Below are 112,735 nucleotides of genomic sequence, written 5' to 3'. Positions count from 1 at the left end.
GGTGCACTTTACCCCGGCCAACCTCACCAACAAGTTCCACCGCAGCCTGGAACCGGCGGTGACCGGCCGTATCTTAAAGGCGATCTTCAACGACGACCGCCACTTCAAGCACCACAAGCACCTGCCGGACAACGACCACTTCGGCGACGAAGGGGCAGCCAACCACACCCGCCTGTGCAGCCAGTACGGCCATGCTGGTGTGGAACTGTTCGTCTACGGCCGTGAAGCCTTCAACGCCGCCGCCGTGGCGCCGCAAAAATACCCGGCCCGCCAGACCCTGGAAGCGTCCCGCGCCATCGCCCGCCTCCATGGCCTGGACGAGGATACCGTGGTGTTTATGCAGCAAAATCCCGAGGTGATTGACGCCGGGGTCTTCCACAACGACGTGATCAGTGTCGGCAACCAGAACGTGCTGTTCTACCACCAGGACGCCTTTGCCAATACCGAGCGGGATTTTGCTGAAATTCGCCGCAAATTCGGCGAGGGTGACCTGCATTTCATCGAAGTGCCCCGGGACCAGGTCAGCGTCAGCGAAGCGGTCAAGACCTACCTCTTCAACACCCAGGTGGTCACCCTGCCGGCTGGCCATATGGCCATCATCGCCCCCACCGAGTGTGAAGAGTCCGAGGCGGTCAACCGTTACCTGGCCCAGTTGGTGGAAAAGGACACCCCCATCAAGGAAGTGCGCTACATCGACGTCAAACAGTCCATGCGCAACGGTGGCGGCCCCGCCTGCCTGCGCCTGCGAGTGGGCCTGAACGACGAAGAGCTGGCGGCGGTCAACCCCGCTTGCCTGCTGGACGACGCCCTCTTTAACCGCCTCAACGGCTGGGTGGACAAGCACTACCGGGACGAGCTGCTGGTGGCCGACTTGGCCGACCCGCAGCTGCTGGTGGAAAGCCGCCAGGCCCTGGACGAGCTGACCCAGCTCCTGGCACTGGGATCGGTGTATCCCTTCCAGCGCGACTGACCCAAGCCCGGCATTGCCGGGCTTTTTCGTGATCCCGGTCCCCAAGTGGTCGGTTGTTACCGCCCCGGCTAAGCTGCTAGATTAGCGGGCATTTGCTAGCAACCACGTGGATAGGCCATGACAAAACAACAAGGAAAACTGGGCCTTACGGCACGCATCGTCATAGGTATGGTGCTGGGTTTCATCACCGGACTCATCTGCTTCTATTTCACCCCTACCCCCGTACCCGGTGTTAAGACCGAACCCGGCTTCATCCAAACCTGGCTGACCCAGGGCCTGTTCCAGATCGGGGGGCAGCTCTTTATCGCCTCCTTGAAGATGCTGGTGGTGCCCCTGGTGTTCGTGTCCCTGGTGTGCGGTACCTGCTCCTTGTCCGATCCCAGCAAGCTGGGCCGGCTGTCTGGCAAGGCCATAGGCCTGTACCTGCTGACCACCGCCATCGCCATTAGCCTGGCCATCTCCATGGCGCTGATCGTCAAGCCCGGTGTCGGCGTGGACCGCCATGTCGAAGAGGGTTACACCCCGGCGGCGCCGCCGTCTTTGACCGATGTGTTCACCAACCTGGTGCCCACCAACCCCATCGAAGCCATGGCTTCGGGCAACATGCTGCAGATCATCGTCTTCGCAGTGCTGTTTGGGGTGGCCGTGGCCCTGTCCGGCAAGGCCGGTGCGCGTATCGCCAAGCTCTTTGAAGACTTCAACGAAGTGATCATGAAGCTGGTCACCATCTTGATGAACCTGGCCCCCTACGGCGTGTTCTTCCTGATGGCCAAGCTTTTTGCCGGCAGCGGCCTTGAGACCCTGGGCAACCTTATCAAGTACTTCCTGCTGGTGCTGGCGGTGCTGCTGATGCACGCCTTTATCAGCTACCCGCTGCTGCTCAAGCTGCTGACCCGCCTCAACCCCTTTATGTTCCTGCGCAAGATGCGTGACGCCGCCCTCTTTGCCTTCTCCACCGCCTCCAGCAACGCCACCCTGCCGGTGACCCTGGAGACCGTGACCAAGAAGCTGGGTGCCAAGAACAGCATTGCCTCCTTTACCGTGCCCCTGGGTGCCACCATCAACATGGACGGCACCGCCATCATGCAAGGGGTGGCCACCGTCTTTATCGCCCAGGTTTATGGCATGGATCTGAGCCTGACCGACTTCCTGATGGTGGTGCTGACCGCCACCCTGGCCTCGGTGGGCACCGCCGGTGTGCCCGGGGTAGGCCTGGTGATGCTGGCCATGGTGCTGACCCAGGTGAACCTGCCGGTGGAAGGTATCGGCCTTATCATCGGTGTCGACCGCCTGCTGGACATGACCCGCACCGCCGTGAACATCACCGGCGACGCCATGGTGACGGTGGCCGTGGCCAAATCCGAGGGGGAGCTGGACGAGGAGGTCTTTAACGACCCGGCCGCTGCCCGCAAGGAAGAAGAGGTGCACCTGCCGCACCGCAGCTGACAAAAAGCCCGGCAAATGCCGGGCTTTTTCATAAGGGCGGCCGGGGCCGGCTCAAAGACCTGAAATACTGGGTATTGTCGTAAAAGTCCGCCGCTGCGTTGGCCGGCCACCAGCCCGGCACCCCCAGCAGCGGCAAGGGGGAGAGCAGCGCCTTGTCCTTCAGGGCATCGCCGGCCAAGGCCAGGGCCAGCACCTGGTCCAGGTAGCCGTAGCGGTCCTTGATGTTCCAGGCAAAGTAGTCGGCCTCCACCAGCACCGGGAACATCTTGGCGGTCAGCCCCAAATAAGGGGTCAGGCCCTGCTCGTAGACCGCGTGGCCAAAGACCCGCCCTTCAATCTGCCGGCCCCAGGCGCCGCGCCTGGCCACAAAGGCGGACTGCCAGCGGTGCTGGCGCAGATCCTCAAGCAGCGACAGGTCACTTGCCACCACCAGCACCCCGCACTCATCAAAGAGGGTCAGGCTGTCCCGGCGCAAGGTCCTTGGGTGCAGGCCATGGGCGTCGATATCGGCCACGTGCTGGCCGTTGAGCATGGCCTTGGCCCGGGGAAAAAGGGCCCAGGCCAGGGCGTTGAACAGGTCGTGCCAGTTACGCTCGCGGGTGGGCACCCGGCCACTGGCCAATACCTGGGCTTCGTAATAATCGCTTGGAGCGTCGGCACAAAACTGCACCGGCTGGCCGGACAGGGTCTGGGTGCCGGGGGCCAGCCATTGGCCCAGCTGGGCCAGATCTGGGAAGTCTGCGGCTTGCCCCAGGGCCGTAAACAGGGTCGCCAGGTCCTGGTAGAGCCCCTGGTCAAGGAAGGTGGTTTGCCAGTCCACGTCGGTCTCTGTCATCCATAAAAGGGCGCCAGTGTAGCAAAACGGCCGCTTTTTCTGGTATCACTGGTGCATCCCCTGTATAGGCTCTTGAATAGTGATCAGTAAGATACTAAAGCGAGAATAAATGAAATTTGGCGAAAATTCGCGGGAAGAAATTCAGGCGTGACGCGGGTTTGTGGGGAATTGAGCGAGGGGGTGGCCATTGATGGCTGCCCCTTTTTGAACGGGCGGGGAGTTTGATCAATGGTGCGCTGGGGCTGAGTTTTGCGCTTGTGTATTGAGCACAGTTCCGGGCGGGTTTGCTGGGCTTTAAACCGGCTTTAAAAAAGGCGCCAGACGGCGCCTTTTAAACTTTGAGGCTAGTCGCCCACATCTTTGGCGATGTGCACCACTTGACCTATCACCTGGAAGTTGTGCTGTTCGTCTTTGGGTACCACTATCTCAGGGTAAACCTTGTTATCTGACAGCAGCACCCACTTGTCGAGACGCTGCTGAAAGCGTTTGACCATCAGCGATTCATCCTGCCTAAAGACGTATATGTGGCCATCTTTAGGCGTTTTCCTTGCCGTGTTTATAACCAGGCTGTCGTTGTTGCCTATCGTTGGGTACATGCTGTCGCCTTTGGCCCAAACGATAACCAGATCCTTTTCAGCAAAGCCTCTAAAAGACAGCCACTTGCGACGGAATGCTAAATGCCGGACTGGAGGCTGATCGTCGCCGTTGAAGCTGCCATGTCCAGCTGACACCTGGACTCGGTAACCAGGGATAAGCGAGAACTCTGCCATGAAGTCGGTGCTGGGTTCGTAGCTCGCAACCGTGTCTTTTACCTCATATGCCTTTTTTAAGGCTTCTCTGGCCTGTGATGGCAACAACGCTACGTGATACTCCGTTGCTCTGGAGCCTGCACGCCTGCGCGTCATAGCAGTGTTATCTGCTGCGAGATGCTCAAGTTCTTCCTGGACGCGCTTATCCGTTGTTGGCATGCCAGGTAGCCCAGCTACCTCAGCAGCCGTTACCCATTCCAAGTCGTGCTTAGGTTGGCCCTTTGGGTGTCTATTTTCGTCACCAAGGGCGAGCCAGTCCAAAGAAACCCCTCCCCCCTCAGCCAAAGCAATAAGGCTGTCCAGCGTCGGCTTACTAACGCCAGACATGTAGTTATGCAGCTTGCTGTATGACATGCCAATGTTGCGCGCAAACTGTCGACCGCCACCGGCCTCATTAACCAGCGTTCTCAGTCTAGTGATGAACAGTTCAGTTCCTTTCTCGCTATCAACAATAGGAACGCCGTTCCCTTTCCCGTTCGCTTGTTCCTTTTTTTCGTCATTCATTGCTGTGTGGCCTCTGGCGCGTGGTCCCATCCATGGATACCTGCTCTACAAAAAGGAACAAATAACTGTTGACCTGTTCCTTTTGGTGATCAAGACTTGTTCCTAAGTTTGATAATCCAAACGAGTTATCAGGATGCATAACAAACAAGAATCGCAGAAATTTCCCAAAATGGGAACTCCAGCCAAGGACATGCACCGCGCTGACATCATTGCAGCGCTTAAAAAACGCGGTACATCACTCAGCGCACTGTCACGAGACCACGGGTTGTCGTCTGGAACTTTGGCTAATGCCATGGCTCGCCCATGGCCAAAAGGCGAACGGATTATCGCTGATGCTATAGGGCTGGAAGTAAATGAGATCTGGCCAAGTAGATACCCAGAACTTCAAGGAGAGAGCGCATGACACAAGGACGTGAATGGCTCTCTGCCGCCGAGCTTACCGGCTTGGCCGACCTGCCAGGTACCGAGCGCGGGATGCGCAAATTCCTGGACCGCTTGGCCGAGGCTTACCCGGAGAAAAAACGCAAACGTGCTGGTACCAAGGCCTTTGAGTATCACTACTCACTGCTGCCGGAACATGCCCGTGCTGCGCTGCTAAAACGGCTTGGCCTGGTGCAACTGGGCAACCAAACCTTTGCCGCTCCTAAAACCAAAGCTCAGCGCTATAGCCCCGAGGCACTGTGGGCGAATTGGGAACGGGCCGGAGACAAGGCCCAGGCCAAAGCCGCCGAGCGCCTGGAGCTGGTTAACGCGGTAGCGATGATGGTGCAGTCAGGCACCAAGCTGATGGATGCTTACCAGTTTGTGGCTGACAACTTCAACGCCGCTTTACCGACGCTGCGCCGCTATTGGGCGATGGTCAAAGACATCGACCCGGCCGACTGGGCACCGGCACTGCTGCCCAAAAACAAACTGGTGGCGCAGAACATTAAGGACCAGCGCCGGGCCGAAGTAAGCCCCGAGGCGTGGGACTACCTCAAAGCCGAGTACCTGCGTCTGGAACAACCCACCTTTAGTGCCTGTTATCTGCGTACCTGCGCCGCTGCCAAAAAGCTCGGCTGGCAAGTGCCAAGCGAAGACAGCCTGCGGCGCCGCCTTGACGCCGAAGTGCCGCACGAGCACCAGGTACTGCTGCGCCAGGGCGAGCACGCCTTAATGCAGCTTTACCCGCCCCAGCAGCGCAGTGTGCTGGATGTTGCAGCCATGGAGTGGATCAACGGCGACGGCTACCAACACAACGTGTTTGTGAAGTGGCACAACGGCGAAGTGATCCGCCCTAAAACGTGGTTTTGGCAGGACATTCGCACCCGCAAAATCATCGGCTGGCGCACGGATATCAGCGAGAACACCGACATGATCCGCCTGGCGCTGCTGGACGTGATCGACAACTACGGCATTCCCAGCCATATCACCATCGATAACACCCGCGCTGCCGCCAATAAGTGGCTGACGGGCGGCGTGCCCAACCGGTACCGGTTCAAGGTCAAAGCTGACGATCCACTTGGGCTTATTCCAATGCTGGGCATCAAGCTGCACTGGACCTCCGTTTTCTTCGGCAAGGGCCACGGCCAGGCCAAGCCCATCGAACGCGCCTTCGGCGTCGGCGGTCTGGAAGAGCTGGTCGACAAGCACCCGGCCCTGGCCGGCAGTTACACCGGCCCCAACCCCATGGCCAAGCCTGACAATTATGGTGAACGGGCGGCTACGGTAGCCGAGTTTGAGCGCGCCCTGGCCGAAGGCGTGGCGATGTTCAACGCCCGCGCCAACCGCAAAACCGAAGCCTGCCGGGGCGTGCTGAGCTTTGATGATGCCTTTGCCGAAAGCTACGCCGCCGCCACAGTGCGCAAAGCCAGTACCGAACAACGCCGCCTGTTGCTGCTGAGCGCCGAAGCGGTGCGCGTGACCAGGCACGGCACCATTACCTTGGATGCGGGCGGCAAAATAGCCCAGCGCCAGAACCGCTACCACCACGAAAGCCTGCTGGCCATGGTTGGCCAAAAGGTGGTGGTGCGGTTTGACCCCGACGCGCTGCACAGCAGCGTGCACCTCTACACCCTCAATGGCCTTTACCTGTGTGAAGCCGCGTGCCTTGAAAAAGTCGCGTTTGGCAGCCGCAGCGAGGGCCGCGAACACGACCGCAAACGCAAGCAATTTGTCCGGGCGAACAAGGACGCCGCCACCGCCCACCAGGCCATGTCAGCAATGGAAGCTGCCCAACTGTTACCCGAGCCAGAAATGCCTACCACGCCAGCCCCTGCGGCCAGCGAGCTGGTGCACCTGCGCGACGGCAACACCTTACGCAAAGCCACCACCCGCATTGAAGCTGCCGCCGAGGTTGTCACTGACGTTGACACCGAAACGGCCTTTAACCGGGGCGTTGCCCAACTGATGGCGCAGCGCAACAAAGACCGCCTTTAAGGGAGAGCACCATGAGCGTTGTTGAACTGAAAACCAAAACCACCAGCACCATTGAACAGGTGCAGGCCCTGATTAACGCTGGTGATACCAATGGCTCTGCTGTTGCCCGCGCTATCGGCGTAAGCCCGGCAGCCATCAGCCAGGTACTCAAAGGCAGCTACAAAGGCGATACGGACCGCATCGTTAAGGCGCTGGCCAGTTGGCTTGAGCTGCGCAATACCCGCACCAACACGCTGCCCACTGCGCCCCGGTTCGTGGAAACCCAAACCGCCTCCAACATCTTTGGGGCATTGGGCTATGCCCATGCCGCCGAGACCATCAGCGTGGTGTATGGCGCATCAGGGGTGGGCAAAACCACTGCCGCCCGCGAGTACGCCAGGCAGCACAGCAATGTGTGGCTGATCACCGCCTCGCCCAGTTGCGCTACCACAACTGAAATCCTCTTTGAATTGGCGCTGGAGCTGCGCATGGACGATGCGCCACGGCGTAAGGGCCAGCTTAGCCGCGCCGTTAAGCACCGCCTGCAAGGCACCGGCGGCATGGTGGTGGTGGACGAAGCTGACCACCTCGAATACGCCGCCCTGGAAGAGCTGCGCATCCTCCAGGAGCAGACCGGCATCGGCATGGTGCTGATGGGCAACAACCGGGTTTACACCCAGCTGACCGGTGGCCGCCGCAGCGAGGATTTTGCCCGGCTGTTCTCCCGCATTGCCAAAAAGATGGGCGTGCACAAAGCCAAGCAAACCGACGTTAAAGCCATCGCCGCCGCCTGGGGCATCAGCGGCAACGGGGAGCTGGCACTACTGCAACAGATCGCCGAGCGCCCCGGCGCCCTGCGCATCTTGAACCAAACCCTGCGCCTGGCCGCGATGCTGGCCGGTGGCAGCGACCAATCCCTGGGCGAGCAGCACATCCGCGCCGCGTTCAAAGACCTCGAAGGCAACGAGTAAGGAGCCTGACATGCAACCCAAAACCATGACCCCGCAAAACCAGGCGATTTGTGCACAAAGCCTGGCCCTGACCAAAGCCCTGCAACGCCTGGCAAGCCAAGGCGTGCAGATACTGGCGGCTGAAACGGGCAACACCCGCCCGGTGATCACCGTATTGCGCCCAGGCAAGAAGCTGGCCTGTGAGGCCGTCAGCGTGAGCTGCCGTGCGAACGGCCGGCTGACCAACAAAAAGGTGGCCCGTTACGGCGGGTGCCTGGTCCAGTGGCAGGAGGAACGGGCATGAGCGTCAAGCTGGAAATCATCATCACAAGCACCGCGATCGCCAGTGGGTCACACATCAACGTGGTGAAAAACAAGCTCACCCAGGGTGATGCCATGGAAGAGGCCTTTCATATGGCGCTGAGCATGGAACTACACGAGGCCATTAAGCGCGCCTCTGCCGTTGTCCAGCAAGCCGCTAACCAGACAGAACAGAAATTACAGGAGAAGCACCATGTCCACTAACACCCAAACCGGCTATCGCAAAAACGCCCTTGGCCACCTGGTGCCCGAAGACAAGATAAAGCCCATTGACGTTATCCGTGACGACTTGGTGATGCGCCTTGTGCAGCAGGCCCAGGCTGAGCAGCAGCGCCTGGCCGCCTTTAAGGCTGGCGCAATGAGTGAGATTGCCTCGTTCGTGGAGCTGTCTGCCGAGCAGTACAACGTCAACTGGGGCGGCCGCAAAGGGAACGTCAGTTTGACCAGCTACGACGGTGAATACCAAGTGCAGCTGGCACAGGGCGAGCACCGCAAGTTTGACGAACGCATTCAAGCCGCCAAGAGCCTGATTGACCAGTGCATCGGCGAATGGTCAGAAGGCGCCAGCAGTGAGCTGCGGGCGCTGATTGACCACGCCTTTAGGGTCAACAAGGAAGGGCACATCGACGTTAACCAGGTGCTGAGCCTGCGCAAGCTTTCCATTGAGCACCCCACATGGCTGGCCGCCATGGACGCCATTGCCGACTCCATCAATGTGGTGGGCACCAGCAGCTACCTGCGCCTGTACCAGCGGGATGAGCAGGGCCGGTACAAACAGCTGTCCCTTGATATCGCCAAGCTGTGAGGTGGCCAGCATGAAGCAATCAACCCGCTTTTGTCTTATCGAAGCCTGCTTGCTCCGGCATGGGCTGGTGCGCCGTCGGCACATCTGCGAAGGCTTCGATATCAATCTGGCCAGTGCCACCAGGCTCTTTAACCAGTACCGGGAGCAGCACCCTGGAAACATCAGCTACGACCCAACGGTTAAGGCCTACATCAAGGCAGACGCATTTGTCCCATCGCAGTTGGCAGAGCTGATGTGTGGGGAGGGATCGCCTGCTTCCGATGGTGCGGCGTTACTCATGGCCAAGGACTACTTGGACTCGTTCAGAACCGTAACGGGGATTGACCTCAACTAAGCGCGAAACGCCCCTCCGGGGGCGTCTGCCGGGCGTGGTGGTCCGGTACTGATGAGCAGCCGAGGAGAACCCATGAACGAACAAATGCACGGTTTGGTGACGGGCAATGTTCAGCACATCACCAAGACCCTCAACACCCTGACCAAAGTCAGCCCGATGGATGCAGCGGTGAAAGCCACTGCTGCACTGCATTGCCTGCAAGGGCAACCAGGCCAAGAGCAGCGCCGCCTGGCGTTGCTGAGTGCTGGCAAAGCTGCACTAGAGGCGTTGGCCAAATGAAGTACGTTGCAGCAGCCATGACCATGACCGCCAACGTGGTAGCCAAAAAAGGCAAGCCGGTGGTGGTCGAGTTGGGCGAGTGCGAAAGCCTGAGCGAAGCCGTGGCCAAGGGCGCCAAGCAATTGGGCGCCGTGGTGTTCGCTGATGTGCTGCTGCAACACGACCGCCCAGGGCCGAAGAACAAAGTTATCAATAAGCGCTGGCTGGTGATGCCGGCACAGGAGGGAAAGTGAACGCAAGCATGACCGAAAACATCGCCCGTCTGCTGATGACGGCCGGCAACTACTACGGCTCTGCCGAGCTACGGACGGCTTTTGGCCTGTCCAGCAAGCAGGCCAGCACGGTGCTGCGGCTGTTGCACACCACAAGCCGCTACCAGTTGGTCGTCAAGAAGGAGCCACTGCGGGTCAAGGTGCTGGCCATAGGCCCAGTGGTACGGGAAGGGCGGCAGCCGACCCAGAAGGAGCTGAGCGAACGCCAGCAGGCCCAGATCCAATATCTCAACACCCAAGTCTTTAAGCGCCAGGGCCAGGCCGCCGTGGGAGGTACTCATGCCGGCTAACAGCATTACAAAGGAGCAATGGGCGTCCGTTCAGGAGGAATTGGCAGGAAGCTTCGCCATGGTGGCGTTCCAGCATGGCGAGGTTCGGGTCAGCATCAACCGTGCGCGGGTCAGTGAGAGCCGTTCGGCCTTGGCAGTCTACTTGGATGGTCAGATCTGCGTCAGCTGGGGCCACCCCTGTGTCAAGGACGGCTACAGGGAGGACATTTGCCGATACTGGCGCAGGCGCTCCAGTGCTGTGTACAGCCCAAAGGAGAAGGCCAGACTCATCAAAGCCTACGGCAAGCGCCGAGTAAAGCAGCACTTCCCTAACCTGGATGACGCTTATGTCTGGTGGGATTGCACCTTCAATACGGCGCAGTCACTGGTGACCCAGTTCAAGAAGCTGGACGGGCTCAAGGTCCTGGCCATCGGCTTTGCCGCATGCCAGACCTTGGCAGGGGGCGAGCATGGCTTCTAAGCAGCAAATCACCCTGATCCATGTGGCCCGCAGCCAGTTGGGCCTTGATGACGAGCTGTACCGGCAGGTGCTGGCCAACCTTTGCTCCGGTAAAACCTCCAGCAAGCAACTGACCATTGAACAGGCTGATGCGGTGCTGGAGCACTTCAAAACCCGAGGCTTTAAACCCACTGTTAAACAGGCTGTAAATGACCGTCGAATGAGCCCTAAAGCGGGGAGTGGCAAGGTGGCTGAGGTCGATAAAATTCGGGCTATTTGGATCACGATGAGCCAGCAAGGTTTTGTGCGTGACAGCTCAGAAACAGCGCTCGACAAGTGGGTGGCCAAGGTGACGGGTGTTGCGCATGTGGGGTGGCTAAAAACCAACAGCGCCGCCCAGGCCCTGGAAGCGCTCAAGAAATGGCACACCCGTGAAATGGAGCAGGCGCTGGCTCCGCATTGGGGGGCATTTGCCCAAAGCCGCCTTTACATCACCCTGGGTGATTACCGGCGCCTTGGCCGTGCCGTCCACGGCGGGCGGTGGTATGAGGCCCTGTGCGCCCTGTACAGCAAGCACCAGGAGGCGAAATGAAGCTGAGCCGCTGCCCTGTGTGCAAATCTAATCTGCACCTTGATGCCATGGTGAGTGATGAGGCAGCCCGCGAGCTGCTGGCCTTTGTGGTCAAACTGCCACAACGGCTTGGCCAGGCGCTGGTGCAATACATCGGCCTTTTTCGCCCGGAAAAGAGTGACCTTTCAAACAGCCGTGCCCTGCGGTTGATGCAAGAGGCTATGGCGTTAACCAGCAATGAAACCCAGCTGCGCGAAGCGCTGGAGAGCACGGTGGCCAGCCTCTTTAAAAAACGGGGCGAGCACGGCTGGCAGCCGCTGACTAACCACCAGTATCTGAAAAAGGTGCTGGATACCATGCCAACCGCTTCTACCGCTGTAGCGCCGGAGAGCAAGCATAAAAGCTTGGAGATACGCGGCAGCCACTCACTGAGCAAAGAACAGAACGAAGCGCTTTTCCAAGAGCAAATGGCACGATTCGGAGGCAAGCATGGCTGAGCAACAACTGGACATGATGGGCACCGACCTGGACCAAATTCTGGCGCACCTGGACCAACTGAGCGACAGCGACGTCAAGAAGCTGTGGCCACAAACATTGGTTAACCTGGTTGAGGTGTTTGAGGCCGCCTTCAAACGAGAGGGCTTAAGCGAGGATGACGCCAAAGGTCTGGCTAAGGTGGCGGTGGTCAGCCAGGCCCATTACATGGGCGGCAGAACCTTCTACCTGCCGCGAGACGAACGGCTGAAAAAGGCGCTTCGTAATATCCGTATCTGGCAGGAGTTTACAGGCCGGAATAAGCATGAGCTGCTGGAGAAGTATCAGCTCACCATGTCGCAACTGGTTAATATCATCAACGAACAAAAAGCACTACAGACGGCCAAGGTGCAGATGCAACTGCTGTAGTCATACGGTAAATTAGCGATGCTCAAGGACGACACGAAGGGAGAAGCCATGAAAAAGAACCTGGTGATAATTGCCGCCGCATTGTTGGCTGGCTGTGCTGCTGCCCCACATAACTACCAGCCGGTAAAACAGCCTTTTAGCTTCCCTGCCGTGGGTAGCGTGGAGACAGTACAGGTTGGCCAGGCGATGCTAAAGCAAGGCGTTGCTGCCAAAAGTGAGGCCATCCACCTGGACAACGAACAGGTAGCAGGCCGTTATACCTTGCTGGCTGGCAGCTACCCTAAAATTGGCGAAGACAGCCAATACAACTACTACTCAGCAATGACCGTTGATGGCCGTTACATCACCTTTGGCATGTTTGATCTGGCAGCCCCAACGGCATCATTCCGCATCGATAAGCAGACCGGTAAAGTCTGTATTTATCGGCCAGAAGACACGGTGCCCTGCGCCGATGTGACGTACACCAAAGACGTGGTGAATGCGCCCAATGCAGGCGGCTCTGAGCAAGCGCTGATTTATGAAGGCAAAGCCAACAACCAACTAAAAGTTGCCTACCGAGAGACAGGCAGCAAGGCTGGTAACGTTAATGGCAATGCCATCTATGACTTGTCAGACAGCAAGATCATTGGTTACAAAGGCGCAGAAATCGAAGTGATCGAAGCTACAAATACCAGCATCAAATACAAGCTTATAAAGCATTTCTAGCCGGTCTCTTTTTAAACAAATACTTGAATCCCACTCCTACCCCCCTCTTTAACAAACTGGGCTCTCACACACAGAGCCCAGTTTGTTTATGTCCTCCAAAACTTTCACGCTTCGCCGCCGCTATTTTGAGCATGGCACCTTTGGTGAACTGGTCGACAACAGCGGTAACCGCCTTGCGGTCACTGTTGAATGCCCCTGGCTGAACAACCAGCCAGGTAAGAGCTGTATCCCCGAGGGAACCTACACCCTGGCCCCTCACAACAGCCCCAGCAAAGGCATCTGCCTGGCTATCTCGGGCCCCTCGCTTGGGGTCACGGTAAACGGCCCCAGTTTACGTACCCACTGCCTTATCCACGTTGCCAACAAGGCCAGCGAACTTGAGGGCTGCATTGCTCCGGGTGAGCGCTTCGGCGTGGTTAGCAATGAATGGGCGGTGCTCAACAGCCGCAACACCTTGGACAAGGTGTTGGCCGCCGTAGGCTTGGAAGCCACCCTGGTTGTCCGGGGGCAATGATGGGCGCCAACTGGCAGTGGTCATTTGCTAAAGGCCGGGCAGACCGCCTGGCCGCCGAGCTGCGCCACTACCACACCGGGCAGCCCGCCGGGGAACCTGGCTTGCATAGCCACGATGGCACTATGCAGAGCCAGTATCACAGAGGATGGTCCAGCCCCTCTCCCGTTGAAATTTACCAGCACATTCACCACCCCAACCCTCCAAGGAAATAGCCATGAACCCCAAAGTGCTTTTGGATTTGCTTGTTGCTGCCGGCAAGAACGTGGTCGCGGCCCTTATCACCAAAAAAATGGTGCTGTGGGCGCTAGAGCGTTACGCCGCCAGTACCAAAACCAAGGTCGACGACTTTGCCGTGCAGCTTGTTGAAGGCGGCCTGGAGGCCGACACCAACAAGATCCAGGCTGCTGTGCAGGGTTTGACAGACGCGTGGCTCAAAGAAAAGGACACCAAGCCCAATGCCTGATCTGTTTGACCGCGCCAGCGAGCTTGAAGAGCAGCAGCGCCAACGGGCGCTGTCTGCGCATGCCGCCATACGCCAGCCCGCACAGGACAAAGACGCTCAAGGCCGGGTGTGGTGCATTGATTGTGGCGTGCAGGTGTCACCCAAGCGGCTGGTGCTGCTGCCATCGGCGCCGCGCTGTGTGGATTGCCAGGAAATAGCCGAGCTAAGGAGCCGCCATGGGATGGCTTAACCCGGAGTGGTCGCCGCTGTATATCGCCCTGGCCAGCCTGGCGCTAAGCGTTGTGGTGGCCCTGCTGCAACTGACCTTTGCCAAGCGGCAGGAGCTGAACGACCTGGCCCGAATGGTAGACGGCCTGGAACGGCGCATCGAAGACCTGCCAAGCCAGCGCGATCTGCACGAGCTGAGCATCAAAATTGCCGACCTTAATGGCCAGATACAGGGCATTGCCCCGGCACTTAAACGCATGGAGCGCATCGGCGATCTGTTATTGGAAAACGAACTGAAAGGGGGTGACCGCAAATGATGGCCCAACTGCTGCAAGAGCATCAGCGACTGGTGATCTTACGCCTGCTGCATGAAGCCAGCGGCATGGATTTGAACGAGTCCATTTTGCAAGACGGGCTCGACGCCTACGGCCTGGACATCAGCCGCGACAACCTGCGGGTGCAGCTGGCCTGGCTGGCAGAGCAAGGCATGCTGAGTTTGGAGCCGGTAGGCCGCTCACAAGTGGCCAGGCTCACTGTGCGCGGCGAAGACACCGCGAGGGGCCGTGCCCGCGTGCCAGGCATTAAGCGCCCCAGCGCCGGAGACTAACCCATGAGCGACAGAACCACCCGAGGGCGGCGCTCTAAGGTAGACCTGCTGCCGGAGGATATCCGCCGCGAACTGGACGGTATGCTGCGCGATGGCCGCTTGAGCCAGGTGGAGATCCTGGAGGCGGTGAACGAGCTTATTGAGCAGTCAAAGCTGCCAGAAGACATGCAGCTCAGTCGCCCTGGCCTTAACCGCTACGCCAGCAAAATGGAGGCGGTGGGCAAAAGCTTGCGGGAAATGCGCGAGATCACCCAGGTCTGGACAGCTGAGCTGGGCAACAAGCCCACCGGCGAAGTGACCAAGCTGATTCTTGAAATGGCCCGTAGCCAGCTGTTTAAGGCGCTTTTAAACGAGTCGGAAGGGGGCGAGGTTGCCGACGTGGGCATGATTAAAGACGCCATGCTGGCCGTCCAGCGCCTCGAATCGGCCGCCATGCAAAGCCACAAGCGCGAGAAAGAGATCCGCCAGGCCTACGCCGCCGAGGCGGCGGCGGCCGTCAGCGAAGAGCTGCGCGGTGAGGACGGCATGAGCGAGCAACTGGAAGACCGCATCCGCCAGATCCTGTTGGGGAAAGCCTGATGAGCAAAGTCTTCCACCAGGTAATGGCCGCCGTCTGGGGCACGCTCTTTGCCTTGTTGTTGCTCACCGCCCTGGCCACCAAGGCCTGGGGCATGGCCCTGTTCTTTGGCGGGGCGCTGTACCTGCTGGCCAAGTCTTTTGCCTGGATAGGAGGCCGCCATGGCCACCAATAAGCTTCACCTCACCGCCATCAGCGAACCGCGCAAGATAAATCTCGCCGAGGAGTTGGAGCTGGCCGGGGTGGACGTGCCCCAGGAGATGGTCGACGCCCAGCCCGGTGGTGAGCCTGTGTTTCTGCCTTATCAGCAGCGCTGGTTCGAGGACGAAGCCCAGGTGATGATCGCCGAGAAGAGCCGACGCACCGGCCTGACCTGGGCCGAGGCCGGCCGCAACGTGATCAACGCCGCCAAGCCCCGCCGCCGGGGCGGCTGCAACACCTTCTACGTCGGCAGCAAAAAAGAAATGGCGTTGGAATACATCGCCGCTGCCGCGCTCTTTGCCAAGGCATTCAACAGCCTGGCCGAAGCCGATGTGTACGAGCAAACCTTTTGGGACAGCGCCAAGAAAGAAGAGATCCTGACGTACATGATCCGCTTCCCCAAAACGGGGCGGAAAATCCAGGCGCTCAGCTCTCGCCCGTCAAACCTTCGCGGCCTGCAAGGGGATGTGGTTATCGATGAGGCCGCATTCCATGAAAGCCTCGAAGAGCTGCTTAAAGCCGCCCTGGCTCTCACCATGTGGGGCAACAAGGTGCGGCTTATCAGCACCCACAATGGCGTTGATAACCCCTTTAACACCTACATCAACGACGCCCGCGAAGGCCGCAAAGACTACAGCGTGCACCGCATCACCCTGGACGACGCCATCGAGCAGGGCCTCTATAAGCGCATCTGTTACGTCACCGGCCAAGAGTGGAGCCTGGCGGGCGAGGTGAAGTGGCGCGAAAACCTTTACAAGAACGCCCCCAACACCGAGTGCGCCGACGAAGAGTACGGCTGTGTGCCCCGCAAGTCGGGCGGCAGTTACATCAGCCGGGTGCTGATAGAAGCGGCCATGGTCGCCGACCATTCCGTGCCGGTGCTGCGCTTTGAGGCCCCCGACGACTTCATGGGCTGGACGCCAACCATGCGTGAAGCCGAGGTGCGGGACTGGTGCGAGCAGCACCTGGCGCCGCTATTGGCCGCGCTTAACCCAGAGCATCGCCACAGCTTTGGCGAGGACTTTGCCCGGCGTGGCGACTTAACCGTATTTGTGCCGCTCGCCATTAAGCCAGACCTTCGCAAGCGGGTGCCCTTTGCCGTTGAGCTGCGCAACGTAACCTACGAGCAGCAGCGCCAGGTGATGTTCTACATCTGCGACCGCCTGCCGCGCCTGGTGGGCGCGGCCTTCGATGCCACCGGCAACGGCGGTTATCTCGCCGAGCAGGCGGTGCTCAAATACGGCATTGAAATGGTCGACCAGGTAAACCTTAGCCAAGCCTGGTACCACGAATGGATGCCCAAGCTTAAAGGCGAGTTTGAAGCCTTCAACCTGGAGCTGCCGCGCCACCAGTCGGTGCTTGATGACGTGCAGCACATCAAGCTGGTAAACGGCATTCCCAGCATCGACAAAGGCCGTAAAGACGATGTGCAAGCCAAGGGTAAAGGTAAGCGCCATGGCGACTTTGCCGTCGGCCTCTGTATGGCCGTGCGCGCCTCATACATGGACGGGGGCGCCATCGAATTTACCGCACTACCTGCATCAGCCAGCCGGTGGGATGAAACCAGCCCACAGGCCAGTGATGACTACGTATCAATCAAAGGGGGCTGGTAATGGCCATCGACAAAATCAAGGCCCGCCTGGGCCGCAATAGCCAGGCACTGACAACCCAGCAGACCGACACCGCCCAGGTTGGCTTTGTGCGCCGTGAGTGGGTAGAGCACCCCACCAGCGGCCTGACCCCTGCACGGTTGGCCGAGATCATGCGTGATGCCGAAATAGGCCGCCTGACGGACCAGCTAGACCTGGCCGACGACATCGAAGAGAAAGACGCCCATGTGATGGCTGAGTTGGCCAAGCGCAAGAACGCGCTGCTGGGTAAAAGCTGGTTGATTAAGACCCCACCCAATGCCAGCGATGCAGAGCAGCGCGATGCCGACATGGTGAACGAGGTACTGAACTCGCTACCCGAGTTTGAAGACCTCGTGCTCGATATGGGCGATGCGATCCTGCGCGGCATGAACAACAGCCAGATCACCTGGGACCGCGATGGCCAGCTGTATTACCCGGCCAAACTGGAGACCATACCGGCGCGGCGCTTTACGGTTGACGAAGACAACCCCAACACGGTGCTGCTGCGCCTTGATGGTGGCCTGTCTGCCCCGCTGTGGAAGTGGGGCTGGGTGCAACATAGCCATAAAGCCAAGAGCGGCTACATCGCCCGCGCCGGGCTTATCCGGGTGCTGGCCTGGCCGTTCCTGTTTAAGAACTACAGCGTGCGGGACTTGGCCGAGTTCCTGGAGATTTACGGCCTGCCGCTGCGCCTGGGCAAATACCCCACTGGCGCCAGCGACACTGAAAAATCAACCCTGCTACGGGCCATTATGAGCATTGGCCACAATGCCGGTGGCATCATCCCCAAGGGTATGGATATCGAGTTCCAGGAAGCGGCCAAGGGCGCCAGCGACCCCTACATGGCGATGATGGACTGGGCCGAACGCAGCCAGTCCAAGGCGATTTTGGGCGGCACCTTAACCAGTCAAGCCGATGGCAAGTCCAGCACCAACGCCCTGGGTAACGTGCACAACGAAGTGCGCGAAGAGCTGGTGGCCGCCGACCTTCGCCAAATTGCCAGCACCTTAACCCGCGACTTGGTGTTGCCACTACTTGAGCTGAACGGCAAGGGCGACTACCACAACCCGCGCCGCCGCCTGCGCCTGGAGTTTGACACCCAGCAACCGGAGGACATGGCCGCCTTTGCCACAGCCTTACCGCCTCTGGTGCAGATGGGCACGAAGATCCCGGCCAACTGGGTTAACGACAAGCTAAAAATCCCGGTACCCAAAGACGGCGAGGCAGTGCTGGGGATGGTGCAAACCGGCCTGCCTGGGCAAGAGGCCGCACCGGCAGGCCAGGCCGACTCAGTGCAGCAGACGGCCCTGAATGGGGCGCAAATCACCAGTTTGAGCGAAATCATCCAGCAGGTGCAAAGCGGCACACTCGACACCCAGCGGGCCAAGGCGCTTATCAAGGCCGGGTTCCCCGCCATTGATGACGCCGCCATCAACAACCTGTTGGGTCTGAATCCGGCAGCGCTGAACTTTGCCGCCCTCAAAGCCCAGCCAAAGCCGCAAGACCAACTGGCCGGGTTGACCGCGACGCTGGCCAACAGCGCGGGGCAGCAACTGGACGATGACGTGGCCGCTATAGCCGCATTGGTCGACAAGGCCGAAAGCTGGGATGACGTAGAGCGGGCGCTCATAGAGGCATACAAAGACCAAGGTGCGGCGGCCCTTGCTGGCATCATGCAGCAGGCGATGGCTGCGGCGCAGCTTGCCGGGCGCTACGACGTGGAGCTGGGCAACTGATGGCAGAGTACGGCGGTGTCCAGTTCCAGCAGGCCATTGACTGGTTTAAGGGCAAGCTCAATATGCCCACGGCGGCGTGGGATGACATATGGGGCGCCATGCACACCCGCGCCTTTGTGGTAGCCGGTGCGCAAAAAGCCGATCTGTTAACCGACCTGCGCCGCGCCATGACCAGCGCAATTGAAGATGGCACCCCGTTAAACACCTTTAAAAGCCAGTTTAAAGACATCGTGGCCAAACACGGTTGGGAGCATACCGGCAACGCCGACTGGCGAGCGCGGATCATCTACGACACCAACCTGCGCCAAAGCTACAACGCTGGCCGCTGGCAGCAGCTGCAAAGCTTCGACTATTGGGAGTACCGCCACGGCAACAGCGAGAGCCCGCGCCCTGACCACCTCGCCTGGAATGGCAAACTGTTGCCTAAAACCAGCGCGTGGTGGCGGACCCACTTCCCACAGAATGGCTGGGGCTGCACCTGCTTTGTGCGCGGCTATACCAGCGCCCAGGTAAAACGCCGGGGCTTAACGGTGGCCGATGAGCCGGCACTAGAAACCTGGGACTACACCAACAAGAAAACCGGTGAGGTGATCAAGGTGCCCAAGGGTATCGATGCCGGTTTTGACTACTCGCCCGGCGAAGCCACCTTTGGGCGCCAGCTTTCGGATGATGCAATGGCCCAGTGGCAGGCTGCCAAGGGGGATGCCTGGCAGAGCCTTACCCCAGGGAACTGGCAAACTGCCGGGCGCCCCGAGAGGCTACCTGTGACCAAGACAGACACCGCCTTGGCTGACCGGGTACAGAGCAAAGCTGAGCTGCTGTCGCTGACGAAAAAGGTATTGGGCGGCGCGGAGCGGGTATTCGACAAAGCACCAGTGCCGGTGTACGTGAACGCTGAAACCTTGGCTGAGCATATCGATATTGCCCGCGCCCCGATGCTGCCCCTACTGCCGGAGCTTATCCAGACCCCTGCCGAGGTCTGGGCCGCCTTTGAGCAACACAAAGGCACCGGCCAGGTACAACTGCGCTGGCGTTTTATCAGCATGGTCAAGGCCGGAAAATACCAGGGGCAACTACTGGTGGCGCAGGTGGCCAGGGGGATGCTCGAAGCGTGGACCTTTATTCCGGTTAAGCAGCTTAACTACATCAACAAGCAGCGCCAGGGGATCTTGGTACACGGTGGGGAATAGGATCTCGCAGCAGCGCCAGCACTGCGGACAACAGTTAACGGGTATAGAGCTGGGCCTCACCCGTAACCACTTGAGGAAACCTTAGCACATGGCCGGTACCCATATCACCATCAGCCCGCAAGGGTTCGAGCAAGCGACCAACCTCTTCCAGGAGCTGGCCAAGCGCGGCAACAACCTGGAACCGGCCATGGCTGCTATTGGCGAGTACCTGGTGGGCAGCAACCAAGACCGCATCGTGGCCGGAGTCGATGACGAAGGCAAAGCCTTTACGCCGCTGAGCAAGGTCACCAACGAGCGCAAGACCAAAAACAAAGACAAGGTGCTCATTGAGAATGGCTACCTCTTTAACCTGGTATACCAGGCAACGGCAGATGCCATGCAAATGGGTACCGATAGAGTGCAAGGAGCGATGCTCTATTACGGCGGCACGCGGGACAAGTACCCCAGCCTGTGGGGTGACATTCCGGCAAGGCACTTTATCGGCATCAGCCCCGACGACAGAGACGAGGTGATGGCGATTATCAATGACTACCTCAGCGACGCTGAGAGAGCCTAAGAGGCGCCAGTGGCTACCGAGCTATGAGCGAAGGGGCTTTAAACGCGCACAGGGCGATTTGAAGCGGGTTTAAATCGGGTATGATGCCAGCGTTACCACAGTCAAGCATGGAGCGTTGCAGCGTGAGCGAAGAAGTCGAACAAGGAAAAGGCATTAACGAGTGGCTTAAAGACTATTGGCTGGCGTTAACGGTCGTAGTGGTTGCAGTGCTCGCGGTGACGGCCATTATCTACTTTTACCGTCAAGCCTTTCCCGGTCCTATTGATGCTCAGCACGATGCCTTTGGCACCTTTGGCGATTATGTGGGTGGTCTTCTCAACCCAATCCTATCTTTTCTCACTATTGTGTTGTTGATTTGGTCCTTGCATATGCAGCGCCAAGAGCTGGTGGAAACGCGGAAGGAGCTTAAGCAAGCGGCACAGGCGCAGAGTGAAATGGCAGCGCTGGCGAGAAAGTCTCAAAGGCTGGAAGAAATAGAGCGCATCATTAAACAATGCGCCGCAGAAATAGAGAAATGTGCATCACCTTGTGACACCTACAAGAAGTGTATGGAGGTAGTCGTTGATGCCAATGTAAGGCTAGTGACTTTATGTGATTGGGCTTTTGAATATTATCGACACGGTGGAGCAGAGCGCTATTGCGCTGAAGTTATCTTTAGCGGACTGGAGCTTTGCCAAAAAGTATGGCGCATTCAAACCATCACTGATGGCTCTGATTATCGTCGTCAAATGGTGCTGGGAGTGCATGTTAGAGGTCTTGATGTTGAGGTCTTTCAAATCCTCAAAGGGATACGTGATAGATGGGTGGAATCATCATCAAATCTTGGACTTGATGCCGATCATTCCCCGGGGTTGCTAAATAACAGTGCCAGGCAGAGTATTGTCGCGGTTCTCAGCTCCATGAATACATACGCCCTTGATAAAATCCAAACTATAAAACCCACTCAAAAATAATATTTCCGCCATCTAAATTTTAAACAAACACTTGAATCCCACCCCCTAAACCCTCGGGGCCATCATGGCCCCATGAAAAAACGCCCCCTTACAGCCGCTGTTGCGGCACTCAGTAATCAGTCCAGCACTGTGGTGCTGGGCCTGGCGGCTTGCACTCTCTCCCAGCAAGGCAATGCCAGCGTCCAGCTGCTACCGGATGGGCCGTTCAAGGCTAAGGATGGCCGCCCACATGATGTGCCTGGCGGTCAGTGGCTGATGGATGCTGCCGCCTGGCAAATGCTGAAGGCCGATGCCGCCGAGCGCACCAACGATTACCACTTCGACTACGAGCACCAAACCCTGCGTACTGCCGACAACGGCCAGCCAGCCCCTGCTGCGGGCTGGATAAACCCGGCTGCGCTTCGCTATGAGCCGGGCCAGGGCCTGTTTGCCGACAACGTGCAGTGGACCCCAAAAGCCGAGCAGATGATTGGCGAAGGCGAGTACCGCTACATCAGCGCCGTGTTTGCCTACGACAAAGCCACCGGTAGGCCGCAGCAGCTGTTGCATGTGGCACTCACCAACAATCCCGCTGTAGACGGCATGAAGGCCATTGCCGCGCTCACCGCCCAAACTCCCACCCCGCAACCACCACCAGGAGACAGTGCCATGAATGAGGCCCTGAAAAAGCTGCTGGCCGCGCTTGGTATCAGCATTGATGGCGTTGACCTCAATGATGCCGAAGCCGCCCAGGGGCTTGTTGATAAGGCCCTGAGTGCCATTAAAGGCATGACGGACCAAAGCACCAGCGACAAGCAAGCCGTTGCTGACCTCACCGCCAAGCTGGAAAGCGGCATCGACCATTCCCAGTACGTGCCTGTTGGCGTGTACCAGGAGCTGCTGGCCAAGTTCAAAGACACCGCCACCCATGCCGGTACCGCCGCCCTGACCGCTGCCATCGAGCAAGCTGAAAAGGACGGCCGCATCTATGGCGCCAAAGACCGCGCCTGGCTTGAGGGTGTCGGTAAGAACCAGGGCCTGGCGGCACTGACCGCCCAGCTTGATGGCCGCCCGGCCATCGCCGCGCTCACCGCGACCCAAACCACTGCCAAGCCCCAGCATGACGATAAAGGCCTGGCTGTACTCACTGCCGAAGACAAAGCGGTGGCCAAGTTGCTTGGCATCACCGAGGAAGACTTCGCCAAGCAAAAAGGGGCTAAGTAATGATCATCACTCCTGCCGCTCTTACCGCGCTGATGACCGGCTTTCGAGCCGACTTCGAGGCGGGTAAAGCCCTGGCTGAAAGCCAGTACCTGCAAATTGCCACCGAGGTGCCCAGCACCAGCAAGTCAACCACCTATGGCTGGCTGGGTAAATTCCCGGCATTTCGTGAGTGGGTTGGTGACCGGGTTATCAATGACATGGCCGCGTCCAGCTACGTCATCGAAAACAAGCCGTTTGAATCGACCGTTGGCGTTGACCGCGACGACATCGAAGACGACAACATCGGCGTTTATAAGCCGCTGATGCAGGAAATGGGCCGGGCTTCCACGGTCTTCCCTGACGAACTGGTATTCCCACTGCTCGATGCCGGTGTCAGCACTACCTGCTACGACGGCCAGAACTTCTTTGACACCGACCATCCGGTATACCCCAACGCCGATGGCACCGGGGCCGCTGTTAGCGTCAGTAACTACAACGACAACGGCGGTGCGCCGGGTGCCTTGTGGTTCCTGCTCGACACCACCCGTGCGATCAAACCCTTCATCTACCAGAACCGCCGCTCCATGCAGTTCATGCAGATGAACAAGGCCGATGACGAGCAGGTGTTCACCTCCAAAACCTTCCGCTTTGGCGTCGATTGCCGTGCCAACGCCGGTTACGGCTTCTGGCAGATGGCCTATGCCAGTGGCCAGGAACTGACAGCTGACAACATCTGGGCAGCAATCGGCGCAATGCGGGCCTTTAAGGCCGATGGCGGCAAGCCACTCGGCATTAAACCCAATCTGCTGGTGGTGCGCGGTACCCAGCAACAAGCGGCCGAGGAAGCCCTTAAGGCCAACCTCACCGGCGGCGGCTCCAACACCTTGAGCGGCAAGCTCAAGATCGTTGTTGCTGACTGGCTCTAAGCCGCACTGCAACACACAGGGCGCCGCCTGGCGCCCTGTGAACCAAACAACGGAGTAACCATGCTATGTCCAAAACGACTATCTACACCGCGCTGGTGGTTGCGAGCATCGCTCACGATGGCTATCGCCGTGCTGGCCTCGGCTTTAAAAAGGGCGATAACGCCTTTGCCAACCAACCGCTTACCGATGCGCAACTGGCCGCCATCGAAGCCGACCCGCGCCTGTCTATCAAAAAGGCTGAGGCCCAGTCTGCCAATGCAGCGCCGGGCGGGGCCTTGGACGCTTCGGATGTGGTCGACCCTGTAACGTTCAGCAACGAAGACGGCTTTATCGCCGGCGTCGTTGACCATGACGGTAAGCAGATCGCGCTGGCCGACATGACTGTAAAAGACCTCAAAACCATCGCCAAAGATCTGGACGTTGAAGGCTATTCCAAGCTGAGCAAAGACGCCCTGGTTGATGCCATCCAGGCGGTGAAGGTCCAGGCCGCTACTGACGGCGCCGAGGCCTAACCATGTACGCGGCCCTGGCAGACATGCAGGCCCGGTTTGGTGAGGTCGAGTTAGTCGACCTCACCGACCGCACCGGTACCGGCGCCATTGACCAGGCAGTGCTCGATAACGCCCTGGATGACGCTGCCGCCACTATCGACGGTTACCTGGGTGCCCGCTATCCGCTACCGCTGGCAACCGTTCCTGCGGTTCTGACCCGTGTGGCCTGCGATCTGGCCCGTTACTACTTGTACGACGAACGCGCCACCGAGGCGGTGACCAAGCGCCATGACGATGCCCTGAAGATGCTGCGCTCCATTGGTGACGGCACCGTCACGCTGGGCTTGCCCGACGCGCAAACACCCGAGGGCAGCAACACCAGCACCATCGAGAGCGCGGGCAGCGTATGGGGCCGGGCCAACAGCAAGGGGTTTCTCTGATGGCACTGGCGCAACGGGTGATTGACCGGCTCAAAAGCAGTTTTGACGACGTAGAGGGCTTGCTGGCCCTGGCGGATTATCAAGACCGCAATTTGGCCAAGCCCAAAATCTTTGTCATCGAGCTGAGCGAGCAGCCTGGCCAGGTGGTTGATGGCACCGGCCTTTGGCGCCAGAACGTGACCGTGACCATCGGCGTATTGCTGGTGGTACCGGCTCGCAATAAAGCCAAACCCGACATCAGCGAAGAGCGCCAGCTGATACGCCAGGCGCTCTTTGGCTGGTCAGCCAGTAGCGATTTTGAGCCCATGGCAATGGCCGGTGGCCAGTTGCAACCCTCCCGGCCCGGCATCGCTGCATGGCTGGACAAATTCACAGCTGAGTACACAGAGGACGCCCACCATGCGTAAGACACGAAAAAAGGTGCTGCTGTTTGCCGCCGAAACCGCCTATGGCGTCGACGCTATCGACGCAGGTGAAACCGCCACCGCACTGTTGGGGCGCAATGTCACCATCACCCCCATGGCCGGTGACAACACTTCACTGGACTACGACGACGGCACCTTGGGTAACAGCCCGGAAGTGGCCACCGAGATTTATGGCACCGTAGAAGTTGAGGTGGACTGGGCCGGTTCTGGTGCTGCCGGTACCGCCACCAAGTACGCCCCGTTGTTGCAGGCCTGCCTGCGCGGCCAAAACATCACAGCTGATACCAGCGTGGCCCATGCCATTGATGACACCAGTGAAGCCAGCCTAACCCTGTATTTCCATTACGACGGCGTGCTGCATGCACTGCTGGGTGCCCGTGGCACTTTTAAACTCAATGCCACCGCCAAGCAGTTCCCGACCTTGACCTTTACCTTCACCGGCTTGTTTGTAAAACCCACGGTGGCGGCGATGCCTGCCGCCGATTTTGCGGGCTGGCAGAAGCCGCTCAAAGTCGGGGTGGAGTATTCGGCGTGCACCTTGGGTGGCCAGGCCGTCAAGCTCATCAGCCTGGACTACGACCAAGCCAACACCGTCAACCATGCCGAGTACGTCGGCTTTGAAGAGGTGCAAATCACCGACTTTGCACCCACCGGCAAAATCGTCTTGGAAGCGGCAAGCCTGGGTGAGTTTGACCCCTTCACCGCCGCCAAAGACGGCACCGAAATGGCCTTTGAGTTTACCCACGGCGTGGCCGGTAACCAGGTGAGCTGGGCGTCTAGCCGCGTGCAACTGGGCCGCCCCACTTATGGCGACCAAGACGGCACGCTGACCTATGAACTCCCGCTGATCCCCATCAGCAACGTCGACACACTGACCAACGCTTAAGGAGCATTGATGTTCACCTTTGTTAAAACTCGCATCGTAAAAAACTGGCCTGCGGTAGCCCGCATTGCTGCCGACAACGGCGAGGTTGCTGAGGCGGCCTTCGCCCTCGACTTGGAGCTGGTCAAGGAAGAGCAGTACAGGAGCCTGGTGCAAGGCGGTGATGCGGCTGTTGTGACTGGCCTGGTGAAAGGCTTCTCCGGCATCAAAGACGAGAGCGGCAAAGAGTTGGCGTTTAACGCCGAGAACATGGCCGCTCTGGCTGATGACCCCGCCTTTGTGCGTGCGGTGCTGCGTGCTTACAACGGTGCCATTAACGGCGAGGCGGCCCGAAAAAACTCGTAGACGCGATAGAAGCGGCCCTGAACCAGGCGCCGCAGCTGTCGCGCAAAGAGCAGTTGGAATTGGAGCGAGAGGCCGCCGCCTTTGGTGTGCCCCTCGAAGCGGAGGAAAGCCCTGACATTGAGGTCTGGGACGAGCACAGGGACGCGCTCAACTGGTGGTTTGAGATAAAGGACCTGCTGCGCTGGACACCCAGCCCCATAGGCCCGTACTGCGAGGGCCTGGACGTGCCTGCCGTCGAGTGCGACGCCCGCATGCGCAGCAAGGCCTTTACCCCCACTGATTACGCCAAGGTGCGGCTCATTGCCGCCACCGTCGCCACCCACTTTAACGAGCGGTTGACCCAAAAATGAAAGACCTGACCCTATCGCTGAAACTCACCGCTGATGGCCGCCAACTGGTAGCCACGGTGAACAATGCCGATCAGGTCGTCGAAGCCCTTGGCGCCACCGCACAGAAGACTAACGCCCGTGCTACCGCGCTGGGCACAGGGCTGGATAAAACCGCCAGTGGCGCCCGCAATGCGGCCACCGGCATAGGGAATTTAGATGACCGGGCAGAGACCGCAGGCAGTGAACTTGGCAAGCTCACCCGTGTTGCTGCCGGGCTTTGGGCCGCCTTCGAGGGGGCGCGGGGCATCAGCGATATCGTTGGCGAGGTGGCGGCCTTTCAAGACATTCGCACCCGCCTGGAGAGCCTGAGCGGCAGCGCGGCGGCCTATGCCGACAACCAGCAATACCTTATCGAGCTGAGCCGGGAGCAACACAAAGAGCTGACCCCGCTGGCCGACAGTTATGCCCGCCTGCTGACCTTGCAGCAAGCAGGGCTGGTTACCCAATCCCAAGCCCGCTCCCTGACCGAAGGCATCAGCAATGCCCAGTCGGCGCTGGGCGCCAGCACCGAGCAGGTGGGCCAAGCCATGTACGGTTTGAGCCAGGCTCTCGCCAGCCCGATTGTCCGTGCAGAAGATCTGAACCAGGTCGTTGAACCCTTGCCGGGGCTGCTCAACCAGCTCGACAAAGCGGCGGGCTTGCCTGCGGGGGGCTTTCGTAAGCTGATGCTGGCCGGGCAAGTGACCAGCGAGTTTTTCCGCGACACCTTAATCAAGGCTCTGGGGACGTTCGACGGCGCCGCCGCTGCCACCGGCAACAACATCAACGCCTTGTACCGCGATATCAGCAACGCCTACACCCAGGCCGCCGTAGCATTTGAAACCCCTATCAACGACACGCTAAAGCCGGTGCTGCATACCATTGCCGATGCGCTGCTGTATGTCAGTGATAACGCCGAAGAGGCGTCCAACATCATCGAGACGGTGTTGGCTGTTGCATTGGCGCGGGGTGCCGTTGCGGCAGGTGCTGCAACAGTCAGGCTTGTAGAAAAGGCCGTGGCAAGCCGCGCCGCTGCGGTTGCTGACCTGGCCGAAGCCAAAGCCGAAATGACCTTGGCAGAAGGTTATGCCGCCGCTTCGGCAGCGGGGCTTGCCCGCGCCGGGGCAGAAGAGCGCTTGGCTGCTGCCCGCGCCAACTTAGCCGCTGCCACTGCACGAGCCAATGTGGCCACGGCGGCCATGACTACAGCACGCACCCTGGGCACCCGCGCTCTGGCGTTGGTGGGCGGTTGGCCGGGGCTCATTTTAGGCGCCGTTGCGGCCTGGGCCACGTTCGACAGTAGCGCCCAAACCGCCGCTGTCAGTGTTGACCTGGTAGACGATCGGGTTCGCCAGTTGAAAAGCTCTATAAGCGGCCTTGGTTCCGTTGATATCGGCACCGCCACGCGTCCGGCTCAATCAGAGATGGAAGGCTATCTGGCCAAGGTGGCAGCAGCAAATGCCGCCATTGTTGAGCTGCGTAAGAAACAGGCTTCAGTCGCATCTCAACCGAGCTTTGGCCCTCGTGGCGAGAGTGCCCAGATGGGCCAGCTCAATGCTATTGACAGGCAAATAGCAACACTAGAGGAAAAACGAGACGAGGCCTTGACTAAGGTCCGAGAGATCCAGGCCGCGCTGAACAACGTCTTTAATGAGGGCATCAATGCCCTGGAATGGAATGGTGTAGACAATGGGCCGCAATACTCAACAGAAGCCGCAACCAAAGCCCAGGCGCTTATCACCAAACTACAGCAGCAAGTGGCGCTTTATGGTGATGTCAGTAATGTGGCCAAGCTGCGTTACGAGATGGAGAAGGGCGAGCTTAAGAACTTAGACCCAGCCCTGCAAAAACAGTTGCTCACCCAGGCCAAATTGCTGGACCAAAAGGACGCCGACAAAGCAGCCACGAAAGCCGCCTCCGACGCGCAGAAGGAATACCAGCGCAACATCGACCAACTGCTGAATAAGCTGGACCCGTACAACCAGTCGCAAAAGCAGATGGCCGAGAACGAGAAGCTGCTTAAGACCTACTTCGAACAAGCCAACGTGCCGCTGAAAGAGCGCCAGCGCTTGCTGGCTGCTTTGCAACAGCAGGGCGGTGCTTATGAGTCGCTGCGCCGCCAGCTCGACCCCGCTTACGCTGAAAAACAGAACAACAGTGAGAACCTGTCGCTGCTCAATAACGAGCTGGACAACACACCTGCCAGCGACGTTTCCAAGCGCCAGCAAATCAATGCACTAATCGAAGCAGAGCAGCGCCGCCACAGTCAGGCAATGACGGATATCAACCGTCAGACCGCCAGCGATTACGACCTGATGTGGTCGCAAAGTTTTGACCGCTTCGCGTCCGGTATCGGCCAGGCTGTTGGCGAAGGTGTGATCTACAGCAATAGCATGGGGGATGCTGCAAAGAACGTGATCAACTCGGTTGGCTCGCAGTTGATCTCCACACTGGTAGAGATAGGCATCAAAAAAGTTGCCTCCATCTACCTGACACAAACGGCATCTGAGGCAGCAACAGCCGCACAGGTAGCAACCGGTACCGCTGCGGCGGCAACGCTGGCCACCAGTTGGGCAACGGCAGCAGCAATGACCTCCCTGGCAAGCTTTGGTGGCAACGCCGTGCCAGCCACTGCCGGCATCGCCAGCACCACCGCTTTTGCTGAGGGGCTTAGTGTTGCCGGTATCTTCCATTCGGGCGGTACCGTACCCCGCGAAGGCACCTATCTGCTGGACGGCGGCGAGACCGTCTACACCCGCGCCCAGCATGCCCGGCTGATGCAATCCATCAACAATTCCAGCACCAGTAACTCCAGCAGTACCACCATCCGCCAAGAGAACAACTTTCATCTGGGCGGCGGGGATAACAGCACCTCGGTGCAGGACCAGGTCCGCCGGATGCTGCCGGAGATCGCCAACGTAACCACCGCTGCGGTTGTCGACAGCTACAACCAACGCGGCGATATGTATAGGGCCATTAACGGATGAGCGTTTTTACCTTCCCCGATGGGATTTACCCAACCAGCTGCGACTGGCGTTTAAAGACCCGTTCAGCGGTGTTTGAAAGCCCCTTTAACGGCGGCATACAAACCCTGGAATACCCCGGCGCCTATTGGGAGGCCAGCCTCGCTTTTGACAACCTCAACAAAGCCCGAGCCACCGAACTGGATGTGTTGCTGCTGAAGCTCGCGGGCATGGCCAACAGGTTGTGGCTATGGGACCACGCCTTTGCCATGCCCAATGGGCTGGCCGGTGGTACGCCTGTGGTTGATGGCGGCCCACAAACCGGTAAGAGCCTGGCCATTCGTGGCTGCGCAGCTAGCCAGCTGTTCTTGGTGGCCGGTGATTATTTCCAGCTGGGCAGCCAACTGTTTCGGATGACCGAGGACGCCACAGCTGATGCCTCCGGGCGCACCACCCTGGTGTTTGAATCCTCAATCCGCAACGCCGCCACCGATGGCGCCACCATTGTTACTACCAAACCCAAAGCGCTGATGATGCTGGCCGACGACAACCAGGCGCCGCGCCGCTCTGGTCGCCGCCTGGTGCTTAGCTCATTCACGCTGAAATTTAGGGAGGACATCTACGGATGATCACCGATTGGCTGTCAGCCGAAATGCAGGAAATGCTGCGCCGCAAGTACATCAGCGCCATCTTGATGGCCCGGCTCGATTTTGTTTCCGGCATCGTGGCGGTGCACTCCGGCGTGGGTGACGTGACTTTTGAAGGAGCCGTTTACAAAGGCATTGGTGTGCTTGGGCAAGTGAGCCAAGTGAAGCAATCCAATGCCGTTAAGCCCTACACCCTGCGCTTGACGCTCTCCGGTGTGCCCCAGGAACTGGCGCAAACCGCGCTCACCGAAAAATACCAGGGCCGCGACGGGCGCTTATACATCGGCGCCATGGACTCGTTCGCCCAGGTTGTGGCGACGCAGCTGCTGTTTCGTGGCCGCATGGATGTAATGCCCATTAACCTGGGTAATCCCAGCACCATCGGCCTGGATATCAACAGCCGTAGCACCGACTGGAAACGTGCCAAAAATGGCCGCTATACCGATGCCGACCAGCAGGCCCGCTACCCTGGCGACCGCTTCTTTGAATACGTGAGCCAGATGGCTGAAAAGCCTATCTATTGGGGCGTACCAGGCAAACCCATTGCAGCCAGTGGCGGGGGCGGTGGCCGCAGTGGTAACCCGAGGAAGCAGAACTGATGCGGTCCCTAGCTGAGTTTATCGAGCCGCGCCGCCACATCCCGTTTACCTGGGGCAAGTTGGATTGCTGCATGCTGGCTGCCGACTGGGTAGAGGCACAAACCGGCACTGACTTTGCCGCCGAGTTTCGGGGCCGCTACAGCACCCGTATCGGCGCGACGCGGGCGCTGAAAAAAGCCGGGTTTGATGATGTGGAAGCTGCCGTAACGGCTGCCCTTGGCGAGCCGGTAGGGCGGCTCCAGTTGCGCCGGGGCGACCTGGCTTTGGTGTCGCAGTTTGCCGGCCCGGCCCTGGGCATCGTTGGCGGCGATCTGGTGTGGGCACCAGGCAATTATGGCCTGGTAACCGTGAAGCTCGGAGCAGCGCTGAAAGGATGGAGATTGCCATGCCGCCAGTAGTTGTTGGCGTTGCCGCCTATTATGCGGCAGCAGGTGTTGTAACCACCGCTGCTGCCATCGCCATTGGCATTGGCGCCGCAGCGCTCACCTATGCCGCCACCCCTGACGTATCGGGGATGAGCTATTCCAATGCTGCAAACAGCCAGCAGCAAATGATCCGCAGCCCAAACGAGCCGCGCCGCTATGTGTACGGGCGGGCCATGGTGTCGGGGCCAATGGTCTTTGCCAGCGAGTCGGGCGCTGATAACAAGTACCTGCACCTGGTGGTGCCGCTGGCCACCCATCGCTGCGACGCTGTTGAGTCGGTGTACTTCGATGACAAGGTGGCGTGGAGTAGTAGCACTGGCATGGCCAGCGAATATGCAGGCAAGGCCAGGATTAAGGTGCACCTGGGTGATCAAACCACTGCCGACCCAGACCTGGTTGCCGAGTGCAGCGACTGGACGGCAGAGCATGTCGGGCGAGAAATTACCTACTTTTACGTGCGCCTGGAACATGACACCGAGGTCTTCCCCAACGGGGTGCCAAACATCAAGGCATTGTTGCGCGGTAAACCGGTTTACGATCCGCGCCTGGACAGCACTGTTGGTGGCACTGGTAGCCACCGCTGGAATGACCCCAGCACCTGGGAGTGGAGCGACAACTGGGGCCTGTGTGTGCTGGACTTTACCCGGTTCAGTTCAGGCATCGGAGCAGAACAAGATGAGATAGACCTCGACACCTTTGCCGCTGCGGCCAACGATTCTGACCAACCTGTATATACCGATGCCGAGAACGTCGAGCGGCGCTTTACTTGCAACGGCACCTGGCAGGCTGACCAAACCCCAAGCACTATTCTGGAGCAGATGCTAACAGCAGGCCTTGGCACTCACGTATACGTGTATGGCCAATACCGGCTTTATGCCGGGGTCTATCAGGGGCCACCGGTGGTTACCCTCACTGAAGACGATGCAGCCGGGCAAATCACCGTGCGCCCGTACACCCCGCGCAGTGAGCTGTGCAACGCCGTGCGCGGCACCTTCGTTGATCCGGATCAGGCGTACCAGCCCACCGACTTTCCGCCAGTTGAGTCTGCCGAGTTGCAAGCCGACGACAACGGCGAGTACATCGATGACGATCTGGATTTGCCATTTACCCAGTCGGTATGGACAGCCCAGCGCCTGGCCAAGCTCTACCTGTTGCAAAAGCGCAGCGGCCTGCAAATCACCTTTCCCATTAAGATGATCGGCTTAAGCGTCAGCGTGGGGCGCATCGTCAACATCAACTTGCCAAGGCTTAACCTGGCCGGTGTGTTCCGTGTAGACGACTGGACCTTTGAAATGGGCAAGCCGGTGCAACTGGTGCTGACGTACCACAGCGCTGAGCTGTTCGAAAATGCCGATACTGGCGGCACGCCGCTGGTACCGGCCAGCCCCGTTAACTACCCCGACGGCAGCGTGGTGCCAACCCCCAGCAACGTGACCTTTACCGCCTTTGAGCCTGACGCCAGCTTGCTTGGCCAGCTGAGCTGGGACGCGCCCGGTGGCTCCAATGCTTACCGGTACCGGGTGGAAGTCAGCAGCGGTGAGCTGCTGGCCTACCAAGCGAACCCAAGCGGCTCGGTATTGCCCCTGCCGCGCCTTGATGCCGGTAATTACACGGTACGCATTTGGGCCATTAACCTGTTCGGTAACCGCTCCAACACTCCGGCAGAGATCGCCTTGGCGGTGGACACCGCGCCGCCGGTGATTGGTATTGATGCAGTGGCCAGTTTGTTTGAGCTGGCCATCTACCCCCGCACGGCCGTGGCCACCGCCACAAGCACCGTATTTACCGTGCTGGGTGGCACCAACAACGACCGGGGGGCCGCCACCGAACTGGGCACGGGCAAGAGTGTTGTGTGGACCGGGCGCCGTGCTGACACCCCATATTACGTGTGGGCACGTAGTGTGAACGACTACGGCATCAGCGCTTGGTACGGCCCGGTAGAGCTGCGCACCAGCGCCAACACGGATGCGCTGACAGAGGCCCTGGAAGGCAAGCTTTCCCAAGCGGCCCTGGATGCCAACCTGCAACAAACGCTGGACCACCTTGCTAGCACCGCAGACCAAATTGACCAAACACTGGAGCAGTACGACCAGCAAATCAGCGACGCAGTGAGTACGGCTCAGGGCGCAGCTGACGCAGTTGAGTTGCAACAGCAAACCCTCACCGCCCTTGGCGAAACACAGGAACAGCAGCAGGGTCTGCTGGTTGAGCTGCAACGGGCTGACTTGTCGTCTGCGGAGCGTATTTCGCTGCTGCAAGTGCTGCTGGATAACGCCCAGGCGCAAATGGTGGAGCAGGAGCGTGTAAGCGCTGAGGGTGTGCAGCGAATGGTGAAGCTGTCGGCGCAGTCCGACAAAGCCGCATCAACGCTCACTGAAGTGCAAGAGGTTACCGATACCCAGGCCCAAACCTTGCTGCAACTCAAAACCACGCAAGAAGGGCAAACCGCACAGCTCACACAAATCAGCGAAACCACCACCGACCTGGTGCAGCAGCAGGCGCAGTTAACGCTGGACGTTGAGGGCCAGCAAGGCAGCATCAATGCGCTGCAAGGGCTGTTTGTCGATGTGGACGGCAACCTGGTCGCCCGTGGCGGCTGGGTGAGCGACAGCAACGGCTTGCTGAATGGCGTACTGGGCTTTAACGATGGCCAGGTTAGCCAGTTGGACATATTGGCCAACGTATTTCGTCTGATCGTAAAGCGGGCCAATGGCACCACTTTCGAGGGGTTAAAGGTCAATCTGGCTAACGCAGCGGATCCCGTTTTGGAGTTTGCTGGCCGTATCCTTGCAGGAACCAAGATTGAATCGCCCGTTGTAAATGGTGGCACTGTCACAGGTGGGCTGTTGCGCGGTGGCCGGTTGGAGATGGTCGGCTCCAGCCATATGACTGTCATGGCAGCTACACCGTTCGGCCCTGACAACTTGCTGGAGTGGTATGGGCCACGCACAGGCAGTGTTGATGGTGCTGGTAATCCGGTCTTGACGGCGCTAACCAAGGCCAGGGCAGTGAGTTATCGGGATAATGCAGGTGATGAGGGAGTCGGCGGTACCATCACCGTGGATCAAATCATCGGTAACGTGACCAATATTCAGCGGGTGGCCGCACCACCCACCGGCTACTGGTATCGCGAAACCATTTCCCATGCCTCTGCCGTGTCGTGGCGAAAAGCCCTGACATTGAAGATGCCAGCAGTAGCCCATGACCGTTACGTGTCGCTCATGAACCTGCAAATGGGCATCAATAACTCAAATACGACCCTAGGCACCAGCTTTGGCGGCCAAGTACAGGCGCGCTTGAAGAGTGGGACTGTACTAAAGACCTGGTACATAGCCCTTGATGGTACAGCTGCTGGTGGTGATGGCATGCAGGCAGGCCACCTGGTGGAGATTGTTTCTGGAGCGTTGACACGACAGATCAGAGACTTATTCCTGCCTGCTGGTCAGGGTGAAGTTCAATTCTGGATAACCATTGACGTTCCTGCGGGTTCAGGGGTCACCAGCTATGACCTGGTAGCGTCTGTGGGCTGGCCTGGCGTCACCAACTCTTTGCGAGCTTACGGCCCCTTCGTTGATATCACTTCCATTTTGGCCGGGTCTCAGTCCGGCGTTACGTTGACTTAAGAGGACTCATCATGGCTTGGTTCTACGCCACGCAAGCTACCGTCGCCGCCAGTGGCACCGTAATAACCATCAACTCCGGCGAGTCCATGGCACCAGTGATGCCGGGGGATGCGGCAATTCTGGGAGCAAATCCTGGGGTGGAGATCAAGACAGCTCAGCAAGCCGGAGGCACTTGGCAGCTGGTGCTGGAACGCCCCTGGCCATATGCCGCAGTAGCCAATGGCAGTTTGACAGTACAGCCCAATGGTGGCCGCTTTGAAGCTGCTATCCAGGCCTTACGGGACACTAATGCTGATGCGGCCACCATCCATGCCGCCATGGCCGACTGGCTAACCAGTCAGGACAGCAGCATCGCCATTGAGTTGGCCGATGGCAGCAGCATCAACCTGCCCACGCTGTATAGCTACACCAGCAATTGGGGTACAGCGGCAACTAGAGACGTGGGCATAGCCGCTGGCAACGTCATGCAGGTAGGTGCAGGTGGGCTGCTGGGCAACTTGACTGTTCCGTCAGGCTGGGGGGCGACGTTGCCCACACAATTTGTTGAAGGGTCGTCTGACAGCCCGACTGGCGCCACGATTTATGGCATGCATCTTCAGGCCAACAATACACAGTTTGGCGCCCAGCATGGCAGTCGGAACAAGCGAGACTGGTTCCGCACTAAAGAGGCGAATTCATGGAGTGAATGGCTGGAACGATGGCACTCTGGCAACTGGTCAAACGGCACTTACTTTGGCGTCTCGACCGACCTGAACAATGCCACGATCCCAGGCACCTACCTGTGCTCGACGTCTACCGCGTCCACGCCGGTCGCTCATGTCGCCCACGCGTTTGTGATGAAGGCGGCGGCCAGTGCCACGGTTATTCAGTTGTGGGTTTCGACCTCTACCCGGGAGATCCGCACCAGGTCATTCAACGGCAGCGCCTGGTCGTCCTGGTCGAAGACGTGGTCAGAGGCAAACACCGTTGTCGATACCAACGGATTTGTGAAGGCCGCCTCGCCGGTACTTCGCCTTTTCAATGAGCGGGTAGAGGCAAACTGGGAGGCAGAGCTTCAGGACGCGCAGTTTGCCCGGGTCGGTGTGGGGCACTACCTCATCAGCGGCACCCAGGGGCTGGCGGATGAGGGCTGGTACATCGAGACGCCACGCGACGCCAACGGACTGCAAAAAAGGTATGTCGAGTACAGCCAGGAACAGGCCGAGGACGGAACCTGGACCATCACTGTTATGACCTTCGCCCCTGACTACTCAACCGGCGCACTTGCGGCTGGCGCTCCTATGGATCTGGACGAGCGGTGGATTGATGTGCGGCTGAATTCGCTGCCAGCCGAGGAAACTGAAGAGCCCTATTTGGTCCAGTAGATACCTGATAGCCAGTTCTTTTGGCGTGTCATGAGCAAGCTTGCTGGGATAGGTATCTTTTGTCCGACAGACCAATCCCTTGCAACCAGCAGGTCGCGAGGAGTGTGGTAGGGGACTTTGAGATAAATCGTCTCCCCGTCTCCATTGTGTGTTTCGGCATCGATGGGAAAGTCTATGAGCATGAGGTCTGTCAGTGAAAGCCTCAGGTACGTGGCAATGCATTGGCAGGTTGTAGAGGAGAAGTTAGAAACTGTGGCCATAGTCATACCGTCCGCTGGCTACCATACCCCGAAAGGTAGCTCCATCTCTTTGGCATTTTCAACTTGCCTTGCGCTAGTGTTGTGATCAGAAATGGCACTGATCAACTATGTCGCTCTTAGTGATCAAAATTCGCGCCCGGCTACATCCCCGTTCAGAACCTTGGCCCATGAAGAACATCATCTGCGATATCGACGGCGTGCTGATGCACGACAACACCGCCATTCCCGGCGCCGACCAGTTCATCAAGCGTATCCTAGACCAGGGCAATCCCTTGGTTCTGCTCACCAACTACCCGTCCCAGACCGCCCGGGATCTCCATAACCGCCTGGCCGCCGGCGGCATCGAGCTGCCAGAGGAAAAATTTTATACCTCGGCCATGGCCACCGCCGATTTCCTGCGCCGCCAGGACGGTACCAAGGCCTATGTCATCGGTGACGGGGCCCTGACCCATGAGCTTTACAAAATCGGCTTTACCATCACCGACATCAACCCCGATTTCGTGATCATCGGCGAGACCCGCTCCTACAACTGGGACATGATCCACAAGGCCGCCCGCTTTGTGGCCGGCGGCGCCCGTTTTATCGCCACCAATCCCGATTTTCACGGCCCCAACCACAGCCCGGCCTGCGGCGCCCTGTGCGCCCCCATAGAGCGGATCACCGGCCAGCAGCCCTTCTACGTGGGCAAACCCTCCAGTTGGATAGTGCGCTCGGCCCTGAACCATATCGGCGCCCATTCCGACAACACCGTCATCATCGGCGACAACCTGCGCACCGACATCCTGGCCGGCTTCCAGGCGGGCCTGGAAACCATACTGGTGCTGTCCGGGGTGTCCCGCCAGGAAGACATCCCCAAGATGCCGTTCAGGCCCAACCATGTCTTTGCCAATGTCGGGGAAATCGACATCCTCTGACGGCGCCGCGCTTTGCCGCACCTTTGGGGCCGGTGGCCGAGGCCGTCTTGGCCGGGCCCCTGCCCTGTGCCAAGGTGCCAGTGAGAAAAACCATAAGGATAACCACATGAAGACCAGACTCAGCCTCGTGGCTGTTGGCCTGCTTTTGGCCACCAGCGCCCAGGCCGCCGTACCGGGGGATAAGCTTGCCAAGGGCCTGGATGCCCAAAGCTACGGCCAGTTCGTCAAGACCCTGTCCTCTGACGACTTCCAAGGCCGCCTGCCGGCCACCGAAGGGGAAACCAAGACCCTGGCCTACCTCGAATCCCAGTTCAAGGCGCTGGGCCTCAAGCCCGGCTTTGGGGACAGCTTCGTGCAGCCGGTGCCCCTGGTGTCCATCACCAGCCACCCGGGCAGCCTGACCCTGGGGGAGCTCAAGCTCGATTACCTCAAAGACATGGTGATCAACAGCCCCAAGGCCGTGGCCAAGACCGACGTCAAAGACGCTGAGCTGGTGTTCGTGGGTTACGGTATCCATGCTCCAGAGCTGGGCTGGGACGACTATCAGGGCCAGGACGTCAAAGGCAAGGTGGTGGTGATGCTGGTCAACGACCCGGGCTATGCCACCGGCGACAGCCGCTTTGACGGCAAGGCCATGACCTATTACGGCCGCTGGGACTACAAATTCGACGAAGCGGCCCGCCAAGGGGCGGCCGGCGCCCTGATCATCCACCAGACCGCCCCGGCCTCCTATCCCTGGTCCGTGGTGCAAAATTCCTGGTCCGGCGCCCGCTATGACCTGGCTGGCCAGCACATGGCCCAGTCCGACTTTTCCGGCTGGATAACCGAAGACGCCGCCAAGCGCCTGTTCGCCCAGGCCGGCCTGGACTTTGCCGCCACCACCGCCGACGCCGGCAAGGCCCCCATGGCCAAGTCCCTGGGCGCCAAGGCCAGCGTCCATATCGACAGCGAGTTCAAGACCACCGAGTCCCACAACCTGATGGCGCTGCTGCCTGGCAAGACCGAAGAAACCATAGTGGTGACCGCCCACTGGGACCACCTGGGCATGGACCCGAGCCACACCGACGACCCCATCTACAACGGCGCCATGGACAATGCCACCGGCACCGCCGGCCTTATCAGCCTGGCCCGGTCCTTAAAGGATCTGTACCAGGGCAAGGACAAGCCGCGCCGGTCGGTGGCGCTGCTGGCGGTGACCGCCGAGGAACAGGGCCTGCTGGGCTCCAAGTACTATGTGGCCAACCCTTCCATCCCCCTTGGCAAGACGGTGGCCAACATCAACATGGACAGCCTCAACGTCTTCGGCCCCACCAAGGACATGGTGGTGGTTGGCCAGGGCAAAACCAGCCTGGAAAAAGAGCTGACCGAAGCCCTGCGTAAGCAAGGCCGCACCCTGGTGCCCAACGACAGGCCGGAAGCCGGCGGCTATTACCGCTCCGATCATTTCAACTTCGCCAAGGCCGGTATTCCCGCCCTCTATGCCGGTGGCGGCAGCCAACCCTGGAACAGCGACGTGGCCCAGTACCGCGACGCCATGCGCGAGCGCCTCAAGGGCTGCTACCACAACGCCTGTGACCAGTATCAGGACGACTGGGACCTGCGTGGCGCCCTGTCAGATCTGCAGGCTTTTCACGACGTCATCGAAGCCCTGGCCACCAGCCGCGACTGGCCCAGCTGGCAGCCGGGCGCCGAGTTCAGCCGCCCGGAAGCCACTGACTGATGGCATCGGTCAGCCGTGAAGGGGCAGTGCGGGGCGCATAGCGCTTGACCTGCCCGTCTGGCGCCACCAGGAACTTGGTAAAGTTCCATTTCACCGCCCGGGATCCCAGGACCCCGGGCGCTTTGTTTTTCAGCCAGGCAAACAGCGGGTGGGTGTCGGGGCCGTTGACATCAATCTTGTCAAAGAGCGGGAAACTGACCTTGAAGTTGAGATCGCAGAACTGGGCTATCTCGTCGGCACCGCCCGGTTCCTGGTGCATGAACTGGTTACAGGGAAAACCCAGCACCACCAGGCCCTGGTCCCGGTATTGCTGCCAGAGGGCTTCCAGTTCCTGGTACTGGGGGGTAAAGCCGCACTTGCTGGCGGTGTTCACCACCAACCAGAGCTTGCCCTGGTAGTGGTTGATGTTGTCTTGGCTGCCATCCAGGCGGGTCAGTTCAATATCCTTAGGTTGCATAGGGCCTCTGTAACGCATTGAAAAACAGATACTGTTATCATGAGGTAAAAGTTGCCCTGGAACCATGACACTTATGAGCGCAGCCGTTATCGCACTGGCTTTTTTTTGCGGCTTGGCCCTGAGCCGCCTTGGCCTGCCGCCCTTGGTGGGCTTTTTGGTAGCCGGTTTTGCGCTCCATGGTTTTGGCATCGAAGCCCCCGACAGCCTGCAGTACCTGGCCGATCTCGGGGTCACCCTGCTGCTCTTCACCATCGGCCTTAAGCTCAAGATAAAGACCCTGGTAAAGCCGGAGATCTGGGGCGCCACTACCTTGCACCTGATGGGCTCCATGGCCTTTTTTACCCTGGGCATCGCCGCCCTGGCCCTGCTGGGGCTGGTGCAGGGCCAGTTGCAGTCCTGGACCATAGTGGGCTTTGCCTTGGCCTTCTCCAGCACCGTCTTTGCGGTCAAGGTACTGGAAGACAAAGGCGACACCAGTTCCCTGTACGGGCGCCTGTCCATCGGCATCCTGGTTATGCAGGATATCTTCGCGGTGCTCTTTTTGACCTTTGCCCAGGGCAAGGTGCCGGCCCTGTGGGCCCCGGCCCTGCTGCTGCTGCCCCTGGCAAGGCCCCTTCTCTACAAGCTGCTGGACTGGTGCAGCAATTCCGAACTGCAAAGCCTGGCCGGCCTGTTCCTGGCCCTGGTGGCCGGGGTCAGCCTGTTTGAAGCGGCAGGGCTGAAACCAGACTTGGGGGCCTTGGTGATGGGCATGATGGCTGCCGGCCATGCCCGCAGCGACGCCCTGTCCAAGACCCTCTTTAACCTCAAGGAACTGCTGCTGGTGGGCTTTTTCCTGAGCATCGGCCTTAACGGCCTGCCAGACTGGCCCATGCTGATCATTGCCCTGTTGCTGGTGGTGTTGCTGCCGCTCAAGGCCGGCCTCTATTTCTGGGTGTTGAGCCGCTTTGGCCTGAGGGTGCGTACCGGGGTGCTGGCTTCCCTGTCTTTGGCCACCTATTCGGAGTTCGGCCTTATCGTGGCCGCCCTGGGTGCCAAAGCGGGGCTCTTGGACAGCCGCTGGCTAACCATCATCGCCATTGCCCTTTCCCTGTCCTTTGTGCTGGCCTCGCCCCTCAACACCTGGGCCGAAACGGTCTACCGGCGCCTGTCCCCTTACCTCAAGCGCTATGAACGGCGCCGCCTGCACCCAGAAGACGCCCCCATCGACATCGGCGGCGCCCAGGTATTGATCTTCGGTATGGGCCGCCTTGGCACCGGTGCTTACGACCAGTTGGCCGCCGAATACGGCCACCGGGTTCTGGGCATAGACCATGCCGGCGACAAAGTGGCAGAGCACCTGGAACTGGGGCGCCAAGTCTTGGTGGGGGACGCCACCGACTCGGACTTCTGGTCAAAAATCCGCCGCGACGACGAGTTGGAACTGGTGCTGCTGGCCATGCCCAACCACCACGGTAACTTGTTCGCGGCGGAAGAACTGAAGGAAAGGGGTTATAGCGGCAAGGTGGCGGCGGTAGCCAAGTTCCCCGACGAAGTCGAGGAACTCAAGGCCATGGGTATCGAAGTGTTCAATATCTTCGAAGAGGCGGGCGCTGGCTTTGCCCGCCACGTGCTCAATATTGCTCGCCTTGGCCCACAACGTCCTTATCATCAAGGATTGTGATGCTGTTGATGCGGATGGGGGTACCCCACTGCTGTATGGTCATCACGTCGGCCTTGCTGGCCTCCACCTTGACCCGCAGGCCGGCCCGGCGCATTTCGGCCGGCAATCCCAGGGGCAGCCACTTCTGGCCCTTATCGTCGATGATGCCGTAAAAGCCCCCTTCCATGGGCTGGAACACCACTTTACCTTCGATGGTGAGGGCGGCGCTTTGCTCCATTTTCTTCTCCTTGATGGGCTGCAACTTGGCAGGTGCGCTTTGGGCGGTGCTGGCCTGGCTACAGCCCACCAGGGCCAGGGTGGCCAGGGCCAAGGTCATGGTGCCTTTCATCAGGCGTCTCCTTTTGTGTTGAGGTGCTGGCTCAAGGCCAGCAGGCCGCCCGGGCTGGCCGGCGTCATGCCGGCTGCTTTGAGGCAGCGATAAAGGCTCAGATTCAGTGCCAGCCGGGCCTGGTGGTAGCGGGCCGTGTCCAGCCAGCTGCGCACCACCAGCTGCACCCCTAAGGGCGTAAAGGCGTCTATGCCCACCTGGGCCCTGGGAGCATCGTCCTGCTGCCGCTGGGCCAGCAGGGCCTCAACGGCGGCAATGGCCAGTTCGGGGTCGGCATCGGGGGGTAACAGCAAGGTGGTTTCCACCAGCTTGTGGCCCTTGGAGTTTTGGAAGATCTCTCCCAGCACCTTGCGGTTGGGAATGTGGATGTGCTCGCCGTCTTCGGTTACCAGCACCGTTTGGCCCAGGGTAACTGAGTCCACCTGGCCGGCCTGGCCCAGCAATTCCAGGGTGTCTCCCACCGCATAGGGGCGGGTCAGGATAAGGGCGATGCCGGCCCCATAGTTGGACACCGGCCCCTGCAAGGCGAGACTCAGCCCGAAGGTGGCGGCGCCGATGGCGGCGATGAGAGGGCTGATGGTGATACCGATTTTACCGGCGGCGATCACCACGAAAATACCCAGCACCATGATCCGGCCCAGGTTGGCAAAAAAGCGCACCAGGGTCTGGTCCCACTGGCGGCTGTCGCCCAGGCGCTGCACCGAGCGCCCCACCCAGGCCGACAACATCCAACCAAGGAAGAGAACAAACAGTGCCCCCAGCAGCTGAAAACCGTAGGTCACCAGGTAGTCCATCACCAGTTGGGTGAGGTTGGACAGGTAATCGAATTCTTCTTTGAGCATGCCGAACTCCTTTGACCTTCCCAGCTTATCGCCCTTGTCTGAAAAAGTCCTGTCGAGCCATGGACTTGATAGAAAAAAGGCGCCGACGGCGCCTTTTATTCAACCTTGCCTGCGAGCCCCTCGCCAGGCCAACAGTAGTTGGCACAGGGCCAATAAGGCGCTGAGCGCCAGATAGAGGCCGCCGCTGAGGAAAGGCCAAGGCCTGTCCATGTAGTAGCCGCTATCAAGCACCAGGCGCTCGCCGTTGGCAATAACTACGGCCGGCACCGCTATGCTTTCCTGCCCTTCGGGACCGGCCATCTTTTTCAGGGCCAGGTAGCTCTGGTAGTCGCTGGCGGCGGTCTCGGTCGGCCAATAAAGGGGCGAAGGCCACACTTCCAGCAGCTGGCCCAAAGAGGCCTTCCCTTCGAGCTGGTGCCAGCTTTGGTTGGCCAGTTGCCGCATCTCGGTGTCGGCTTCGTTATCGAGGCTACGCGAGACCTGTGCCGCTCTGCTGCTGTTCAATAGCACCGGCTCCAGTTCGCCTTTACGGGCCTTTTCCAGCAGTGTCGACCAGTCTTCGTCCATCAGCTCGGTCAGGGTCTGGGTGGCGTAGTCGCAGCCGCTGGCACAGGCCCGCTCTACCAGCAGCACCAGTTTGTTGGGATCGGTCAGGGTTCGAAGGCTACTGGGGTCAAAGTGGCGGCCACTCTGAACGGCCAGCATGGTCAGATACAGCTGCTCTGAACTGCTCAGGCTGGCTTTTTCAAACCATTGGCTTTCCAGCAGTTCGCGCCAGGCCGCAGACGCCTCGGGTAACGGCCCCAGGTCCTCGGGAGCCCCGAACAGCAGGGTCTCGCAGGGACTGCCACTGTACCCATAGCGGCCCCAGCAACGGGCCTTTCCGCGCAGGTAGACCCAATCGCCAACCGCCGGCGGCTTGGCTTTCAGCTCGGCAAGGCTGTGGTAGTTGGTCGCTTCGGTGCCCATCAGCCAGTGCCAGCTGTAGAATAGATCGGCCTTGGGGGAGCTGAAATTGATAAGACCCAAACCCAGCATCACCAAGGCGGTCAAGCCCAATACCAGGTGATGGACCCAGGCTGCCGGCTTCTTGGGCTTGTGAGTCAAGCCCAGGCGCGGCACCTGCATCAGCTGATGGTCGGTACGCATCTCGAAGCGTTCGATCTGGCCGGTCAGCAGCTTGCTTTCGTGCCACTCGGGGGGCACATAGGCCTCCATGTTGCCGACCAGGTAAAAGCCGTTGACCTTGCGCAGCACCCCTTCGACATAGTTGACCTTCAGCGGTTCCGGCAATGCCCTTTTGCGGCTGTAGGCCCAAAGGGCCAGGGCCAAGAACACCAGGGCCGGGATACCCCAGAACAGGGGGTCATCGTTACTCCAGGCCAGACAGGCCAGGCTGGCGGCCAGCAGCAGGGCGGTCACTATCTTCCAACTGGGCGAATAACGCAGCTGCCTTTCCTCCAGGCTTTCCTGGCGGCTGCTCAGCACCTTGACCTGCCATTCTTCCGGCAACTCGCTGTCGTCATTCAGTACCCCGACAGCCCCTTGTTGCCAGCGCTCGTTGGAGACCTCGCGGGCGGCTTGGTCGGCCTTGCCGCCGGCCAGGGTAAAACTGTCGTTCAGGCTCACCACCAGCATCTTCTTGCCGTCGGTGTTCACCACTTCCGCCAGGTTGTCTTCGGTCACGTGGTTGAGAGCGTCGAAGGGCAACACCACTTCCACCCCCCCTATGGTGCGGTGCATCTCACCGCCTTCCAGGCCATGGCCCAGATACTCTCCCTTGAGGTAGAACACCTGTTGGTGGGTACTTTGCCAGTCGGCCTTGTCCAGCTCGGCGATAAGCTGCTGTTCTTCTTGGGTCAGCAACCGATGGTGCTTGTCCTTAGCCAGCAACTGCTCCCTTGAGGCGCGGCTGTCGGCCCGCCGGCTGGAATAGGAGATCAGGCTGAAAATCGACATGCCAATGACAAAGAGGGTAAGAATAAGATGAAGTGCTTCCATGACCTGCTACCGCGTACGTTTCGTCCATGTAGGAAAGGCGGCCCATTATCATGATCCTTTAGGCAGATCTCAAACCCAAAGCGGCAGGGCCGGACAACAACCTGGCCCTGCCCTTGCGGCAAAGCCAGCCAGGCCGCGCCCTGGCCGGTGTATTAGGCAAAAAAAAGGAGCCTGCCGGCTCCCTTTTTCAAGCGGCCCGGTTAAAGGCCGAGGGCGGCGCTGATGGTAAAGAAAAGATCGGTCTGGTCGGTCAACCCCATGACATTGGCGGCGCCAGGGCCGTAGGCGGCGACCCGCAGCTGGGTACCGGTATGGCCCATGCTGCCCTCTTCGGCGGTACCGTAGCTCACCGCCATCAAGCCCCCTTCGGTGGTGCGCAGGGTCTGAGTCAGGCCCGGTGCCTTGGTGTCCAGGGACACGATTTGGCTGGTATGGGCGTGGTCGGCGGTGACAATCACCAGGGTGTGGCCGTCGGCCTTGGCAAAGGCCAGGGCCTTTTGCACCGCCTGGTCCAGGGCCACGGTTTCACCGATTTGCCCACAGGGGTTGGCGGCGTGGTTCTGTTTGTCGATAGAGGCGCTTTCCACTTGCAGGAAAAAGCCTTTGGGATTGCCCTTTAGCAGGCTGATGGCCTTTTCAGTCATCTCGGCCAGGGCCGGCATGGAGGCCTTGTGCTCAGGATTGGCCTTGCAGGTCACCGGTTCGCCCTTGAGGTTGCCATGGTAACTGGCCTTGGGTCCGGTCCAACCAACCGGCATATGGCCGTCGCTGAACAACCCCAGCAAGGGGGCACTGTGGTCGGCATGGCTGACCGCAGCCAGGGCCGCCTTGTCACGCACCACCTGGTAGCCCCTGGCCTTGGCCTGGGCCAGCAGGCTCTGGCCGGCCCAATCACCGGCTTGGGCCAGTTCGTTGAAGGACGCAAAGCCGCCTCCCAACGTCAGGTCGGCCCTGGCGTCGAGCAGCTGTTCGGTGATGGAACCCTTGCCGCCGTTTTTCAGGGCGTTGGACGGGCACAGTTGCTGGGTGAGGGCCGGGCTGTAGCATTTTCGCTGGGTGACGTTGGCATACTGGGCCGCCGGGGTGGCGTCCTGAATTTCGGCGGTGGTGACGTTGCCGGTGGCCTTACCTGCTGCCTTGGCCAGTTTGAGCAGGGACGGATGGGCCTTTTCATGAATATCGACGCCGATGGCGCCGTTGTAGGACTTGGTGCCGGTGGACCAGGCGGTGGCCGAAGCGGCGGAGTCGGTCACGTAGTTGGGCTTGCCGCTGGCCTTGTCCAGGGAATAGTGGCTGTACTGGCCGGTGATGGGCAGAGCGTCGATGCCTTTGAAGTAACCGCCGGCGCCTTCGGCGTAGTTGCGGGCCAGGGTGATCTCCGAATCTCCCATGCCGTCGCCGATAAAGAGGATCACGTTGTGGACGGGACCTTTGACCAAGGCGGCACGCAGGGCCTCGGTCATATCGGTATTAAGGCGGCGGGCACCGCCCTTTTCGCTGAGATTGCCTTTGGCGCTGCGGTCAAAGAGGTCCGCTGCCGAAGCGGCATAGGCACTTTGCAGAACGCCGGCGAGGGCAAGGGAAAGCAGGGAAAGGGAGCGAAAGGACATCATCGACTACCGGTTGCAGGAAAAAGACCTATCCTAGAAAGCCTTTGTGACAAAGCCATGACGAATCTGAAAAAGCCAATAACATTCAAATTGTTATAGAAATCTGCACCGCCCAACCCGGGCAGCCGAAACACCGCTGCCAACCTTGGTGCCGACCGGCCCCTGGGTTATGCTCGAGGCCAAAGCCCATCATCAAGGACATGCCATGCGCCCCGGACAGCTGCTGTTGGCAGCCCTGCTGATAATGACCAGCCTGCTGGCCAGGGCCGAGCCCATCAGCCGTCCCCACATGCAGGTGGAACTGAAGGCGGAGCTGTCGCAATTTACCCCGGGCCAGCCATTCTGGGTGGCCGTGCAGCTGCAACCAGAGGCCGGCTGGTACAGCCTTTGGCAAAATCCCGGTGACAATGGCCAGGCCACCAGCCTTGACTGGCAGCTACCTAAAGGCTGGCAGATTGGCCCTGTTCATTGGCCCATTCCTGACGCCATCGACCAGGACGGCATCACCCATTTTGGCTACCGCCACGACCACAGCCTGCTGGTGGAGCTGACACCGCCCAAGGAAGCCAAGGACCTGGAGCTGATGGTCAAAGCCAGTTGGCAACTTTGCCAGCAGCAATGCCTGGCCGAAGACGCCCTGTTAACCCTCCCCCTGAAAGCCGGCCCCAAGGCACAGGCCAACCATTCGGGCTTTTTTGCCAAGGCACGGCAACAACTGCCCCGTCCCCTGCCCAGCCGTGGGCGCATGGAGATCCAGCAGGATCTGGTGTCTTTCGCCCTGAAAGTCCCCGAACTGTCCGGGCAGCCTCCCAGGGTCTTCGTCGCCAATCCCAATCTGGTCAAAAGCGGTGCCCTGCCCCGCCAGTTGTGGCAGGGCGATACCCTTTTGGTCAGCCTGCCCAAAAGCGCCCATTACCAGGCGCCGCCCAAGGCTCCCCAGGTGCTGCTGGTCACCCAGGACCAAGCGCTGCTGGTTGGTATGAACTCCCCTGACCCGGCCGAAGGGCAAAGCCCGCTCTGGCCGTTGGCTTTGCTGGCATTGGCCGCCGGCCTGCTGCTCAATGCCATGCCCTTCGTGTTTCCGGTTGTGGCCCTTAAAGCCCTTGATCTTAAAACCGGTCAGGGCTGGCCCTACCTGGGTGGCGTGCTGGCCAGCACCTGGGCCCTGGCGGTGCTATGGTGGCTGTCGCACCTGGGCGGTGGCCCTGGGGGGCTGGACCTGCAATCGCCGCTGCCGGTGGCGATATTTGCCAGCCTCTTTGCCCTGCTGGGTTGGCGACTGCTCAGCCGGCAGCCTTTGCCAGGCCGCCTAATGCAACAAGGCCTGGCCTATCAGCCCATCTTGGCCGGCGTGCTGGTGGTGGTGCTTGCCAGCCCTGGGGTGGCGATGCTGGCGCCCGCTTTGAAGGCCGACCTGGCCCTTTGGCCACTGTTGGCACTGGCTTCGGCCCTGGGCCTGGGCCTTGCCTTGCCCATGGTGTTACTGGACAAGCTGGCGCCACTAGCGCCCTGGCTGCCAAAACCAAGCCATTCCTTCAAGCGGTTGCTGGCCTTATTGCTGCTGCTCAGCGCCGTTTGGCAGCTCTGGGTATTACAGGGCCTGGAAGGCCCGGCCTTTTTACTGCTGGCAGCCTTGATAATAGCGACCGGCCTTTGGCCGCTGCCTTGGCGACTGGCAAAAGCCCTAGCCTGGCTGCCGCTGCTGGCCGTGATGCTGGGAATCGTCCTCAAACCCCAGCAGCAACCCGACACCCTGGCCTTTGACGAGGCCACCCTCAAAGAGCGCCTGGCCCAGCACCGGCCTGTGCTGGTCAACATCACCGCCGACGGCTGTATCCCCTGCAAGGTCAACGCCAGCACCACCTTGGGGCGGGAAGAAACCCGCGCCCTGTTTGCCCTTTACGACATCACTTACCTTGAAGGTAACTGGACCAACCGAGACCCCGCCGTTGGCCGTTATCTGGCCAGTTTCAACAGCAGCGCCCTGCCCCTTTACGTTCTGTACGACCAACAAGGCCAGCCCCACCTGCTGCCGCAGTTGCTGAGCCCCAAACTGTTGGCTGAGAGCCTGGAAGCGGCGTTGCAGGGCGCCGATTGACCGAAGCCTAGCTTGGCACCCAAGCATCAAGACATGTCAGATAAGCCCTTCAAGGCCTGGCGGCCCGAGGCTAGTTTCAGGAGGTTAATGACCACGGAATCGCACGGATGCGCTCGTTATTCTCCGCCATAGAAGTCAACGACACCCTGGGCAATACCTACGTTTTTGCCCACAGGGACAATGCCTCGGACATCAATCGCCTGGGTGGGCACGGCCAGGCGCAGCGGGGCGGCTACAGCCAATTGCTGGACAGGCTCAGCCCCTATAGCCAGCAGCAGTTGCTCAACTTCTGGCGCGATCCCTACTCCCCCCAAAACCTCTATGACCTCTGTGACACCCAGATCCACCACAACCTGCTGAGCGCCCTGGAACGGGGGGACATCTACGCCTTTTGCACCGACAACACCCTGGACGGTGCGGTACAAAACAGCCACCCCAGCAGCGCAGGCGCTGCCGGGGCACAGGCCGAGGCCGGCAGCGACCAACCACGCAGTGCAACCCAGGGACAAAGTGCGAACGCCCCAGCCCCCCAGGCAGCCCCTGCACCCTCCTCCCAGGAAGCGCCAGCGCCCAAACAAGCCGCCGCTGCCAAAAGCGAAAGTGGGGAACAGAGCGACGGTACCGGCACCACCGAAAGCGGTACCCCGACCCAAAACAACGCCACCACCTGCACCGGTGGCGAACCGATCAACCTCAAAACAGGTGAAGAGCTGCTGACCCTCACCGACGGTGTCGTGGACGGGCCCCTGCCCCTGACCTTTGAGCGCACCTACCGCAGCTCCAACCCCCATGACATAGGCCTGGGGTATGGTTGGACCCACAGCCTCAGCGAGCATTTGGAAATCGTACCGCACCGCCAGCAGGTGCGGCTCCACGATGGCGAAGGCCGGGTGGTAACCCTGCCCCTGCCTCAGGAAGGGCAAAGCAGCCATAACGTCGTAGAGAAGCTCAGCCTGCGGCGCCAGGGCAAAGGTCTTTGGATATTGACCCCTTACGGGGCTCCCGGCGGCATACAACGCCATTTTTGCCGCCAGGCCGGCCAGCTTGACCCACAACTGGTGAAGATCTGCGACGGCTACGGCAACAGCCACCGCTTTCATTACCAGGGCCGGCGCCTGGCGGTCATCGAGTCCAGCCTGGGGGACAAGCTGCACTTTATCCCTTCCCCCTGCCAGCGCATTGCCGAGGTCAGGCGCCAAAGCCAGGACGGCCAGCGCCAGGTATTGGCGCGCTTCAGCTACGACCAGCAAGGGAACCTGGTAAGGGCCGAAGACGCCCATGGCCATGCCGAGCTGTACCAGTATCACAAGCACGTCATTGCCAAGCGCACCCTCAAAAGCGGCTACAGCTTTCATTTTCGCTGGGATAAACCCGGCCACCAAGGGCGCTGCGTCCACCAGTGGGGCGATCCCATCGATGGCCAGGATACCTACAACTACCGCTTTGCCTGGGACCCGGACGGGCTGGGGGTTGCCGTTACCGACACCAGGGGCGGTGTCGAAGTCTACCGTTTCAACCAACGGGGCCTGCCGGTCTACCACAAGGACCAGGAAGGGAGCGAAACCCGCTACCAGTACGACGCCAAGGGGTTGTTGACCCGGGTCGAACACCCCAGCGCCGGCCTTGCCAAGCGCGCCGAACTGTTCGGTTACGACCGGCAGGGTCGCCTTACCGATAAAACCGACATGGCCGGCGGCCAGTACCGTATTGGTTACAACGACCAGGGCCTGCCCGATAGCATCTCCACCCCGGCCGGCCATTGCTGGCGGCGCCGCTACAACGACAAGGGCCAGGTGCTCTCCAGCACCGACCCCTTGGGCAACAGCACCCTCTACAGCTACAACGCCGCCGGCCTTGTCGGCAGCGTCACCGACCCTTTGGGCAACAGCACCCGCTATCTTTGGAACCCCTACGGCAAACTCAGCGCCGTGCAGGACCCCATGGGCCTGAGCAGCCAGTTCCATTACGACCATGCCCAGCGCCTGGTGCTGGTGCAGCAAGGGGAGTCCTTGCACACCCGCTACCAATATGACGAGCAGGACAGGGTCGTCGCCATCACCGACAGCGACGGCAGCCAGCGGCACTACCAGTACAGCCCCCTGGGGCTGATTGCGGCCATCAAAGACGCCAAAGGCGGCGTTACCCGCTACGAATACGACGGCCTTAGCCAGGTGACGCGCCGCACCAACCCCGACGGCAGCAGCCTGGCCTACCGCTACGACGGCGAGCGCAACCTGGTTGGCCTGGTCAATGAAATGGGCGAGCACTACCGCCTCAAATACGATCTCAAGGAAAGGCTGGTCGAAGAAGTGGGGTTTGACGGCCGCCTGACCCGCTACCAGTACGACGCCGCCGGCCATCTGTGTACCAGCAGGGCCGTTACCGACGCAGCCAGCGGCGACGGCATCGACATCCACTTCGAGCGAGACCCGTTCGGGCGCCTGCTCAAGGAAAGCACCCCAGAAGGCATTACCCGGTTCCGCTACGACGCCGCCGGCCAGATCACCGAAGCGGCCAACCGCCATCGCACCTTGCGCTGGGAATACGACGCCAACGGCAATGTCATTGCCGATCACCAGGACGGTTACGCCCAGCACCACCGCTACGACGCCGCCGGCCAGCGTATTGCCACGGAGCGGGCCAACGGCGAAACCCTGCATTTTTCCTATAACCGCAAGGGCCAGTTCACCGCCCTGCACCGCCAGCACCAGGGGCAAGGTCTGGAACTGCTTACCCGCCTTGAACGGGACCAACTGGGCAGGGAAGTGGGCCGCCAACACGGCGAACAGTTAAGCAGTGAGCGCCGCTACGACCCCCAAGGGCGCCTCAAGCAGCACAGCCTTGCCAAGACCGGCGGCTTCAAGCCCATGCTGGAGCGCCATTACCAATACGATGTGGCCGGCAACATCAGCCTGATTGACGACAGTGTCCAAGACCGACGCCACTTCAGCTATGACGCCTTGAACCGCCTGCAGAGCGTCCAGGGCCCCAATCCCGAGCATTTTGTCCACGACCCGGCCAGCAACATACTGGCCTCAGCCCCCTCGGCCGCCGAGGCCAAAAGCCAGGCACAAAGTGCCCAGGTCAAAGGTAATCGGCTGCTGATCCAAGGCGACCGCCATTTCGAATACGACGTCCACGGCAACCGCATCACCGAGCGCAGGGGTAAGGGGCAATGCCTGGTCACCCACTACCGCTACAACAGCCGTCAGCAGCTGGTGAGGGTCGATAAAAGCGCCCCCGGTCAGGAAGACCAAATCACCACCTTCCAATACGACGCCCTGGGCCGGCGTATTGGCAAGCAAAGCGAGCAGCGCAGCGTCCTGTTTCTTTGGGACGGCGATGTCCTGCTGAGTGAAACGGATGAAGATGAAACCGGCAGCCAGGTACGCCACTACTACTTCGAGCCTGGCACCTTCGAGCCCATCGCCTTGGACCAAGGCGGCCAGCTCTACCACTACCACCTTGACCATCTCGGTACCCCCGATACCCTGACCGACGCCAAAGGCAATATCGTTTGGCAGGTTGGCTACCGAAGCTACGGCAATGTCGCCCTCGCGTTGGCCAGCGACATCAGCCAGCCCTTGCGCTTTCAGGGTCAGTACTTTGACCAAGAAACCGGCCTGCACTACAACCGCTTCCGCTATTACGACCCGAACTGCGGGCAGTTTATCAACCAAGACCCCATTGGTTTGCTGGGGGGGCTTAATCATTATCGCTATGTTATTAATCCTATCACCTGGGTAGATCAACTAGGACTACTTTGCAAAGAGGGACAGGAAAAACTATTACGCGTACTGGAGAAGAATGGCGTCGAATCCAACCTTGCAAAGGATGTTCTCTCTATCATTACCAAGAATGATTCAGAGAAGTATGCATCTATCAGCACTGTGTTTATGAAGAACAATGGCGCCGTTGTCGCTTTACAGCTCACAGCAGACAAGATCGATGAAGAATTAGGCCAAATATGCTTTACTGATGTCAAAGGCCGTCCTGTGGCAACGTTAAGCATTAGCGAGCTAGCCTCAGGAATTAAGAGCGGAGAGAAGTCTCTTACAATTCAAGCATCACAGGATAGATCTATAAAGTCAGACTCCTATCCTAATCCCCTTGATGACCCCAAGATTGCAGAAGAGGTCATACCTGACGAAAAAGCAGCTTATGGTTACAAAGTGAAGGATAGTTCTCCATTAGCCGCTTTTAATATCAACTTTGAGGATGAGTCTGCAGTAGCAAATGCTCAGAAAAGAAGAAAAGAGTACCATGAAGAGTTACGAAAAAAGAGAGACGCATTGGAAAATGAAGTTAATCAGCGCCTTAAAAATGGTGAGAGCTATGAGGATATCGCCAGAGATAAAGTTAACAAGCGAAACATGTCGAGAAGAGAAAGCTACATAAAGAATAGGGATTTTGAAAAACTAAAAGACATGGAAGCTAGAAATCAAAAGCAGTATGGTAATATATACGGACCGACGCCAGAGAGTCTTTATATGAAGAACAATAAATCCTGGCGAGCGGTGATCATGAGTTCTCTGAGAACAAGTGGCGCTATGGATACTGTAACCGGCTTGTATGGTAAATACTAATGACCAAAGAAAAAATACTTAAGAACTTTGACGTTTTTGATGACGCAATACGTTTTGAACCTCAGAAGATGGAAGCCAAGCATTTCACTTTCACAGAGGACAGTAAGAATAAGACATCCGGCATTTTTCATTCCGAAGGCAGTGATTATTTCTTATTATATGTTGAAAATGGTCAATTGTTTTTTCAACACAAAGAAAGTAAGTTTAATTTAAGTGATAAAGCTGTTTCTGTCGCTATTGCGACTATGGCCGGAGAAAGCCATTTCAAAATAACATCTTCACAAAAAAGTCTGAGCGTAAAATACAAGTCATGGCGGAGTGAAGCTGGACTCGAACGCGATGATGTTCTTTCTGACTTCGCAGAAGAAGATGACATCGATTATGACTTTTTCTACTATATTTATGCCATTTGTCTTGACAGCAACCTTTTAGCAGGATGTATTACGCAATGGTCTTAGTCATTGGTATGATGAACCTTAACTACTGTTCCGACAGGCCACTCTGAAAAACATGTATAGATATTTTTCACAGCATTAAGACACTAGACCCAAGCCGGTGGTATTGCTACCTGTCTTACTGATGTGGCTTTAATTAGAGTTACCAGAAAAAGCGCCCAGGATGGGAACAGGACATGATCGAAACCCGGCTCGACAGACTCTTTAGCAACGGCGATGACGATTACGCCCGCTTTGAAAAAGCAGCGTTGGAAAGCACTTTTGCCCGCACTTACTCCATAGGGGAACTCTATGAAGCAGTGCCTTTTTTCAACGCTATCCATCGGCTTAAGATGGGCCAGCCTATAGCAGCGTTGGGCCAGAACAAGGACGGAGCCCTGGAGTATGGCTTCGATAAGGCCGGCCGATTAGTGTCCTCAACAGAGTTCACCCGCTTCCCTGGGGTCTTTATCCGCACCTTTTACCACTATCATCATGACTGCACCGAAGTAATCACTTTTCGCAAAACACCTGACGAAGTAGAGGTAATAAAGGCCTGCTGCCAATACAGGAAAGACGGAGCCCTCCATCTGGTGGAGGCCATGACGGAATATTCGGTAAGCCAGTACCGCTATCATTACCAGGGCAATCAGGTAAGTCGTATCGAGTTCAGTTGCACCGACTCCCTGAGCAGGCAGTTAAGCAACTTTGAGTACCAGTTTGTTTATCAAGGTGAACTCCTGACCTCTATCGACAAGACCGACTTGGCGACGGGGGTAAGTACCCTCATCCAGATAGCCGCTACACCCCAATTGCCCCAGGCTCTGCTGACATCATTGGAAATGCAGGTATTCAACACCATCGTTGCCGTTATTGCCCGCATTAAGACTATCAATAGCAAGCCGCTTTACCGCCTTTACCTCCTTAGCAGCCATGCTGCCAGCCAGCTGTCACTGCCCCTGCTGGCAATAGGTGTAGAACACCCAGATGGCAGCAGGCCAGAAGATCCCAACTGCCTGACCTATTTTGACAACAAGGAGGTGGATATCAGCACTCCCGAACTCAATGCGCTGTTCGGTAGCCTAAGAGAAGCGGGCGCGGCATCTGACGCCTTGGAAAGCTGTTATGACGCCGTTGTGGCAAGGCTCAAAGACACCCAGGCAGATGGACTGCTGACTGAGGATAAAACCCTTATCAGCCATCGCTACCTGGAAGACTTTTAACTAAGCAGGTTACCTTCAGACACTTTTTCGAGGAGTAAAGGTGTGGCTTTTGAACGCTTTTAGCAACTAGCGGCTTTTAAGCCCCTGGCCGCCCCTATTGCCGGTGCCCTCAGCGGGTGCTAGATTGTGCGGCAAATCACAGTTTTTGAGCCTATGCTGCGCACTTTCCTGACCGCACTGCTGTTGACCCTGGCCCTGGGTGCCTTACCCCAGGCGGCCTCGGCTGCGCCGGCGGCAAAGGGCAGCAGCCTGCATCAGGACGCTCCGGGCAAGGCCCCTGCCCTGCTCAATCTGGTGAAATTGCAACGTCAGCTTGCCCACCAGGGCCTGGATGACGAACCAAGGGCCCCCGATTACGGTCTGGTCTTTGAAGCCAAGGCGCACCCCGCGCCACAATTTTGCCCCGGTTACCGTCAGCAAAGACCCGCCGCTTGCGACTGGTCCTTGAACATTGCCGACGGGCCCGGCTTTCTTGCCGGTGCCCGCCTCACCCACAATCTCGCCCGTTTTGCCGCCTGGCGCGGCCTCTCCTTCCTGTCTTAACGCCTTTTCGTTTTGTCAGGCGGCCCATGGCCGCAAGGAGAACCCATGTCTTATTCCAGGGGCCAAGGCCCCCTGCTGGTCAACCGCCTCGCCGGTTGGAAATACGCCGTGCTCTTGGTCAGCCTAGTCTTGCTGACCTTAAGCGCCCTCCCCACCCTTTTTGGTGACAGCCCCAGCCTGACTATCAGCAAGGGCGACACCACCATTGGCCAACTGCGCCAATGGTTGCCCAAAGACAGCGTGCAACGTATCGACCAGCAGGGCGATAGCCTGCGGCTGGTACTGACCGACCAAAGTGACCCCATGGCCGCCAAAGCGGCCCTGGAGAAAGCCCTGCCCGGCCATGATGTGGTGCTGGACCGCAGCGCCAAGGCGCCGGCCTGGCTGCAGTCTCTGGGCCTGTCCCCCATCAAGCTAGGCCTGGACCTTCGCGGTGGCGTGCAGTTCATTCTGGCCGTGGACACCCAGGCCGCCGTCAATGCCCAGATCCAGAGCGCCAAGGACAACCTGGAAGATCTGCTGGACATTGCCGCCGTTACCCCCCAGGGCCAAACCCTGCAGCTTAGACCCCGCCTGGGCGCCGATCTTGCCGCCTTGCAGCGGCTGGTAAGCCGCCAATACCCCCATTGGCAGCTGCAACGCCAGGGCGACCTGCTGCGCCTGAGCCTAACCCCCCAAGAAGCATCTCAGCAGCAACTGCTGGCTATGGAGCAAACCCTTAGCATCATGCGCAGCCGCATTCAGGAGCTGGGCATCACCGAGGCGGCCGTCATGCGTGACGGCAAGGACAGGGTGCGCATCGAAATTCCTGGGGTACAGGACCCGGCTGCCGCCAAGGCCATCATAGGGGCGACCGCCTCTTTGGAATTTCGTGAGGTCTACCCAGGCCCCAAAGCCGGCGCCCTGGCCATCAAGGACCAGGTCGGGCGGCCCTTGTGGCTGGCGGCCAAGCCGATACTGACCGGTTCACGCATCGTCGATGCCCGCGCCGGCCTCGACGAAATGGGCAGGCCCCAGGTCAGCATCCAGGTGGATAACCAAGGCGCCGCCACCATAGGCGACTACAGCCGCAGCCACATAGGCCAGGCCATGGCCACCCTCTTTACCGAGTACCAAAAGGGGCCGCAGGGGCAAACCAGCAAAACCAGCCGGGTGATCAACGTCGCCAATATCCAAAGCGCCTTGCCGGCCAGCTTTCGCATCACCGGCATAGAAGACGGTAGCCAGGCCAGGCAGTTGGCGCTGCTGCTGCGGGCCGGCTCCCTGACGGCGCCGGTGACCATCATCCAGCAAAGCACCCTGGGCCCCTCCCTGGGTAAGGACAATATCCACAACGGCCTGATGGCCCTGGCCCTGGGTCTTGGCAGCTGTTTGTTGTTCGTGGCCCTTTGGTACCGGCGCTTCGGCTGGGTCGCCAACCTGGCCCTGGTAGCCAACCTCTTTATGCTGCTGGGCTTGATGGCCTTGGTGCCGGGGGCGGTGCTGACCCTGCCCGGTATTGCCGGCCTGGTACTGACGGTGGGCATGGCGGTTGACACCAATGTGCTTATCTTCGAACGGGTCAAGGAACTGGTACGGGACGGCAAGAGCCTGGGCCAGGCTATCCACCTGGGGTACGACAATGCCTTTCGCACCATATTGGACGCCAACCTCACCACCCTTATCACCGCCGTAATCCTCTATGGCCTGGGCCAGGGGCCGGTGCGGGGCTTTGCCATCAGCCTGGGGCTGGGACTGTTGACCAGTATGGTCACCGGCATAGTGGGCACCCGCGCCATCATCAATCCCCTGTGGGGCCGCGACAACCGCAAAGGTGTGAGGATCTGAGCATGAACCGCTTTAAACAACTGGCGTTCTGGCGCTATTGGGCCCTGGGCCTGTCCACCCTGCTGGTGCTGGCCTCCCTGGGGGTGCTGGCTGGCAAAGGACTGGTACTGGGCCAGGACTTTACCGGCGGTATGGTCCAGGAAATCCACATCAGCCAGCCGGTGACCAGCCAAACCCTGGCCGACACCCTGTCACCCCTGCTGGGGGAGCGCCCACAAGTGGTGCAAAACGGCGACGACTGGCGTATTCGCTACCAGGGCGATCCGGGCCCAGACTTTTCCCTGGCAGATAGCCTGTCCCAGGCCCTTGGCAGCCAGGTGACAGTCCACAGCGCCAGCTTTGTCGGTGGCCAGGTGGGGGACGGCCAGGTGGCGCAATCGGCCCTGGCGGTAGCACTGGCGGCCCTTGGGATCCTGGCCTACCTTGCCCTTCGCTTCGAATGGCGCCTGGCCAGCGGCGCCCTGCTGGCCCTGCTGCATGATGTGGCGCTGGTGCTGGGGGTCTTTTCCCTGCTGGGGCTCGAGTTTGACCTTAGCGTGCTGGCCGCCCTGTTGGCGGTGATGGGCTATTCGGTCAACGACTCCATCGTCGTGGCCGACCGGCTGCGCGAGACCCTTGGCAAGCGCAACCGCACCCCCATAGCCCAACTGGTGGACAACGCCATTCGCGCCACCTTCTCAAGGACCCTGGTGACCTCCGGCACCACCCTCTTTACGGTAGGGGCCCTGCTCTGGCTGGGGGGCGAGCCCCTGTTCGGCTTTGCCCTGACCCTGTTCGTGGGCATCGTAGTGGGGACCTGGTCGTCCATCTTCGTGGCGGCTACAGTGGGGGAACTCTTTGGCCTCAAGGCCGAGCACTACCTGAAAAAGCCTCGGGAACCCAAAGAAGGGGAAAGGTTGCCGGCCTACCGGCCCTACTGAGGATAAAAAGCCCGGCCAAGGCCGGGTTTTTTATTGCAAGAGCGGGTCCAGGTAGTTGCTGCCCAGTTGGCGCATCTGCCGCTCTACCCAGGCCACTCGTTGGCGCAGGTAAGGGGTCAGGGCGTTGGGGTTTCGGGTCCTGGGGCTTGGCAGCAGCACCGCCAGGCGCGCCGCCTCGCCGGCAGTCAGATAACGGGCCGACTTGCCAAAGTAGTGGCGGCTGGCCGCCTCTACCCCGTAGATCCCCTTACCGAATTCGGCGACGTTCAGGTACACCTCCAAGATGCGCCTCTTGCCCCAGACCCCTTCCAGGGTCACCGCCAGTACCGCCTCCAGGCCTTTTCGCACCAGGCTGCGCCCCGGCCAAAGCAGCAGGTTCTTGGCGGTCTGTTGGCTAAGGGTGCTGGCGCCGCGCAGGCCGCCGCCATCATCGAAACGTTCCAAGGCGTTACCGAGTTCGGTGACATCGATCCCCCAGTGACTGACAAAGCGCTGATCTTCCGAGGCCACCACCGCCAGGGGCACCCACTTGGGCAGCTCGTCTAATGGCAGCCAATGCTGGCTGACCGGGTAAGGGCTTTGCAGCATAAAGGCGGTGGTCGGCACAGGCACAAAGCGCAGCGCCAGCAACAGCAGTAGCAAAAACACCAGGCAGCGCCAAGCCAGGGCCCAGACCCAGCCCCCTATTCCCCGCCGACGTTTTGCCATGGTCCACCTTCCCCTTTATGCTGAACGACAAGTGTAACCCGCCTGGGAAAGCCCATGAAAATCAACAGCCCCGCCGTTCAGCCATGCTAAGCCTGAGCGCCTGCCAATACCGGGTCGAGGCCCTGCCGGAACTTGCCAGCTGGACCGCCAAGCAAGCGGCGCTGGTAGCGGCCGCCCCAGGGGAGCTACTGCTCTTTCCCGAGTACGCCAGCCTGGAGCTTTTGAGCCTGCAACCGACCCGGACCGCCCGGCACCTGGCCCGTTCCCTTGGCGCCCTGCAGGAGGTACGGGAGCTGTTCGTGGAGACGTACCGGGCCCTTAGCAAGGCCTTTAACAAGGGCATCGTCATGCCCAGCATCCCCTGGCAGCTGGCCGATGGCCGTTATGTGAACCGGGCCTGGTTTGCCGCCGAGGGCACTGTCCAAGGCTTTGTGGACAAACAAATCCTCACCCGCTTTGAAGCCGAGCGCTGGCAGCTGAGCCCTGGGCAACCCAGCGCGCCCTTGGTCTTTGCCGGCCAGGCCTTTGGGGTACAGATTTGTTATGACGTGGAATTTCCCCTGCTGACCCGCGCTTTGGTGGACGCCGGTGCCCGCTTTATCCTGGTGCCGTCTTGCACCGACAATGGGGCCGGGGTGAACAGGGTACGCATCGGCTGCCAGGCCAGGGCCTTGGAAAACCAGACCCTGGTGGTACAAAGCCCCCTGGTGGGACAGGCCCCCTGGGCGCCGGCCATCTTCAACAGCCTGGGCCAGGCGGCCTTCTACACGGCGCCAGATCTGGGGCTACCGGACGACGGCATCCTGGCCCGGTCCAAGGAGTTGGACCCCGCCCAAAGCCAGTGGCTGACCCAGGCCCTGGACTTGGATCACCTGGAGGCGGTGCGCCACAACGGCCAGGTGCTCAACCACAGGGACTGGGCCAAACAGCGTCCATAAAAAAACCGGGGCAAGCCCCGGTTTTTGTTGTTACGCCTGGTCGGCTACCGCCTCGGTGGCGGCGCCTTTGCCACCCCTTAGCAGTATCCAGGCCAGTACCAGCGCCGAAGAGGCAATGCCGATAGGGCCGGCGATGGCCAAAGGCAGGCCGAAGCCTATCTCGGCGCTCAGCAGGTAGGCGTTGACCACCCCCGTCATAAAGGTGGCGGGAATGGTGCACACCCAGTGGAACTTGCCATGACGCTTAAGCCAGACCGCAGCGGTCCACAGCATCATCACCGCAGTCATCTGGTTGGCCCAGCCGAAGTAACGCCAGATCACGTTGAAGTCCATTTTGCTGATGAAAAAGCCGACCACAAACATGGGCAGGGCGATCATCAAGCGCTTGGCGATAGGTTTTTGGTCGAAGTTCAGGAAGTCGGCCAGGATCAGGCGGGCGGCACGGAAAGAGGTGTCGCCAGAGGTGATGGGCAGTACCACCACTCCCAGTATCGCCAGCAGGCCGCCCACGGCACCCAGCAACGAGGTGGATACTTCGTTGACCACGGCAGCGGGACCGCCGTTGGCCAGGGTGGCGTTAAGGGCTTCGGGGCTGTCGTAGAAGGACATGCCCAGGGTGGCCCAAATAAGGGCAATCACACCCTCCCCTATCATGGCGCCGTAGAACACGAAGCGGCCATTGCTTTCGTTTTCCATGCAGCGAGCCATCAGCGGCGACTGGGTGGCGTGGAAGCCGGACAAGGCCCCACAGGCAATGGTGATGAACAGCAGCGGCCACAGGGGCAGATCCTTGGGATGCAGGTTCTCAAGGGTGATGCCGGAAGAATAGAAAGGCTTGTCGGACAGGCCAAGGCCAACCAGCAGGCCGACGGACATGAACACCAGCAGCGCCCCGAACAGCGGGTAGAAGCGACCGATGATCTTGTCGATGGGCACTATGGTGGCAATCATGTAGTAGCCGAAAATGATGGCGACCCACACCGGTACCGAGGTGCCGGACAGGTTACCCAGCAGCTTGGCCGGGCCCAGGGTGAAGACCACACCCACCAACAGCAACAGCAGTACGGCAAAGCCGTTCATAAAGTGCTTGGCACCCTTGCCCAGCTCGCGGCCCACCACAGTGGGCACCGACGCGCCGCCGGCCCTTACCGACAGCATGCCGGAGAAGTAGTCGTGCACGGCGCCGGCGAAGATGGAGCCGAAGACGATCCACAGCAGGGCTACCGGGCCGTACAGGGCACCGAGGATGGGACCGAAGATGGGGCCAAGGCCAGCGATATTAAGCAGTTGCACCAGGTACACCTTTTTGGTGGACATGGGCACGTAGTCGACGCCGTCGTTATTGGCGATGGCCGGAGTCTGGCGCTCCGGCTTGATGCCGAAGATGCGCTCTATGACTTTACCGTAGATGAAATAGCCGGCGATGAGGGTACAAACGCCCAGCAGGAACCACAACATAGGTTACTCCCCCTTTTATAATTTGGGGGAAGCCTAATGTACCGTTTACGCTCGCGGCACCCGGCTTTTTCGCCAGTGGTCGTAAAGGCCAGCTGAGTGGTTGGGGTTGCACCCTGAATAAAAAAGCCGGCAAGCCGGCTTTTTTATCTATAGCCCCTGCTCCTTGGGCCGGCGCTGAAACCACAGTGTCACCAGCAGCACCAGGGCGGCAGTGGCGCAGAGGGCAGCGAAGACCCAAGTGCTGTCCATCCACCACAGCAGGTTCCATACCGCCAGGGCAATGCCGCACAGCAGAGCCAGTGCCCCCGGCAGCCAGCCGCCCCAGCATTGGCGCTGCCATAGCCGTTGCAGCGGCCACCACAGCAGCAGCACCCCCAGGATCAGGTGGCCGCAATCCTTGATCTTAAGGGGCCAGTCGGGGTTCAGCTCGACATCGAAACTAAACAGCACCCGCAAGAAGATCATCAGCACCGCCAGCCCCACCAAGACCCGCTGTACCAGCCGGCTCTGCGCGAATCTGAGGGCGTCGGCAAAGGCCAGGCGAGCGGCGCGCAGGGCTACCAGCATCAGCGCCAGCTGCGGCGCCAGGGTGAGCAGGAACAGCCCTTCGCGTCCCCACTCGCCAAACAGCTGCTCTGCCAGCGCAACGTCTCTGACCTGTTGCGCCACCAAGGTGCCGGCCTCGGCGCCCAATAGCGCCAGGATAATGGCCCCCCAAAGCAACGCCACGGCGCCATTAACCAGCACCGGCATGGCCCCCACCAAGGCCCGTTGTTGTCGGTCCCGGCACAGGCCGGCCAGGCTGGGCACCAGGGCCAAATAGCCCCCCAGCAGAAAGGTAGTGAGGGTCCCAACCCTGGTCCACTCCCTGGCAATGACCTCCAGGGGTTGTGCCTTCACAAAATGCCATTGGCTATGGTCACTGACCAGCGCTACCCCGAACACCGCCAGGGTGCCGGCCAGGGACAGCACCGCCAGGGCCGGCAGCAGGTAACGGACCAGCCAGCGCCCACGGCTAAAGAGGGCGAAGCACGCCAGCAACACCAGCGCCAGTTGGGCGAGCCTGACCCCATATTCCGGCACATCGAACAGTTCTTTGAGGAAGTAAGTCATGCCGCCGACGGCAAAGGCCGCCAACAATCCCAGGGTCAGCACCGCCAGCATGCCCAGCAGGTGGCGCAGCAGCTCGGGGGTGCGGGGGCTTAACATGGCCACCACCGACAGCTTGCCGGTACCGATGGCATGCCCGGCCACCAGGTAGTTCTGAATCAGGGCAAGGCTCAGGTAGAGCACCATGATAGCCGCCAGGCCCCAGGTGCCCAGCAGCAGCACAAAAAAGGTACCGGACAGCAACTGGCCAAGGTTATGAAGGGCCACCTGCGAGAGCATCAAGGCCCAGGGGGACGGCCCTTTTTGTAACGGGGCCTCGGCCTGTTTGGCCGGCCCTTCAAACCTGGCAAGCTGTGGCACCAACTTCAGGTAAGCAGCCACCAACAGGGCCAATGCCAATCCTAAACCCAACATCACGATTCCTTTTGATAGTGTCCATTAGGGCGCCCGGCGGGCGCTTGGGTGCCTTAAGGTCAGGCGACGCCCCTTGGCCTGTGGCGCCAGGCCAGCACTGTAAGCCCGGCCAAAAGCACCAGGCCAAGGGCCCAGCTACCCATCTCGCCCAGGTACCAGCCCAGGCTCTGAAGGGACCACAGCACCATGGTCCAGGCATAGGATATGGCCAGCAGGGCGCAAAGGGCCCAGGCAGCCAGCGGCCACCAGGGCCAATGGCCAGGCCGGCGGCTTTGCCAAAGCAGCGCCAGTGTCACCCAAAGGCCCACCAGCACCCCGCTCCCCAGGGCAAAAATGCCGAGCATTTGGGGGCCGTCATCGTCCAAGGTGGTTCCCACAAGGAGCAGCAATACCGGCAACCCCAGCAGGCAGCGCCGCCCCAGGCTTTGTTGGTCAAATGCCAGGGCGTCGGCCCAGGCCAGGCGCGCTGCCCGCAAGGACACCAGCAGCAACGCCAAGACCGGCAGCTGCATCCACAGCTTCAGCCAAAGGTGGGGTGACAGGCCCAAGGCCTCAACCAGGTTGTCGATGGCCCCCCATAAGAAGAAAGGCGAGTCCGCTTGGTCCTGGGTAGCGGGCCCCAGCAATACCAGGGTCAGCACCGCCCACACCAGGGTCAAGGCGCCATTTAACAGCACCGGGGCGGCGCCGATAAGGGCCCCTTGGCGCGGCCCGCTGCCCTGCCCGGCCAGGCTCGGTACCAGAGCCAGGGTGCCCAGGAAGCTCGCCAGCAGTAAGGTGGCGTCGCCAAGCGCCGGCAGCGCCGTGAAGTGGGCTGCGTCCAGCTGCCACTGGGCCTTGCCGCCCATCAGGGCCAGCACCAAGGCCGCCAAGGTGCCCCCCAGCATCAGCAGCGCCAGCAGTGGCAACAGGTAGCGAAATACCCAGCGGTTGCGGCCGATAACGGCCCAACTTGCCAGCAGCACCAGGCCGACACCCACCAGGCCGTCATCGTGCCAGGGCCTGAGCTTGAAATCGCTCATGGCCAGATGCAGGTTAAAGACCGAGACCAGCACCACCAGCAGCGCCAGGATGTGGCGGGCAAAGGTAGGCAGCCTTGGGCCCAGCAGGGCCACCAGGGATTGGCGTTGGCCGGCAAGGGCGCGGCTGGCCACCAAAAAATGCAGCACCAGGGCCAAGGCGATATAAAAAACCGGGATCACCACCAGGCTCCAGCCATGCAGCTTGGAAGCCAGGTAACAGCCCACCAGCAGAGGGCCAAGGGCGACGGTCGCCACTTGCGACAACATCAGGGACCAGGGAGAGAGGCGCGGGCCAGGGGCTCTGGCGGCTTGGGGAGCGTCACCCAACTGGCGGGCCAGCAGGGGAAGCAGAAAACGGTAGGCACCGGCAAAAAGCGCCAGGCCGAACAACAACCACAACATCAGATGTCCTTTTTACAGCAATAAAAAACCGCGCCGGCCTTGGCGCGGTTTGCGCTACCCAGGGTTAGATCGGCAGCAGGTATTTTTCCTTTAACTGTTTGAGGTAGCGGCGGGACACCGGCACCTTGGTGCCATAAGGGGTTTCTATCTCGGCGCCACTTTCCTTGATGGCGATGGCCTTGATGGCGTCGGGGTTGACCAGGTATTGGCGGTGTACCCGCAACAAGGGCAGCCGCGCTTCGAGGGTTTTCAGAGGCAACTGGCAATGGAGCAGCTCCCCTTTGGACACCACCTGGGTGCCGGTCAAGTCCACATAGGCACAATCGATGTCCTTGGGGGCTACCAGCCGCACCGTGTTACCCTGGTAACAGGCCAGGCGCTCGAGAGGGCTGGTGTCCGCTTCCCCCAGGCCGACGCTTTCCAGGCGCTTTAGGGTCTTGGCCAGGCGCTCCGGATCTACCGGCTTTAGGAGGTAGTCCAGGGCCGCCTCGTTGAAGGCATCAAGGGCATAGTGTTGGTGGGCGGTGACAAACACCAGGGCCGGGCGAGGTTCGGGCAGCAGGCTGCTCACTTCCACCCCGGACAGGCCCGGCATGTCCACGTCCAGGAAGATGACGTCAGGGATGAGTTCACGGGCCTTTAGCAGGCCGTCCTTGCCGGTACCCGCTTCCCCCACCACTTTAACGCCGCCGGCTTCTTCCAACAGCGCCGTCAGTTCTTCGCGTGCCAGGGGTTCATCATCGACTAACAACGCCCGGATCATGACAGGGTACCTCTTGGCCAAGTTAACTCTGCACGGGTACAGTGCCCCGGCTCGTGGTGGAGACGCAGTGTACAAGATACCCCTAAAGCGGCAAAGCGTTCACGGACCAGCTTAAGGCCAAGGCCGTCGGTCTTGACCGGCAGCCGGGCGGCACTGTCTTCCACCACGATACGCACCAGTTCCCCGTCCAGCTCTGCCGACAACCGCACCTTACCGCCCGCTTCGGCACGGCTGATGCCGTGCTTGATGGCGTTTTCCACCAGGGTCTGAATAGCCAAGGCCGGCACCCGCTCCGACTCCAAGGCCTTGTCCAAAGACTCGCTGTAGGCCAGGCGCTCCCCGAAGCGGACCTTTTCGATGGCCAGGTAATGGTCGATGTGGGCAAATTCCTCGGCCAGGCTGACGGTGACGCTGTGGCGGCCCAGGTTGCCCCGCAAAAAGCCGGCCAGATGGACAATCAGCTCCCTGGCCTTCTTGGCGTCCCGGCGCAGCACCGCCGCCACCGTATTGAGGCTGTTGAACAAAAAGTGGGGGTTGACCTTGGCTTCCAGGGCCCGCAGTTCGGCTTCGGCCAGCAGCGCCCGGTTGGCCTGGAGCTGGTCGTGCAGCAACTGGTTGGACAGCACCCCGGCAATGCCTACCCCCAGGCTGCGGTTGAGGTTGCGAAACAGCTTGCGCTTGGGTTCGTAGAGCTTGATGGTGCCCACCACCTCCTTTTCCCCTTTCAACGGCACCACCAGGGACGAGCCCAATTCGCAGTCGCTGCTGATGGAGCACTGGTAAGGGGTGGTGAGGCCGTCGGCAAACACCACCCTGTTATAGCGGATGGCATCGAGGGTAATGGCCGAGGAGATGGGCCGGCCCACCTGGTGGTGGTCGGCGCCGGTGCCGGTAAAGGCCAGGATGCGGTCCCGGTCGGTGATGGCCACCGCCGCCACCCCGGTCTCGTCCTTGACGATTTCGGCAATCAGCTGGGCCGACTGGGCGTTAAAGCCCTGCTCCAACACCCCAACGCAGCGCCGGGCGATACGCAGGGCCCGGTCCGACACCTTGGTGGCCACCTCCTCGGCCCGAAACTTGGCGTCACGGATAAAACTGAGAAACAGCGCCGCCCCTGTGGCATTGGCCAGCATCATCGGCAAGGCGATGGCCAGCACCAACTCTTTGGCCTGTTCGAAGGGCTGGGCGACGATAAGGATGATGGCCATTTGGCAGGCTTCGGCAAAAAGCCCCAGAATAAAGGCCTGCCAAGGGTTGAAGATGCGCTCGGTCTGGCCGCAGCGCTGCCAGAAGGCGTGCAGCAGCCCCCCCAAAAAACCTTCCCAGGTGGTGGAAATGGCACAGGCCACATCGGTAAAGCCGCCCATGGAATAGCGGTGCATGCCGCCGGTAAAGCCCACCGCCGTGCCCACCACCGGCCCCCCCAACAAGCCACCCAAGATAGCGCCGATGGCGCGGGTATTGGCGATGGCGTCCATGGTCTGTTGGCCAAAGTAGGTACCCATGATGCAAAAGCCCGAGAAGATGGTGTACACCATCAGCTTGTGGATAGGCCAGCTCGACAGGCTGGCCAGGGGCCGGAACAGGGGCGTTTTTGAAAACACGTAGGCGATCAGCAGATACACGCTCATCTGCTGAAACAGGGGCAGCACCAGTAACAAGTCAGGGGTTCCCGTAGATGAGGGTCTTGCTGCCGGCGCTGTTGCGATAGCCCCGGTACATGCCCTCGGTGTTGAACGGCTGGGTGATGCTACCATCGGCGCCCAGCACTATCACCCCGCCGGTGCCACCCAACTGTTGCAAGCGACCATGGATCACCTCGTCGGCGGCGGTTTTCACGTCCTTACCCTGGTAACGGACCCGGGCGCAGATATCGGCGGCGATGTTGAGGCGGATAAAGTATTCCCCATGGCCGGTGGCGGACACGGCGCACACGCCGTTTTCGGCATAGGTGCCGGCGCCGATCACCGGCGAGTCGCCGATACGGCCGTAGCGCTTGGCGGTCATGCCGCCGGTGCTGGTGGCCGCCGCCAGGTTACCGTCGGCGTCCAGGGCCACGGCGCCGACGGTGCCGTACTTGTAGTCACCGGCCAGGTAGTTACGGGCCTGGTAGCCGCTCAACTTGATCTGCTCTTTGGCCTTGTCCAGGGCCTTTTTGCGAAACTCGGTGTCGAAATAGTGGTTGTCCACCAGCGCCAGGCCCTGTTCCTTGGCGAAGTCGTCGGCGCCTTGGCCCGACAGCATCACATGGGGGCTTTGGGTCATTACCCGGTAGGCCGCCTCTATGGGGTGTTTGACGGTTTTGACCCCGGCCACGGCGCCGGCGTTGAGGGTTTTGCCGTCCATGATGGAGGCGTCCAGTTCATGTTCGCCATCCCAGGTGTAGACGGCGCCAAGGCCGGCGTTAAACAGGGGGGAGTCTTCCATCACCTTGATGGCCGCCTGCACCGCCTCCAGGGCCGGGCCGCCCTTGTCCAGCACGGCGTAGCCGGCGTCCAGGGCCTGCTGCAGCTTGGCGTGGTAGGCCTTTTCCTGCTCGGGCCCCAGGTTGGCGCGGGTAATGGTGCCGGCACCGCCATGGATGGCGATGGTAATAGGGGCTTTGGAATTTGCCTGGGCGCCAAAGGCGACCCCGGCCAGCAACAGGCAGCGCAGCAAGGTGTTCATGGTGTTCTCCTTCTGGTTTTGCGGCCATCTTTCCAAGGGGCTGGCCCTGACGCAAGGCTGACACGACCAGGAGCTGTCCTGGCACCATCACGGGGGCTTTCTATACTGGGGCCAAGATAAAAGGCCAAGGAGGTCCCGTGTCCCCAAACACCGATTATCTGCTCAGCTGCCTGGAAAGGCTGCTGGCCATTCCCAGCCCCTCGGGCTTTACCGACCAGGTGGTGCATTTTGTCGGCGAGGAGCTGGCCCGCCTGAATATCCCCTTCGAGCTGACCCGCAGAGGCGCCATCCGCGCCACCGTCGCCGGGCGCCAGCGCTCCCCTGACCGGGCCTTGGTGGCCCACCTGGACACCCTGGGGGCCCAGGTCAAAAGGCTCAAGGACAACGGCCGCCTGGAAGTGGTGCCGGTGGGCCATTGGAACGCCCGCTTTGCCGAGGGCTGCAGGGCCAGCCTCTTTGCCGGCAAGCGTCGCTACCGGGGATCCTTGCTGCCCCTTAAGGCCTCCGGCCATACCTTTGGCAACGCCAACGACAGCCAGGAAGCCAGTTGGCAGAACCTGGAGCTGCGGGTGGACGTGCCGGGGGGTGACCGCCAGGCCCTGGTCAATGCCGGCATCCACATCGGCGACTTTATCGCCATCGATCCCCAAACCGAGGTGGACCGAGAGTCGGGTTTTATCAATTCGCGCCACCTGGACGACAAGGCCGGGGTGGCGGTGTTGCTGACGGTGGCCAAGGCCCTGGTGGAAGACCAGGTGGCCTTGCCTGTGGATCTGCACCTGCTTTTCACGATCACCGAGGAAGTGGGCTCTGGGGCCTCTTCGGTACTGCACCAGGACGTGGCAGAGATGGTCAGCATCGACAACGGCACCACGGCGCCGGGGCAAAACTCCAGCGAATACGGGGTTACCGTGGCCATGGCCGATCAGACCGGGCCCTTCGACTACCACCTTACCCATCATCTGCTCCAGCTGTGCCAGGCCCACGGCATTGCCCACCAGCGGGACATCTTCCGCTTCTACCGCTCCGACTCGGCCTCGGCCATCGAAGCGGGCAATGACCTGCGCACGGCCCTGGTCTGCTTCGGTATCGATGCCTCCCATTATTATGAACGCATCCACCTGGACGCCCTGTGCTGTTTAACCCAATTGCTGTGGCACTACGCCCTGTCGGAGCCGCTCTTCGCCGACGACAACAAACTGCTTACCCAGAGGCCGGATTTCCCCCATATGCCGTAACCCCGACAGCAATAACCTTACCTTGGCAAAGGTTTTGTAGCCCCGATCACAACCTTGCCAAGTTTTTACTCAATTTTCTGTTACACCTGTCGCTCTCTTCTATACTGCGCCCGCCGCGAAAAGCGGCGTTTAAGCAGCTGATAAGAAGAGGATTAGCATGCGTAGATTGTTGTGCGCCGCCGCCCTGATGGGCGTCAGCGTTTCTGCCATGGCGGACATCGCCGTCATCATCAATCCCGGTCAAAGCCAGGTACCCGCCGACGACCAGATTGAACGCCTGTTCCTGGGCAAACAAAAGGGCCTGACCCCCTTCAACCTGGCGGAAAGCCAGCCGGCCCGCGATGAGTTCAACAGCAAGGTCCTGGGTAAAAACAGCAGCCAGCTCAAAGCCTATTGGTCCAAGTTGATCTTCACCGGGGGCGGCACTCCCCCCGCCGATATGGCGGATGCTGCGGCCATGAAGGCCAAGGTCGCTGCCGACGTCAACGCCATCGGCTATATCCCTGCCGACGCCGTGGACGCCAGCGTCAAAGTGATCAAGACCCTCTAAGGTAGGACGACATGAAAAAGACTGCACTTGCCCTGGCTCTGGCGACCCTCTGTGGTCAGGCTGCCGCCGACATCCGTTTCAACGGTTTTGCCTCCATAGTGGCAGGCCAGACCCTGAGCAGCGACGAGACTGCCCTGGGTTATGACGACGACCTGTCCTTCAAGCCCGATTCCCTGTTTGCCCTGCAGGCCATGGCCGACCTGGGTGAAGGCCTGACCGCCACCGCCCAGATCATGGCCAAAGGCGCCGACGACTACGACGCCGACCTGGAGTGGGCCTACATTTCCTACGCCCTCAACGACGACTGGAAACTGCACGCCGGTAAGCTGCGCGCCCCCCTGTTTCGTTACTCCGCCTTCCTGGACGTAGGCTACGCCTACACTTGGCTGCGCCCGCCCCAAAGCGTCTACGGCGTGCCCTTTAACACCATCGAAGGGATCCGCCTGGACAACACCACCTTCTTCGGTGACTGGGAGTCCAACCTCAAGCTCTACGGCGGCTCCTACGACGGCGACATCTCCCCCAACGGCGTGGAAGGCTCTGGTGAGCTGAAGAACGCCCTGGGCGCCAGCTGGGAAATGACCCGTGACTGGCTGAGCCTGCGCGGCACCTACGCCACCGCCAAGGTGACCTTCGCCCCCAACGACGCCGAATCCCAGCAGCAACTGGGTGCCCTGGTAGCCCAGCTGCAAGGCCTGGGTCTGACCGACCTGGCCGACGGCATGGTCACCGAAGAAGACCGTGGCACCTTCTGGGGCCTGGGCCTGGGTATCGACTACCAGAACCTGCTGTTTAACGCCGAGTTCACCCACTACCAGGTGGATGACGCCCTGATCCCTGAAACCGACGGCTGGTACGCCTCCATCGGCTATCGCTTTGACAGCGTCACCCCCTACTACAGCTACGAGAAGTTCGACGCCAAGGCCGACCGCAAGTCCACCGCCAACCTGCCGGCGCTGCTGGCCGGGGCCGTCAACGCCGTCTACGACCTGGGCCGCTCCGAGAGCACCACCCACACCCTGGGCCTGCGTTGGGACTTTCACCCCAGCGCCGCCTTCAAGCTGGAGTACAACCAGATTGAGGACGACCTTGGCTCTACCGAAGACGCCAAGCTGATCTCCGCCGGTATCGACCTGGTGTTCTAAGCAATACCCCAACAAAAAAGCCTTCCGATGGGAGGCTTTTTTTATGGCCGGAAATCAGACCTTGAACGAGGACGTAACCTTGTGCAGCTCGCCGGCATGCTGGCGCAGCTGCACCGCCACGTCGGTCAGCTCCCGGGTGGCAGCGGCGCTGTCCTGGGCCTGCTCGCGGATGCGGTTGACAAAGCCCACCATGTCCGAGGAAGTGCTTTGCTGGGCCTCGGTGGCCTGGGCTATCTCCTGGTTCATGGCCAGGATCTGGGTGACGTCCTGGGTGATGCGGCTCAAGGCCTCGCCGGCGGTGTGGGCACGGTCCACCCCGGTTTGGGCGTTTTCCACCGAGCTGGACATGGCCGCCACCGCCTGGCGGGCCCCTTCCTGGAGCTGCTCTATGGTGGCCTGGATCTCGCTGGTGGAACTCTGGGTACGGGACGCCAGGGTGCGCACTTCGTCCGCCACCACCGCAAAGCCCCTGCCCTGCTCGCCGGCCCGGGCCGCTTCGATAGCGGCGTTCAGGGCCAGCAGGTTGGTCTGATCGGCAATGGCGCGGATAACGTCCACCACCTGACCCACCTGTTCGGCATCTTTTACCAGGCGCTGCACCACCTGGGCCGAGGTTTCCACCTCGTCAGACAGGGACTGCATCTGGGAAACGGTGTTGGTAACGTCCTTGTGGCCCTGGTTGACGTTTTGGCTGATGCCACGGGACGCCGAAGAGGCCTCGGCGGCATGGGCGGCCACCTGGTGCACCGAATCGTTCATCTGCTCCACCGCCTGCAGGGTACGGGAAGCGTTGTCCAGTTGGGCCTGCATCACCTTGTCGGAGGCATCGGTCAAACGGTTCAGGGACTGGGCAACCTGGGCCAGGGGGCTGGCACTGGCCACCACCTGCTGGATCACGTCCTGCAACTTGGCCACAAAGGCATTGAACCAGTTCACCAGTTCACCCAGTTCGTCGTCGGAGCGCACCTTCAGGCGCACCGTCAGGTCGCCGTCTTCGCGGGCAAAACGTTTGAGGGAATCCACCACGTCACCCAGATTGGCACGGATGCCGCGCACCACAGGGATGGCGATAAGGAACAGCAGCACTATGGTGCCCACCCCCAGCAGGCTGCCGCGCAGGGCCAGGGTGTTGGCGTCGTCCTGGGCGCTTTGCAGGCTTTGCTGGAAAGCCGCCAGGTACTGGTCGCGGTAGCGATCCAGGCTGTCGGTGACGGCGTCGTAATTTTCGTTCATGGCGCTGGAGCGCTGGCCCAGGGTGGAAAAGTCCAGGCTCGAATCAATCATGCCCTGGGCGATGGCGGAGGCCTCGTCGATATAGCTGCGGGAGCGGCGCTGTAATTCCGCGACTTCCTTGTCACCGGTCAGGCGGGCCATCTGGGTCAGGTCATCGCTAAAGCCTTGGGCCAGGGCCTGGGTGGCCTTGAGGGTGTCCTCGTCGGCAGTGGTCACCGCCGAGCTGAAACCACTCTTGAGGGCGGCCCACTTTTGCAGTGACTGGTCGGCTAGGCGCAGGGTCGGGAAACTCAGGGACTGGGCCTGGGCCAACTCATTACCGGTGTCTTTGGCGGTCAGCACCGTCAGTATCATGACGATGGCAAACCCCAAGGCGCCAACGAAAGGGATCAGGAGTATTTTTTTTACTATGGTCATATGGCTACCCAAAAGCTGCTGCACCTGTAGTATCGGCGGCTTGGCCCCGGTATTTAGGGCTGGGCATTGTAATGACGAGAAAGGCGCCGGTTAAAGTGGCACTGCGCTACCCAGGTCACAGTTTCGTAAAGACTTTTTCCCAAAGCAGGTGCGCAGCAGCACGTGCAGCTGCCGGTGCTGCTGGCGCCGCCTGTCCTTGGCCTTTTGCCCCCCCAACACCGCCAGGTCGTGGTCGTCCCCCAGCCTGTCCCCCAGGGTCTTAAATGCCGCCGCCAGGGCCTTGGCCCCCAGCCACAGGCTGTAGACGGCCAGGGCTTTGACCTCTTTTCGCAAACGATGCAGGGCCTCTGGCCTGGGGTGTTTACAGCTCTTCAAGGCAAGGTAATGGCGGCGGGCCTTGCGGTAGCGGCGGCAAAATCCCAGCAGCAGCTGGCTTTCATCGGGTAAGGGAGCCACCCTAATGGCGGCCTTGAGGGCCTCTACCTTGGGCGCCGGTCCCATGGGCGGCGCCTTGGCCTTTTGACCCAGTTTCAGGCGCCACTGGTAGCGAACCCAGGCATCCCGCTGGGCACCAAGGTCTCTTCGCAGCCCCTTGGCACCCCTTGCCAGGGCCTTATGGGCACCGAGCCTGGCCCAGGCTTCGCACACCTTGGCCACCTTGCGGCACTGGTGCACGTCCAGGCTGTCCAGTTGCTGTTGCAACTGCTGTTTGATGCGGCTTCTCACATCCCCTCCCCTGGAGCCAGGGCATCAAGCCTTTGGCCCCGGCGTCATTCAGCCATCGCGCATCTATTAGACAAAAGGATAAAGGTAGGCGGCGGGCCGCCATGCTAAATCATGGTCATCAACTGCAATGGAGTCCAACCGCGATGGCCAAGACGGCAAGCCACTCTTTTGGCGATACCCAAACCCCGCTCCTGAACATGACCATTGGCGACTGCCTTAAGGAAAAGGCCACCCTACACCCGGATCACCCGGCCCTGGTGGTGCGCCACCAACAGATCCGCTGGAGCTATAGCCAACTGCTTGAGCAGGTGGACAGGCTGGCCATCAGCCTGCTGCGCCTTGGCATAGAGAAAGGGGACAGGGTGGGGATCTGGGCCCCCAACTGCTACCAATGGCTGCTGGTGCAGTTTGCCACGGCCCGGCTCGGGGCGATCATGGTCTGCATCAACCCCAACTACCAAAAGAGCGAATTGGCCTATGCCCTGAACAAGGTGCAGTGCAAGGCCCTGATTTGTGCCGAAGGCTTTCGCCAGAGCAACTACCTGGCCATGCTCGAGGCACTGGCGCCGGAGCTGGCCCATACCCATTCAGGGGCGGAGCTGGACGCCCAGGCCCTGCCGAGCCTGCGCCATATCATCACCATGGGTAAGGCCCGCCCCGGCTACCTGGCGTTTGACTGGCTGATGGGAGATTTGACCGCCGAGGACAGCGCCCTGCTGGACGCCCTGGATCTGAGCCCCCAGGATCCCATCAATATCCAGTTCACTTCCGGCACCACCGGCAACCCCAAGGGCGCCACCCTGTCCCATCACAATATCCTCAACAACGCCAAGCTGGTGGGCGACGCTATGGGCATGAGCCCGGCGGACAAGCTGTGCATTCCCGTGCCCCTTTACCATTGCTTCGGCATGGTGCTGGGCAGCCTGCTGTGCGTGGCCCATGGCGCCACCGCCGTTTTCCCGGCAGAAGCCTTTGACGCCGACAGTACCCTCAAAGCGGTCAGTGAAGAGCGCTGTACCGCCCTGCACGGGGTGCCCACCATGTTTATTGCCGAACTTGAACACCCGCAGTTTGACCAATTCGACCTGACCAGCCTGCGCACCGGTGTCATGGCCGGGGCCACCTGCCCGGTAGAGCTGATGAAGAAGGTCATCGGCAAGCTGCATATGGAAGAGGTGCTGATCGCCTACGGCCAAACCGAATCCAGCCCCATCAACCACATCACCTTGCGCGACGATCCTTTGGAAAAACGCATCGGCACCGTCGGCAAGGCCGGCGCCCACCAGGAGGTCAAAATCGTCGACGCCTTCGGGGACGAAGTGCCCCTGGGGGAACGTGGCGAGATCTGCAACAGGGCCTATTCGGTGATGCTGGGCTACTGGGACGACCCGCAAAAGAGTGCCGAAACCGTGGACCAGGACGGTTGGCTGCATTCGGGAGACCTGGGAGTGATGGACCAGGACGGTTATGTGCAGGTGGTGGGCCGCATCAAAGACATGATCATCCGGGGCGGCGAGAACATTTATCCCAGGGAAATCGAGGAGTTCTACTACCGCCATCCCAAGGTTCAGGACATCCAGGTGTTCGGCATACCGGACGACAAATACGGCGAACAAGTCTGTGCCTGGGTGATGCTCAGGAGCGGCCAGCAGGCGGACGCCGAAGAGATGCGTGCCTTCGCCGAAGGGGAACTGAGCCATTTTAAGATCCCCCGCCATTTCCACTTCGTGGACAACTACCCCATGACGGTCACCGGCAAGATCCAAAAATTCCGTATGCGCGAACTGATGCTGCAAAGCCTGGGGCTGGGCCAGGGCTGATCACAGTAGCCGCTGCGGCCGGTGGCTGCGGCGGCAAAACCGCACAACACACAGGGTTATTGTGCTATAGTCCGCCGACTTTTTTGCCGTACCGGAGCAGGATATGAGCCTGGAACAACACCTGATGGACCGCAGTGGCGGTCAATGCGAACTGTGCGCCGCCACCACATCCCTGAGCCCTTACCCTGTGCCCGCCAGCCGCGACGATGGCCTGGACGGCCATGTGCTGCTCTGTGCCACCTGTCTGGCCCAGGCCGAAGCCCCCAGCGACGTCAACCATTGGCGCTGCCTCAATGACAGCATGTGGAGCCAGGTACCGGCGGTACAGGTGATGGCCTGGCGCCAGCTCAAGCGCCTGTCTGCCGAAGTCTGGGCCCGGGATCTGCTGGACATGCTCTACCTGGACCCGGAAGTGCAAAAGTGGGCCGAAGCGGGCCTAGGGGACGACGACAGCGAGCCCACCCTGGACAGCAACGGTACCCGTCTGGCCGAAGGGGACGCCGTCACCCTGATCAAGGATCTGGACGTTAAAGGTGCCGGCTTTACCGCCAAGCGTGGCACCCTGGTCAAGGACATCCGCCTGACCAACAACCCCAAGCACATCGAAGGCAAGGTCAACGGCGTGCAGATCGTGCTGGTGGCCGAGTACCTGAAGAAAGCCTGAGTAAAAGGCGGCCCCGGCCGCCTTTTGTTTTTTAACAATATTGATCCCGCGCAAGGTGCCCTGGCCTGCCCTGGGTTAAGCTGGTCAAGCTACCGATAATCACCGCCGGGGTTACCTTGCCTGTAACAAAAGCCCCAGGGACGACCTGCCGACATTGGCTGGCCAGGGCTTTGGCCATTTTCCTGCTGTGCGGTCCACTGCCTGCCCTGGCCAAAGACGCCTTGGCCCCGGACTTCCAGACCCTGTTCAACGGTATCGACATGCCGGCCCTGCTGGTGGACCCGGCCAACGGCCGTATCGCCGCAGCCAATCCGGCGGCCCTGGCCTTTTACGGCTTCAGTGCCAAGGAACTGGTGGGGGCCAATGTCGATAGCCTCAATACCCTCAGCCAGGCCCAGGTGGCCGAAGAGCGGCGCCTGGCGGCAAGCCAGGGCCGGAACTTCTTCCTGTTCCGCCATCGTTTGAAAAACGGTGAGCTGCGCAACGTTGAGGTGTTCAGCCGGCCCTTTAGCTTCAACGGCAGGCAGTTGCTGCTGTCCCTGGTTCATGACGCCAACCCCAACCAACTGGACGGCAGTGCCGAGGCCCATTACCGCCAGCGCCTGGAACAGATGGTGGACCTGCAGGTGCGCGAACTCAAAGACGGCCAGCGCCGCCAATTGGCCTTCCTGCTGGGGGCCTTGGTGATCCAGGCCCTCGTGATCGGCGCCCTGGTGGTGGGGATCCGCCGCTGGCGTAGCCTGCAACAGGAAAAAAGCCACCTGGCACACCTGCTGGGCAACGTCTTGGACGCCGCCTCGGAATTTTCCATCATCGCCACCGACCCCAAAGGCGTCATCACCCGTTTCAACAAGGGCGCCGAGAAGATGCTCGGCTACAGCGCCGCCGAGCTGGAAGGCAAAACCAGCCCGGTCTTTTTGCACCTGCCGGAGGAAATGGCAGCCCTGTCGGCAAGCCTCAGCGCCCGTTTCGGCCAGCCGGTAGAAGGCTTTCGGGTCTTTGTGGAAGAGGCCGAACGCCTGGGTAGCGCCACCCAGGAATGGACATACATTCGTAAGGACGGCAGTCGCCTGACGGTGTCTTTGGTGGTGACCACCATGCGCGACCCCAAGGGCCAGCTTACCGGCTACCTGGGAGTGGCCCAGGACATCAGCCAGCGCCGCCAGGCCGAGCAGGCCCTGCTGGCCAGCAAGGAGCGCTACCACTCTCTGGTGGCCGCCCTGAGCGAAGGGGTGGTGATGCAGAACCGCCAAGGGCAGATAGTCGCTTCCAACCAGGCAGCCAGGCGCATGCTGGGCCTGGCCGAACACCAGTTGCACGGCAAGACCTCCCAAGACCCTTGGCAGGCCCTGGACGAAGACGGCCAGCCCTTCCCCGGCGAGCGTCACCCGGCCATGCTGACCCTGGCCAGCGGCCAGCCCCATCATAACGTGGTGATGGGCCTGCCCAGCCCACAAGGCCTGCGTTGGCTGTCCATCAACTCCGAACCTGTGGGCCAGGGGGCCGACGGCCGCCCGGACGCCGTGGTCTGTACCTTCGTGGACATCACCGAGCGCAAAGCGGTGGACGACCAGCTGCGCCTGGCTGCCAGCGTCTTTGCCAACAGTTACGAAGGCATCATGGTCACCGATGCAGACAACCGCATCATCGAGGTCAATCCCGCCTTTTGCCGCATCACCGGCTACAGCGCCGAGGAAGTCATAGGCCGCTCCCCCAACCTGCTGGCTTCAGGGCGCCAACCCCAGGGTTTCTACCAGGCCATGTGGCAGCAACTGGCAAGCCAGGACGCCTGGCGCGGCGAGATCTGGAACAGGCGCAAATCCGGGGAAGTCTATGCCGAGATCCTGGCCATCTCCGTGGTGCGCAACAGCCAGGGTGCCATCCAACGCTACATAGGGGTCTTTTCCGATATCAGCCAGCTCAAGGCCCATGAGCGGGAGCTGGATCAGATAGCCCACTTCGACCCCCTTACCGGCCTGCCCAACCGCCGTCGCCTCAACGATCTGCTGGCCCAGCGCCTGGGCCAGTGCGACCGATACCACCAGGGCCTGGCGGTGGCCTTTATCGACCTGGACGGCTTCAAGCCCATCAACGACACCTATGGCCACCAGGCCGGCGACCAGTTCCTGGTGGCCATGGCCAAACGGCTCAAAGGTGCCCTTCGCCAACAGGACGTGGTGGCCCGTATCGGCGGTGACGAGTTTGTGGTGCTGCTGGCAGATGTGCTGCACCCGGGCCTGGTGGAAGAGTCCCTGAACCGGCTTCTCAAGGTAATCAACGAACCGGTACAGATGGAAGGCACCCGGTTGCAGGTGTCGGCCAGCATAGGGGTGACCTGCTACCCGGATGACAGCGGCGATGCCGACCTGTTGCTGCGCCACGCCGACCAGGCCATGTACCGGGCCAAACAGGCGGGTAAAAACCGCTTTCACAGGTTCGATTTGGAACGGGACCGCCAGCAAAGCGGTTACCAGAGCTGGCTCAACCGCCTGGAACAGGCTCTGGCCGAAGATCAGCTGCGGCTCTATTACCAGCCAAAGCTGGACTTGAGCACAGGCAAGGTGGAAGGGGCCGAGGCCCTGCTGCGCTGGCAGCATCCCAGCCAAGGGCTGCTGGCACCGGGTGATTTCCTCGGCCACCTTCTGGGCAGCCGCCTTGACGTGCCTTTGGGGCAATGGGTACTGGACCAGGCCCTAGCGCAACTGGGCCGCTGGCAGTCGGCCGGTCTTGAGCTGAACCTCAGCGTCAACATCAGTGCCATGCACCTGTTGCAGCCAGATTTTGCCGACACCCTGGGCACCTTGCTGGCCGCCCACCCACAGATAGATCCGCGTTTCTTGGAACTGGAGATCGTCGAAACGGCGGCCCTGACCGACCTCAATCTGGCCGCCCGCACACTCACTCAGTGCCGGCGCCTTGGGGTCAGAACGGCCCTTGACGATTTCGGTACCGGTTATGCGTCCCTGACCTACCTGCGGCGGCTGCCGGTGGACCGTATGAAAATCGACCAGAGCTTCGTGCGGGACATGCTCAGCGATCCTAACGATCTGTCCATCGTCGAAAACGTTATTCAGATGGCCAGGGCCTTTAACCGGGAAGTGATCGCCGAGGGGGTGGAAACCCAGAATCACGCCAGGGCCTTGTTACAGCTGGGCTGCCACCATGTGCAGGGCTACGGGGTGGCCAGACCCCAGCCCGTCGACCAGTTCGAAGCCTGGCTGGCCCAGTGGCAGCGTCAACCCCGCTGGCTGGCTCCAAAGCTGCCGCCTTACCACCCGGAACTGGCCCTGCTGGCAGCGGCCAATGCCCACCGCCACTGGGTAGAGATGGTGCTGGCCAGCCTGGAAGCCCCTGCTGCCAAAGCCACGCTGGAACTCAATGGCCGCCACTGCAACTTCGGCCAGTGGTACCACACCGCCGGCATGGCCCGTTACGGCCACTTAGACGCTTTTTTGGCCCTGGAAGCCCTTCATGAACACAGCCATCAGGTGGCCGCCACCTTGCTGGCCGCCCCTAGTTCCCAGGCCCGCCAGGCCTTGCTGGATGCTCGCGATCAGGTGTCGGCGCAACTGGGAGTGCTGATCCAGGCACTTGGCCAGCGTAAAGCCGGCTAAGCCCCGGCCAGCAGGCCCTCAAGCCAACGGCTAAAGGCGCCAAGGCGCTTGGATAGGTGCCGGCGGTGGGGATAGAGCAGCCACAGGGGCATGGGGGCAATGGCCAGCTGCGGCAGCACCTGCTCCAACTGCCCTGACGCCAGCCATTGGCGCACGCCATGCTCGGGCACCTGGATGATGCCAAGGCCGGCCAGGCAGGCCTGGCTGTAGGCTTCGGTCTGGTTGACCGTCAACCGGGCCGGCATGGCCAATTGGCGCGGCTCTGCGTCTTGCAGGTATTCAAAAGCCCCCTGGCTGTCTCCCAACACCTGGGTGTAGTGGACCAGTTGGTGCCCGTTGAGATCGGCCAGGCTTTGCGGGCGTCCGTAACGGTCCAAGTAGGATGGGCTGGCGCAACTGACCATGGGCATATCCGCCAGGTGGCGGGCGATGACCCCCTGATCGGGCTGGGCACCGACCCGCAGCACCGCATCCAGGCCTTCGGCCACCAGATCCACCCGCCGGTCCGAGCAGGATATTTCCATCTCGAGCCTGGGGTGGCTGTCCAGAAACTGGCCCAGCTTGGGCAGCACCAGGTTCTTGGCAAGGCCGGTGGGCATGTCGATGCGTAGCTTGCCTGCCAAGCCCTGGCCTTCATCCTGAAAGAGGTTGTCCAGCTCCTGCATCTCGTCGAGCATCCACAGGCAACGCTGGTAATAGAGCTGGCCGTCCTGGGTCAGGGTCACCCGGCGGGTGGTGCGCTGAAGCAGCCGGGTACCCAAGTGGGTTTCCAGCTGCCCTACCCTATTGGACACATGGGTTTTTGACAGACCCAGATCGGCAGCAGCCAAGGTGAAACTGGCCAGCTCTGCCACCCGGGTGAAGATCTGCATGGCCTGGAGGCGGTCCTGCATGGGGATTGTCCACTCTGAGTAAACACGCCTTGCAGTATGCCTTTATTTATCCCAATCAATGCAAGTAATAGCCTGTCCTTGTCAATCCTCAATCCAAGGACAAACCATGACCAGCAACCCCATAGCCCTTATCACCGGTGGCAGCCGAGGCCTTGGCCGCAACGCCGCCCTGGCCCTTGCCGAGCAAGGCGTCGACGTCATTATCACTTACCACAGCCAGGCCGGCGCCGCCGACGAAGTAGTAGCCCAAATCCGCCAGGGTGGCGGCCGGGCCCTGGCACTGCAACTGGACTGCGGCAATGTGGCCGGCTTTGATGATTTTGCCCAGCGCCTGCGCCAGGAATTGGACAGTCATTTTGGCCGCCAGCAGTTTGACTACCTGGTTAACAACGCCGGCATCGGTATCCATGCTTCCCTGGTCGAAGGTACCGAAGCCCAGTTCGATCAACTGATGCAGGTGCACTTTAAAGGGGTCTTCTTCCTGACTCAGAAGCTGTTGCCCTTGCTCAAGGACGGCGGCCGCATCCTCAACTTTTCCAGCGGCCTGGCCCGTTTCTCCCTGCCCGGTTACGGCCTCTACGCCGCCATGAAAGGCGCAGTGGAAGTGCTGACCCGTTACTGGGCCAAGGAACTGGGCGAGCGGCAGATCCGGGTTAATGTGCTGGCTCCCGGCGCCATAGAAACCGACTTTGGTGGCGGCGCCGTTCGGGACAATCAGGCCCTGAACACCATGGTGGCCAGTGTCACCGCCCTTGGCCGGGCCGGCCAACCGGACGATATCGGCAAGGTGGTAGCGATGCTGTTGTCGGACGCCGGCAGCTGGGTTAATGGCCAGCGCATTGAAGCCTCCGGCGGCATGTTCCTGTAAAAAAAGGGCCTTGGGGCCCTTTTTTATCGGCTTTTACCGGTCAGTACACTCAAAGGTACGGCATAAAAGGCGGAAAACTCGCGGATGGTGCGATAGCTGACCGGTCGGCCCGCCTCGGCGCGCTTGATGGTAGCCAGGGACAAGCGCAGGTGCTTGGCCTGGCAGGCATGGCTGAGATCTTCCTGGCTTATGCATTTGGCGTCACGCAGGGCTTTGAGCCTGGCAGCGTCCAGTCTCTGGGTTCCTTTCATGGCCTGTCCTCCTTGATGGCCCCCCAAGTCTAGTGCCTTACCCTGCCAAGGAGGCCAACAGCAACCCTGGCAGACCAGTACGCTTTTGTTGCCACCCTTTACTGATCAAAGTGTTAGGTCATCTTATGGCAGGGGCGTGACAACCCTGACACCGAGCTGATACCGACCTGATGCGGCTGTGTCCCCTGGAGGCTTCTCATACTTGCCAAGGCTGCCCGGCCCCATGGCAGCAATGGAGCCCACTTCAAGAGGAATGATCATGAGTAACGTGAATTGGAACAACGGCCAACTGCTGACCCTGGAACAGGGCATGACCGCCACCTGCACCGGCAACCTCAACCCTGGCCAGCTCTACTGCCTGTTCTTCTATAATGCCGCCCAAAACGACGCCGACACCGTGGTCACAGTGGTCTGGTCCAACTCCCAGCCGCCGGTCCAGGTCTTGGTGCCGGGCACCACCGGCAAGCAGGGCCTGGCCTCCTTGTGTTTCGTCAACGGCGACCAGACCAATACCGTGTCCGCCGCCGTGACCCAGGGCCAGCCGGGTGCCTCGGTGCAGACCTTTATCGGCAGCGTCAAAATGCCCATGGAGTCCCCCGGCATCAACAACATAAACCTGGCTCCCAATGGCGAACCCGTGCCCTTCAGGGCCTTCACCCGCTTCTATAATGTGCCGGCCTCCCATTGGTACCAGATGACCCTGACCAGCGACATCAACCAGTTCATCACAGTGCAGTTCGAGGAACAACGGGCCCAGGTGAACATCGTCAATACCACCTCTAACCCCACCGAGTTGGTGACCTATGCCGGCAACGCCCAGCAGTATGTGACCATCAACGCGGTGCCCAACCAGATCTACAGCTGGTCGCTGCAAGGCAACGGCCGCCAGTTCGTGTGGATCAATGCCGACAGCGTGCAAAACTCCCAAAGCGCCACCATCAGCCTCCAGTCCCTGTCCGCCCTTTACGACGCCCAGCAGGGCAAGTAACCCCAGCACAAAAAAACCGCGCCTCGGCGCGGTTTTTTTCCCACAAAGGCTCAGTCGCCCTGTCTCAACCCTTGCCCCCTTGGTGTTTTTTCAGATATTGGCCTGGGGTTATTCCCAGCACCGCCTTGAAGTCATGGGTAAAGTGGGCCTGGTCAAAGTACCCGGCTTCAAAGGCGGTATCCAAAATCACCCCGTCTCCCCCTGCCTTGAGGCGGTGGCGGGCCAGGGCCACCCGTTGGATCCGGCTAAACTGCTTGGGGCTCAGCCCCACCCAACTTTTGAACTGCCGCTCCAATTGGCGCTGGCTAAGGTTGGCTTGGGCCAGCAGCGGTGCCAGCGGTCCTCGGCCCTTTTCCTTGGTGATAGCCCCCAACACCTGATGGGCAGGGCCCGGTGTCCAATCGGCCTTGGCCAGGCAGCCAAGCAGTACCTCTTCGACCAGGGCTTTCTGGGCGGCCTGGCTTGGTGCCTGGGCCAGGCGCTCTGCCAGCTCGGCCAGGGCCAGTTGCGGCAGTTCCTGCCCCCAGGTCCCAGCCAACTCCGCCAGCGGCAAACGAAGAAAGGGATAGCCCATACCCGGGTGAAAACGTACCCCCATCAAGCGGCTTTGAGTTCCCATGGCCATGGCGGTGCTGGTGAGGGTGGGGCCAGAGACGATGGCCCCCTGCCCACGTTCTTGGCCGGCCAGGGCCAAGGCCCCGGCAAAATGGAAAATCAGACCGCTGCCGCCGTCCGGGTGCAGAAACTGGAGGTCGGGCGCCGGGCCGTTCAACGCCAGCCACCAGTAACATTGCACAAAAGGGGCCAGGACCGGGCTTGGGGCCTGTTGCTGGTAGCCGGCCAGGGCCGGCGCTGTGTTGAGGGTGCTGGGCATAGGGACAAAACCCCAGGGACTTTGCAGCCAGTCTAGCGCCAAAGCGGCATGTCGGAAATCTACAATACCGGGCCGGCGCCGGCGCCTAGAGTAGCGACACCACCTTGAAAGGAGATTAGCCATGCGTTTGCCCTACTACACCCTGGCCCCCGGCGCTGTGAAAGCCATGATGGGCCTTGAGCAGTACCTTGATACCCAGGCCAAAGACCAAGACGGCGTCGAGAAATCCCTGCTGGAACTGGTCAAGGTGCGGGTGTCACAGCTCAACCAGTGCGCCTATTGCCTGGACATGCACACCAAGGACGCCCGCGCCCTGGGAGAAACCGAGCAGCGCCTGTACGCCCTGACCGCCTGGCGCGAGACCCCCTTTTTCACCCCAAGGGAAAGGGCAGCCCTGGCCTGGGCCGAGGCCAATACCCTGCTCACCCAGCAGGGTATCGAGGACCATCAGTTTGAAGCGGTGCGCAGCCACTTTAGCGACAAGCAACTGGTGGACCTGACGGTGGCCATCGCCACCATCAACGCCTGGAACCGCATCGGGGTCAGCTTTGCGCCGCTGCCGGGCAGTTACCAGCCGGCCGGCTGAGTTGAAAAGGCGCCCTTGGGCGCCTTTTTTTATTGGCGCGGATCGTCCTTGGGGTTGACGTAGGTAATGCCCCAGGGACCCATGCCGTGCAGCTGGATCACCGTGCCTTCGTCCTTGGTGAAGGCGTAGTGGCGAGTGCCCATGTCCATGGCGGCAAAGCCACCTGGGGTCAGGGCCTTGGCCTTGTCTTCGTCATAGGTTTCCCCCAGGCCCATGTAGAGGGTGCCGGTCAGCACCGACACATGCTCCACGGTCGGGTGCCAGTGGGGTTTGATCTGGTAGTTGGCGGGGAAACGCAGGCGCAGGGTGAAGGGGCCGGCAGCGCCGGGGTTACCTTCCAGTACGGCCACTTGCGATCCGGCTGGCAAAGAGCCCGGTCCCGGGGCCCAGTTAAGGCCGTCGGCATTGGCCATGATATGGCCCTGCATCATTTCGCCGGCCCCCAATGTCAGGGGCAGCAGCAGGGCCATGGCCACGGCGAGGCGGCGATGGGATTGCATTGGAACCTCCTTTGCTTGGGTTAGTTCAAGCTAATAAAAGGTAGTCCAATACCGCGCCGCCAGGGCTGAACCGCCCCTTGGGGGGCCATAAAAAAAGCCGCCCATAGGCGGCTTTTTAAGTGCTGAGGCTCAGTCTTCGCTGGCGCCGCCGCCCCAGGTGTCACGCAGACCCACGGTGCGGTTGAAGATCAAGGTGTCGTTGTTGGCGTCGCGGCAGAAATAGCCGATACGCTCGAACTGGAAGCCCTGTTCGGCCTTGGCGTTGGTCAAAGAGGGTTCCACCCAGCCTTGCACCACCGCTAGGGACTCTGGGTTGATGGTACCCAGGAAGTCGTCGGCGCCGCCCGGGTTGGGGACGTTAAACAGGCGGTCATACAGACGCACTTCGGCCGGCAGGCCGTGGTCCTTGCTGACCCAGTGGATAACCCCTTTGACCTTGCGGCCGTCGGCCGGATCTTTGCCCAGGGTGTCGGCATCATAGGTGCAGTAGATGGTGGTGATGTTGCCGGCGTCGTCTTTTTCGACCCGCTCGGCCTTGATCACATAGGCATTACGCAGCCTCACTTCCTTGCCCAGCACCAGGCGCTTGTACTTCTTGTTGGCCTCTTCGCGGAAGTCTTCCGCTTCGATAACCAGTTCCCGGCCAAAAGGCACCTTACGGCTGCCCATCTCCGGTTTGCTGGGGTGGTTGGGGGCCTCTAGCCATTCCACGTCCCCTTCGGGGAAGTTTTCGATGACCAGGCGCACCGGGTCCAGCACCGCCATGGCGCGGGGGGCGTTTTCGTTGAGGTCGTCGCGGATGCAGGCTTCGAGCATGGCCATCTCGACGGTGTTGTCCATCTTGGTCACGCCGATGCGCTTACAGAATTCGCGGATGGACGCCGGGGTATAGCCACGGCGGCGCAGGCCGGCGATGGTGGGCATACGGGGGTCGTCCCAGCCTTCGACGTGCTTTTCCACCACCAGCTGGTTGAGCTTGCGCTTGGAAGTGACGGTGTACTCCAGGTTCAGGCGGGAAAACTCGTACTGGCGCGGGTGGCAGTCGATGGAGATGTTGTCCAGCACCCAGTCGTACAGACGGCGGTTGTCCTGGAACTCCAGGGTACAAAGGCTGTGGGTGATGCCTTCGATGGCGTCCGAGATGCAGTGGGTGAAGTCGTACATGGGGTAGATGCACCAGGCGTCACCGGTCTGGTGGTGGTGGGCAAATTTGACCCGGTACAGGACGGGGTCACGCATCACCATGAAACTGGAGCCCATGTCGATCTTGGCGCGCAGGCAGGCCTCGCCTTCCTTGAAGCCACCGTCGCGCATTTTTTTGAACAGCTCGAGGTTTTCCTCAACGCTGCGGTCGCGGTAGGGGCTGTTCTTACCCGGCTCCTTGAGGGTGCCACGGTATTCGCGAATTTGTTCTGGGCTCAGCTCGTCCACGTAGGCCAGGCCTTTTTGGATAAGCTCAACGGCGTAACCGTGCAGCTGCTCGAAGTAGTCGGAGGAGTGGCGCACCTCGCCGTCCCACTCAAAACCCAGCCAATGGACGTCTCGCTTGATGGAGTCCACGTATTCCTGGTCTTCTTTGACTGGGTTGGTGTCGTCAAAACGCAGGTTGCACTTGCCCTGGTAGTCGTCGGCCAGGCCGAAGTTCAGGCAGATGGACTTGGCATGACCCACGTGCAGATAGCCGTTGGGTTCAGGCGGGAATCGGGTGTGAACGCTATGATGTTTACCGCTTTGCAGATCCGCATCGATAATTTGGCGGATAAAGTTGCTGGGACGGTTTTCGCCCGCATTGCTCATAGCAGTCCTCTGGTACTTTTTATGTGAAAATTACCCTTATGATCCATGAAACAAGGCAGTGAAACAATAGAGCCATGGCCCATTGCAAATACAGTCTAACCGGCGCCCGCGTCCTGACCCGCCAAGGGTTAAATTATGGCCACCTGGTGGTGGCCGACGGCCACATCGAGGCACTGCTACCCCTGCATCAGTCCCCGCCCCGCCCCTGGGTGGATTGCTCGGACCTGCTGATTGCACCGGGCTTTGTGGATCTGCAGCAAAACGGCGGCTTTGGCCTGCTGTTTAACGACAGCCCCGACACCGACACCCTGGCCGCCCTAAACGAGGGCAACCTGCGCCACGGCACCACTGGCTTCTTGGCCACCTTGATAACAGACGACGACGCCAAAGTGGCCGCCGCCATCGAGGCGGCCCGCCAGTATCAAGGGGAAGGCCTGTTGGGGCTACATCTGGAAGGGCCTTGGCTCAACCCCAACAGGGGCGGCATCCACGACAGCCGCCAGATAAGGCCGGTGAGCGACAAACTGCTCAGTCTTATCCTGGGGGCAGCCGATGTGGTCAAAGTGGTTACCCTGGCACCAGAAGCGGTGAGTCCCCAGGTCATTGGCCAACTTGCCAAGGCCGGCATCAAGGTGGCCGGCGGCCATACCCTGGCCGACGAAGCCCAGAGCCAAGCGGCCATCGCCGCCGGGCTATCCATGGCCACCCATCTTTTTAACGCCATGGCCCCCATCAGCGCCCGCAGCCCCGGCTTTGCCGCCACCGCCCTGGACCAGGGCCTTTGGTGCGGCCTGGTGGCGGACGGGGTCCATGTCAGCGCCGCCAATATCCGCCTGGCCCAGCGCCTGTTGGGGGAAAAGGCCTTGTTGGTGACCGACGCCACCCCCGCCAGCGGCGCCCCGGATCTCACCCAATTTGCCTTCGCCGGCAAAACCATTCAGGTCAAGGACGGCCGCTGCCTGGGCCCGGACGGCACCATTGGCGGCTCCAACCTCACCATGGACCAGGGAGTGCGGACCCTGGTGGCGATGCAGGTACCTGTGGAAAGCGCCCTGGCCATGGCCGGGGTCCATCCCCGCCTGGCCCTTGGCCTACCCAGGCTGATGCCGGGCATGAAAGCCGAACTGGTAGGGCTGTGCCCCGACCTGAAGGTCAGGGGCACAGTACAGGGGCGGCAGCTGCTGGAAGTGGCCGGTTAAGAGGCCTCGGCGGGTAAGGCAAGGTTTGGGGCGGATGCTTCCTTCAAGGCGACTTCCTGCTTCACTGCCTCATTGCTCAATTGCTTGAAGACAACCCATTGCTGCAAGGGCTGGCCGCTGACGGGATCGCCCTCGTTGCGGGTATAGAAGCTGTTAAATGCCAGCCCATGGGCACCGAGCTTTGCGGACAATTGCTTCATGGCCTTGGGGGCTTCGTCGCTGTTGGCGACCAGTAACTTGGCCAGACAATGCCTGGGTCCGTCACAGGCCAGCTCCACAAGACTGATGCCCAACTGCGTCTGGACCTGGCCAAAGGCGGCACGAAAAAGTTGCTCCGTTGCCTCTGCCTGGGGCTGGCTGAGCCCTCGCGCCTTGGTCTTGGCCAAGCTGTCTTCAAAAGAGAAGGTATCAGCTAAAGATGCCGTTTCCTTCCCAGGCTCAGGCAGGCTCTGCCATAACAGCACACCGGCGCCGCAAACCAGCGCGCCACCCAAAAAAGCCATCAGGTATCCCTTCATATTTCCTCCTTTTTACTTCAACGTCTTGCCTCTGCTGTCAGCCTGCTGGCCAGTCCAAGGCTTGTCAATGACTGCCACCGGCTTGCCGATCTGGGGCGGGTGCCTGCTTGACCCTTTCGATGAGCAGCACCACAGGTTCGCCGCTGTTGGCAACGCTGGTGTAGGTGGTAGTGGTAAACCAGCTCGGTCCTCTCTGCTTGGCAAGGCCACCAAACAGGAGGTCAGTTACCTTGCCGACATCATCCCCATCGGCCACCTTGAGGCTAAGCAGGCAGCGGCTGTCCCCGCAGGCAAGGTCCTGAAGATCTACGGCCACTTTTTGTTGAAGCGAGGCCATCTGCTCCCATATAGCCGCTTCGTTAGCCTGGCCTGCCTCGTCCACCACCCTGTTGTCGGTAAAGGCCCGAAAATCCTTCTGAAAGTCCTCCAGGTCCCGATAGTTTTGCATCTGGGGCGGCACCGTCTGAGTGTCAATACCCATGGCCTTCAGCCTTGCCAGCAGTTTGGGGTCATTCAATGATCCGATCGGCTCCCCTTCTTCCGGGGCAGCCGCTGGCTGGGACTCGGGCTTGGGCGCCGATTGGCCAATGTTTGCCGCAGACGCCGCCAATGGTGCAGCCTCGGCCTTTGCCACTGGCGCCGCAGGGGCTGGTTGGCTGCCGGTCTCAGCTACCGGTACCGGGGCAGTGGTCCCTTGGTTGGCAAACCACAAGAAAGCCAGGGCAGCCCCCAACACCAGGGTCAAAAGGTGGGTAAATATCCTTTTCATCAGTGCTCCTTACTTATGCCTGGTGGCGGTGTCATGTCCCTCAAAGGGCGCCATGTGACTCCCATTCCCTTTCGTACTATGCTCCAGGCTACGGTTATAAATGGACGTTCACTTTATGCGCAATCACATCGACTATATCGAATTCCCCGCCAAAGACCTCAAAAACATCAAAGCCTTCTATGAAAAGGTCTTTCAATGGGAGTTTACCGATTACGGCCCCGACTACTGCGCCTTCGACGACGGCAAGATGAAGGGGGGCTTTGAACGCAAGGACAACTTCATACCCGCCGGCCGGCCCCTGGTGGTGATCTACCACCCCGAGCTGGAGCGCAAGTTGCAGCAAGTCGAGGCCGAAGGCGGCCGCATCGTAGCGCCGATTTTCAGCTTCCCCGGCGGCCGCCGTTTCCACTTTGCCGACCCCGACGGCAACCTGCTGGCAGTTTGGAGCGACAAATAACAAGGAGCCTGTCATGAAAGGTCCCGGTATCGTCTTTCCCCCGCCCCTAATCCTGGTGGCCGGCTTTGTGATTGGCCTGGGGCTGGATCAGCTCTACCCTGCCCCCCTCAAACCCCTGGCCTGGCTGCTGGTGGTACTGGGCCTGGCCATCACCGCCTGGGCCTTGGCCAGCTTCAAACTGGCCAAGACCCCCATTTTCCCCAACAAGGACGCTACCCAACTGGTGGTCAAGGGCCCCTACCGGTTTTCCCGAAACCCCATGTACCTGGGGCTGGCAGTCAGCTACCTGGGGCTGGCCCTGTGGCTTACCAGCCCTTTTGCCCTGGCCCTGTTGCCGGTCAGCCTTTATGTGCTGTGGCTGCTGGTGATCCGCCGGGAAGAGGCCCACCTCCTGGATAAGTTCGGTGAGGATTACCGCCACTACTGCGACAAGGTACGCCGCTGGTACTGACTTCAAACATATGATTTAAAAGATAATCACGTTTCTTCACGTTGTTTCAAAGCCCCTTTGTCCTGCCCTGGGTTATAGCTGAGGCACCTGGACGAACCACCCTAAAAGGGAGCTTTGTATGAACAAACGCGAATGGGCCGGTTGCCTATGCCTGGCAACCCTGCTGACCGCCTGCGGCGGCAGCGACGGTGACAACAGCCCCACCACCTCCAACCCGCCACCGACGCCTGCCCCCGTGGTCAATGTCGGGGTCTTTGTGGACAGTCCGGTGGCCGGCATCGGTTATCGCACCGCCAGCCAGGAGGGCACCACCAACAGCGCCGGCGAGTTCGACTATGTGGAAGGGGAAAGCGTGACCTTCTTCCTAGGAGACTTGGCCTTCCCGGCGGTACCGGCCAGCGGCCAGGTGACCCCGGCGGACATCGCTGATGGCGACGACACCACCGCCACCAATATTCTGCAGCTGCTGCAGACCCTGGACAGCGACGGCAACCCCTACAACGGTATCGACATCAGCCCGGATATGGCCGCCGCCTTTGCCGGCACCACCCTGGACCTGGCGTCGGCCAGCTTCGATACCGAGGTGGCCTCGGTACTGGCCAGCATCGACCCCGCCCTGACCCTGGTCTCGGAGAGCGCCGCCAAGGGCCACTTCCAGGACAGCCTGCAAAGCCAATTGCGGGGCAGCTGGCTGTTTAGCGAAGGGGAAGGCAAGCGCAATGTGATGACCTTCCTCGAAGACGGCCTTTACATCATGATCCACGAACACGCCGACGAGCCGGATGAGGCCAACGGCCAGACCGCCGGATCGGTAGAGTTCGGGGAATATGACTGGGACCCCGAAAGTGGCGAGTTGACGGTGGTGGCCATCGCCGAGTCCGACGGCTGGGGCGGCCTTTACGACCCTGAAGAAGGCAGCTCGGTCAGCACCCTGATGCTGGACGGCGACAGCTTTCAAATGCAGTTCACCGACGATGCCGGCGATCTCATCACCTTCACCCGCATCGAAGACGACCAAGACCCCCTGGTCGGCGCCTGGCTCCTCTATGAATACGAAGACAACAACTTCAATGTGCTGACCTTCCTGCCAGGGGGCGAATACGTCATCGCCCACAGCAATAACCAGGAAGACGAGCCCTTGTCCGGGGAGTTTGGCACCTATAGCCTGGCAGACGGCGTGCTGATGGTCACCGGCGCCAGCGTCAACAGTGACGGAGCCGGCGGCCTTTACAACGCCGAAGATGGTAGCGATCAGTTCAACGAGTTCCTGCAGCGCCACCCCTGGGGCGAGCTGACCTTTACCGACGACAACGAAGGCAGTTTTGGCTTTGCCCGCATCGGCATCTTCAGCGCCGAGCTGTTCAGCGACGACAAGGCCGCCACCAAAAGGGTGCAGGTGGAACGCTTTAGGGGCTTTGACGACAACAGCGCCCTTGGGGACTGGACCTTGAGCCTGCCGGCCTTGACCGACGAGTCCAGTGCCGTGGAGGCCCGCCTGGTACTGAACGGCAATGGCGTCGGCACCCTGACCTTGGGGGAAGAAAGTGCCCAGGACATCAGCTGGTATGTCACCAGCAGCGCCACCCTCAACCTGGTAGCAGAGGGCGACAGCCAAACCTGGTATTGGACCCTGACCGGCATTCGCGGTGCGGACGGGGCCGTGCTGGTTAGCCTGGCCGACCCGGACGACGCAGACAACCCCGCCAGCTTCCTGCTGGAAGGGACACTGGTTCCTCGTTTGCCATGACCTCTCCCATGGGGCATGTGTTTGGGGGCGGCCAGCCCCCTTTTTTATGCCTTGGCTTCCAGCTGTGCCTTCAACGCCGGCGGCAGTTTCAGTTCCCTTGCCAGTTCGTCCAGGTAAAAACGCTCCATGCTGCTTTGGGTGTCCACCATCACCAGGCTGGCCAGGTACAACTGGGCCGCCATCTCGGTGCTATAGGCCAAGCGGGCAACCTCGGCTGCGTCCACCGGTTTGCGCAGTTCCTCGTCCAACCACTGCTGCAAGGCCGGATCGTCTTCCAGTTTGGCCAACTCGGTTTCTATGGCCTGGCGCTCCCTGTCATCAATATGGCCGTCGCATTTGGCGGCCGCAATCAAGGCCACCAGCATGGCTTTGGCCTGGCTCTGCTGTTGCGGCGGCGTCAATTGCTCGGGGGACAGCACCTGTGGCCCCTGGCCCTTTTGCTGCTGCCAGTCGCTGTATACCTTGTAGGCCAGCACTCCCAGGGCAGCCATGGAGCCGTACTTGGCCACCTTGCCACGACTTTTCTTGCTGCCCAGCAGCAAGCCCAAGGCGCCACCGCCCAAGAGCCCCTTGCCAAAATCCCCGGTTAGCTTGTCCTTGGACAGGTAGGCCTTGCCGGTGCTTAACAGACTGTCCAGTAAACCTTTGGTATTCATTTGACCTCCTTGGATTTTTTACTGGGACTGCGATTTGGCCCCAAGATTCCCCATGCTAAGCTGTCAGTCCTTCACTTCCCTGAACCGGATGCCCATGGACAAGGCCCGCGCCCTGGTATTGGCACGTCAGCACCTTTTTGCGCACTGGCAAGGCGATCTGGCGTCCCTGGTATCCCATCTGGGCGCCCTGCAACTGGATGCCATCCAGGTGATAAGCCGAGCCCATCACCACCAACTCTATAACCGCTTCAAAGGCTACAGCGAGCCGGCCCTGGCCCAGGCCGAGGCCAAGCGGGAGATCTTCGAATACTGGTCCCATGCCGCCGCTTACCTGCCCATGGCCAGCTACCCCTATGCCCGGGTACGGATGGACAGGATCCGCGAAGGCCAGCGCCATTGGTTTGAAAAAAACGCCAAACTGTGCCGTTTCGTGCTGGACCGCATTCGCGCCGAGGGGCCCCTGAAAGCGTCGGACTTTGTGCGGGCCAAGGGGGGCTGGTGGCAATGGTCGGATGAAAAAAAAGCCCTGGAGCAGCTGTTTCACGAAGGGGAACTGATGGTGAGCCACAGGGACGGTTTTCAAAAGGTGTTCGACCTGCCGGAAAGACTGCTGCCAAGCCATATCCCCACCCAGCGGGCCAGTGACCAGGCCTACGGCCGCCACCTGGTGCGCAGCTTCCTGGGCTGCCAAGGGCTGGGCCGGGTTGAGGAAATCGCCTACCTGCGCCGGGGAGATGGCCCTTTGGTCAAGGCGGCGGTGGCGGCCATGCTCAGCAGCGGCGAGCTGGAACTGCGCCAGGGAGAGCTGCTACTGGCCGGCACCGACCTTGATCAGTTGGCCCCAGCGCCGCGCAAGGTGCGGCTGCTCTCCCCCTTCGACCCGGTGTTGCTGCAACGAAAACGTCTCAACAGGCTGTTCGATTTCGATTACCAACTGGAATGCTACCTGCCGGCGGCCAAGCGCCGTTTCGGCTACTTTGGCCTGCCTATCCTCTACGGTGACCGCTTTGTGGGGGTGGTGGATCTCAAGGCCAACAGGCCCAAGGGGCGGCTGGAGCTCAAAGCCCTGCACTGGCAGGCCCAACCCGGCCCCGCCCTTAAGGCCAGCTTTAACAAGGCGCTGGCCGATTTTGCCCGCTTTCATGGACTCAAGGAGCACACCGGTGTTTGAGGTGGTTAAAGACAGCCCCCGCTTTGTGGTGGTCAACAAGACCCAGGCCCAAAGTTTTCATGCCGAAGACGGCCCCGGCTTTTTCGTGGCCGTCGAGGCGGCCCTTGGCCAAAAGCTCTGGCCGGTACACCGGCTGGACAAGGTCACCACCGGGCTGGTGCTCTTTGCCAAGGACAGCGAAGCCGCCGCCACCCTGGGCCGGCTCTTTGAAGAGCGGCAGATCAAAAAGTGCTACCTGGCCCTGTCCGACAAGAAGCCCAGCAAGAAGCAGGGCCTTATCAAGGGCGACATGAGCAAGGCCAGGCGCGGCGCCTGGCGTTTGCAGCGCACCACCCAGAACCCGGCCATCACCCGTTTTGACAGCCAGGCCCTGGGAGACGGGCTGCGCCTTTACCGGCTTTGGCCACACACCGGCAAGACCCATCAGCTGCGGGTGGCCATGAAGAGCCTGGGCGCCCCCATACTGGGGGACGAACTGTACGGTGGCAGCCCCCATCAACGGGTTTGCCTGCACGCCTATGCCCTGGCCTTCAGTGCCTTCGGTGAAGCGGTGCAGGTCCTTGCCGCCCCGGACTTTTTGGACGCACCGCCGCCCCCCTTCGAGGAAGCCCCATGAACCAGTTGGCGGCCATGGAGGCCTTTGTCAGGGTGGCCGAGCTGGGCAGTTACACCAAGGCCGCCGAGCAGCTGGGCCTGTCCCGCACCCAGCTGTCCAAGCTGGTGATGCAGCTCGAAGAGCACCTCAAGGTACGGCTGCTGCAGCGCACCACCCGGCGCCTGCACCTGACCGAAGCCGGCGAGCGCTACCTGGCAAGGGCCCAGGGCATACTCCAGGAACTGGAAGAAGCCCAGGCCGAGTTGCACCAGGGCAGCAGCCAGGTGACAGGGCGGCTCAGGATCAACGGCCCCATGTCCTTTGGCCTTCGCTACCTGTCGCCCCTGGTGGCCCAGTTCATGGCTCAGCACCCGGAGCTGGAGGTTCGGCTCGACCTTACCGACCGGCGGGTGGACCTGTTGGAGGAAGGCTACGACCTTGCCATTCGCATCGGCAACCTGCCCGACTCTAGCCTGGTGGCCCGCCAGTTAACCCGCTGCCGCATGCTGCTGGTGGCGGCCCCCGCCTACCTGGCGGCCAAGGGCGAACCTAAAAGCCTTGACGATCTGCTCCACCACCAAGGTCTGCGTTATCGCGGCAGCGGCGGCAATGTCCAGTGGCAGCTGGGGGAGCGCACCCTGACCATGGCCGGGCCCTTGGAAAGCAATAACGGCCAGGTACTGAGTGACGGCGCCGAAGCCGGTCTTGGCTTGGCCTTTCAGCCCAGTTTCCTGGTGGAGGACGGCCTTCGTGCCGGCCGCCTTCAGGTGGTGCTGGCCGACCAGGTCACCACCAGCCTGGGGGTCTACGGTATCTTCCCGGTGCGGCGCCACCTGCCGGCCAAGGTCAGCCTCTTTCTGGATTTTCTGGCCCAGGCCTGGGGAGATCCCCCCTATTGGGAAAAGGACATTGTCAGCTAATTGGAACCAATGTTGTTCCAATCAACAAGATTATCTCCGGTCTGTGGCGCACTAAAGTAAGCAACGTCAAACATCACAGACTTTCTTGGAGACACTGTTATGCAAGCTTACGCCACCACCCTGCTGCGCCTGTCCCTGGGTATCATGACCCTGGCCCACGGCCTGATGAAAATCTTCGTGTTCACCATTCCCGGCACCGTCGGTTATTTCGAGTCCCTGGGTCTGCCCGGTTTCCTGGCCTACCTGACCATACTGGCGGAAGTGGGCGGCGGCCTGGCCCTGGTACTGGGCATTTACACCCGCTGGATAAGCCTGGCCCTGGTGCCGATATTGCTGGGCGCTGCCAGCGTGCACATGGGTAACGGCTGGGTCTTCTCCAACGCCGGTGGCGGCTGGGAATTCCCCGTGTTCTGGACCCTTGCCCTGGTGGTACAAGCCGGTCTTGGCGGCGGCGCCCTGGTAGCCAACAAACGCTTTGCCTAAGGAGTCACAATGTTACCGAGCCTCTTTATTTCCCACGGCTCACCCATGCTGGCCCTGACCCCGGGGCCAGCACGGGATTTTCTCATTGCCCTGGGACAACAATACCAACCTGACGCCATTGTCCTGGTGTCGGCCCACTGGACCACCAGGGGCCTGGCCCTGAGCCAAAGCGCCCAACCGGAAACCATCCACGACTTTTACGGTTTTCCCCAACAGCTCTACCAGCAGCAGTATCCGGCTCCAGGTGCACCGCAGCTGGCTGCCGAATTGGCCACCAAGCTCGGCGCCACCCTGGTGGACAGGGGCATGGACCACGGCGCCTGGGTGCCGCTGTCATTGCTTTACCCCAGCGCCGACATCCCGGTGCTGAGCCTGTCCCTGCCTCTTAACTGGAGCAACAGCGAGCTTTACGCCCTTGGCCAGAAGCTCAGGTACCTCAAGGAAAAAAACGTGCTGGTTATCGGCTCGGGCAGCCTGACCCACAACCTGCGGGCCCTGCAGCCTGATGGCAGCGCCGCCCCAGGCTGGGTGACGGCCTTTAGGGATTGGGTGGCACAGAAGATAGCGGCGGACGACAAGGGGGCGCTGCTGGACTGGCAACAGGGGCCGCAGGCCCTGGCCAACCACCCTACCCCCGAACATTTCCTGCCGCTGCTGGTGGCCATGGGCGCCGGGGGCAAGGGGCAGCTGCTGCACCACAGCGTCAGCCACGGCATATTGGCCATGGACTGTTACGCCTTCGGCTGAGCCTCGTCGGCAAAGGCCTGGCGAATATCCGCCACCTTGGGGACTATGGCTTCAAAAGCGGCCACCACTTTCGGATCAAAGTGGTGGCCAGCTTCCTTTCTTAGCAGCTCAAGGGCTGCCTCCAGGGTCCAGGCCGGTTTGTAGGGGCGCTGTGAAGTAAGGGCGTCAAAGACGTCGGCCACCGCCACGATGCGCCCCTCCAGGGGAATGTCGTCCCCTTTTAGGCCAGCGGGGTAGCCGCTGCCATCGAATTTTTCATGGTGGGTCAGGGCAATGCAGCAGGCCATGGTCATCAGCGGCGAGCTGTCGTCCTTGAGGATCTCGGCGCCAATGGCCGGGTGGGTCTGCATCACCTGCCATTCGGCATCGTCCAACTTCCCAGGCTTTTGCAAAATAGCGTCGGGAATACCGATTTTGCCCACATCGTGCATGGGCGCCGCCATTTTCAGAAGCCTTGCCCAATCGGCGGGCATGCCCAGCACCAGCGCCAGCTCATAGGCGTAATGGCTCATGCGCCGCACATGCATGCCGGTTTCGTTGTCCTTGTATTCGGCGGCCCGCCCCAAGCGCACGATCACCGCTTCGCGGGTTGCCTCCAGCTCCCTGGTGCGCTCCCGCACCAGGGCGTCCAGGCTACGCTCTTGCTGATAGAGGCGCAGCTGGGTCGCCACCCTGGCCCGCACTATGGGGGGGCTGATTGGCTTGGTGATGTAATCCACGGCGCCCACCGAAAACCCCCTGGCTTCATCCTCCACTTCCCCCATGGCGGTAACGAAAATCACCGGAATGCGGTGGGTCAAAGGATCGGCCTTGAGGGCTTTGCAGACGGCGATGCCGTCCATCTCCGGCATCATGATGTCCAGCAGGATAAGGTCAGGCCTGGGCTGGGTGCGGGCCAGGGCCAGGGCCTTGGCGCCGTTGGTGGCGGCCTTGAGGTTGTACTCCCCTTTTAGGGCCTCGCGCAGTATGTGCAGGTTCTCGGGGACATCGTCCACCAGCAGCAGGGTGGCCTCTTTCATGCGTCCTCCAGCAAGGCGTCAAGCTGGACCAAGGCCTGGTCAAAATCAAAGAGCTCCAACTGGCTGCGAAGCGCCCCCAGGGTACCCTTGAGTTCCGGCTGGCGGGCCAGTATCGCTTCCAGCTCGTCAAGGGCCTGGGCGTCGGCAGCCAGCAGCACCGGTCTCATAGCCACCAGGCTGTCCTTGATGGCCGGGGCCAAGGGGGCCTTGCTGGGCTTGTCTGGCGCCGGTTGCCAGGCTCGAATAGCCGCCAGCAGGCCGCCAAGGGCGTTCTTGACCTCTGCCAGCAGCGGCGCTGAGTCGGCCCCGCCCTTTAGCCTGGCCTCGGCGTCCCTGGCCTTGTCGGCCAGGCCAGCGGCGCCGATATTGCCCAGCAGCCCCTTGAGGGTATGGAGGTGGCGAAGATCGGTTTGCGGGTCCTTGGGAGCGAGCATGACGTCGGCCTGCTCGGCAAAGCGGACCAGCACCCGCTTGTAGAGATTGGTGTCCTGCATCACCCGGCCCAGGCCGTCATTGATATCCAGCTCTGGGTGGCTGGGCCAGTCCCCTTCGGGGAATATCTGGGGCTGCTCCGGCCCCTGCCCTTCCACCCCCAGCCACCTGGCGATCACCTCGAACATCAGGGGCACGTCCAGGGGTTTGGCAATATGGTCGTTCATGCCGGCGGCCAGGCAACGCTCCTTGTCCCCCTCCATGACGTTGGCGGTCATGGCGATCACCGGCAGGTCCTGCCATTGAGGCTGTTGGCGCAGGCGACGGGTAGCCTCGAAGCCGTCCATGATTGGCATCTGGCAGTCCATCAGCACCAGATCCGCGCCCCGGCCGGCCAGTTTGTCCAGGGCGTCCTGGCCGTCTTTGGCCAGCAGCACCTGCACCCCGGCCTTGACCAAAAAGCTCTGGGCCACTTCCCGGTTAAGGTCATTGTCGTCCACCAACAGCACTTTCTTGCCGGCCAGGGCCGGGTAACGCAGGCCTTGGCCGTCCGGCGCCCGGCGCACCGGCAATCGCCCCGAGCTGGCCCCCAGGGCCTCGCAAACGGCGTCCAGCAGGGTCGAGGGGCTGACCGGTTTGAGCAGCACCTCGCGGATGCCGAGAGCCAAAGCCTCCTTGACCAGCTTGTCGTTGCTAAAAGCCGACACCATCAGCAGCGCCTTGGGCTGCTCGGGCAGCTGCTGCACCGCCTGGGCCAAGGCCAGGCCGTCCATACCCGGCATCTGCCAGTCCACCACCAGCAGCTCCGGCATGGCCTGGCGGCACATCTCCAGGGCCTGCTCGCCGCCAAGGGCGCTACGCACGCTAAAACCGTAGGCGCTCATCAATCCTTCTAACACCGTCAACTGGGTTTCGTTGTCGTCCACCACCAAGGCCTGGCAACCCTGCAAGGCCGCCACCTGCCGGTAACTGCCCTCTTCCCCTTCGGCCACCAGCGGCAGGGAAAAGGTGAAGAGGGAGCCGCGCCCCAATTCCGAGCGCACCTCGATGTCGCCCCCCATCAGCAAACAAAGCCGCTGACAGATGGCCAGCCCCAAACCGGTGCCGCCGAAACGGCGAGTAGTGGAACTGTCGGCCTGACTGAAGGCCTGGAACAGCTTGCCCACCTGTTCACCGGTCATGCCGATACCGGTGTCCCGTACCGAAAATTGCAGCCAGCCTGGCTGGTGCTGCTGGACACTCACCACCACTTCGCCTTTCTCGGTGAACTTGAGGGCGTTGGAGATAAGGTTCATCAGGATTTGGCTGAGGCGGTGCGGGTCCCCATGGAGGCGGCTGGGGCAGTCGGGCAGCAGGTTGAACACCAGCTCTACCTGTTTTTCCACCGCTTTGTCGGCAAAGATGTCCCGCAAATTGGTAAGGGTGTCTTCCAGGTGAAAGTCCACCTTTTCGATACTGAGCTTGCCCGCCTCTATCTTTGAAAAATCCAGGATGTCATTGAGGATACGCAGCAGGGTCTTGGAGGCCTGCTGTATCTTGCCAAGGTAGGGGCTGGCCCCGTCCTGCTCCTGGGCCAGTTGGGTAAAGCCGAGGATGGCGTTCATGGGGGTGCGGATCTCGTGGCTCATGTTGGCCAGGAAGTCGCTCTTGGCCCTGGAGGCCTCGTCGGCCGCCTCTTTGGCCTCCTGCACTGCCCGCTCCATGCCCCGGCGAGCGTCAAGGTCGGTGACCACCATGACGCTGCGGCCCTCGTCCAGGCTGCGCCAGGCCAGCTGCACCCAGCGCCCCTGGCCGGAGGCCCCTGCCAGGGCCCCTTCCCAGGTAAAGTCGCCACTGCTGTCCTGCATGCGCGCCAGTTGCCCCTGGATGTAACGCCTGTCTTCCACCCCGAAAAAACTGGTGATTAAGGCCCCTTTGAGCTGGCTGGTGGTCAACCCCAGCAGGTCGGCCAGGGCCGGGTTGCATTCGGTGACCTTGCCGTTCTTATCTATGCTGGCAAGGCCGGTGGGCACTTCCTTGAAGATGGCGGTAAGCAGCTGTTCGCGCCGCTCCAGGCGCTCCCGGGCCGACTGCTTGTCGGCGATGTCGAAAACGGCGCCGTCCCGGCCTTGGTATTGGCCGTTGCCGTCAAAGAGGGGGTCACCCCTTTCCGCCACCCAGCGCTGGCCCCCCAGGCGATGGCAAAGGCGGTATTCCACGGCGTAGGGACGCCTGGCGGCGATGGCCTGTGCCAGCTCCTCCTCTACCCTGGCCCTGTCGTCTGGATGAATACAGAGCTTGAAGGGACGGCTGCCCGTCATGAAATCCTCTGGGACATAGCCGGTCAGGGTCTGTACCTGGGGGTTGACGAAAATAACCCTGTCGTTGCCATCAAGCCTGAAGGCGATACCCGGTAAGTGATCGATAAACTCCCCCGCCAACACCCCTTTGTCGGACAACCCAGGTCCCCCCAACAGCCGGTTGAAGCAAACCCCCAGCTCCTTGAGTTCTGGGGCGCCGGCCGGGGTTACGGCACTGGCCGGCTGGCCGTCTTGCAAGGCCCGAAAGCCCCGCACCAGGGTGTACAGGGGGCGGGTGTGGTATTTGATAAGCAGCCACACCATCAGGCCGGCCAAGGCCAGGGTCACCACCAGGGCCGCCAGAAAACCGCTCAGGTCGCGCTTTTGCCTCGGATCTTGCCAGCGCAGGCTAAGGCCGCTGCTGCCTAGGGGGAGTAGCGGCAACTGAAGATCTTCCCCCTGGCTGTTAAGGGTCTGGCCATTGGCGTCCAGCAGCTGCACGGGGCCAACTTCTACCAGGGCCGCCAACTGGTCTATGGCCACATCTATGGTCAGTACCCCCAGTACCGATTCCTCGCGAAAAACCGGCACCGAGTAGGTGATCATCCAGACATTGCCGCCGCCGTCGTCAAAATAGGGGGCCGACCAGCGCGGCTGGTGCAGCCGTACCGGTTCGATAAACCATTGGGAGCCCAGGGTAAAGTCGTAGGCTTGGGCAAGATCGGTCAGCAGCACTTTGTTGCCGCTGCGATAGGCATAGGGGGCTTTGTTTTCTCCCGGGGGTTGGAATTCGGGCAAGAAGGCGATGGCCGAGCCGAACACCAGGGGGTGGGCGTCCACGTTCTGGCGCACCAGGCCGTCACGAAAGGTGGGGCTGCCCAGTCCGGCCAGTTCCAGGATTCGGGCGCTGTTGTCGGCGACGGCAGCGGCCTGGTCCAGCTGTTCGGTCAGGTGCTGGGCCAGCTGTTCTTCGGCACTGCTGTCGTCTTGGGGGCGACTTAACGCCGTCATCAGCACGGCGATGATCAACAGCACAGCCGAGAGCACCAGTATGGTGCCGCTCAGCAAGCGCGCCCTTAAAGAGAGGTTTCTCAATGCCATGTTCCCTGCCCCAGCTATACAGATTGAGGTTAGCAGGTGATTGATTTCATGGAGGGAATAGGCAAAAAAAAGCCGGCGCTAGGCCGGCTTTTTTTATCCGTTGGCGTCCGGTTGCTGCTCCGGGGCGGCGCTGATAAAAGCGTCCAGCGCCTCCAACCGCGCCACGACCGCCACCAGGGTCGGGTAGGGACCCAGATCCACCTCAAAACGCCGGGCGTTATAGACCTGGGGTACCAGGCAGCAGTCGGCCAGGGTCAGGGTGTCGCCGAAGCAATAGTGCCCCGCCGTTTTGGCCAGCTTGACCTCCAAGGCGGCAAAGCCGGTGGCCAGCCAGTGGCGGTACCAGGCGTCCTTCTTATCGTCGCTCAGCGCCATCTCCCCCTTGAGGTACTGCAAAACCCGCAGGTTGTTCAAGGGATGGATGTCGCAGGCGATGTCCTGGCAAAAGGCCCGCACCTGGGCCCGCAGGCCGGGTTCTGCCGGCAGAAGCTTGGGGCCGCCTTGGGTTTCTTCCAGGTACTCGAGGATGGCCAGGGACTGGCCCAGGGCCAGGTCCTTGTCTTCCAGGCAGGGTACCAGCTCGGCCGGGTTAAGGGCCTTGTACTGGGCACTGTGCTGCTGGCCGCCGTCCTTGACCAGGTGCACCGGCACCTGCTGGTAGTCGATGCCCTTGATGGCAAGGGCAATGCGCACCCGGTAGGCCGCCGACGAGCGCCAGTAGCCGTGCAGCTTCATCCCTTGACCACCTGCTGGTCGATGGCGCCAAAGAGGCTGTTGCCCTTGGCGTCCAGCATTTCAATCCGTACCCGGTCACCGAATTTCATAAAGGGCGTCTTGGGGGCGCCGTGCTCTATGGTTTCGAGCATCCGCACTTCGGCCAGGCAGGAAGAACCCTTGGACCTGTCGTAGTTGGAGATGGTGCCGGAACCTATGATGGCGCCGGCCCCCAGCGGCCGGGTCTTGGCGGCGTGAGCCACCAGGGTCGGGAAATTGAAGGTCATGTCGACGCCGCAGTCGGGCTGGCCGAACAGCTTGCCGTTGAGGTGGGTGATAAGGGGCAGATGCACCTTACCGTCCTGCCACTTGTCGGCCAGCTCGTCGGGGGTGATGGCCACAGGCGAGAAGGCGCTGGACGGCTTGGACTGGAAAAAGCCAAAGCCTTTGGCCAGCTCACCAGGGATAAGGCCCCGCAGTGACACGTCGTTGACCAGCATGAAGAGGCGAATTTCCTTTGCCGCCTGCTCGGCGCTGGCACCCATGGGCACATCACCGGTGATCACCGCCACTTCCGACTCAAAATCGATACCCCAGTCTTCGCTGCCCAGGGGCACGTCGTCACGGGGGCCGATAAAGCTGTCAGAGCCGCCCTGGTACATCAGCGGATCGGTCCAGAAGGTGTCGGGCATCTCGGCGCCACGGGCCTTGCGCACCAACTCCACATGGTTGACATAAGCCGAGCCGTCGGCCCACTGGTAGGCCCTTGGCAGCGGCGAGGCGCACTGGGTCTCGTCAAAGGCGATGATACCTTCGACCTGGCCGGCATTCAGGGCCTGGTAGATTTCCTGGAGCTTCGGCTCGGTTTGCTGCCACTGGTCCAGGGCCCCTTGCAGGGTCTGGGCTATGGCCGGCACCTTCACCGCCTTTTTAAGATCGGTGCTCACTACCACCAGGCAGCCGTCGCGGCTGCCGTCTTTCAATGTTGCTAGCTTCATCCTTACTCCGGGGTCTTCCAGCTGTTGACGTAGGCGCTGTTCTCGGTGGGCAGGGCCGCGTCCCCTACTTCCAGGGCGTCGCGGGTGTCCAGCATCACCGCCACTTCGTCGGTGAACTTCTTCTTGTACTCCAACCCGGCCTTAAAGGCCTTGGGATGGGGCCCATGGGTGAAGCCCGCCGGGTGGAAGGTCATCATGCCGCGCTCGATGTTGTCGCGGCTGAAGAAGTCTCCGGCGTGGTAGAAGAGCACTTCGTCGTAGTCGTCGTTATTGTGGTAGAAGGGCACCTTCAAGGCGCCGGGGTCGGACTCGATGGGCCTTGGTACAAAGGTGCAGACCACAAAGCGCGGCGCCACAAAGGTGGTGTGGGCGCTGGGCGGCAGGTGATAGCGGTGGCTCATCAGCGGCCGGATATCCCGCCAGTTCAGGCGCAGCACCGTCAGATCCCCGTGCCAACCCACGGCGTCCAGGGGGTTGAACGGATAGGTGATGACACTCACCTGGTTGTGGCGCTTGACCTCCACCTGCCAGCTGTCTTCGGTCTGCTGGGCGCGAAAGGCGTCATCCATGGCCGGGATGTCCAGCACCGCCGGGTCGAAGATGGCCTGGGGGCCCACCAGGCCCTTATCGGGCAGCTGGTAGGAACCGTTGGTGGCTTCGATCATCAGCAGGCTCATCTGGCCCTTGGGCTCCAGGCGCCACATGGTGCCCCTGGGGATCATCAGATAGTCGCCATCACGCAACGTCAGGTGGCCAAAGTCGCAGAAGAACTCGGCTTCCCCTTCGTGGACGAACAGCAGATCGTCGCCGTCGGCGTTACGGGCCAGGCGCTCCATCTTGCCGGCCGGGCGCCAGATGCGGTAACGGCAATGGGGGTTGTGCAGCACCAGATCGGCGTGCCAGGGGCTGTTGCCCTCCCCTTTGACGTTGTTCAAATCGAACAGCCGGGGGCGCAGGGGCCCTTCCCAGCTGACCCATCCGGTAGGCGCATGTCTGTGGTGCAGATGGGCGGTGGGGCCGAAAAAGCCCTCCTTACCCATCTCCCGCTCATAGAGGCCTTCTTGCGGCAGATCCGCATGGGCCTGGCGGGAATGGACGCCTTCCCGATGGGGAATGCTGGCCCATTTACGCATCGCTCAGCACTCCACGGCGGATTTGGTCTTCTTCGATGGACTCGAACAGGGCCTTGAAGTTGCCCTCGCCGAAACCTTCGTTGCCCTTGCGCTGGATGATCTCGAAGAACACCGGGCCGATCACGGTGTCGGTGAAGATCTGCAGCAGGATGCCGTCTTTTTCGGGGGCGCCGTCGATAAGGATGCTCAGCTCCTTCAGCTTGGCCAGATCTTCCCCATGACCCTGAACCCGCTCGTTGACCTTCTCGTAGTAGGTGTCGGGGGTGGACATGAACTTGGTGCCACGGGCCTTGAGATCCGCCACCGTTTTGTAGATGTCGTCGGTGGTCAGGGCGATGTGCTGGATGCCTTCGCCATTGTATTCGCGCAGGAATTCCTCAATCTGGGACTTGTCGTCGGAGGACTCGTTGATGGGAATACGGATCTTGCCGCAAGGGGCGGTCATGGCCTTGGACACCAGGCCGGTCAGCTTGCCTTCGATATCGAAGTAGCGAATTTCACGGAAGTTGCCGATGCGCTCATAGAAGTTGGCCCAGACCGCCATGTTGCCCTGATGGACGTTGTGGGTCAGGTGGTCCACTTCGAACAGGCCGGCGTTGTGGCGGGCCATGCGCTCTTTGAAATCGGGGTAGAACTGGAAGTCCACACCGTAGATGTCTTTTTCGCCGTACATATCCACGAAGAACAGCAAGGACTCGCCGATACCGTAGACAGCCGGGATGTTCAGCTCCATGGGGCCCACCGGGTTCTGGTAGGGCTTGGCGCCGTTGGCCACCGCATGTTCGAAGGCTTTTTGGGCGTCGCCGACCCGAAAGGCCATGGCGCACACCGAAGGGCCATGCTTCTTGGCAAACTCCAGGGCGTGGCTGTGGGGCTGGCCGTTGACGATGAAGTTGATGTCCCCCTGGCGGTACAGCCAGGCATCCTTATGCTTGTGCTTGGCCACTTCGGCAAAGCCAAGGGAGTTGAACAGGGCCTTGAGATCCTCGATGCCCTTGGCGTCGGCGGCGGTGTATTCGACAAACTCGAAGCCGTCTGTGCCAAGGGGGTTGTAGGTGGTATCGACTGACATGCTGCATTCCTCGTTGAGTTCAGGTCTTTGCCTTTTCTTTGGTATAACGCGCCGCTCAGCCTGGGGGAACACCCTGCTTTACGTGCGCGTCAACCAGCAATGCGTCAACTTAGAAATACAGCCGTCAAAACCCCTGGCAGAAGGCCCTGGCGGGCCTCTTGGGGTGGCAACTTTACGCTACAGGGGGGTTAAAAACGGTACTGCCAGGTCAACTCAAGAAAGTCTTCGTCTTTGGCATCCCCAAGGGCGGGCCCCGGGAAAGAGTGGCCGTAAATGGCGGTCAGCACATGGCCGCGCCGGGGCGTCCAGGTGACATTGGCGGCAAACTCGGTGCCCACGTAGCGCGAGCCAGGCGAATAAGCGGGGCGCAGCAGCTGGCCGGCGGGACCGTAGATGCCGTCACCCTTTTCAAGGCGCCAATAAAAATCGAGCTCTGTGGTCAGCACCAGGGCTGGGGTCAGGTTCAGCCCCAAATAGGGGTGCAGGTTGTAGAAGTTGCGCGGCCCCAAGAGCGCCATTTCCGAAAAGTAATTGCCTCGTGGGAACAGGGCGTTAAAAGAACCCAGCTTGTGGTCGTTGGGGTTTTTATCGCCGCTGGCAACGTTGGCAGAGAGGCCAAGCTCAGGGGCAAATGGCGCGCCAAAGCGATAGCGGGTATCGCTTGCCAGGCTCCAGGCACCAATGTCGCCGCCATCAAAGCGGCCAAACTGGTAGATAAACTCCCAGTTCCAAGACCAGGGGCCCTGGTCTCCAAAGAGCCGGGTGCCGAGGGTGTGGCGAAGCTCAACCCCTTGCCCCTGGGCATAGCGGGCATGCTCGTTACGATAGCCAAAGTAATAAAGGTCAAGGTTGCCGGATAGTGGCGCGCAGGTGGTGCCGTAAAAGCCCCAAAGCCCCTGGCTGTGGTCAACCCGGTCGTCAAAGCTGCCGGTTTTAAAGCGCCAGGGCCTTGCCACCAGGCCCTGCCAATGCCAGTTGCCGAGCTGCCCGTTCACTACGCCGGCGTCAAAGCGGCGCCGGACATTGGGCCCTTCGCGCACATCCAAGAGCCGGCCCGAGCCAAGGTTTAGTTCCTGGCGGCCAAGGGTCAGGCGATAATCCTTTGCCCCATATTGCACAAAGGTTTGCTGCACGCTCAGGCGGTTTTGGTCCGGTATTGACGGCCCGCCGGCCCTGCCGTCGGCAATGGCGCTGGTCACTTGGCCAAAGAGGCGCCAACGGGAGCCAAGGTGCCAATCGGCAAAGCCCACGTAGCGCTGCGTAAAAACGCCGTGCTCGTCCTGCGGCTCGCCGCCCCAAACCGGATCGTCAGTAAATTCATAGCGATAGCGCACCTCCCCGCCTAGGCTCAATAGGCTGTCGGCGGTGGGTCTGAGGCATTTAAAGGGGTATCCCTGGGGCTTATCGGCGCACCAGGCCGACCAATCTTCGTCTTGGCGCAGCTTTGTCAGCGCCGGTGTCGATAGGCTTTGGGCGGCCAATAGCAGGGATACCAGCAGCATCAGCGCCTGCCGGCCAGCGCCAAGGTGCCAGGGCCGGTCACCGTCAGCAGCACAAAACCGCCAATAATGGCCAGGTGCTCAAGGCTGGTGGTGAGGGCCATGGTGGGGTTGGGGGCGCCCACTGGCCAGTGCACCAGCAGGGTCGCTGCGGCGGTAAAGGCCATCAGCAGCAAGCTGCCAAAGCGGGTATAAAAGCCCAGCAATACACTCAAACCGCCGCCCAGCTGCACTCCGATGGTGGCGGCGGCAAACAAGGCCGGCATCGGCAGGCCAAAACCCACCACTTCCCGCTGGGCTTCGGCCCAGTCAAAGAGCTTGTCAAAACCGCTGAACAAAAATACCGCGCTCAGGCAGCAACGCACCAACAGCAACGAGAGGTTCATTGACCGGCCTCCACGGCCACGGCAGGCGCCTTGGCCAGCAGGGCATCGGTGCCGATAAAGCCCAGGGTCATGGCCACCACCAGCAGCGCCCCCATCAGTTTCGGCGGTGCCGGTGCCGGAATGTCAAACCAGCGGCAACCGGCGCCAATCAGCAGCCCCAGTACTATCCCCATCAAGGCGGTCATCGCGTACCTCCGGTTTGGCGCTGGCCGCTGGGGCCACCGCAGTTGTCGGCCTGGGTGGCCGGGCGGCAACGGTTTAACAGGCCGGTGAGGCTGTAACCCAAGGTCATGGCCAACACCAGCAAGGCGCCGATCAGCGCCTGGGGCGCCGGCAGCGGTATCCCCGCCAGCCGGCAGCCGGCGCCGATCAACAGCCCCAGCAATAAACCCAATAACGGTCGCATGGTTATCTCCTCTTAAAAGGCAAAACAGGAACAGCCAAAGGCCCCCCAGAAACCCTGGAAGTCGCTGACCGGTACGTCAGAGAAGCGCGCTTTGTTGTGGTCATGGCCGTGTACGGCGCAAGAGCCGCAGCACTGGTGCATGGTGGCCTGGATCTCGGCAAGATTGGGGCGCCAGTGGCCGGGCACCATGGCCACCGGCGACCAGTCGGGCAGCACCGGCAATACGGGAGGAGAAAGCGTGGTGAACTCATCACAGCCGTACACCACTTTGCCGCCCACCAGGGTCAGTACCGATTCAAGCCACTTGATTTCTTCCTCGTCGATACGGAAGTAATCGCTGGACAGGGCCACCATATCGGCCAGTTGCCCCACCTTGATTTGGCCTTTCTTGCCTTGCTCGGAGGAGAACCAGGCGCTGCCATGGGTAAAGAGCGCCAGGGCTTGTTCGCGGTCCAAGCCTTCGGGGTAGAGGTTGAGGCCACCCACGGTTTTGCCTGACACCAGCCAGTAAAGGGAGGTCCAGGGGTTGTAACTGGACACCCGGGTGGCGTCGGTACCGGCGCCTACCGGCACCCCTTCGGCCAGCATCCGTTTGATGGGCGGGGTTTGCTCGGCGGCTTTAGGGCCGTAGCGGTCAACAAAGTATTCCCCCTGGAAGGCCATGCGGTCTTGGATGGCAATGCCGCCGCCCAGCGCCCGAACCCGCTCGATGTTCTGAGGGCTGATGGTTTCGGCGTGGTCGAAGAACCAGGGCAAGCCGTCGAAGGGAATGTCGCGGTCGACCTTCTCGAACACATCCAGCATCCGCGAGATGGACTCGTCATAGGTGGCGTGCAGGCGAAACGGCCAGCGCTCGGCCACCAGGTGGCGCACCACGGGCTCAAGCTCTGCTTCCATGCTGGGGGCCAAGTCCGGCCGAGGCTCTAGGAAGTCTTCAAAGTCGGCGGCGGAGAACACCAGCATCTCGCCGGCGCCATTGTGGCGGAAGAAATCGCTGCCCTGCCCCGGTTTGACCTGTTTGGTCCAGCTTTGAAAATCTGCCAGCTCTTCCTTGGGCTTTTGGGTAAAGAGGTTGTAGGCGATACGGATAGTGAGCTGGTCAGCGTCGGCCAGCTCCTGGATCACCTGGTAGTCGTCCGGGTAGTTTTGGAAACCGCCGCCAGCGTCGATGGCGCTGGTCACCCCAAGGCGGTTTAGCTCGCGCATAAACTGGCGGGTGGAGTTGACCTGGTATTCCAGCGGCAGTTTGGGCCCCATGGCCAGGGTGGCGTAGAGGATCATGGCGTTGGGCCGGGCGATCAGCATGCCGGTGGGGTTACCGCTGGCATCGCGGACAATTTCACCGCCCGGCGGGTTGGGGGTGTTTTTGTCATAACCCACCACCTTAAGGGCGGCGCGGTTCAAGAGCGCCCTGTCATAAAGGTGCAGTACAAACACCGGAGTGTCCGGCGCGGCGCGGTTAAGCTCGTCAAGGGTGGGCATACGGCGCTCGGCGAACTGGAACTCGTTCCAGCCCCCCACCACCCGCACCCATTGGGGGGTCGGGGTACGGTCGGCCTGGGCTTTGAGCATGGCCAGGGCGTCGCTCAAAGACGGCACCCCCTCCCAGCGCAACTCCAGGTTGTAATTGAGGCCACCGCGAATAAGGTGCAGGTGCGAGTCGTTAAGGCCCGGAATGACGGTACGGCGGTTCAAGTCGATAACCTGGGTGTCGCGGCTGCAATAGGCCATGGCCTCGCTGTCGCTGCCCACCGTCAGGAAACGGCCGTCCTTGATGGCCACGGCACTGGCGTAGGGATTGCTCTTGTCGACGGTATGGATATGGCCATTTTTAAAAATGATATCGGCATGCATGGGTACGCTCCTTGTGGCTCAGGGTTTGTTAAGCCAAGGGGCCAGCAGCCGGGTAACCCTTGGCATCAGCAGGTAAACCACCGACAACACGATGCAAAGAGTGACCAGCAGGCCGCGGCCAAGATAACTGCCCAGCCAGGGAGACAGGGCAAATACCGGCTTGAGTAACTGCGGGAAGAGCAGGCTTAACGGCAAGATCACCAAAAAGGTCACCAGGGCCTGCTTCCAACGGGTCGGCGGGCGATGGCTTTGGGACGGCACAAACCAGAACTCATGGCCCTGGTGCTGCTCGCGGCTTTCCTGCTCGCTTAAAAAGGGGGCGATCTCGGTGATAAGGGCCTGGCGGGTGGCCGACGCCAGCCAGTCATCCAGGGCGTCGGCGCTGGCAAAACGCAGCACACTGACAAAAAGACTGGCGTCACGCATCACATCCACCCCCAGGTGGCCCGGGTAGCGACTGGCCGTTTCGGTGATACGGCGCAGCCAGCTTTCATAGCGCGCTTCATGGCCGGCTTTGACCCGGTGGCGGATCACCAGGGTGATGGCGTCGTTGGACATGGGGCTTACCTCGAGGCGCCTCCCGAAGGAGGCGCCTTTTACATCAGTGGCCTTCGGAGGCATTGAACATGGTCTTGGCGTAGATCAGGCCAAGGCCATAGGCGCCACCGTTGGCAATGGCGGTCTTGACGGTCTGGTCGTAGGTGCCGGTGCGGGCCCAGTCCCGTTGCAGCTCAAGCAGGTACTGCAAGGACGTCATGGGGCGGGCGCCCAGCTGTACCATGCGCTGGATGGCCATCTCATGGGCTTCGACAGACACGTCGCCACAGGCGTCGGCAATGAAGTAGACCTCAAAACCCTGGTCCAGGGCCGACAGGGCCGGGCCGACGATACAGACCGAGGTCCAGAGCCCTGCCAGCACTATCTTGGGCTTGCCTATGCTGTTGACCCGTTCGGCGATGCGTTCGTCTTCCCAGGTGTTCATGGTGGTGCGGTCGATGACGTTGCAGCCAGGGAACACCGCACTGATCTCCTCGAAGATAGGGCCGGAAAAGCTCTTCTCGGCAACGGTGGTGAGGATGGTGGAGACGTCAAATTCCTTGGCGGCCTTGGCCACCAGGGCGGCGTTGTTTCGCAGGGTTACCGCGTCAATGGACTTGGTGGCAAAGGCCATCTGGGATTGGTGGTCAATCATTACCAGGATGTGGTCGTTGGGGCTGAGCAGGGTTTTGCCGGGAGCGGCTTTGGCAATGGCCATGGTAGTTTCCTCGTTGTGTGATGGGGTAAAAACGCCCTGCCCGGCAGCCTCGCCGGACAGGCCAAAATTGTCAGTGCAAGTGGTGGCGCAGCTCTTCACCGGCCTGGCGCAGGGCGGCTTGCACCGTGCTGTTGCTGGCCAGGGGATTGAGCAGACCGTAGTCGTGGATCATGCCGTTGTAGCGGGTGGCGGTGACCGGCACCCCGGCGGCGTCCAGCTTGTGGGCATAGGCTTCCCCTTCGTCACGCAGCACGTCGCATTCGGCGGTTTGCACCAGCGCCGGCGGCAGGCCCTTGAGCTCGGCAAGGGAGGCGCGCAGGGGTGAGGCGTAGTATTGGGCGCGCTCCTTGGGATCGGTGGTGTAGGCGTCCCAGAACCACTTCATCATCGGCAGGGTCAGGAAGTGGCCCTGGGCAAACTGCTGGTAGGAGGGGGTGTCGAAACGGGCGTCGGTCACCGGCCACAGCAGCAACTGAAAGCCAATGGCCGGCTTGCCTTTGTCCTTGGCCATCAAGGACACCGCCGCCGCCATATTGCCGCCGACACTGTTGCCGGCCACCGCCAGGTGGCGCGGATCCAGGCCCCATTCCCGGCCATGCTGAGCCACCCACAAGGTGGCGTCATAGGCCTGGTTGATGGCGGTGGGATATTGGCTTTCCGGGGAAGGGGCATAGTCCACGTACACAGCGGCGGCGCCGGAATTCACCACCAGGTCGCGGATAAGCCTGGCGTGGGTGGGGTAGTCCCCCAGCACCCAGCCACCACCGTGGAAAAACATGAATACCGGCAAGGGCCCCTTGGCGGCGGCCGGTTTAACCAGCACCAGCTTCAGCGGCTTGCCGGCCACCGCTACGCTCTTGTGCTCCACCTCGATGCCGGACATGTCCACCGCCACCGATTGCTGGGCACCGGTCAGCACGGCACGGGCAGCGGTGGGGGACAGGGTTTCCAGTGGCTTGCCGCCACCGGCGGCCAGGGCATCGAGGAATTGGCGGGTATCCTTGTCTACCCAGGGTTCGCCCTGGCAGGCAAAGGTGGCAAGTAGCAGCGAGACGCTGGCCAGCAGGGATTGACGCGACATCGGGCTTTCTCCAATGAGGACTGGTGTTGGCCTTCATCATTGGTGCTGGCCGCCCCCGGCGCGAGTTAATCGGTGTTAATCGGCGTTAATGGAGCAGGCAACGAAATTAACAACTCAAGCATTTGTTTTTAAATGCGTTTTTGATAAGCCTTGGGAGGCAGCGAAAGGGAAAAAGGCACTTTGGCACAAGGCAGCCGAGGGGCATGGCCAGGCTGGCCAACAACGGCCGTTTCTTATTGGGCCTTGGTTTGGCGCAGGTGGCCGAGACAGCAAAGGTGGTGGACGTCGTCGCTGGCCTTGAGCTTGTCCAGGGCGTAGCTGCGGGTGGTGTCCAGGAGCCGGTATTTTTGCTCAGGGCCACTGCGGTCCACTTCCAACAAGGACTTGCTGACCAGTTGGGTTACCCGCTCCAACAGGGTAGCCCGGCAGGCATCGCCGCAGTTGAGTAGCTCCAGGGCCTGGTTGAGGGAAAAGGCCCCGTTGAAAATGGCCAGCAACCGAAAACAGCGCTGCTCACTGTCGCTCAGCAGGCCGTAGCTCCAATCGAGGGTCGCTTCCAGGGTCTGATGGCGTTTAAGGGCATGGCGCCGGCCCTGGCTTAACAGCCGCATGCCGTCGTCAAGCTGGGCGCAGATCCCGTCCAGCCCCAAGGCTTCCACATTGGCCGCCGCCAGTTCAATGGCAAGAGGGATACCGTCCAGGCGGCGGCAGATGGCGGCAACTGCCGCCACGTTGTCGTCATCCAGGCTGAACTGGGGCAAACGGGCCTGGGCCCTGGCCAGGAAGAGTTCAATGGCGGCGTAGCTGATGGCTTCGCTGGCATTGGGGCTATCGCAGGCCACCGGATAAGGCAGGGGACCCAAGTGCAGCACAGACTCCCCTTCGGCCCTTAGCGGCTCACGGCTGGTGGCCAGCACCCTCAGCCCCGGGGCCAATCGCAGCAGCCTCTCCACCAGGCTGGCGCAGGGCCCCACCAGGTGCTCACAGTTGTCCAGGACAAGGAGCAGTTGGCGCCCTTCAAAGTAGCCCGCCAGGCCATGGCCAGGGGCCAAGCCCAGGCCTTGGGCCAACACCTTGGCCACGGCATCATGATCGTCAATGGTGGCCAGATCCAGAAAATGGATGCCGTCGCCAAAGTCGCCCTTGAGCTGCTCGGCCACCCGCAGGGCTACCGTGGTTTTACCTATGCCGCCACAGCCCACCAGGGTCAGCAGGCGCCGCTCAAGGAGCAGGCGTTTGAGGGTGCCAAGGGCCTCATCCCGGCCCAGGGTGTGCCACAGCAGCGACGGCAACGGCAGCCTTGGGGCGCCGCTTACCGAGTCCTCTACCCTAACCTTGGCCACAAAGCGGTAGCCCTGCTGGGGCAAGGTGGCGATGATCCCCTCGCTGCGGTGGCTGTCCCCCAGGGCCTTCCTAAGGGCAGCGATATGGACCCGTACCGAGATCTCGTCCACCACTGTGGTGGGCCAAACCCTGGCCATCAGTTGCCCCTTGCTGACCAGGGCGCCGGGCTCTTGCAGCAGCGCCAGCAGGATATCCATGGCCTTGCCGCCCAGGTTGAGCGGCTCCCCTTCCTTCATCAGCAGACGCTGGTCTGGATAGAGCAGAAAAGGCCCGAAACGCAGAGCCTTGTTTGCAAGTGGGGGTAGTGTTTGCATCGTCATTTAACGCCGTCAGCTTCCAGGCCACCGATACCTCGGGCGGCAATCCCTGAGACCCAACAAACAGGTCACAAGTAATGATTACCGATCTCAGCTGACAAGCGACGGGCAAAACAGGACCATTACGGCCATGTTGAACCCATTAACGGCCAGTTAACCGAATTGGCGGCGATATTGGGCCGGGGTCAGCCCCAGCTTGTCGTTAAACTGCTGGCGCATCTGGCGGGTACTGGCAAAACCGCTTTGATAGGCGATGGTCTTCAAAGGCAAGGCACTGTTTTCCAATAGCTTCCTGGCAGAATCGACCCTGGCGGCCCGGACGAATTCCATGGGGGTCATTTTCACTTCCTGGGCAAAGCTGCGGGCAAAATGCCGTTGGCTCATGGCCGCCATGGCCGCCAGAGACTCCACCGAAAAGTCCTCATCGAGATGCTCAAGTACGTACCGCTGCACCTTGCCAATGACGGTTTCATCATCGGTTACCTCGGCGTGCAAGGGGCTGAACTGAACCTGCCCGCCTTGGCGGCGCATCACCACCAACAGCACCTTGGCAACCTGCACCGCCAGTTGCCGACCGTGATCGGCCTCGATAAGCGACAAGGCAAGATCGATACCGGCGGTAATGCCGCCGCAGCTGATCACTCCGCTCTTATCGTTGATGAAGATCTGGTTCTGCTCCACCTTGGCCTTGGGATAGGCCTGGGCCAGCTGCTCGGTGTAGTTCCAATGGGTGGTTACCCGGTGGCCGTCAAGCAAACCGGCCTCCCCCAACAAAAAGGCACCGGTACAGACCGACACCAGGCGCCCTACCCGCCCTTCCATATCCCGAAGCCAGGTACAAAGATTGGGATGGCTGCCGCTGTAGGCGCCGGGCCCGCCGACCACCAGCAACAGATCATAAGACTCGGCAGGCT

Annotated in this window: 112 protein-coding genes and 1 other RNA gene (1 of these 113 cut by a window edge); 73 read left to right on the top strand and 40 right to left on the bottom strand. The window is 60.8% G+C overall.

From position 1 onward, the window contains the following. Both astB and B3C1_RS08095 read left to right on the top strand, forming a co-directional pair. Positions 1-970 carry the 3' portion of an N-succinylarginine dihydrolase gene (astB, locus tag B3C1_RS08100; protein ID WP_008484101.1) on the top strand. 371 nt of this gene lie to the left of the window's left edge, so only the last 970 of its 1,341 coding nucleotides appear in the window; its start codon lies off the left edge, out of view; its stop codon occupies positions 968-970. 117 nt (positions 971-1,087) lie between these two features. Then, positions 1,088-2,416 carry a dicarboxylate/amino acid:cation symporter gene (locus B3C1_RS08095; RefSeq protein ID WP_008484100.1) on the top strand — a complete coding sequence of 443 codons (1,329 nt, stop codon included), beginning with the start codon at positions 1,088-1,090 and terminating at the stop codon, positions 2,414-2,416. Between the two features lie 28 nt (positions 2,417-2,444). Here B3C1_RS08095 and B3C1_RS08090 read toward each other — a convergent pair whose 3' ends face one another. Together B3C1_RS08090 and B3C1_RS19760 are read right to left on the bottom strand one after the other, a co-directional pair. Further along, positions 2,445-3,251: a DUF3025 domain-containing protein gene (locus B3C1_RS08090; protein ID WP_035481464.1), complete on the bottom strand. Its 807-nt coding sequence runs from the start codon at positions 3,249-3,251 to the stop codon at positions 2,445-2,447. Between the two features lie 344 nt (positions 3,252-3,595). Then, complete coding sequence (locus B3C1_RS19760; RefSeq protein ID WP_008484098.1) at positions 3,596-4,564, bottom strand: LexA family transcriptional regulator; 969 nt, start codon at positions 4,562-4,564, stop codon at positions 3,596-3,598. Positions 4,565-4,697: 133 nt separating this feature from the next. Between B3C1_RS19760 and B3C1_RS19755 the strand changes: the two genes are divergently transcribed. The 44 genes from B3C1_RS19755 (at position 4,698) to B3C1_RS07875 (ending at position 39,040) form a co-directional block, all read left to right on the top strand. After that, positions 4,698-4,967, top strand: a complete 270-nt coding sequence (locus B3C1_RS19755) for a helix-turn-helix domain-containing protein (protein WP_008484097.1) — start codon at positions 4,698-4,700, stop codon at positions 4,965-4,967. Continuing rightward, on the top strand, positions 4,964-6,982 hold the full coding sequence (locus B3C1_RS08080) for a transposase domain-containing protein (protein ID WP_008484096.1): 2,019 nt from the start codon (positions 4,964-4,966) through the stop codon (positions 6,980-6,982). The genes B3C1_RS19755 and B3C1_RS08080 overlap by 4 nt, the downstream gene beginning before the upstream one ends. An 11-nt stretch (positions 6,983-6,993) precedes the next feature. Continuing rightward, positions 6,994-7,932, top strand: coding sequence for an AAA family ATPase (locus B3C1_RS08075; protein WP_008484093.1), 939 nt, complete (start codon positions 6,994-6,996; stop codon positions 7,930-7,932). 10 nt (positions 7,933-7,942) lie between these two features. Then, entirely contained in the window at positions 7,943-8,215 is a 273-nt protein-coding gene (locus B3C1_RS08070) for a hypothetical protein (RefSeq protein WP_008484092.1), read from the top strand. Next, complete coding sequence (locus B3C1_RS08065) at positions 8,212-8,436, top strand: hypothetical protein (RefSeq protein WP_008484091.1); 225 nt, start codon at positions 8,212-8,214, stop codon at positions 8,434-8,436. Before B3C1_RS08070 ends, B3C1_RS08065 begins: the two co-directional genes overlap by 4 nt. Further along, positions 8,426-9,037 (top strand): DUF3164 family protein, encoded by a 612-nt coding sequence (locus tag B3C1_RS08060; protein WP_008484090.1) that lies wholly within the window; start codon positions 8,426-8,428, stop codon positions 9,035-9,037. Before B3C1_RS08065 ends, B3C1_RS08060 begins: the two co-directional genes overlap by 11 nt. A 10-nt stretch (positions 9,038-9,047) precedes the next feature. Beyond that, on the top strand, positions 9,048-9,371 hold the full coding sequence (locus B3C1_RS08055; protein WP_008484089.1) for a BrxR family helix-turn-helix transcriptional regulator: 324 nt from the start codon (positions 9,048-9,050) through the stop codon (positions 9,369-9,371). Continuing rightward, positions 9,372-9,436, top strand: an RNA gene (locus B3C1_RS19750) — hammerhead ribozyme type II. Between the two features lie 7 nt (positions 9,437-9,443). Then, positions 9,444-9,650: a hypothetical protein gene (locus tag B3C1_RS08050; RefSeq protein ID WP_008484088.1), complete on the top strand. Its 207-nt coding sequence runs from the start codon at positions 9,444-9,446 to the stop codon at positions 9,648-9,650. Next, on the top strand, positions 9,647-9,883 hold the full coding sequence (locus tag B3C1_RS08045) for a hypothetical protein (protein WP_008484087.1): 237 nt from the start codon (positions 9,647-9,649) through the stop codon (positions 9,881-9,883). Before B3C1_RS08050 ends, B3C1_RS08045 begins: the two co-directional genes overlap by 4 nt. Next, entirely contained in the window at positions 9,880-10,212 is a 333-nt protein-coding gene (locus B3C1_RS08040; protein ID WP_035481462.1) for a hypothetical protein, read from the top strand. The genes B3C1_RS08045 and B3C1_RS08040 overlap by 4 nt, the downstream gene beginning before the upstream one ends. After that, the gene (locus tag B3C1_RS08035; RefSeq protein WP_008484084.1) at positions 10,202-10,672 is read left to right on the top strand and encodes a hypothetical protein; all 471 of its coding nucleotides are present in this window, start codon (positions 10,202-10,204) and stop codon (positions 10,670-10,672) included. Before B3C1_RS08040 ends, B3C1_RS08035 begins: the two co-directional genes overlap by 11 nt. A 22-nt stretch (positions 10,673-10,694) precedes the next feature. Beyond that, complete coding sequence (locus tag B3C1_RS08030) at positions 10,695-11,243, top strand: gp16 family protein (protein WP_237750982.1); 549 nt, start codon at positions 10,695-10,697, stop codon at positions 11,241-11,243. Further along, positions 11,240-11,719: a hypothetical protein gene (locus B3C1_RS08025; protein WP_008484081.1), complete on the top strand. Its 480-nt coding sequence runs from the start codon at positions 11,240-11,242 to the stop codon at positions 11,717-11,719. The genes B3C1_RS08030 and B3C1_RS08025 overlap by 4 nt, the downstream gene beginning before the upstream one ends. Further along, the gene (locus B3C1_RS08020) at positions 11,712-12,125 is read left to right on the top strand and encodes a Mor transcription activator family protein (RefSeq protein ID WP_008484080.1); all 414 of its coding nucleotides are present in this window, start codon (positions 11,712-11,714) and stop codon (positions 12,123-12,125) included. Before B3C1_RS08025 ends, B3C1_RS08020 begins: the two co-directional genes overlap by 8 nt. A 48-nt stretch (positions 12,126-12,173) precedes the next feature. Continuing rightward, positions 12,174-12,830 carry a hypothetical protein gene (locus B3C1_RS19340; RefSeq protein WP_008484079.1) on the top strand — a complete coding sequence of 219 codons (657 nt, stop codon included), beginning with the start codon at positions 12,174-12,176 and terminating at the stop codon, positions 12,828-12,830. Between the two features lie 88 nt (positions 12,831-12,918). Then, a complete protein-coding gene (locus tag B3C1_RS08010) occupies positions 12,919-13,344 on the top strand; it encodes a DUF5675 family protein (protein WP_035481515.1) in 426 nt (141 codons plus the stop codon). A 214-nt stretch (positions 13,345-13,558) separates the two neighbouring features. Continuing rightward, positions 13,559-13,807 (top strand): hypothetical protein, encoded by a 249-nt coding sequence (locus B3C1_RS08005; RefSeq protein WP_008484077.1) that lies wholly within the window; start codon positions 13,559-13,561, stop codon positions 13,805-13,807. After that, positions 13,800-14,036 (top strand): TraR/DksA family transcriptional regulator, encoded by a 237-nt coding sequence (locus tag B3C1_RS08000; RefSeq protein ID WP_008484076.1) that lies wholly within the window; start codon positions 13,800-13,802, stop codon positions 14,034-14,036. Before B3C1_RS08005 ends, B3C1_RS08000 begins: the two co-directional genes overlap by 8 nt. Then, positions 14,023-14,331, top strand: a complete 309-nt coding sequence (locus B3C1_RS07995; RefSeq protein ID WP_008484075.1) for a DUF2730 family protein — start codon at positions 14,023-14,025, stop codon at positions 14,329-14,331. Before B3C1_RS08000 ends, B3C1_RS07995 begins: the two co-directional genes overlap by 14 nt. Continuing rightward, positions 14,328-14,621, top strand: coding sequence for a VpaChn25_0724 family phage protein (locus B3C1_RS07990; RefSeq protein ID WP_008484074.1), 294 nt, complete (start codon positions 14,328-14,330; stop codon positions 14,619-14,621). Before B3C1_RS07995 ends, B3C1_RS07990 begins: the two co-directional genes overlap by 4 nt. 3 nt (positions 14,622-14,624) lie before the next feature. Then, entirely contained in the window at positions 14,625-15,200 is a 576-nt protein-coding gene (locus B3C1_RS07985) for a DUF3486 family protein (RefSeq protein ID WP_008484073.1), read from the top strand. Continuing rightward, a complete protein-coding gene (locus B3C1_RS20140; RefSeq protein ID WP_156804499.1) occupies positions 15,200-15,373 on the top strand; it encodes a hypothetical protein in 174 nt (57 codons plus the stop codon). Before B3C1_RS07985 ends, B3C1_RS20140 begins: the two co-directional genes overlap by 1 nt. Further along, entirely contained in the window at positions 15,360-17,012 is a 1,653-nt protein-coding gene (locus B3C1_RS07980; protein ID WP_008484071.1) for a hypothetical protein, read from the top strand. The genes B3C1_RS20140 and B3C1_RS07980 overlap by 14 nt, the downstream gene beginning before the upstream one ends. Next, positions 17,012-18,766 (top strand): DUF935 domain-containing protein, encoded by a 1,755-nt coding sequence (locus tag B3C1_RS07975; RefSeq protein ID WP_008484070.1) that lies wholly within the window; start codon positions 17,012-17,014, stop codon positions 18,764-18,766. Before B3C1_RS07980 ends, B3C1_RS07975 begins: the two co-directional genes overlap by 1 nt. Further along, positions 18,766-19,956 (top strand): PBECR2 nuclease fold domain-containing protein, encoded by a 1,191-nt coding sequence (locus B3C1_RS07970; protein ID WP_008484069.1) that lies wholly within the window; start codon positions 18,766-18,768, stop codon positions 19,954-19,956. The genes B3C1_RS07975 and B3C1_RS07970 overlap by 1 nt, the downstream gene beginning before the upstream one ends. Before the next feature lie 88 nt (positions 19,957-20,044). Beyond that, positions 20,045-20,512, top strand: a complete 468-nt coding sequence (locus tag B3C1_RS19335; RefSeq protein WP_008484068.1) for a phage virion morphogenesis protein — start codon at positions 20,045-20,047, stop codon at positions 20,510-20,512. Between the two features lie 122 nt (positions 20,513-20,634). Further along, positions 20,635-21,465: a hypothetical protein gene (locus B3C1_RS07960; RefSeq protein WP_008484067.1), complete on the top strand. Its 831-nt coding sequence runs from the start codon at positions 20,635-20,637 to the stop codon at positions 21,463-21,465. A 72-nt stretch (positions 21,466-21,537) separates the two neighbouring features. Continuing rightward, positions 21,538-22,668 (top strand): phage protease, encoded by a 1,131-nt coding sequence (locus B3C1_RS07955; protein ID WP_035481460.1) that lies wholly within the window; start codon positions 21,538-21,540, stop codon positions 22,666-22,668. After that, positions 22,668-23,573 (top strand): Mu-like prophage major head subunit gpT family protein, encoded by a 906-nt coding sequence (locus B3C1_RS07950; protein ID WP_008484065.1) that lies wholly within the window; start codon positions 22,668-22,670, stop codon positions 23,571-23,573. The genes B3C1_RS07955 and B3C1_RS07950 overlap by 1 nt, the downstream gene beginning before the upstream one ends. 65 nt (positions 23,574-23,638) lie before the next feature. Next, positions 23,639-24,085: an HI1506-related protein gene (locus B3C1_RS07945; RefSeq protein WP_008484064.1), complete on the top strand. Its 447-nt coding sequence runs from the start codon at positions 23,639-23,641 to the stop codon at positions 24,083-24,085. Positions 24,086-24,087: 2 nt separating this feature from the next. Continuing rightward, on the top strand, positions 24,088-24,504 hold the full coding sequence (locus B3C1_RS07940; RefSeq protein ID WP_008484062.1) for a gp436 family protein: 417 nt from the start codon (positions 24,088-24,090) through the stop codon (positions 24,502-24,504). Next, entirely contained in the window at positions 24,504-24,911 is a 408-nt protein-coding gene (locus B3C1_RS07935; protein ID WP_008484060.1) for a phage tail terminator protein, read from the top strand. Before B3C1_RS07940 ends, B3C1_RS07935 begins: the two co-directional genes overlap by 1 nt. Further along, positions 24,904-25,815 carry a phage tail tube protein gene (locus B3C1_RS07930; protein ID WP_008484059.1) on the top strand — a complete coding sequence of 304 codons (912 nt, stop codon included), beginning with the start codon at positions 24,904-24,906 and terminating at the stop codon, positions 25,813-25,815. The genes B3C1_RS07935 and B3C1_RS07930 overlap by 8 nt, the downstream gene beginning before the upstream one ends. A gap of 9 nt (positions 25,816-25,824) precedes the next feature. Then, the gene (locus B3C1_RS07925; RefSeq protein WP_008484058.1) at positions 25,825-26,157 is read left to right on the top strand and encodes a hypothetical protein; all 333 of its coding nucleotides are present in this window, start codon (positions 25,825-25,827) and stop codon (positions 26,155-26,157) included. Positions 26,158-26,210: 53 nt separating this feature from the next. After that, positions 26,211-26,507 carry a hypothetical protein gene (locus tag B3C1_RS07920; protein WP_008484057.1) on the top strand — a complete coding sequence of 99 codons (297 nt, stop codon included), beginning with the start codon at positions 26,211-26,213 and terminating at the stop codon, positions 26,505-26,507. Then, positions 26,504-29,512, top strand: coding sequence for a tape measure protein (locus tag B3C1_RS07915; RefSeq protein WP_008484056.1), 3,009 nt, complete (start codon positions 26,504-26,506; stop codon positions 29,510-29,512). The genes B3C1_RS07920 and B3C1_RS07915 overlap by 4 nt, the downstream gene beginning before the upstream one ends. After that, complete coding sequence (locus B3C1_RS07910) at positions 29,509-30,117, top strand: hypothetical protein (protein WP_083858281.1); 609 nt, start codon at positions 29,509-29,511, stop codon at positions 30,115-30,117. The genes B3C1_RS07915 and B3C1_RS07910 overlap by 4 nt, the downstream gene beginning before the upstream one ends. Further along, complete coding sequence (locus B3C1_RS07905) at positions 30,114-30,734, top strand: hypothetical protein (RefSeq protein WP_008484054.1); 621 nt, start codon at positions 30,114-30,116, stop codon at positions 30,732-30,734. Before B3C1_RS07910 ends, B3C1_RS07905 begins: the two co-directional genes overlap by 4 nt. Further along, on the top strand, positions 30,734-31,132 hold the full coding sequence (locus tag B3C1_RS07900) for a DUF6950 family protein (RefSeq protein ID WP_008484052.1): 399 nt from the start codon (positions 30,734-30,736) through the stop codon (positions 31,130-31,132). The genes B3C1_RS07905 and B3C1_RS07900 overlap by 1 nt, the downstream gene beginning before the upstream one ends. Beyond that, entirely contained in the window at positions 31,120-34,782 is a 3,663-nt protein-coding gene (locus tag B3C1_RS07895) for a phage tail protein (RefSeq protein ID WP_008484051.1), read from the top strand. Before B3C1_RS07900 ends, B3C1_RS07895 begins: the two co-directional genes overlap by 13 nt. 11 nt (positions 34,783-34,793) lie before the next feature. Continuing rightward, entirely contained in the window at positions 34,794-36,146 is a 1,353-nt protein-coding gene (locus B3C1_RS19330) for a pyocin knob domain-containing protein (RefSeq protein WP_008484048.1), read from the top strand. A gap of 427 nt (positions 36,147-36,573) precedes the next feature. After that, positions 36,574-37,320 carry an HAD-IIA family hydrolase gene (locus B3C1_RS07880; RefSeq protein ID WP_008484047.1) on the top strand — a complete coding sequence of 249 codons (747 nt, stop codon included), beginning with the start codon at positions 36,574-36,576 and terminating at the stop codon, positions 37,318-37,320. A 106-nt stretch (positions 37,321-37,426) separates the two neighbouring features. Then, positions 37,427-39,040: a M28 family metallopeptidase gene (locus B3C1_RS07875; protein ID WP_008484046.1), complete on the top strand. Its 1,614-nt coding sequence runs from the start codon at positions 37,427-37,429 to the stop codon at positions 39,038-39,040. Here the strand turns inward: B3C1_RS07875 and B3C1_RS07870 are convergent. Then, the gene (locus tag B3C1_RS07870) at positions 39,015-39,497 is read right to left on the bottom strand and encodes a glutathione peroxidase (RefSeq protein WP_008484045.1); all 483 of its coding nucleotides are present in this window, start codon (positions 39,495-39,497) and stop codon (positions 39,015-39,017) included. The genes B3C1_RS07875 and B3C1_RS07870 overlap by 26 nt on opposite strands. Positions 39,498-39,570: 73 nt before the next feature. Between B3C1_RS07870 and B3C1_RS07865 the strand changes: the two genes are divergently transcribed. Next, positions 39,571-41,160, top strand: a complete 1,590-nt coding sequence (locus tag B3C1_RS07865) for a cation:proton antiporter family protein (RefSeq protein ID WP_008484044.1) — start codon at positions 39,571-39,573, stop codon at positions 41,158-41,160. Here B3C1_RS07865 and B3C1_RS07860 read toward each other — a convergent pair. From B3C1_RS07860 to phoA, 4 genes are all read right to left on the bottom strand, one after another. Further along, positions 41,111-41,488 (bottom strand): hypothetical protein, encoded by a 378-nt coding sequence (locus B3C1_RS07860; RefSeq protein WP_008484043.1) that lies wholly within the window; start codon positions 41,486-41,488, stop codon positions 41,111-41,113. The genes B3C1_RS07865 and B3C1_RS07860 overlap by 50 nt on opposite strands. Then, on the bottom strand, positions 41,488-42,330 hold the full coding sequence (locus B3C1_RS07855) for a mechanosensitive ion channel family protein (protein ID WP_008484042.1): 843 nt from the start codon (positions 42,328-42,330) through the stop codon (positions 41,488-41,490). The genes B3C1_RS07860 and B3C1_RS07855 overlap by 1 nt, the downstream gene beginning before the upstream one ends. A 99-nt stretch (positions 42,331-42,429) precedes the next feature. Continuing rightward, on the bottom strand, positions 42,430-44,331 hold the full coding sequence (locus tag B3C1_RS07850; RefSeq protein ID WP_008484041.1) for an IgaA/UmoB family intracellular growth attenuator: 1,902 nt from the start codon (positions 44,329-44,331) through the stop codon (positions 42,430-42,432). Positions 44,332-44,531: 200 nt separating this feature from the next. Further along, positions 44,532-45,941, bottom strand: a complete 1,410-nt coding sequence (gene phoA / locus B3C1_RS07845) for an alkaline phosphatase (protein WP_035481487.1) — start codon at positions 45,939-45,941, stop codon at positions 44,532-44,534. 205 nt (positions 45,942-46,146) lie between these two features. On the opposite strand from phoA, the gene B3C1_RS07840 reads away from it, so the two are divergent. The 7 genes from B3C1_RS07840 (at position 46,147) to secF (ending at position 57,572) form a co-directional block, all read left to right on the top strand. Beyond that, the gene (locus tag B3C1_RS07840) at positions 46,147-48,039 is read left to right on the top strand and encodes a protein-disulfide reductase DsbD domain-containing protein (protein ID WP_008484039.1); all 1,893 of its coding nucleotides are present in this window, start codon (positions 46,147-46,149) and stop codon (positions 48,037-48,039) included. 107 nt (positions 48,040-48,146) lie between these two features. Continuing rightward, positions 48,147-52,625, top strand: a complete 4,479-nt coding sequence (locus B3C1_RS07835) for an RHS repeat-associated core domain-containing protein (RefSeq protein ID WP_008484038.1) — start codon at positions 48,147-48,149, stop codon at positions 52,623-52,625. After that, on the top strand, positions 52,625-53,083 hold the full coding sequence (locus B3C1_RS07830) for a hypothetical protein (protein ID WP_008484036.1): 459 nt from the start codon (positions 52,625-52,627) through the stop codon (positions 53,081-53,083). Before B3C1_RS07835 ends, B3C1_RS07830 begins: the two co-directional genes overlap by 1 nt. Before the next feature lie 173 nt (positions 53,084-53,256). Beyond that, complete coding sequence (locus tag B3C1_RS07825; protein WP_008484034.1) at positions 53,257-54,282, top strand: hypothetical protein; 1,026 nt, start codon at positions 53,257-53,259, stop codon at positions 54,280-54,282. Positions 54,283-54,435: 153 nt separating this feature from the next. Next, complete coding sequence (locus B3C1_RS07820; RefSeq protein ID WP_008484033.1) at positions 54,436-54,825, top strand: hypothetical protein; 390 nt, start codon at positions 54,436-54,438, stop codon at positions 54,823-54,825. A 45-nt stretch (positions 54,826-54,870) separates the two neighbouring features. Then, complete coding sequence (secD, locus tag B3C1_RS07815; protein ID WP_008484032.1) at positions 54,871-56,652, top strand: protein translocase subunit SecD; 1,782 nt, start codon at positions 54,871-54,873, stop codon at positions 56,650-56,652. Between the two features lie 2 nt (positions 56,653-56,654). Then, positions 56,655-57,572, top strand: coding sequence for a protein translocase subunit SecF (gene secF, locus B3C1_RS07810; RefSeq protein ID WP_008484031.1), 918 nt, complete (start codon positions 56,655-56,657; stop codon positions 57,570-57,572). A gap of 30 nt (positions 57,573-57,602) precedes the next feature. Here the strand turns inward: secF and mtgA are convergent, their stop codons facing one another. Beyond that, a complete protein-coding gene (mtgA, locus tag B3C1_RS07805; protein WP_008484030.1) occupies positions 57,603-58,280 on the bottom strand; it encodes a monofunctional biosynthetic peptidoglycan transglycosylase in 678 nt (225 codons plus the stop codon). An 83-nt stretch (positions 58,281-58,363) separates the two neighbouring features. On the opposite strand from mtgA, the gene B3C1_RS07800 reads away from it, so the two are divergent. Next, positions 58,364-59,218 (top strand): nitrilase-related carbon-nitrogen hydrolase, encoded by an 855-nt coding sequence (locus tag B3C1_RS07800; protein ID WP_035481455.1) that lies wholly within the window; start codon positions 58,364-58,366, stop codon positions 59,216-59,218. A gap of 30 nt (positions 59,219-59,248) precedes the next feature. On the opposite strand, the gene B3C1_RS07795 is transcribed toward B3C1_RS07800, so the two are convergent. The 6 genes from B3C1_RS07795 to B3C1_RS07770 all read right to left on the bottom strand — a co-directional run bounded on the left by B3C1_RS07795 (position 59,249) and on the right by B3C1_RS07770 (position 67,054). After that, complete coding sequence (locus tag B3C1_RS07795) at positions 59,249-60,676, bottom strand: carbon starvation CstA family protein (RefSeq protein WP_008484028.1); 1,428 nt, start codon at positions 60,674-60,676, stop codon at positions 59,249-59,251. Between the two features lie 147 nt (positions 60,677-60,823). After that, entirely contained in the window at positions 60,824-62,200 is a 1,377-nt protein-coding gene (locus tag B3C1_RS07790; protein WP_008484027.1) for a hypothetical protein, read from the bottom strand. Between the two features lie 59 nt (positions 62,201-62,259). Further along, positions 62,260-63,624 carry a hypothetical protein gene (locus tag B3C1_RS07785; RefSeq protein WP_008484026.1) on the bottom strand — a complete coding sequence of 455 codons (1,365 nt, stop codon included), beginning with the start codon at positions 63,622-63,624 and terminating at the stop codon, positions 62,260-62,262. A gap of 64 nt (positions 63,625-63,688) precedes the next feature. Next, a complete protein-coding gene (locus B3C1_RS07780; protein WP_008484025.1) occupies positions 63,689-64,387 on the bottom strand; it encodes a response regulator in 699 nt (232 codons plus the stop codon). Next, on the bottom strand, positions 64,384-66,039 hold the full coding sequence (locus B3C1_RS07775; RefSeq protein WP_237750983.1) for a sensor histidine kinase: 1,656 nt from the start codon (positions 66,037-66,039) through the stop codon (positions 64,384-64,386). The genes B3C1_RS07780 and B3C1_RS07775 overlap by 4 nt, the downstream gene beginning before the upstream one ends. A 10-nt stretch (positions 66,040-66,049) precedes the next feature. Beyond that, the gene (locus tag B3C1_RS07770) at positions 66,050-67,054 is read right to left on the bottom strand and encodes an isoaspartyl peptidase/L-asparaginase family protein (protein ID WP_008484023.1); all 1,005 of its coding nucleotides are present in this window, start codon (positions 67,052-67,054) and stop codon (positions 66,050-66,052) included. A 137-nt stretch (positions 67,055-67,191) separates the two neighbouring features. Between B3C1_RS07770 and B3C1_RS07765 the strand changes: the two genes are divergently transcribed. The 3 genes from B3C1_RS07765 (at position 67,192) to B3C1_RS07755 (ending at position 69,987) form a co-directional block, all read left to right on the top strand. Continuing rightward, entirely contained in the window at positions 67,192-68,292 is a 1,101-nt protein-coding gene (locus B3C1_RS07765) for an osmoprotectant NAGGN system M42 family peptidase (RefSeq protein ID WP_008484021.1), read from the top strand. Positions 68,293-68,449: 157 nt separating this feature from the next. Further along, positions 68,450-68,842 (top strand): hypothetical protein, encoded by a 393-nt coding sequence (locus B3C1_RS07760; protein WP_035481452.1) that lies wholly within the window; start codon positions 68,450-68,452, stop codon positions 68,840-68,842. Positions 68,843-68,853: 11 nt separating this feature from the next. Continuing rightward, positions 68,854-69,987, top strand: coding sequence for a porin (locus B3C1_RS07755; RefSeq protein ID WP_008484019.1), 1,134 nt, complete (start codon positions 68,854-68,856; stop codon positions 69,985-69,987). 54 nt (positions 69,988-70,041) lie between these two features. On the opposite strand, the gene B3C1_RS07750 is transcribed toward B3C1_RS07755, so the two are convergent. Together B3C1_RS07750 and B3C1_RS07745 are read right to left on the bottom strand one after the other, a co-directional pair. Next, a complete protein-coding gene (locus tag B3C1_RS07750; RefSeq protein ID WP_008484018.1) occupies positions 70,042-71,637 on the bottom strand; it encodes a methyl-accepting chemotaxis protein in 1,596 nt (531 codons plus the stop codon). Between the two features lie 90 nt (positions 71,638-71,727). Further along, a complete protein-coding gene (locus tag B3C1_RS07745; protein WP_008484015.1) occupies positions 71,728-72,363 on the bottom strand; it encodes a CHAD domain-containing protein in 636 nt (211 codons plus the stop codon). 143 nt (positions 72,364-72,506) lie between these two features. On the opposite strand from B3C1_RS07745, the gene B3C1_RS07740 reads away from it, so the two are divergent. From B3C1_RS07740 to B3C1_RS19325, 3 genes are all read left to right on the top strand, one after another. Continuing rightward, positions 72,507-74,183 carry an AMP-binding protein gene (locus B3C1_RS07740; protein ID WP_008484014.1) on the top strand — a complete coding sequence of 559 codons (1,677 nt, stop codon included), beginning with the start codon at positions 72,507-72,509 and terminating at the stop codon, positions 74,181-74,183. A gap of 103 nt (positions 74,184-74,286) precedes the next feature. After that, positions 74,287-74,847, top strand: coding sequence for a PhnA domain-containing protein (locus tag B3C1_RS07735; protein ID WP_008484013.1), 561 nt, complete (start codon positions 74,287-74,289; stop codon positions 74,845-74,847). A gap of 170 nt (positions 74,848-75,017) precedes the next feature. Further along, positions 75,018-78,461: an EAL domain-containing protein gene (locus B3C1_RS19325; RefSeq protein ID WP_008484012.1), complete on the top strand. Its 3,444-nt coding sequence runs from the start codon at positions 75,018-75,020 to the stop codon at positions 78,459-78,461. Here the strand turns inward: B3C1_RS19325 and B3C1_RS07725 are convergent. Continuing rightward, positions 78,458-79,354 carry a LysR family transcriptional regulator gene (locus tag B3C1_RS07725; protein WP_008484011.1) on the bottom strand — a complete coding sequence of 299 codons (897 nt, stop codon included), beginning with the start codon at positions 79,352-79,354 and terminating at the stop codon, positions 78,458-78,460. The genes B3C1_RS19325 and B3C1_RS07725 overlap by 4 nt on opposite strands. Before the next feature lie 106 nt (positions 79,355-79,460). Here B3C1_RS07725 and B3C1_RS07720 point away from each other — a divergent pair, with 106 nt between their 5' ends. Then, positions 79,461-80,222 carry an SDR family NAD(P)-dependent oxidoreductase gene (locus B3C1_RS07720; RefSeq protein WP_008484010.1) on the top strand — a complete coding sequence of 254 codons (762 nt, stop codon included), beginning with the start codon at positions 79,461-79,463 and terminating at the stop codon, positions 80,220-80,222. Positions 80,223-80,245: 23 nt separating this feature from the next. On the opposite strand, the gene B3C1_RS07715 is transcribed toward B3C1_RS07720, so the two are convergent. Beyond that, positions 80,246-80,473: an XRE family transcriptional regulator gene (locus B3C1_RS07715; RefSeq protein WP_008484009.1), complete on the bottom strand. Its 228-nt coding sequence runs from the start codon at positions 80,471-80,473 to the stop codon at positions 80,246-80,248. A 259-nt stretch (positions 80,474-80,732) separates the two neighbouring features. Here B3C1_RS07715 and B3C1_RS07710 point away from each other — a divergent pair, with 259 nt between their 5' ends. Next, positions 80,733-81,461, top strand: coding sequence for a hypothetical protein (locus B3C1_RS07710; RefSeq protein ID WP_035481480.1), 729 nt, complete (start codon positions 80,733-80,735; stop codon positions 81,459-81,461). A gap of 64 nt (positions 81,462-81,525) precedes the next feature. Here the strand turns inward: B3C1_RS07710 and B3C1_RS07705 are convergent, their stop codons facing one another. Beyond that, positions 81,526-82,335 carry an AraC family transcriptional regulator gene (locus tag B3C1_RS07705; protein WP_008484007.1) on the bottom strand — a complete coding sequence of 270 codons (810 nt, stop codon included), beginning with the start codon at positions 82,333-82,335 and terminating at the stop codon, positions 81,526-81,528. Positions 82,336-82,456: 121 nt separating this feature from the next. Here B3C1_RS07705 and B3C1_RS07700 point away from each other — a divergent pair, with 121 nt between their 5' ends. Beyond that, entirely contained in the window at positions 82,457-82,921 is a 465-nt protein-coding gene (locus B3C1_RS07700; RefSeq protein WP_008484005.1) for a carboxymuconolactone decarboxylase family protein, read from the top strand. 29 nt (positions 82,922-82,950) lie between these two features. Here the strand turns inward: B3C1_RS07700 and B3C1_RS07695 are convergent, their stop codons facing one another. Further along, positions 82,951-83,421 carry a cupin domain-containing protein gene (locus B3C1_RS07695; RefSeq protein ID WP_008484003.1) on the bottom strand — a complete coding sequence of 157 codons (471 nt, stop codon included), beginning with the start codon at positions 83,419-83,421 and terminating at the stop codon, positions 82,951-82,953. A 129-nt stretch (positions 83,422-83,550) separates the two neighbouring features. Beyond that, positions 83,551-85,218 (bottom strand): glutamine--tRNA ligase, encoded by a 1,668-nt coding sequence (gene glnS, locus B3C1_RS07690; protein WP_008484002.1) that lies wholly within the window; start codon positions 85,216-85,218, stop codon positions 83,551-83,553. Between the two features lie 74 nt (positions 85,219-85,292). On the opposite strand from glnS, the gene nagA reads away from it, so the two are divergent. Next, positions 85,293-86,417 carry an N-acetylglucosamine-6-phosphate deacetylase gene (nagA, locus tag B3C1_RS07685; protein ID WP_008484001.1) on the top strand — a complete coding sequence of 375 codons (1,125 nt, stop codon included), beginning with the start codon at positions 85,293-85,295 and terminating at the stop codon, positions 86,415-86,417. Here nagA and B3C1_RS07680 read toward each other — a convergent pair. Beyond that, positions 86,414-86,935 carry a hypothetical protein gene (locus B3C1_RS07680; RefSeq protein ID WP_008484000.1) on the bottom strand — a complete coding sequence of 174 codons (522 nt, stop codon included), beginning with the start codon at positions 86,933-86,935 and terminating at the stop codon, positions 86,414-86,416. The genes nagA and B3C1_RS07680 overlap by 4 nt on opposite strands. 64 nt (positions 86,936-86,999) lie before the next feature. Next, the gene (locus B3C1_RS07675) at positions 87,000-87,704 is read right to left on the bottom strand and encodes a hypothetical protein (RefSeq protein WP_008483999.1); all 705 of its coding nucleotides are present in this window, start codon (positions 87,702-87,704) and stop codon (positions 87,000-87,002) included. Positions 87,705-87,819: 115 nt separating this feature from the next. Here B3C1_RS07675 and B3C1_RS07670 point away from each other — a divergent pair, with 115 nt between their 5' ends. The 3 genes from B3C1_RS07670 to B3C1_RS07660 all read left to right on the top strand — a co-directional run bounded on the left by B3C1_RS07670 (position 87,820) and on the right by B3C1_RS07660 (position 90,359). After that, the gene (locus B3C1_RS07670) at positions 87,820-88,161 is read left to right on the top strand and encodes a VOC family protein (RefSeq protein WP_008483998.1); all 342 of its coding nucleotides are present in this window, start codon (positions 87,820-87,822) and stop codon (positions 88,159-88,161) included. A gap of 13 nt (positions 88,162-88,174) precedes the next feature. Beyond that, on the top strand, positions 88,175-88,612 hold the full coding sequence (locus B3C1_RS07665) for a methyltransferase family protein (RefSeq protein WP_008483997.1): 438 nt from the start codon (positions 88,175-88,177) through the stop codon (positions 88,610-88,612). A gap of 118 nt (positions 88,613-88,730) precedes the next feature. Continuing rightward, positions 88,731-90,359, top strand: coding sequence for a hypothetical protein (locus tag B3C1_RS07660; protein WP_008483995.1), 1,629 nt, complete (start codon positions 88,731-88,733; stop codon positions 90,357-90,359). A 44-nt stretch (positions 90,360-90,403) separates the two neighbouring features. On the opposite strand, the gene B3C1_RS07655 is transcribed toward B3C1_RS07660, so the two are convergent. Then, entirely contained in the window at positions 90,404-91,015 is a 612-nt protein-coding gene (locus B3C1_RS07655; RefSeq protein ID WP_008483994.1) for a tellurite resistance TerB family protein, read from the bottom strand. 52 nt (positions 91,016-91,067) lie between these two features. On the opposite strand from B3C1_RS07655, the gene B3C1_RS07650 reads away from it, so the two are divergent. The 5 genes from B3C1_RS07650 (at position 91,068) to B3C1_RS07630 (ending at position 94,931) form a co-directional block, all read left to right on the top strand. Next, positions 91,068-92,186, top strand: coding sequence for a winged helix-turn-helix domain-containing protein (locus B3C1_RS07650; protein ID WP_008483993.1), 1,119 nt, complete (start codon positions 91,068-91,070; stop codon positions 92,184-92,186). After that, positions 92,179-92,802: a TIGR01621 family pseudouridine synthase gene (locus B3C1_RS07645; protein ID WP_008483992.1), complete on the top strand. Its 624-nt coding sequence runs from the start codon at positions 92,179-92,181 to the stop codon at positions 92,800-92,802. Before B3C1_RS07650 ends, B3C1_RS07645 begins: the two co-directional genes overlap by 8 nt. After that, positions 92,799-93,701: a LysR family transcriptional regulator gene (locus B3C1_RS07640; RefSeq protein WP_008483991.1), complete on the top strand. Its 903-nt coding sequence runs from the start codon at positions 92,799-92,801 to the stop codon at positions 93,699-93,701. The genes B3C1_RS07645 and B3C1_RS07640 overlap by 4 nt, the downstream gene beginning before the upstream one ends. Positions 93,702-93,800: 99 nt before the next feature. Beyond that, complete coding sequence (locus tag B3C1_RS07635; RefSeq protein ID WP_008483989.1) at positions 93,801-94,184, top strand: DoxX family protein; 384 nt, start codon at positions 93,801-93,803, stop codon at positions 94,182-94,184. A gap of 9 nt (positions 94,185-94,193) precedes the next feature. After that, on the top strand, positions 94,194-94,931 hold the full coding sequence (locus tag B3C1_RS07630; RefSeq protein WP_008483988.1) for a dioxygenase family protein: 738 nt from the start codon (positions 94,194-94,196) through the stop codon (positions 94,929-94,931). On the opposite strand, the gene B3C1_RS07625 is transcribed toward B3C1_RS07630, so the two are convergent. The 16 genes from B3C1_RS07625 to B3C1_RS07550 all read right to left on the bottom strand — a co-directional run. Further along, positions 94,916-95,950 carry a response regulator gene (locus B3C1_RS07625; RefSeq protein ID WP_008483987.1) on the bottom strand — a complete coding sequence of 345 codons (1,035 nt, stop codon included), beginning with the start codon at positions 95,948-95,950 and terminating at the stop codon, positions 94,916-94,918. The two genes, B3C1_RS07630 and B3C1_RS07625, sit on opposite strands and share 16 nt — an antisense overlap. After that, positions 95,947-99,756, bottom strand: a complete 3,810-nt coding sequence (locus B3C1_RS07620; protein WP_192813357.1) for a response regulator — start codon at positions 99,754-99,756, stop codon at positions 95,947-95,949. Before B3C1_RS07620 ends, B3C1_RS07625 begins: the two co-directional genes overlap by 4 nt. Before the next feature lie 99 nt (positions 99,757-99,855). Beyond that, entirely contained in the window at positions 99,856-100,497 is a 642-nt protein-coding gene (gene maiA, locus B3C1_RS07615) for a maleylacetoacetate isomerase (RefSeq protein WP_008483985.1), read from the bottom strand. Continuing rightward, entirely contained in the window at positions 100,494-101,474 is a 981-nt protein-coding gene (locus B3C1_RS07610; RefSeq protein ID WP_008483984.1) for a fumarylacetoacetate hydrolase family protein, read from the bottom strand. Before B3C1_RS07610 ends, maiA begins: the two co-directional genes overlap by 4 nt. A 2-nt stretch (positions 101,475-101,476) precedes the next feature. Then, complete coding sequence (locus tag B3C1_RS07605) at positions 101,477-102,607, bottom strand: homogentisate 1,2-dioxygenase (RefSeq protein ID WP_008483983.1); 1,131 nt, start codon at positions 102,605-102,607, stop codon at positions 101,477-101,479. After that, positions 102,600-103,679: a 4-hydroxyphenylpyruvate dioxygenase gene (hppD, locus tag B3C1_RS07600; protein WP_008483980.1), complete on the bottom strand. Its 1,080-nt coding sequence runs from the start codon at positions 103,677-103,679 to the stop codon at positions 102,600-102,602. Before hppD ends, B3C1_RS07605 begins: the two co-directional genes overlap by 8 nt. Before the next feature lie 188 nt (positions 103,680-103,867). After that, positions 103,868-105,181: an alginate export family protein gene (locus tag B3C1_RS07595; protein WP_008483978.1), complete on the bottom strand. Its 1,314-nt coding sequence runs from the start codon at positions 105,179-105,181 to the stop codon at positions 103,868-103,870. Next, entirely contained in the window at positions 105,181-105,564 is a 384-nt protein-coding gene (locus B3C1_RS07590; protein ID WP_008483976.1) for a DoxX family protein, read from the bottom strand. Before B3C1_RS07590 ends, B3C1_RS07595 begins: the two co-directional genes overlap by 1 nt. Further along, a complete protein-coding gene (locus B3C1_RS07585; protein WP_008483975.1) occupies positions 105,561-105,749 on the bottom strand; it encodes a DUF1427 family protein in 189 nt (62 codons plus the stop codon). The genes B3C1_RS07590 and B3C1_RS07585 overlap by 4 nt, the downstream gene beginning before the upstream one ends. Continuing rightward, complete coding sequence (locus B3C1_RS07580; RefSeq protein ID WP_035481448.1) at positions 105,746-105,970, bottom strand: DUF1427 family protein; 225 nt, start codon at positions 105,968-105,970, stop codon at positions 105,746-105,748. The genes B3C1_RS07585 and B3C1_RS07580 overlap by 4 nt, the downstream gene beginning before the upstream one ends. A gap of 12 nt (positions 105,971-105,982) precedes the next feature. Beyond that, on the bottom strand, positions 105,983-107,824 hold the full coding sequence (locus B3C1_RS07575; protein WP_008483973.1) for an amidohydrolase: 1,842 nt from the start codon (positions 107,822-107,824) through the stop codon (positions 105,983-105,985). An 18-nt stretch (positions 107,825-107,842) separates the two neighbouring features. Then, positions 107,843-108,382 carry an antibiotic biosynthesis monooxygenase gene (locus B3C1_RS07570; RefSeq protein ID WP_008483972.1) on the bottom strand — a complete coding sequence of 180 codons (540 nt, stop codon included), beginning with the start codon at positions 108,380-108,382 and terminating at the stop codon, positions 107,843-107,845. A 43-nt stretch (positions 108,383-108,425) separates the two neighbouring features. Then, entirely contained in the window at positions 108,426-109,079 is a 654-nt protein-coding gene (locus B3C1_RS07565; RefSeq protein ID WP_008483971.1) for a hydrolase, read from the bottom strand. 70 nt (positions 109,080-109,149) lie between these two features. Beyond that, positions 109,150-110,160: an alpha/beta hydrolase gene (locus B3C1_RS07560; RefSeq protein ID WP_008483969.1), complete on the bottom strand. Its 1,011-nt coding sequence runs from the start codon at positions 110,158-110,160 to the stop codon at positions 109,150-109,152. Positions 110,161-110,393: 233 nt separating this feature from the next. Continuing rightward, positions 110,394-111,818: an ATP-binding protein gene (locus B3C1_RS07555; RefSeq protein WP_008483968.1), complete on the bottom strand. Its 1,425-nt coding sequence runs from the start codon at positions 111,816-111,818 to the stop codon at positions 110,394-110,396. 156 nt (positions 111,819-111,974) lie between these two features. Beyond that, on the bottom strand, positions 111,975-112,735 hold a 761-nt coding region (locus B3C1_RS07550), incomplete at its 5' end, for a GlxA family transcriptional regulator (RefSeq protein ID WP_008483967.1).

It is taken from the genome of Gallaecimonas xiamenensis 3-C-1, assembly GCF_000299915.1.
Lineage (GTDB): Bacteria > Pseudomonadota > Gammaproteobacteria > Enterobacterales > Gallaecimonadaceae > Gallaecimonas > Gallaecimonas xiamenensis.
Note: the sequence above shows the minus strand (reverse complement) of the source record. Positions and strands in the feature narration are given on the sequence as shown.

Bases quoted from the DNA above. Each gene is read 5' to 3' on its own strand.
- B3C1_RS07840 (WP_008484039.1), top strand. From the start codon at position 46,147: ATGCGCCCCGGACAGCTGCTGTTGGCAGCCCTGCTGATAATGACCAGC.
- B3C1_RS07760 (WP_035481452.1), top strand. From the start codon at position 68,450: ATGCGTAGATTGTTGTGCGCCGCCGCCCTGATGGGCGTCAGCGTTTCT.
- B3C1_RS07875 (WP_008484046.1), top strand. From the start codon at position 37,427: ATGAAGACCAGACTCAGCCTCGTGGCTGTTGGCCTGCTTTTGGCCACC.
- B3C1_RS08065 (WP_008484091.1), top strand. From the start codon at position 8,212: ATGAGCGTCAAGCTGGAAATCATCATCACAAGCACCGCGATCGCCAGT.
- B3C1_RS08080 (WP_008484096.1), top strand. From the start codon at position 4,964: ATGACACAAGGACGTGAATGGCTCTCTGCCGCCGAGCTTACCGGCTTG.
- B3C1_RS07605 (WP_008483983.1), bottom strand. From the start codon at position 102,607: ATGCGTAAATGGGCCAGCATTCCCCATCGGGAAGGCGTCCATTCCCGC.
- B3C1_RS07740 (WP_008484014.1), top strand. From the start codon at position 72,507: ATGGCCAAGACGGCAAGCCACTCTTTTGGCGATACCCAAACCCCGCTC.
- B3C1_RS07945 (WP_008484064.1), top strand. From the start codon at position 23,639: ATGTCCAAAACGACTATCTACACCGCGCTGGTGGTTGCGAGCATCGCT.
- B3C1_RS19755 (WP_008484097.1), top strand. From the start codon at position 4,698: ATGCATAACAAACAAGAATCGCAGAAATTTCCCAAAATGGGAACTCCA.
- B3C1_RS07860 (WP_008484043.1), bottom strand. From the start codon at position 41,488: ATGAAAGGCACCATGACCTTGGCCCTGGCCACCCTGGCCCTGGTGGGC.
- B3C1_RS07680 (WP_008484000.1), bottom strand. From the start codon at position 86,935: ATGAAGGGATACCTGATGGCTTTTTTGGGTGGCGCGCTGGTTTGCGGC.
- phoA (WP_035481487.1), bottom strand. From the start codon at position 45,941: ATGTCCTTTCGCTCCCTTTCCCTGCTTTCCCTTGCCCTCGCCGGCGTT.
- B3C1_RS07930 (WP_008484059.1), top strand. From the start codon at position 24,904: ATGCGTAAGACACGAAAAAAGGTGCTGCTGTTTGCCGCCGAAACCGCC.
- B3C1_RS07630 (WP_008483988.1), top strand. From the start codon at position 94,194: ATGTTACCGAGCCTCTTTATTTCCCACGGCTCACCCATGCTGGCCCTG.
- B3C1_RS20140 (WP_156804499.1), top strand. From the start codon at position 15,200: ATGAGCAAAGTCTTCCACCAGGTAATGGCCGCCGTCTGGGGCACGCTC.
- B3C1_RS07705 (WP_008484007.1), bottom strand. From the start codon at position 82,335: ATGCCCAGCACCCTCAACACAGCGCCGGCCCTGGCCGGCTACCAGCAA.
- glnS (WP_008484002.1), bottom strand. From the start codon at position 85,218: ATGAGCAATGCGGGCGAAAACCGTCCCAGCAACTTTATCCGCCAAATT.
- B3C1_RS07905 (WP_008484054.1), top strand. From the start codon at position 30,114: ATGATCACCGATTGGCTGTCAGCCGAAATGCAGGAAATGCTGCGCCGC.
- B3C1_RS07580 (WP_035481448.1), bottom strand. From the start codon at position 105,970: ATGCGACCGTTATTGGGTTTATTGCTGGGGCTGTTGATCGGCGCCGGC.
- B3C1_RS19340 (WP_008484079.1), top strand. From the start codon at position 12,174: ATGAAAAAGAACCTGGTGATAATTGCCGCCGCATTGTTGGCTGGCTGT.
- B3C1_RS07990 (WP_008484074.1), top strand. From the start codon at position 14,328: ATGATGGCCCAACTGCTGCAAGAGCATCAGCGACTGGTGATCTTACGC.
- B3C1_RS07560 (WP_008483969.1), bottom strand. From the start codon at position 110,160: ATGTCGCGTCAATCCCTGCTGGCCAGCGTCTCGCTGCTACTTGCCACC.
- B3C1_RS07650 (WP_008483993.1), top strand. From the start codon at position 91,068: ATGCTAAGCTGTCAGTCCTTCACTTCCCTGAACCGGATGCCCATGGAC.
- B3C1_RS07865 (WP_008484044.1), top strand. From the start codon at position 39,571: ATGAGCGCAGCCGTTATCGCACTGGCTTTTTTTTGCGGCTTGGCCCTG.
- B3C1_RS07610 (WP_008483984.1), bottom strand. From the start codon at position 101,474: ATGAAGCTAGCAACATTGAAAGACGGCAGCCGCGACGGCTGCCTGGTG.
- B3C1_RS07670 (WP_008483998.1), top strand. From the start codon at position 87,820: ATGCGCAATCACATCGACTATATCGAATTCCCCGCCAAAGACCTCAAA.
- B3C1_RS07735 (WP_008484013.1), top strand. From the start codon at position 74,287: ATGAGCCTGGAACAACACCTGATGGACCGCAGTGGCGGTCAATGCGAA.
- B3C1_RS07910 (WP_083858281.1), top strand. From the start codon at position 29,509: ATGAGCGTTTTTACCTTCCCCGATGGGATTTACCCAACCAGCTGCGAC.
- B3C1_RS07655 (WP_008483994.1), bottom strand. From the start codon at position 91,015: ATGAATACCAAAGGTTTACTGGACAGTCTGTTAAGCACCGGCAAGGCC.
- B3C1_RS07625 (WP_008483987.1), bottom strand. From the start codon at position 95,950: ATGAAAGAGGCCACCCTGCTGCTGGTGGACGATGTCCCCGAGAACCTG.
- B3C1_RS08070 (WP_008484092.1), top strand. From the start codon at position 7,943: ATGCAACCCAAAACCATGACCCCGCAAAACCAGGCGATTTGTGCACAA.
- B3C1_RS08095 (WP_008484100.1), top strand. From the start codon at position 1,088: ATGACAAAACAACAAGGAAAACTGGGCCTTACGGCACGCATCGTCATA.
- B3C1_RS07585 (WP_008483975.1), bottom strand. From the start codon at position 105,749: ATGACCGCCTTGATGGGGATAGTACTGGGGCTGCTGATTGGCGCCGGT.
- B3C1_RS07995 (WP_008484075.1), top strand. From the start codon at position 14,023: ATGGGATGGCTTAACCCGGAGTGGTCGCCGCTGTATATCGCCCTGGCC.
- B3C1_RS07665 (WP_008483997.1), top strand. From the start codon at position 88,175: ATGAAAGGTCCCGGTATCGTCTTTCCCCCGCCCCTAATCCTGGTGGCC.
- B3C1_RS08075 (WP_008484093.1), top strand. From the start codon at position 6,994: ATGAGCGTTGTTGAACTGAAAACCAAAACCACCAGCACCATTGAACAG.
- B3C1_RS07820 (WP_008484033.1), top strand. From the start codon at position 54,436: ATGCTGCGCACTTTCCTGACCGCACTGCTGTTGACCCTGGCCCTGGGT.
- B3C1_RS07830 (WP_008484036.1), top strand. From the start codon at position 52,625: ATGACCAAAGAAAAAATACTTAAGAACTTTGACGTTTTTGATGACGCA.
- B3C1_RS07835 (WP_008484038.1), top strand. From the start codon at position 48,147: ATGCGCTCGTTATTCTCCGCCATAGAAGTCAACGACACCCTGGGCAAT.
- B3C1_RS07565 (WP_008483971.1), bottom strand. From the start codon at position 109,079: ATGGCCATTGCCAAAGCCGCTCCCGGCAAAACCCTGCTCAGCCCCAAC.
- secF (WP_008484031.1), top strand. From the start codon at position 56,655: ATGAACCGCTTTAAACAACTGGCGTTCTGGCGCTATTGGGCCCTGGGC.
- B3C1_RS07660 (WP_008483995.1), top strand. From the start codon at position 88,731: ATGAACAAACGCGAATGGGCCGGTTGCCTATGCCTGGCAACCCTGCTG.
- B3C1_RS07590 (WP_008483976.1), bottom strand. From the start codon at position 105,564: ATGAACCTCTCGTTGCTGTTGGTGCGTTGCTGCCTGAGCGCGGTATTT.
- B3C1_RS07755 (WP_008484019.1), top strand. From the start codon at position 68,854: ATGAAAAAGACTGCACTTGCCCTGGCTCTGGCGACCCTCTGTGGTCAG.
- B3C1_RS19760 (WP_008484098.1), bottom strand. From the start codon at position 4,564: ATGAATGACGAAAAAAAGGAACAAGCGAACGGGAAAGGGAACGGCGTT.
- B3C1_RS07895 (WP_008484051.1), top strand. From the start codon at position 31,120: ATGCCGCCAGTAGTTGTTGGCGTTGCCGCCTATTATGCGGCAGCAGGT.
- B3C1_RS07825 (WP_008484034.1), top strand. From the start codon at position 53,257: ATGATCGAAACCCGGCTCGACAGACTCTTTAGCAACGGCGATGACGAT.
- B3C1_RS07695 (WP_008484003.1), bottom strand. From the start codon at position 83,421: ATGCAATCCCATCGCCGCCTCGCCGTGGCCATGGCCCTGCTGCTGCCC.
- B3C1_RS08025 (WP_008484081.1), top strand. From the start codon at position 11,240: ATGAAGCTGAGCCGCTGCCCTGTGTGCAAATCTAATCTGCACCTTGAT.
- B3C1_RS07795 (WP_008484028.1), bottom strand. From the start codon at position 60,676: ATGTTGTGGTTCCTGCTGGGCGTTTGTACCCTCATCGCCGGCTATTTC.
- secD (WP_008484032.1), top strand. From the start codon at position 54,871: ATGTCTTATTCCAGGGGCCAAGGCCCCCTGCTGGTCAACCGCCTCGCC.
- B3C1_RS07940 (WP_008484062.1), top strand. From the start codon at position 24,088: ATGTACGCGGCCCTGGCAGACATGCAGGCCCGGTTTGGTGAGGTCGAG.
- B3C1_RS07790 (WP_008484027.1), bottom strand. From the start codon at position 62,200: ATGTTGGGTTTAGGATTGGCATTGGCCCTGTTGGTGGCTGCTTACCTG.
- B3C1_RS07800 (WP_035481455.1), top strand. From the start codon at position 58,364: ATGCTAAGCCTGAGCGCCTGCCAATACCGGGTCGAGGCCCTGCCGGAA.
- B3C1_RS08035 (WP_008484084.1), top strand. From the start codon at position 10,202: ATGCCGGCTAACAGCATTACAAAGGAGCAATGGGCGTCCGTTCAGGAG.
- B3C1_RS07985 (WP_008484073.1), top strand. From the start codon at position 14,625: ATGAGCGACAGAACCACCCGAGGGCGGCGCTCTAAGGTAGACCTGCTG.
- B3C1_RS19330 (WP_008484048.1), top strand. From the start codon at position 34,794: ATGGCTTGGTTCTACGCCACGCAAGCTACCGTCGCCGCCAGTGGCACC.
- B3C1_RS08000 (WP_008484076.1), top strand. From the start codon at position 13,800: ATGCCTGATCTGTTTGACCGCGCCAGCGAGCTTGAAGAGCAGCAGCGC.
- B3C1_RS07720 (WP_008484010.1), top strand. From the start codon at position 79,461: ATGACCAGCAACCCCATAGCCCTTATCACCGGTGGCAGCCGAGGCCTT.
- B3C1_RS08010 (WP_035481515.1), top strand. From the start codon at position 12,919: ATGTCCTCCAAAACTTTCACGCTTCGCCGCCGCTATTTTGAGCATGGC.
- B3C1_RS07900 (WP_008484052.1), top strand. From the start codon at position 30,734: ATGCGGTCCCTAGCTGAGTTTATCGAGCCGCGCCGCCACATCCCGTTT.
- B3C1_RS07700 (WP_008484005.1), top strand. From the start codon at position 82,457: ATGCGTTTGCCCTACTACACCCTGGCCCCCGGCGCTGTGAAAGCCATG.
- B3C1_RS07855 (WP_008484042.1), bottom strand. From the start codon at position 42,330: ATGCTCAAAGAAGAATTCGATTACCTGTCCAACCTCACCCAACTGGTG.
- B3C1_RS07770 (WP_008484023.1), bottom strand. From the start codon at position 67,054: ATGAACACCTTGCTGCGCTGCCTGTTGCTGGCCGGGGTCGCCTTTGGC.
- B3C1_RS07635 (WP_008483989.1), top strand. From the start codon at position 93,801: ATGCAAGCTTACGCCACCACCCTGCTGCGCCTGTCCCTGGGTATCATG.
- B3C1_RS08090 (WP_035481464.1), bottom strand. From the start codon at position 3,251: ATGACAGAGACCGACGTGGACTGGCAAACCACCTTCCTTGACCAGGGG.
- B3C1_RS07925 (WP_008484058.1), top strand. From the start codon at position 25,825: ATGTTCACCTTTGTTAAAACTCGCATCGTAAAAAACTGGCCTGCGGTA.
- B3C1_RS08020 (WP_008484080.1), top strand. From the start codon at position 11,712: ATGGCTGAGCAACAACTGGACATGATGGGCACCGACCTGGACCAAATT.
- B3C1_RS07975 (WP_008484070.1), top strand. From the start codon at position 17,012: ATGGCCATCGACAAAATCAAGGCCCGCCTGGGCCGCAATAGCCAGGCA.
- B3C1_RS08045 (WP_008484087.1), top strand. From the start codon at position 9,647: ATGAAGTACGTTGCAGCAGCCATGACCATGACCGCCAACGTGGTAGCC.
- B3C1_RS07715 (WP_008484009.1), bottom strand. From the start codon at position 80,473: ATGAAAGGAACCCAGAGACTGGACGCTGCCAGGCTCAAAGCCCTGCGT.
- B3C1_RS08060 (WP_008484090.1), top strand. From the start codon at position 8,426: ATGTCCACTAACACCCAAACCGGCTATCGCAAAAACGCCCTTGGCCAC.
- B3C1_RS07785 (WP_008484026.1), bottom strand. From the start codon at position 63,624: ATGTTGTGGTTGTTGTTCGGCCTGGCGCTTTTTGCCGGTGCCTACCGT.
- B3C1_RS07950 (WP_008484065.1), top strand. From the start codon at position 22,668: ATGATCATCACTCCTGCCGCTCTTACCGCGCTGATGACCGGCTTTCGA.
- B3C1_RS07575 (WP_008483973.1), bottom strand. From the start codon at position 107,824: ATGCATGCCGATATCATTTTTAAAAATGGCCATATCCATACCGTCGAC.
- B3C1_RS07955 (WP_035481460.1), top strand. From the start codon at position 21,538: ATGAAAAAACGCCCCCTTACAGCCGCTGTTGCGGCACTCAGTAATCAG.
- B3C1_RS19335 (WP_008484068.1), top strand. From the start codon at position 20,045: ATGGCCGGTACCCATATCACCATCAGCCCGCAAGGGTTCGAGCAAGCG.
- B3C1_RS07675 (WP_008483999.1), bottom strand. From the start codon at position 87,704: ATGAAAAGGATATTTACCCACCTTTTGACCCTGGTGTTGGGGGCTGCC.
- B3C1_RS07750 (WP_008484018.1), bottom strand. From the start codon at position 71,637: ATGACCATAGTAAAAAAAATACTCCTGATCCCTTTCGTTGGCGCCTTG.
- B3C1_RS07915 (WP_008484056.1), top strand. From the start codon at position 26,504: ATGAAAGACCTGACCCTATCGCTGAAACTCACCGCTGATGGCCGCCAA.
- nagA (WP_008484001.1), top strand. From the start codon at position 85,293: ATGGCCCATTGCAAATACAGTCTAACCGGCGCCCGCGTCCTGACCCGC.
- B3C1_RS07850 (WP_008484041.1), bottom strand. From the start codon at position 44,331: ATGGAAGCACTTCATCTTATTCTTACCCTCTTTGTCATTGGCATGTCG.
- B3C1_RS07880 (WP_008484047.1), top strand. From the start codon at position 36,574: ATGAAGAACATCATCTGCGATATCGACGGCGTGCTGATGCACGACAAC.
- B3C1_RS07725 (WP_008484011.1), bottom strand. From the start codon at position 79,354: ATGCAGGACCGCCTCCAGGCCATGCAGATCTTCACCCGGGTGGCAGAG.
- B3C1_RS07555 (WP_008483968.1), bottom strand. From the start codon at position 111,818: ATGCAAACACTACCCCCACTTGCAAACAAGGCTCTGCGTTTCGGGCCT.
- B3C1_RS07570 (WP_008483972.1), bottom strand. From the start codon at position 108,382: ATGTCCAACGACGCCATCACCCTGGTGATCCGCCACCGGGTCAAAGCC.
- B3C1_RS07980 (WP_008484071.1), top strand. From the start codon at position 15,360: ATGGCCACCAATAAGCTTCACCTCACCGCCATCAGCGAACCGCGCAAG.
- B3C1_RS07870 (WP_008484045.1), bottom strand. From the start codon at position 39,497: ATGCAACCTAAGGATATTGAACTGACCCGCCTGGATGGCAGCCAAGAC.
- B3C1_RS07640 (WP_008483991.1), top strand. From the start codon at position 92,799: ATGAACCAGTTGGCGGCCATGGAGGCCTTTGTCAGGGTGGCCGAGCTG.
- B3C1_RS08055 (WP_008484089.1), top strand. From the start codon at position 9,048: ATGAAGCAATCAACCCGCTTTTGTCTTATCGAAGCCTGCTTGCTCCGG.
- B3C1_RS08005 (WP_008484077.1), top strand. From the start codon at position 13,559: ATGAACCCCAAAGTGCTTTTGGATTTGCTTGTTGCTGCCGGCAAGAAC.
- B3C1_RS08050 (WP_008484088.1), top strand. From the start codon at position 9,444: ATGAACGAACAAATGCACGGTTTGGTGACGGGCAATGTTCAGCACATC.
- hppD (WP_008483980.1), bottom strand. From the start codon at position 103,679: ATGTCAGTCGATACCACCTACAACCCCCTTGGCACAGACGGCTTCGAG.
- B3C1_RS07935 (WP_008484060.1), top strand. From the start codon at position 24,504: ATGGCACTGGCGCAACGGGTGATTGACCGGCTCAAAAGCAGTTTTGAC.
- B3C1_RS07710 (WP_035481480.1), top strand. From the start codon at position 80,733: ATGAGTAACGTGAATTGGAACAACGGCCAACTGCTGACCCTGGAACAG.
- B3C1_RS07780 (WP_008484025.1), bottom strand. From the start codon at position 64,387: ATGATCCGGGCGTTGTTAGTCGATGATGAACCCCTGGCACGCGAAGAA.
- B3C1_RS07970 (WP_008484069.1), top strand. From the start codon at position 18,766: ATGGCAGAGTACGGCGGTGTCCAGTTCCAGCAGGCCATTGACTGGTTT.
- B3C1_RS07595 (WP_008483978.1), bottom strand. From the start codon at position 105,181: ATGCTGCTGGTATCCCTGCTATTGGCCGCCCAAAGCCTATCGACACCG.
- mtgA (WP_008484030.1), bottom strand. From the start codon at position 58,280: ATGGCAAAACGTCGGCGGGGAATAGGGGGCTGGGTCTGGGCCCTGGCT.
- maiA (WP_008483985.1), bottom strand. From the start codon at position 100,497: ATGAAGCTGCACGGCTACTGGCGCTCGTCGGCGGCCTACCGGGTGCGC.